Origin of the sequence: Clostridium beijerinckii (assembly GCF_018223745.1) — a bacterium.
Taxonomy (GTDB): Bacteria; Bacillota; Clostridia; order Clostridiales; family Clostridiaceae; genus Clostridium; species Clostridium beijerinckii.
This window is the reverse complement of sequence record NZ_CP073653.1, coordinates 944044-1059386: the sequence shown is the minus strand read 5'-3', so window position 1 is coordinate 1059386 and position 115343 is coordinate 944044. Positions and strand designations below refer to the sequence as shown.

105 protein-coding genes, 1 other RNA gene and 2 pseudogenes (1 of these 108 running past the window's edge) are annotated in these 115343 nt (G+C 28.9%); 15 read left to right on the top strand and 93 right to left on the bottom strand.

Features of this window, described 5'->3' with window-relative positions; translation table 11 throughout:
- Both KEC93_RS04965 and KEC93_RS04960 read right to left on the bottom strand, forming a co-directional pair.
- Positions 1-744 carry the 5' portion of an ABC transporter ATP-binding protein gene (locus KEC93_RS04965; RefSeq protein WP_011968204.1) on the bottom strand. The gene continues 366 nt to the left of window position 1, outside the view, so only the first 744 of its 1110 coding nucleotides appear in the window; the start codon lies at positions 742-744; the stop codon falls past the left edge of the window.
- 271 nt (positions 745-1015) lie between these two features.
- Entirely contained in the window at positions 1016-1783 is a 768-nt protein-coding gene (locus KEC93_RS04960) for a transglutaminase domain-containing protein (protein ID WP_039769723.1), read from the bottom strand.
- A 438-nt stretch (positions 1784-2221) separates the two neighbouring features.
- Between KEC93_RS04960 and KEC93_RS04955 the strand changes: the two genes are divergently transcribed.
- On the top strand, positions 2222-2974 hold the full coding sequence (locus KEC93_RS04955; RefSeq protein WP_023973994.1) for a gamma-glutamyl-gamma-aminobutyrate hydrolase family protein: 753 nt from the start codon (positions 2222-2224) through the stop codon (positions 2972-2974).
- Positions 2975-3115: 141 nt separating this feature from the next.
- Here the strand turns inward: KEC93_RS04955 and KEC93_RS04950 are convergent, their stop codons facing one another.
- The 3 genes from KEC93_RS04950 to KEC93_RS04940 all read right to left on the bottom strand — a co-directional run bounded on the left by KEC93_RS04950 (position 3116) and on the right by KEC93_RS04940 (position 11652).
- Positions 3116-4834, bottom strand: coding sequence for a S8 family peptidase (locus KEC93_RS04950; protein WP_077868380.1), 1719 nt, complete (start codon positions 4832-4834; stop codon positions 3116-3118).
- Complete coding sequence (locus KEC93_RS04945) at positions 4831-6681, bottom strand: S8 family peptidase (RefSeq protein WP_077868381.1); 1851 nt, start codon at positions 6679-6681, stop codon at positions 4831-4833. Before KEC93_RS04945 ends, KEC93_RS04950 begins: the two co-directional genes overlap by 4 nt.
- Positions 6682-7845: 1164 nt before the next feature.
- Positions 7846-11652 carry a YobI family P-loop NTPase gene (locus tag KEC93_RS04940; RefSeq protein WP_111944708.1) on the bottom strand — a complete coding sequence of 1269 codons (3807 nt, stop codon included), beginning with the start codon at positions 11650-11652 and terminating at the stop codon, positions 7846-7848.
- A 154-nt stretch (positions 11653-11806) separates the two neighbouring features.
- Between KEC93_RS04940 and KEC93_RS04935 the strand changes: the two genes are divergently transcribed.
- Entirely contained in the window at positions 11807-11947 is a 141-nt protein-coding gene (locus KEC93_RS04935) for a zinc ribbon-containing protein (protein WP_077856669.1), read from the top strand.
- 36 nt (positions 11948-11983) lie between these two features.
- On the opposite strand, the gene KEC93_RS04930 is transcribed toward KEC93_RS04935, so the two are convergent.
- From KEC93_RS04930 to KEC93_RS04905, 7 genes and pseudogenes are all read right to left on the bottom strand, one after another.
- Entirely contained in the window at positions 11984-12205 is a 222-nt protein-coding gene (locus KEC93_RS04930; RefSeq protein WP_077856670.1) for a YdbC family protein, read from the bottom strand.
- A 57-nt stretch (positions 12206-12262) separates the two neighbouring features.
- Positions 12263-15229 carry a type I restriction endonuclease subunit R gene (locus KEC93_RS04925; protein ID WP_207652965.1) on the bottom strand — a complete coding sequence of 989 codons (2967 nt, stop codon included), beginning with the start codon at positions 15227-15229 and terminating at the stop codon, positions 12263-12265.
- A 23-nt stretch (positions 15230-15252) separates the two neighbouring features.
- Complete coding sequence (locus KEC93_RS26440; RefSeq protein ID WP_238892894.1) at positions 15253-15774, bottom strand: PDDEXK nuclease domain-containing protein; 522 nt, start codon at positions 15772-15774, stop codon at positions 15253-15255.
- A gap of 129 nt (positions 15775-15903) precedes the next feature.
- Positions 15904-16194 (bottom strand): annotated as a pseudogene (locus KEC93_RS26435) (DUF1016 N-terminal domain-containing protein); the annotation flags it as partial.
- A 160-nt stretch (positions 16195-16354) separates the two neighbouring features.
- Positions 16355-17767, bottom strand: a complete 1413-nt coding sequence (locus KEC93_RS04915; protein ID WP_077856671.1) for a restriction endonuclease subunit S — start codon at positions 17765-17767, stop codon at positions 16355-16357.
- Between the two features lie 5 nt (positions 17768-17772).
- Positions 17773-19899: a type I restriction-modification system subunit M gene (locus KEC93_RS04910; RefSeq protein ID WP_077856672.1), complete on the bottom strand. Its 2127-nt coding sequence runs from the start codon at positions 19897-19899 to the stop codon at positions 17773-17775.
- A 312-nt stretch (positions 19900-20211) separates the two neighbouring features.
- Positions 20212-21108 (bottom strand): N-acetylmuramoyl-L-alanine amidase, encoded by an 897-nt coding sequence (locus KEC93_RS04905; protein WP_077869777.1) that lies wholly within the window; start codon positions 21106-21108, stop codon positions 20212-20214.
- Between the two features lie 194 nt (positions 21109-21302).
- Between KEC93_RS04905 and KEC93_RS04900 the strand changes: the two genes are divergently transcribed.
- Positions 21303-21890: a sigma-70 family RNA polymerase sigma factor gene (locus tag KEC93_RS04900; protein ID WP_077869778.1), complete on the top strand. Its 588-nt coding sequence runs from the start codon at positions 21303-21305 to the stop codon at positions 21888-21890.
- Positions 21891-21949: 59 nt separating this feature from the next.
- Here KEC93_RS04900 and KEC93_RS04895 read toward each other — a convergent pair whose 3' ends face one another.
- Positions 21950-22192: a hypothetical protein gene (locus KEC93_RS04895; RefSeq protein ID WP_012058516.1), complete on the bottom strand. Its 243-nt coding sequence runs from the start codon at positions 22190-22192 to the stop codon at positions 21950-21952.
- Between the two features lie 287 nt (positions 22193-22479).
- On the opposite strand from KEC93_RS04895, the gene KEC93_RS04890 reads away from it, so the two are divergent.
- Positions 22480-23007 carry a hypothetical protein gene (locus tag KEC93_RS04890; RefSeq protein ID WP_077869779.1) on the top strand — a complete coding sequence of 176 codons (528 nt, stop codon included), beginning with the start codon at positions 22480-22482 and terminating at the stop codon, positions 23005-23007.
- A 97-nt stretch (positions 23008-23104) separates the two neighbouring features.
- Entirely contained in the window at positions 23105-23305 is a 201-nt protein-coding gene (locus tag KEC93_RS04885) for a YvrJ family protein (protein WP_012058514.1), read from the top strand.
- Positions 23306-23529: 224 nt separating this feature from the next.
- Here the strand turns inward: KEC93_RS04885 and KEC93_RS04880 are convergent, their stop codons facing one another.
- From KEC93_RS04880 to KEC93_RS04850, 7 genes are all read right to left on the bottom strand, one after another.
- Entirely contained in the window at positions 23530-24048 is a 519-nt protein-coding gene (locus tag KEC93_RS04880; RefSeq protein ID WP_012058513.1) for an HTH domain-containing protein, read from the bottom strand.
- Between the two features lie 170 nt (positions 24049-24218).
- Entirely contained in the window at positions 24219-24503 is a 285-nt protein-coding gene (locus tag KEC93_RS04875) for a YjcN family protein (protein ID WP_077869780.1), read from the bottom strand.
- A 124-nt stretch (positions 24504-24627) separates the two neighbouring features.
- A complete protein-coding gene (locus KEC93_RS04870) occupies positions 24628-25263 on the bottom strand; it encodes a chloramphenicol acetyltransferase (RefSeq protein ID WP_077869781.1) in 636 nt (211 codons plus the stop codon).
- Positions 25264-25350: 87 nt separating this feature from the next.
- Entirely contained in the window at positions 25351-25527 is a 177-nt protein-coding gene (locus tag KEC93_RS04865; RefSeq protein ID WP_172462740.1) for a hypothetical protein, read from the bottom strand.
- A 538-nt stretch (positions 25528-26065) separates the two neighbouring features.
- Complete coding sequence (locus KEC93_RS04860; RefSeq protein WP_023976701.1) at positions 26066-26218, bottom strand: hypothetical protein; 153 nt, start codon at positions 26216-26218, stop codon at positions 26066-26068.
- 850 nt (positions 26219-27068) lie between these two features.
- Positions 27069-27455, bottom strand: coding sequence for a hypothetical protein (locus tag KEC93_RS04855; protein ID WP_038457525.1), 387 nt, complete (start codon positions 27453-27455; stop codon positions 27069-27071).
- A 125-nt stretch (positions 27456-27580) separates the two neighbouring features.
- Positions 27581-27745 (bottom strand): hypothetical protein, encoded by a 165-nt coding sequence (locus KEC93_RS04850; RefSeq protein WP_009168805.1) that lies wholly within the window; start codon positions 27743-27745, stop codon positions 27581-27583.
- A 162-nt stretch (positions 27746-27907) separates the two neighbouring features.
- On the opposite strand from KEC93_RS04850, the gene KEC93_RS04845 reads away from it, so the two are divergent.
- Positions 27908-28081 (top strand): hypothetical protein, encoded by a 174-nt coding sequence (locus tag KEC93_RS04845; protein WP_009168804.1) that lies wholly within the window; start codon positions 27908-27910, stop codon positions 28079-28081.
- A gap of 38 nt (positions 28082-28119) precedes the next feature.
- Positions 28120-28314 carry a hypothetical protein gene (locus KEC93_RS04840; protein WP_172462734.1) on the top strand — a complete coding sequence of 65 codons (195 nt, stop codon included), beginning with the start codon at positions 28120-28122 and terminating at the stop codon, positions 28312-28314.
- 492 nt (positions 28315-28806) lie between these two features.
- Here the strand turns inward: KEC93_RS04840 and KEC93_RS04835 are convergent, their stop codons facing one another.
- From KEC93_RS04835 to KEC93_RS26655, 4 genes are all read right to left on the bottom strand, one after another.
- Complete coding sequence (locus tag KEC93_RS04835; RefSeq protein ID WP_077869672.1) at positions 28807-29871, bottom strand: hypothetical protein; 1065 nt, start codon at positions 29869-29871, stop codon at positions 28807-28809.
- Between the two features lie 343 nt (positions 29872-30214).
- Positions 30215-31030, bottom strand: a complete 816-nt coding sequence (locus KEC93_RS04830; protein WP_009168801.1) for an MBL fold metallo-hydrolase — start codon at positions 31028-31030, stop codon at positions 30215-30217.
- A gap of 186 nt (positions 31031-31216) precedes the next feature.
- Positions 31217-31480: a hypothetical protein gene (locus KEC93_RS04825; RefSeq protein WP_009168800.1), complete on the bottom strand. Its 264-nt coding sequence runs from the start codon at positions 31478-31480 to the stop codon at positions 31217-31219.
- 97 nt (positions 31481-31577) lie between these two features.
- The gene (locus KEC93_RS26655) at positions 31578-31712 is read right to left on the bottom strand and encodes a hypothetical protein (RefSeq protein ID WP_009168799.1); all 135 of its coding nucleotides are present in this window, start codon (positions 31710-31712) and stop codon (positions 31578-31580) included.
- A gap of 1312 nt (positions 31713-33024) precedes the next feature.
- Between KEC93_RS26655 and KEC93_RS04820 the strand changes: the two genes are divergently transcribed.
- Positions 33025-33195, top strand: a complete 171-nt coding sequence (locus KEC93_RS04820; protein WP_172462741.1) for a hypothetical protein — start codon at positions 33025-33027, stop codon at positions 33193-33195.
- Positions 33196-33443: 248 nt separating this feature from the next.
- Here KEC93_RS04820 and KEC93_RS04815 read toward each other — a convergent pair whose 3' ends face one another.
- The 12 genes from KEC93_RS04815 to KEC93_RS26425 form a co-directional block, all read right to left on the bottom strand.
- A complete protein-coding gene (locus tag KEC93_RS04815; RefSeq protein ID WP_172462742.1) occupies positions 33444-33599 on the bottom strand; it encodes a hypothetical protein in 156 nt (51 codons plus the stop codon).
- A gap of 27 nt (positions 33600-33626) precedes the next feature.
- A complete protein-coding gene (locus KEC93_RS04810; RefSeq protein ID WP_077868292.1) occupies positions 33627-34346 on the bottom strand; it encodes a hypothetical protein in 720 nt (239 codons plus the stop codon).
- A gap of 169 nt (positions 34347-34515) precedes the next feature.
- The gene (locus tag KEC93_RS04805) at positions 34516-35157 is read right to left on the bottom strand and encodes a hypothetical protein (RefSeq protein WP_077868291.1); all 642 of its coding nucleotides are present in this window, start codon (positions 35155-35157) and stop codon (positions 34516-34518) included.
- 190 nt (positions 35158-35347) lie between these two features.
- Entirely contained in the window at positions 35348-35947 is a 600-nt protein-coding gene (locus tag KEC93_RS04800; protein ID WP_077868290.1) for a hypothetical protein, read from the bottom strand.
- Between the two features lie 373 nt (positions 35948-36320).
- Positions 36321-38381: a WG repeat-containing protein gene (locus KEC93_RS04795; protein WP_077868289.1), complete on the bottom strand. Its 2061-nt coding sequence runs from the start codon at positions 38379-38381 to the stop codon at positions 36321-36323.
- 80 nt (positions 38382-38461) lie between these two features.
- Positions 38462-39676: a zinc ribbon domain-containing protein gene (locus tag KEC93_RS04790; RefSeq protein ID WP_077868288.1), complete on the bottom strand. Its 1215-nt coding sequence runs from the start codon at positions 39674-39676 to the stop codon at positions 38462-38464.
- A 39-nt stretch (positions 39677-39715) separates the two neighbouring features.
- Complete coding sequence (locus KEC93_RS04785; protein ID WP_077868287.1) at positions 39716-42124, bottom strand: DUF262 domain-containing protein; 2409 nt, start codon at positions 42122-42124, stop codon at positions 39716-39718.
- A 99-nt stretch (positions 42125-42223) separates the two neighbouring features.
- Positions 42224-42844, bottom strand: a complete 621-nt coding sequence (locus tag KEC93_RS04780) for a metal-dependent hydrolase (protein WP_172462744.1) — start codon at positions 42842-42844, stop codon at positions 42224-42226.
- 182 nt (positions 42845-43026) lie between these two features.
- Complete coding sequence (locus tag KEC93_RS04775) at positions 43027-44172, bottom strand: helix-turn-helix transcriptional regulator (RefSeq protein ID WP_077868285.1); 1146 nt, start codon at positions 44170-44172, stop codon at positions 43027-43029.
- A 98-nt stretch (positions 44173-44270) separates the two neighbouring features.
- Positions 44271-45014 carry a Yip1 family protein gene (locus KEC93_RS04770; protein ID WP_139357393.1) on the bottom strand — a complete coding sequence of 248 codons (744 nt, stop codon included), beginning with the start codon at positions 45012-45014 and terminating at the stop codon, positions 44271-44273.
- Positions 45015-45377: 363 nt separating this feature from the next.
- Entirely contained in the window at positions 45378-45719 is a 342-nt protein-coding gene (locus KEC93_RS26430; protein ID WP_241394814.1) for a hypothetical protein, read from the bottom strand.
- Positions 45707-45940: a hypothetical protein gene (locus KEC93_RS26425; RefSeq protein ID WP_238892893.1), complete on the bottom strand. Its 234-nt coding sequence runs from the start codon at positions 45938-45940 to the stop codon at positions 45707-45709. Before KEC93_RS26425 ends, KEC93_RS26430 begins: the two co-directional genes overlap by 13 nt.
- Positions 45941-46075: 135 nt before the next feature.
- On the opposite strand from KEC93_RS26425, the gene KEC93_RS04760 reads away from it, so the two are divergent.
- Both KEC93_RS04760 and KEC93_RS04755 read left to right on the top strand, forming a co-directional pair.
- The gene (locus KEC93_RS04760; RefSeq protein ID WP_077868283.1) at positions 46076-46300 is read left to right on the top strand and encodes a DUF1659 domain-containing protein; all 225 of its coding nucleotides are present in this window, start codon (positions 46076-46078) and stop codon (positions 46298-46300) included.
- A gap of 43 nt (positions 46301-46343) precedes the next feature.
- Positions 46344-46562 carry a DUF2922 domain-containing protein gene (locus tag KEC93_RS04755; protein ID WP_077868282.1) on the top strand — a complete coding sequence of 73 codons (219 nt, stop codon included), beginning with the start codon at positions 46344-46346 and terminating at the stop codon, positions 46560-46562.
- 83 nt (positions 46563-46645) lie between these two features.
- Here the strand turns inward: KEC93_RS04755 and KEC93_RS04750 are convergent, their stop codons facing one another.
- The 7 genes from KEC93_RS04750 to KEC93_RS04725 all read right to left on the bottom strand — a co-directional run bounded on the left by KEC93_RS04750 (position 46646) and on the right by KEC93_RS04725 (position 50797).
- A complete protein-coding gene (locus KEC93_RS04750) occupies positions 46646-47398 on the bottom strand; it encodes a phage antirepressor KilAC domain-containing protein (RefSeq protein WP_172462745.1) in 753 nt (250 codons plus the stop codon).
- A 51-nt stretch (positions 47399-47449) separates the two neighbouring features.
- Positions 47450-47692 carry an AbrB/MazE/SpoVT family DNA-binding domain-containing protein gene (locus KEC93_RS04745; RefSeq protein WP_077868281.1) on the bottom strand — a complete coding sequence of 81 codons (243 nt, stop codon included), beginning with the start codon at positions 47690-47692 and terminating at the stop codon, positions 47450-47452.
- 74 nt (positions 47693-47766) lie between these two features.
- On the bottom strand, positions 47767-48408 hold the full coding sequence (locus tag KEC93_RS04740; protein ID WP_373866462.1) for an ATP-binding protein: 642 nt from the start codon (positions 48406-48408) through the stop codon (positions 47767-47769).
- 34 nt (positions 48409-48442) lie between these two features.
- On the bottom strand, positions 48443-49633 hold the full coding sequence (locus KEC93_RS26420) for a putative phage replisome organizer (protein ID WP_077868280.1): 1191 nt from the start codon (positions 49631-49633) through the stop codon (positions 48443-48445).
- 139 nt (positions 49634-49772) lie between these two features.
- Entirely contained in the window at positions 49773-49964 is a 192-nt protein-coding gene (locus tag KEC93_RS04735; protein WP_077868279.1) for a hypothetical protein, read from the bottom strand.
- Positions 49965-50046: 82 nt separating this feature from the next.
- Entirely contained in the window at positions 50047-50268 is a 222-nt protein-coding gene (locus KEC93_RS04730; RefSeq protein WP_077868278.1) for a helix-turn-helix domain-containing protein, read from the bottom strand.
- Between the two features lie 304 nt (positions 50269-50572).
- Positions 50573-50797 (bottom strand): helix-turn-helix transcriptional regulator, encoded by a 225-nt coding sequence (locus tag KEC93_RS04725; protein WP_077868276.1) that lies wholly within the window; start codon positions 50795-50797, stop codon positions 50573-50575.
- Positions 50798-51026: 229 nt separating this feature from the next.
- Here KEC93_RS04725 and KEC93_RS04720 point away from each other — a divergent pair, with 229 nt between their 5' ends.
- The 3 genes from KEC93_RS04720 (at position 51027) to KEC93_RS04710 (ending at position 52925) form a co-directional block, all read left to right on the top strand.
- A complete protein-coding gene (locus KEC93_RS04720) occupies positions 51027-51401 on the top strand; it encodes a helix-turn-helix domain-containing protein (protein WP_077868275.1) in 375 nt (124 codons plus the stop codon).
- Between the two features lie 194 nt (positions 51402-51595).
- The gene (locus KEC93_RS04715; protein ID WP_172462747.1) at positions 51596-51772 is read left to right on the top strand and encodes a hypothetical protein; all 177 of its coding nucleotides are present in this window, start codon (positions 51596-51598) and stop codon (positions 51770-51772) included.
- Positions 51756-52925 (top strand): tyrosine-type recombinase/integrase, encoded by a 1170-nt coding sequence (locus KEC93_RS04710; RefSeq protein WP_077868274.1) that lies wholly within the window; start codon positions 51756-51758, stop codon positions 52923-52925. The genes KEC93_RS04715 and KEC93_RS04710 overlap by 17 nt, the downstream gene beginning before the upstream one ends.
- A 58-nt stretch (positions 52926-52983) precedes the next feature.
- Here KEC93_RS04710 and rnpB read toward each other — a convergent pair.
- The 7 genes from rnpB to KEC93_RS04675 all read right to left on the bottom strand — a co-directional run bounded on the left by rnpB (position 52984) and on the right by KEC93_RS04675 (position 59890).
- An RNA gene (gene rnpB, locus KEC93_RS04705) (RNase P RNA component class A) lies at positions 52984-53331 on the bottom strand.
- Between the two features lie 70 nt (positions 53332-53401).
- Entirely contained in the window at positions 53402-53707 is a 306-nt protein-coding gene (locus tag KEC93_RS04700) for a hypothetical protein (RefSeq protein WP_023973997.1), read from the bottom strand.
- Positions 53708-53863: 156 nt separating this feature from the next.
- Positions 53864-54655 (bottom strand): Nif3-like dinuclear metal center hexameric protein, encoded by a 792-nt coding sequence (locus KEC93_RS04695; RefSeq protein ID WP_023973998.1) that lies wholly within the window; start codon positions 54653-54655, stop codon positions 53864-53866.
- A gap of 11 nt (positions 54656-54666) precedes the next feature.
- Positions 54667-55359 (bottom strand): tRNA (adenine(22)-N(1))-methyltransferase, encoded by a 693-nt coding sequence (locus tag KEC93_RS04690; protein WP_023973999.1) that lies wholly within the window; start codon positions 55357-55359, stop codon positions 54667-54669.
- Positions 55360-55663: 304 nt separating this feature from the next.
- The gene (gene rpoD / locus KEC93_RS04685; RefSeq protein WP_011968196.1) at positions 55664-56794 is read right to left on the bottom strand and encodes an RNA polymerase sigma factor RpoD; all 1131 of its coding nucleotides are present in this window, start codon (positions 56792-56794) and stop codon (positions 55664-55666) included.
- Between the two features lie 5 nt (positions 56795-56799).
- A complete protein-coding gene (dnaG, locus tag KEC93_RS04680; protein ID WP_077868273.1) occupies positions 56800-58590 on the bottom strand; it encodes a DNA primase in 1791 nt (596 codons plus the stop codon).
- A 274-nt stretch (positions 58591-58864) separates the two neighbouring features.
- Positions 58865-59890 (bottom strand): deoxyguanosinetriphosphate triphosphohydrolase, encoded by a 1026-nt coding sequence (locus tag KEC93_RS04675; RefSeq protein WP_017211787.1) that lies wholly within the window; start codon positions 59888-59890, stop codon positions 58865-58867.
- Positions 59891-60221: 331 nt separating this feature from the next.
- On the opposite strand from KEC93_RS04675, the gene KEC93_RS04670 reads away from it, so the two are divergent.
- The gene (locus tag KEC93_RS04670; RefSeq protein WP_011968193.1) at positions 60222-61289 is read left to right on the top strand and encodes a CotS family spore coat protein; all 1068 of its coding nucleotides are present in this window, start codon (positions 60222-60224) and stop codon (positions 61287-61289) included.
- A 278-nt stretch (positions 61290-61567) separates the two neighbouring features.
- On the opposite strand, the gene ppdK is transcribed toward KEC93_RS04670, so the two are convergent.
- The 28 genes from ppdK to gpr form a co-directional block, all read right to left on the bottom strand.
- Complete coding sequence (ppdK, locus tag KEC93_RS04665) at positions 61568-64195, bottom strand: pyruvate, phosphate dikinase (RefSeq protein WP_023974002.1); 2628 nt, start codon at positions 64193-64195, stop codon at positions 61568-61570.
- 242 nt (positions 64196-64437) lie between these two features.
- Entirely contained in the window at positions 64438-65076 is a 639-nt protein-coding gene (locus tag KEC93_RS04660; RefSeq protein ID WP_017211784.1) for a transcriptional regulator CcpN, read from the bottom strand.
- 199 nt (positions 65077-65275) lie between these two features.
- Positions 65276-65905 carry a DUF4342 domain-containing protein gene (locus tag KEC93_RS04655; protein ID WP_077868272.1) on the bottom strand — a complete coding sequence of 210 codons (630 nt, stop codon included), beginning with the start codon at positions 65903-65905 and terminating at the stop codon, positions 65276-65278.
- Between the two features lie 6 nt (positions 65906-65911).
- Positions 65912-66661 carry a DNA repair protein RecO gene (gene recO / locus KEC93_RS04650; RefSeq protein WP_017211782.1) on the bottom strand — a complete coding sequence of 250 codons (750 nt, stop codon included), beginning with the start codon at positions 66659-66661 and terminating at the stop codon, positions 65912-65914.
- Positions 66662-66724: 63 nt separating this feature from the next.
- Positions 66725-67621: a GTPase Era gene (gene era, locus KEC93_RS04645; protein ID WP_011968188.1), complete on the bottom strand. Its 897-nt coding sequence runs from the start codon at positions 67619-67621 to the stop codon at positions 66725-66727.
- A 255-nt stretch (positions 67622-67876) separates the two neighbouring features.
- Positions 67877-68578: a diacylglycerol kinase gene (locus tag KEC93_RS04640; RefSeq protein WP_011968187.1), complete on the bottom strand. Its 702-nt coding sequence runs from the start codon at positions 68576-68578 to the stop codon at positions 67877-67879.
- Positions 68579-68613: 35 nt separating this feature from the next.
- The gene (gene ybeY / locus KEC93_RS04635; protein ID WP_011968186.1) at positions 68614-69117 is read right to left on the bottom strand and encodes an rRNA maturation RNase YbeY; all 504 of its coding nucleotides are present in this window, start codon (positions 69115-69117) and stop codon (positions 68614-68616) included.
- Between the two features lie 8 nt (positions 69118-69125).
- A complete protein-coding gene (locus tag KEC93_RS04630) occupies positions 69126-71228 on the bottom strand; it encodes an HD family phosphohydrolase (protein WP_077868271.1) in 2103 nt (700 codons plus the stop codon).
- Between the two features lie 60 nt (positions 71229-71288).
- Complete coding sequence (yqfD, locus tag KEC93_RS04625) at positions 71289-72416, bottom strand: sporulation protein YqfD (protein WP_077868270.1); 1128 nt, start codon at positions 72414-72416, stop codon at positions 71289-71291.
- A gap of 6 nt (positions 72417-72422) precedes the next feature.
- Positions 72423-72701: a sporulation protein YqfC gene (gene yqfC, locus KEC93_RS04620; protein ID WP_011968183.1), complete on the bottom strand. Its 279-nt coding sequence runs from the start codon at positions 72699-72701 to the stop codon at positions 72423-72425.
- Between the two features lie 288 nt (positions 72702-72989).
- Positions 72990-73442 (bottom strand): GatB/YqeY domain-containing protein, encoded by a 453-nt coding sequence (locus tag KEC93_RS04615; RefSeq protein ID WP_011968182.1) that lies wholly within the window; start codon positions 73440-73442, stop codon positions 72990-72992.
- Between the two features lie 30 nt (positions 73443-73472).
- Positions 73473-73649, bottom strand: a complete 177-nt coding sequence (gene rpsU, locus KEC93_RS04610; protein ID WP_008429643.1) for a 30S ribosomal protein S21 — start codon at positions 73647-73649, stop codon at positions 73473-73475.
- A gap of 142 nt (positions 73650-73791) precedes the next feature.
- Positions 73792-74136 carry a histidine triad nucleotide-binding protein gene (locus KEC93_RS04605; RefSeq protein WP_011968181.1) on the bottom strand — a complete coding sequence of 115 codons (345 nt, stop codon included), beginning with the start codon at positions 74134-74136 and terminating at the stop codon, positions 73792-73794.
- A 149-nt stretch (positions 74137-74285) separates the two neighbouring features.
- Positions 74286-75689 carry a tRNA (N(6)-L-threonylcarbamoyladenosine(37)-C(2))-methylthiotransferase MtaB gene (mtaB, locus tag KEC93_RS04600; RefSeq protein ID WP_077868269.1) on the bottom strand — a complete coding sequence of 468 codons (1404 nt, stop codon included), beginning with the start codon at positions 75687-75689 and terminating at the stop codon, positions 74286-74288.
- On the bottom strand, positions 75689-76456 hold the full coding sequence (locus KEC93_RS04595) for a 16S rRNA (uracil(1498)-N(3))-methyltransferase (protein ID WP_077868268.1): 768 nt from the start codon (positions 76454-76456) through the stop codon (positions 75689-75691). The genes mtaB and KEC93_RS04595 overlap by 1 nt, the downstream gene beginning before the upstream one ends.
- Positions 76457-76662: 206 nt before the next feature.
- Positions 76663-77607 carry a 50S ribosomal protein L11 methyltransferase gene (gene prmA / locus KEC93_RS04590; protein ID WP_077868267.1) on the bottom strand — a complete coding sequence of 315 codons (945 nt, stop codon included), beginning with the start codon at positions 77605-77607 and terminating at the stop codon, positions 76663-76665.
- Positions 77608-78279: 672 nt separating this feature from the next.
- Entirely contained in the window at positions 78280-78939 is a 660-nt protein-coding gene (trmB, locus tag KEC93_RS04585; RefSeq protein ID WP_011968177.1) for a tRNA (guanosine(46)-N7)-methyltransferase TrmB, read from the bottom strand.
- Positions 78940-79359: 420 nt separating this feature from the next.
- Positions 79360-80898 (bottom strand): nitrite/sulfite reductase, encoded by a 1539-nt coding sequence (locus tag KEC93_RS04580; RefSeq protein ID WP_077868266.1) that lies wholly within the window; start codon positions 80896-80898, stop codon positions 79360-79362.
- Between the two features lie 160 nt (positions 80899-81058).
- Positions 81059-82192: a molecular chaperone DnaJ gene (gene dnaJ, locus KEC93_RS04575; RefSeq protein ID WP_011968175.1), complete on the bottom strand. Its 1134-nt coding sequence runs from the start codon at positions 82190-82192 to the stop codon at positions 81059-81061.
- Between the two features lie 110 nt (positions 82193-82302).
- Positions 82303-84147 carry a molecular chaperone DnaK gene (gene dnaK, locus KEC93_RS04570; protein ID WP_011968174.1) on the bottom strand — a complete coding sequence of 615 codons (1845 nt, stop codon included), beginning with the start codon at positions 84145-84147 and terminating at the stop codon, positions 82303-82305.
- A gap of 105 nt (positions 84148-84252) precedes the next feature.
- A complete protein-coding gene (grpE, locus tag KEC93_RS04565; RefSeq protein ID WP_011968173.1) occupies positions 84253-84876 on the bottom strand; it encodes a nucleotide exchange factor GrpE in 624 nt (207 codons plus the stop codon).
- Between the two features lie 37 nt (positions 84877-84913).
- Complete coding sequence (gene hrcA / locus KEC93_RS04560) at positions 84914-85942, bottom strand: heat-inducible transcriptional repressor HrcA (RefSeq protein ID WP_011968172.1); 1029 nt, start codon at positions 85940-85942, stop codon at positions 84914-84916.
- A gap of 238 nt (positions 85943-86180) precedes the next feature.
- On the bottom strand, positions 86181-87308 hold the full coding sequence (hemW, locus tag KEC93_RS04555; RefSeq protein ID WP_023974009.1) for a radical SAM family heme chaperone HemW: 1128 nt from the start codon (positions 87306-87308) through the stop codon (positions 86181-86183).
- A 216-nt stretch (positions 87309-87524) separates the two neighbouring features.
- Entirely contained in the window at positions 87525-87965 is a 441-nt protein-coding gene (locus KEC93_RS04550) for a hypothetical protein (RefSeq protein ID WP_023974010.1), read from the bottom strand.
- 182 nt (positions 87966-88147) lie between these two features.
- Positions 88148-89953, bottom strand: a complete 1806-nt coding sequence (lepA, locus tag KEC93_RS04545; RefSeq protein WP_023974011.1) for a translation elongation factor 4 — start codon at positions 89951-89953, stop codon at positions 88148-88150.
- A gap of 171 nt (positions 89954-90124) precedes the next feature.
- Entirely contained in the window at positions 90125-90454 is a 330-nt protein-coding gene (locus KEC93_RS04540; RefSeq protein ID WP_011968168.1) for a sporulation-related protein NgaS, read from the bottom strand.
- A gap of 338 nt (positions 90455-90792) precedes the next feature.
- Positions 90793-91866: a stage II sporulation protein P gene (locus tag KEC93_RS04535; protein ID WP_023974012.1), complete on the bottom strand. Its 1074-nt coding sequence runs from the start codon at positions 91864-91866 to the stop codon at positions 90793-90795.
- A gap of 206 nt (positions 91867-92072) precedes the next feature.
- Positions 92073-93056 (bottom strand): GPR endopeptidase, encoded by a 984-nt coding sequence (gpr, locus tag KEC93_RS04530; protein WP_023974013.1) that lies wholly within the window; start codon positions 93054-93056, stop codon positions 92073-92075.
- A gap of 172 nt (positions 93057-93228) precedes the next feature.
- Between gpr and rpsT the strand changes: the two genes are divergently transcribed.
- Positions 93229-93492 carry a 30S ribosomal protein S20 gene (gene rpsT, locus KEC93_RS04525; protein ID WP_011968165.1) on the top strand — a complete coding sequence of 88 codons (264 nt, stop codon included), beginning with the start codon at positions 93229-93231 and terminating at the stop codon, positions 93490-93492.
- Between the two features lie 52 nt (positions 93493-93544).
- Here the strand turns inward: rpsT and holA are convergent, their stop codons facing one another.
- The 15 genes and pseudogenes from holA to KEC93_RS04450 form a co-directional block, all read right to left on the bottom strand.
- Positions 93545-94579: a DNA polymerase III subunit delta gene (gene holA / locus KEC93_RS04520; RefSeq protein ID WP_011968164.1), complete on the bottom strand. Its 1035-nt coding sequence runs from the start codon at positions 94577-94579 to the stop codon at positions 93545-93547.
- A 60-nt stretch (positions 94580-94639) separates the two neighbouring features.
- Positions 94640-96331 carry a ComEC/Rec2 family competence protein gene (locus KEC93_RS04515; RefSeq protein WP_077868265.1) on the bottom strand — a complete coding sequence of 564 codons (1692 nt, stop codon included), beginning with the start codon at positions 96329-96331 and terminating at the stop codon, positions 94640-94642.
- Positions 96332-96335: 4 nt separating this feature from the next.
- A complete protein-coding gene (locus KEC93_RS04510) occupies positions 96336-98855 on the bottom strand; it encodes a P-type ATPase actuator domain-containing protein (RefSeq protein ID WP_039771875.1) in 2520 nt (839 codons plus the stop codon).
- Positions 98856-99089: 234 nt separating this feature from the next.
- Positions 99090-99446 (bottom strand): stage V sporulation protein AE, encoded by a 357-nt coding sequence (gene spoVAE / locus KEC93_RS04505; RefSeq protein ID WP_011968161.1) that lies wholly within the window; start codon positions 99444-99446, stop codon positions 99090-99092.
- Positions 99447-99518: 72 nt separating this feature from the next.
- Positions 99519-100544 (bottom strand): stage V sporulation protein AD, encoded by a 1026-nt coding sequence (spoVAD, locus tag KEC93_RS04500; protein ID WP_023974017.1) that lies wholly within the window; start codon positions 100542-100544, stop codon positions 99519-99521.
- 96 nt (positions 100545-100640) lie between these two features.
- Complete coding sequence (spoVAC, locus tag KEC93_RS04495) at positions 100641-101054, bottom strand: stage V sporulation protein AC (protein WP_406585040.1); 414 nt, start codon at positions 101052-101054, stop codon at positions 100641-100643.
- 256 nt (positions 101055-101310) lie between these two features.
- Positions 101311-102066, bottom strand: coding sequence for an RNA polymerase sporulation sigma factor SigF (gene sigF / locus KEC93_RS04490; RefSeq protein ID WP_011968158.1), 756 nt, complete (start codon positions 102064-102066; stop codon positions 101311-101313).
- Between the two features lie 10 nt (positions 102067-102076).
- Positions 102077-102508, bottom strand: a complete 432-nt coding sequence (gene spoIIAB / locus KEC93_RS04485) for an anti-sigma F factor (RefSeq protein ID WP_011968157.1) — start codon at positions 102506-102508, stop codon at positions 102077-102079.
- A 14-nt stretch (positions 102509-102522) separates the two neighbouring features.
- Complete coding sequence (gene spoIIAA / locus KEC93_RS04480; protein ID WP_011968156.1) at positions 102523-102858, bottom strand: anti-sigma F factor antagonist; 336 nt, start codon at positions 102856-102858, stop codon at positions 102523-102525.
- 407 nt (positions 102859-103265) lie between these two features.
- Positions 103266-105572: an AAA family ATPase gene (locus KEC93_RS04475; protein ID WP_077868264.1), complete on the bottom strand. Its 2307-nt coding sequence runs from the start codon at positions 105570-105572 to the stop codon at positions 103266-103268.
- A 311-nt stretch (positions 105573-105883) separates the two neighbouring features.
- On the bottom strand, positions 105884-106384 hold the full coding sequence (locus KEC93_RS04470) for a TspO/MBR family protein (RefSeq protein ID WP_023974020.1): 501 nt from the start codon (positions 106382-106384) through the stop codon (positions 105884-105886).
- 194 nt (positions 106385-106578) lie between these two features.
- Positions 106579-108594 carry a sensor histidine kinase gene (locus KEC93_RS04465; protein ID WP_077869420.1) on the bottom strand — a complete coding sequence of 672 codons (2016 nt, stop codon included), beginning with the start codon at positions 108592-108594 and terminating at the stop codon, positions 106579-106581.
- Positions 108595-108596: 2 nt separating this feature from the next.
- On the bottom strand, positions 108597-110507 hold the full coding sequence (locus KEC93_RS04460; protein ID WP_023974022.1) for a sensor histidine kinase: 1911 nt from the start codon (positions 110505-110507) through the stop codon (positions 108597-108599).
- A gap of 170 nt (positions 110508-110677) precedes the next feature.
- Positions 110678-112968: pseudogene (locus KEC93_RS04455) on the bottom strand (YhgE/Pip domain-containing protein).
- 34 nt (positions 112969-113002) lie between these two features.
- Positions 113003-115300, bottom strand: coding sequence for a YhgE/Pip domain-containing protein (locus KEC93_RS04450; RefSeq protein WP_077869418.1), 2298 nt, complete (start codon positions 115298-115300; stop codon positions 113003-113005).
- Positions 115301-115343: the final 43 nt, after the last annotated feature.

Genomic DNA, 115343 nt, shown 5'->3' with positions numbered 1-115343 from the left:
ACTTACAATACCATTTATTAAATTCATTTGAGGACTTCCTATAAAGCTTGCAACAAATAAATTATTTGGCGTATTGTATATGTTAAGAGGAGTATCAACTTGTTGTATTACACCGTCCTTCATTACAACAATTCTAGTTCCCATTGTCAAAGCTTCAACCTGATCATGAGTAACGTATATAAATGTTGTTCCTAAACTTTGATAAAGCTTTGATATTTCTGTTCTCATTTGAACTCTTAGTTTGGCATCAAGATTTGATAAAGGCTCATCCATTAAGAATACCTTTGGTTCTCTAACAATAGCACGTCCTAATGCAACTCTTTGTCTTTGACCTCCTGATAAAGCCTTTGGCTTTCTGTCTAGCAAATGTTCAATATCTAATCTCTTTGCTGCTTCTCTAACTTTCTTATCTATTTCATCTTTAGGTGCTTTTCTCAATTTCAAAGCAAATGCCATGTTATCATACACTGTCATATGTGGATATAATGCATAGTTTTGGAAAACCATTGCTATATCTCTTTCTTTTGGTTCTACATCATTAACTAATTTTCCACCTATATATAATTCACCTTTAGATATTTCTTCAAGTCCTGCAATCATTCTTAAAGTTGTAGATTTACCACAACCTGATGGCCCTACAAAAACTATAAATTCTTTATCTTCAATTTCTAGATTGAAATCTTTTACTGCAGTTACATCCCCTTCATAAATTTTATAAATATGTCTTAGTGACAAATCTGCCATATTTATTTCCTCCCTTTTCTGCTTTAATTATCTCAATTTATATTTTATTTAATGTTTTCTGTATATTCATTTTACTATATGTAATCCTTTATATTCTATATTGAGAATTTACAAAACTCTCTTGTCTTTTTTGTGAAATAATATAAAAGGATAATAAAAAAAGCATATACTAATCAAAACTAGATATATGCTTTGCTTATAATATTTTAATGTTTATATACAACACTTCGATTAAGCAGTAAGATTATGTTACAATCCCTTAAATAAAAGCTTATTTATAATATCCATTAAATGATTTAGGATATTTTTCTCTATCCCAAGTATAATTATTTTCAATTAAAGTACTATCTCCAACTAAAAAGTACTTATTCTTATCACTTGAATCATTGTTAGTAACATCTATATGATACCAATTACCTTGAATTTTTACAGCATTCCATGAATGAGAAACATCCTTAATTTTCCCGACTACAATTCTATTTTCTATTCCTGCATAGTTAAACATTCTATAAGCAGTCATTGCATACCCCTGGCATACAGCTAATGAGGTGGTCAATGCAGAATAAACACTTGTAGATTTTAGAGTATAATCATATTCGTATCTATTTATAATATACTCATTTATAGCCTGTACTTTTTCTAACTCTGACATATCCTTATTAATTAAAGAATTAGTAATTCTCTTTAATTCATTATCTACATAATTTTCCTGTTCCTTAGTTGTCAGATATTTTACATCTAAAGTTGTCTCGATACCATTTTCAGTCACCTTTGCTTTAGGCTTTATCTCTAGCCAAGATCTCTCTAAGTAATCATCTTTTGAATATGCATCCTTAATACAATTACTTATATTCTCTTCAAATTCCGACCTTGCCCCTGTATATAAAATAGTAAAATCAGTATCTCTATTTTCGAGATGATTATAAATATGATTTTCCATACTCTTCATATTATTAACTTTATCATACGCAAATGCAGTTACAGTTATAGCTTGTATAATAACAACTGCTATCATTATTGTTTTGAAAAACTTTTTCATAATTAATATGTTCCCCCATGTCATTTCAACACTTTCAATTTCATCATATGTAGACCAAACTCGCTTGCGACTCTGACTCTTGAGATTTTTTACTCAGCTGCCTTTTTTAAGCATATGTGAGAGAAATCTGCCAAGCGAATATATTTTCCTTTTGAACGTAAATTTTAAATCAATCTTTTTCATAATTTATACTCACAAAAGGCACAATATTAGCAGATTATCTAATACCATGACTTTCTAGAGAGTAACAAATAAGTTATCATTACTTCTATTGTACTTACTTTATTCATTTTGTAAATATAAATTAATACTTTATTTATATTTTGTTTATAAATTGTTGACTTTTCCCTATTTTCCTTTCATTTATGCACAATTGACAATCTTTATTTATACATATATATTATAAGTTATATATATGCTAAGGGAGGTATACAAATCATGAACAAACCAATTATAGGCATAAATTCAAACAGAGTTATTAAACATGAAACTCAATATTCGCACTCAGTTGTAGAATCACTTGGCAATGATTATGTTGAATCCGTAATTAAAGCAGGCGGTGTTCCAATTATACTTCCTATTCTTTCTGATGAAGAATCCATTAGAAGACAAGTCGAACTACTTGACGGCATCGTTCTTTCTGGTGGAATAGATATAAATCCTTTATTATATAATGAAGAACCATCGCCTAAATTAGGTTATATTTACCCTGATAAAGATGAGTTTGATCTGGCACTTGTAAAAATAGCTTATGAACTTAATAAACCTATTTTAGCAATTTGTAGAGGTCATCAAATTCTAAATGTAGCTTTTGGCGGCACATTATATCAAGATTTATCTGATATGAGTGGTTGTTATATAAAACATCATCAACAAACAAAAGATGGAGCGGCTAGCCATACTTTAGAAATTATTGAGGGCTCAATTTTATATGAGATCTTGGGAAATACTGCGCTAATTAATTCCTTTCATCATCAAGCAATTAAAGATTTAGCTCCCGGTTTTAAAGTTACGGCTTACTCTAAGGATAAAGTGATTGAGGCTATTGAGAGTTGTGAGAAAAATTTTGTTGTCGGTGTGCAATTTCATCCTGAAATTATGACTGCTTATAACGATAAAAATATGCTTAAACTTTTTGAAGCTTTTATAAATGCTTCATATAAAAATAATTCATTAGATCATAAAAAATAATTTAAAATCCCTAAATTCAAGTTGCGTTATGCAATTAAATCTTTGTATACTTGCCTTTCATAAGATTTACTTTAGGGATTCTAATTTATCTAAACTATAAAAGAATGTACCTATATTATACTATAAATATGGAGTTGCAATTTATCGCATATTTTGAAACATTTTCAGCACATTAAGTATTCCATACCCCCATACTGGATTTGGGTATAAATCTCCACTTCTTTGAACTGCACCTCTTTGAATATATGTTTTTATTGTTTGCGAATATATATTAGGGTCATTTCCTTCTACAATTCCCCATTGAAATAACATAGCGCAAGCCCCTGCTAATATAGCCGCTGATACACTTGTTCCATTAACGATAGCCGTTTGATTATTAGGTGCTACAGTTAATGCATTTATCCCACCTGCAGCCACATCAATTCTATTAATATAGTCTTCTAAAAATGCTATTCCAGAATAATCTAAGACATTATTATTTAGCTGATTGTACGCTGCTGCAGTAATCGTATATTCTGAACATGCTGAATTACTTATAGTCCCATAAGGATCCGAAGCAATAAACCTAGTTCCTCCGATACTAACACCTTCTTGTGGTATCCATGCATTAAATCTACCATTTAGAATTGACTGTCCTGTCAGGGTAAAACGCCAAATTCCTTCTGTTATATTTAATAACCTTACTCTCATTAACTGATCACCTGTGTATTCTTCTGGAACATAATAATTTACTACCATTGAAGTGGTTTCAAATACAAATGAATAAGTTTCTATAGCCGTTATTTCTGCATTTATAGTTCCAGTACTTTCTCCTGATGGTGATATTATATTTAGTGTCATTATATTAGGTGATTCAACCCAAATATCAACTATTATATTTTTTTGCTCTGGCGATATATATAGCTGTATTGTTCTCGATTCATTAACTTGAGATATTGTACCTGATGTATGAGTTCCACTTGCGCCTTGGTTTCCTGAACCATTTACTATTGCAATTCCACTACTTTGAGATATTAAATCCATATATTGCTCTAAAAAACCATTTCCTTTATGACTTCCTAGATTACTTTCTAATGGCATATATATAACCATAGGCTTGTTATTTTCTAGTGAATATCTATTTAAAAATTCTAGTGCTGAAAAAACGGATAACATGCTGTATATAGGTATTTGTATATTATACCGCCCTTTATAAGCAATATTTTCAAGAAGCTTTACCACAACAAAATCGCAATCTGGAACCATCCCCTTCAAATTAGGATTTTTTCCAACCGCTCCAATTATCCCTGCCATATTTGTTCCATGACCTATTTCGTCTTTAGTTGGAACTATATCATAAGGAGATTGTCCCGCCTTAAAAGCATCAATTGCTTGTTGTATTGTACTTCTATTGTAGACACTTCCAAACGGAACTCCATTCTCTCCTGTTTGCTGCCCTGAATTTATAGTTTGATCCCAAATATACTCTATTCTAGTCTGACCATTTTCTCTTATAAATTCATCATTTAAATAATCAATACCAGAATCCATAATCGCTACATTTACTCCTCTCCCCGTAAGTCTTAATGGCAATTCTAGTTGCAAAAAATTAGCTTGAGATGCTTCAATTGGCGAAACTTCTTCCAGCGTAAATATATCTGGAAAAGCCCTATATATTACAGTAGAAAAAACTGGAACCGCTGTACCTGTATCAAGCTCTACAGGTGTAGATAATATGGCATATTGATTATCAATTATAGTTGCATAGTACCCTGGCTGTTTTGAAACTTCCTCCTCAATGTTACCTTCGTATTGAACTATATAATGATAATAATTTACATCAGAAAAAATATTTATTGGAGCTCTAAAACCTTCCTTCATATAAATTTTCCATCTCCTGCCTTTGGAATTCTTATAAATAATTTATTTATATAATACTCATAAAACTCATAATCTTCATTTGTATATTTTTTATCAGTAATATTCATTCTAAATCTTTGGTTACTATTCCTATACAAACCACTAATTATATTGAAGACACCTAGTAAATCAAAATCACCATATCCTGTTTCTCTACTGGGATATCTGTTAGCTGAATTTCTGTTAGCACCATACATTATGTATGTTCTAATTTTTTTAGTATACATAGTCGGATCATTACGATCTACAATCCCCCATTGTAATAAAAGCGCACATGCTCCAACCACTACAGCTGTAGCCGCAGAACTACCTGAAAATGTTGTTACTCCTCCTCCAACTTTTGTTGTTAATATATTTACCCCTATAGTTGAAATATCTGGGTTAATCAAACCATTAGTATTAAATCCTTTACCAGAAGCTGCAATTAGTGCATTATTATTTCCATAATAAGATACTGTAATAACATTAACAGCTGTTGCCGGTATTGTTAGAGTAGTAAATGGATCCGATTCAAGAAATATTGTATTTTCTGGTAAAGTACTTTTGGGAGGCAACCATATGTCATACCTACCATTTGTTATATATTCGCCTATCAAATTGAAAGTCCATGTTCCTGGTTTTATATTACTAAACGTAAGACTTATTACTTGATGTCCTGTAAAATGTTCTGGTGAATAGAATCTTACTATCATATCTGTATTTAAAAAAACAAATCTGACTGGTTGAACTTTATTTATTTTCGATTGTATAACTGCTGAAGCTTCCCCTGTAGGAGAAATTACATTTATTGATGCAATATTCGGTCTTCGTACCCATATGTAAATCGGAAGGTATTTTATTTCTCTTGGGATTCTTAGTTCTATTACTTTTGTATCTCCTACATTCCTGATATACCCTGATACATGACCTTGAGAATCCCCCTCATTTCCCACTCCATTGACTACGCACAATCCTCTACTATTTCCAATAGATGTTATATATCTTGAAATTAAGTTGTTACCATCATGACTACCTTCTGTACTTCCAACACCTAAGTAGATAACCATTGGCTGCTTACGTTCTACTGCGACTCTTCTCAAGTATTCTACTCCTGCTACAATTTCAGATGCATTATATACTGGAGTATATGGAATTCCATTTCCTTGTAATTGCCTTTTGAAATTAGTGGATTCGAAAAGCTTAACAATAACAAAATCACTTGCATTTGCAATTCCTTGAAACTCAGTATTATATCCTCTTGCTCCTATAATCCCAGCAACTTTTGTTCCATGTCCAACTTCATCTCTGGAAGGAACTATTTGATATGGATCTCCATTACTTCTTTTAGCTGCAATAGCGCTATTAATTTGATCATTTGAATAAGTTTGTCCTATATATACAGCGTCACTAGTATTATTTTGAATGGATTGATCCCATATACTTATTATTCTTGATGTATCATCTTCTCTTATGAACTCATCATTTAAATAATCTATTCCTGTATCAACTATTCCTATTAGCACGCCCCTTCCATTCAAATCTAGAAATGGATTTATCTTTATATTGTTTATATTATCTACAGATGATGGTGAGATATCTTGTAATACATAAATTGTCCTAAAATCATAAAATACAATTGCTGGAACATCATTTAGGAGCCTATCAAGATCATTATTTCGTACAGATACTACTCCGATATTGCCTGTAATTATATCCCCACAAGCATAAGATAACTTATCTATTTGTTCTTTAAAATTCCCTCTATACTCAATCAAATAATTTGCCGAATCGGGATCATAATATAAATTACAGTCACGTAAATCAGACATATCTAACTCCTAATATTACTTGCATTAATACTATGTATATTTTTATATTGTTTATTTGATGATTGAAATTATTTGTTCACCTCTAAATTAATAACTGTAATATTCCTTAATATTTAAATTAAATTTTTCATCATTTTATAATTTCCAATGAAATAATCACAAAAAGCAATAAACATTTTATTCCAATGCTTATTGCTCAAAATACATCTAATCATCTATTATTTTAAAAGCTTAATCTAAACCTTTATATTCAAACCAATCAACATCATTAAATATTTTCATGGAAATTAATACAAAAAAATAGCCTTCGGAAGAATATTGGAAGAAATCATCATTCCATAATGCAGACAACATCAAATATCTATGCTCACGTGACAAAAGAAATGAATGCTGAAGCTACGGATGTTTTATCAAATGTTTTGTACGCAAAAAAAGCAAGGGAAAGTTAAGGGCAAATACCAATCCAGTATTCCTCAAATCCTTGCAATTACTTGTTGCGAGATAAGCCATAAGCCGAGTTCTGTATTCCAATTTATGTATATTTTTTCGTACTTTATCGTATCTTATTATACTCTCTAGCTATTGATATAACTAGCTTCTATGTGTATAGAATAATTTACCATATCAAATTCTATTTTATTATATTTTACTGATGGTAGGAAGAATGTCGGAAGTTTTTATTCTTCCGACCATTCTCTCAAATATATATTTAGATAAGATATTCACATTTTTGAACTATTCTAGTATTAAAATATGTTCTCCAATTCTTTACTTCTAAACGGTACTTTATATTACACTATCGTCTATAAGTAAAATATACCTTAAATTAAATAGTAGCTTCAACGTGAGGCGTGTGTTGAATAGCTTTACCAAATCATAATTTAAAGTATTTCATTATATCTATTTATCATTGAAAACAACTCAAACCTTAGATTAAAAATATCCTATCTTTACATATTGTATTTTAAAATAATATAGCATATCTTGTTGATGGTCGGAAGAATGGTGGAAGTTTTAATTCTTCCGACCACTTCTTTAGTTAAGTCGTATCAATACTTAGCAAAAGAATTATATTAAGAAATACAACTGTTGCTCTATATTTTATTCTTATTTATCTTTATTTTACCTCCAATACTCCCTTTTACTAAATTTAAATATAAAGCTTTATTTTTCTTTTTGGTACGTGTTTATCCTAATTCCAAATTTCTCTTCACTCCAAGAAGAAATATAGTTCTTATTTTTTAAATTTTTAGCTAAGACTTTATTCTCATGATTATTATTAAGTAATGGTTTTGATGAATAGTTAGTTATATCAGAATATTTACCACCAATTACATTTAATAATTTAAACGTGATATTTTTATCTAAACTATCTATATTCTTATTTAAGAGCATTACTTTTGTTTTCAAGTGTATATCACTTTTTATAATATTTTCTAGTATTACATCCTTCAATTTTATTTTATCAATTTCCATTATACATTCCATAATCATATCGACTAAATAATTATCAGATATAATTTCCACATCTTCAATATGCTCGATAATAAAAACTTTATAATTCATATAAATTTCTGATTTTAGTAGTTTCTTTATATCTTCTGCATCCAATTCATACTTTTCATATTTCTCAACATATTCATTAATGTTATTAACTAATAGCTTAATATGTTCATTCTTAAAGTTATTTTTTAACATTATATAATTTTCTGGAGATAATATGAGTATTCCTTGATTTATTAGTATATTAATTTTATCCTCTGATGAATCTTTTAATTCTTCAAATTCTGTGTACTTTTCTTTAATGCTTTTAATTAGCTCTTTAAACGCATCAATTGTTATCTCTTTACATAAAATAATTTTTTGTGAAATAGAATCTACTACACTGTTATCAAATTCGCTAATTTCACTTAATGATTGTTTTGATAAAATCAAATAATTATTTTCTTCATTAAGAAAATTAATAACTATTTCATCTATCTGTTTATTGAAATGTTCAAAATAGCTAATTATATTACTCCAACTAATCTTTATTTTACAATTTTCAATAAGTCTAGCCCACAATAAATGGATATTTACTTTATTAATATTATTAATTATAAATTTTGTTTCACTTATAATTTTATTTTTGTTTTCCACTTCAATATCTTCATTATTAAGTAATTCTATTATTATTTTCTCTGCCTCACTATCATTAGCATTTAATTTTAAGAACACTTTTTCAATATATTCGTTGATATTTTTATCAATATATTTTATTAGTTCCTCACATTTACTATTTTTAATTGCAGTATAATTTGCTCTTCGAACGTTATATATACTATCACTAGAATAATGGTTCATGATAACATAAATCATATCTTCATTAATTTCATACATATCATTTATATATATATGATTTAAAATTTCATTTTCATGATTCACCTTATCCATCTCGATAAAGACTACCTTTAACCTATCAAGAATCATAATTATCTTTTCATTATATTCTTCATCTGTTACTAACCTTAGAAAATATGGTAAACTTGAGATATATCTTGTTAATATTTGATTTACGTTCATATTTACTATGTCATCTATATCCGCATATTTAATTATATCCCTTAAAAACATGTCCATTTTTTCTGTAACTAAATTTGATTTTAGTTGTATATATGTCCACATATGTTGCCACTTCTTACATAAAGATTTTATAAATATCTCTTTTGTATTATGATTTATTTCATGACAATATATATAGCCATCTATAAAAGAAAAACTACTTTCACTTTCGTTAGCTAATTGATCTATTAACAAACCATAATAGATTTCATATTCATAATTATCTTCTATATTTTCTATAAGATAATCTACCAACTTATAATTTAAAATATATTTACGTGTAAATTGAAAATCTTCTATTTTATCTAACACAAATTGAGGCTTTTGTAGTTTATATTCAAAACTCATATCTTTTTCATACATTACGTTCATTAAGAAATTTTTATCTGCTCTAGTTAATGTACCTTCATAAAAATATGAAATATACTCATAATAATTTTCATCAATATAATTTCTTTTTATTAAGAATTTAAGTAAATTTTCCTTTTCAATATCATCAATTAAAATTTCATTATAATCACATTTTTCTAATAACTTACTTAATGGCAATGATTGTACAATTCTCTTTTCTTCATTTAAATTTTTTAATTCTCTTTTTAAATCTTCTATAATATTAACAGTTATATTTTTTTCTTTTAGCTTTATAACTTTTTCTCTTTCCAAATAAGTAAAACCATTGTTTTGACTGTGTATAATGTCTAGATTTATTTTTGTCCATATGCTTCCATTATAATATCGAGAATTATTCCTTGAATCTATCATATAGTGAAACGCATTTTCATCTTCAATAAGTCTATTAAAATCATATCTGCTATTATTAATATCAATTTGAGAAATACTCGATAATTTTACAATCTCTGATATATAGATGCTTCTTAATTCCCTTAAATTATTAGCACATTCATGCTCTGCAACTTTTATATCTTTCTCAATCTCAACAATTTCTTCATTTATTTTTTTCAATCTGTTTTTAACTAATTCATTTTTTTTATTATAGAAAATGTCATAAACCATACCCTCATCATTTTGTAGCTTAGCAAAATCTACAGGATAAACATTTTTATATACTATAATAGCTAATAATTTAACATAATCTAATTCAGATTTTTCATCTTGTGTATCATGTATTACTCCACTTATATCTTCATCATTTTTATCTTCTTTTAAATTTTCTTTATATATTACAAATTCATTATAGATATTATTTAATACTCTCATATCATTTATTAAAATTGTAATTTCGCTTATAAATTTTTCATTTAGCCCATCGAATTGATTAGCATTCTTAAATTTTCTAATCAACAAATCACATGCATTAGAGGAATTAGCCACTTGAACAACCGGAATAATAAAATCAAAAAATTTTGTTCTATTTTTGTAACTTATTTTATCATCTTTGTATATTATTTTATCTTCCTTCTCTTCCTCACTACAAAACATATCGTCTTTTAATGCATAAATAAAAACTACTCTTTTATTTACTTGTTTAGAATCATTAATTAATGAATTCAATTCCCTTAACTTTGAAAATATATCGATATTATTGAATCTATCTAAATCTTCAAATATAACAATATCATACTTAGTAGCTTCAAAATAATATAGTATCTCATCAATGTATTTATTAAATGCCGATTCGTCTTTTTCATCAATTTCCATTTCACCAGCATTAGTTTTTATTTTTTTGATTTTAATATGTTTTTTAACATATATTGTTATCTTGTTACTTATAAATAAAAATGCGCAACTGAAGGCTACCATAAGAATAGCAAGTATATAATTATTGATTTGAAGGTTACTTTTTAATAATTCCATTCTTTGTAATATTACTTTTAACAAATCTGGCTTGTAAAATAATCCTCCTAGCATAACTACAATCATTAGTGGAATCATATTTATAATTATCGAACTATAATTAACACTATTAATACGCTTAAATCTTGAATATGGAATCGTAGTATTCTTTTCTCTATAGAACATTTGCTTTAATATTGCTTTCTCAATATTTATGTTTTCATTTGAAAGTATGTTTTCATCTTTATCTTCTTTAAAATTGGCTAATGAAATATTTAAATATTTATATTCATTATGCTCTCTTTTATATGTATTTAATATAGTGCTTTTACCTGCACCGTATACCCCTGTTAATGCTATATTTCTTATTTTGTTATTTTGAACAGCCCAATCAATGCTTTCACAGTATTGCTTATTTTTTACTACATCGATTTTAGGCATTAAATCTTCAAATTCATATTTATTTTCTTTTTCAATGTCTTTTGTTAATGAAATATAAAGTTTATTCAAATGCTGTATAATTCTAATAATTGTTATATTTATCACATTTCTAATTCTAATTTTAACATCTTCCATATATCTGCCTAAATACTCTATAATTAACACCTCTTATCAATAAACAAATTATTTTTATTATCTTCTTCATTATTATCACATTTTTCTACATCATTGTAAATATAACCCTGTATAGTTATAATATAATTACAACTATTTATAAGGAAGTGATTTTATGTCATATTCAACTGGTGAAAAACCTGGCATAGGTACATATGTATGTACTAATTGTGGACAAACAGTGGTACTAAATGATAATACTGATACTCTACCACCATGCCCAAAGTGTGATAAAACATCATATACTAAAGCTTAATTTAAAATAGACTGAGCAATGCTCAGTCTATTTTATTTATATATCTAATATATTAAGAATCTCCTTGAGTTGCTTTAATTCATCAATACTTAAAGTAATCCCCTTCCCCATCTTCTCATGTTCAGGAGCCCAATCCCTTAAATCATATTTCGCTTCTTTTCCATTCCAACTTATTAAATTTAATTCTTTGGTCCATCCTTTTGATGACTCTGATATTTTTCCTAGTTCTTTTTCTATTTCAAATTTAATATCGGCCACTATTCCTTATCTCCTTTACATGCAAAATCGTATATTACAAATCTAATATAATTAACATTATATTCTAGGTTGCCCTGAATAAACATTTCCATTAGTATTGTAAGTAACATTAAACACCATATCTGATAACCACTTTTTAAATGAGTCATTATCATTAAACTGTTTAAATATTTCTATATTATCTGACATCAGATTTATTACGGCTTTATTTAATGCTTTTTGACTTTCAATTCTAGCATTTTGTTTATCCGAGTTTTTCATTGCATTTTGATATCCTTTATCTTTTGCTACAATTTCAGGTATACTTGCAATATGCTTTTTAACTTGATCTTCATCTTTCCAAGGAATGTTTCCAAATAAATCATGAAAATTAGATAGTATATTACTTAATAAATCAAGTTCAGGTTCACTTTTCCCACCAGCTATTGAAGTTGGTACTGGATCTATTTCATATTCTCCTTGATCTTCTAATATAATAGACATAGTTGCTTGAACTTCTGCTCTATAACTATCTAAATCTATCGATTCTAGTATTCCCTTGGATAAATCATCTTCCTTTGGAGATGGTAATTTAGGTATAAGCATATTTAAAAATATAGACAACTTTTCCCATTCCACATTTCCATAAGGCAGAATTGAAGCTAAAAATCCATAGGTTCTTACAAATGCTTTTGCCTTGCTTTTAAAGTCAACTTGTCCATCTTCATCTAACTCTTCTTTATAATTTTGAGCACATATATCAAGGATAGGATCAAGTTTATCTCTTTCTGCTCCGTTTAAATAAAGCTCTACTAATGTTTCTACATGATAATCAGTAAATATATGATGATTTTTAATATCACTTTCTAAATCATTAAGTTTATCTGGATCTGTTTCATCTGATAAAATTGTTGTTTCATAATACTTTGAAAAAGCTTCTTTAATTGTATCCACATCATTAGCAAAGTCTAAAATAAATGTATCATGTTTTTGTGGATGAGCTCTATTTAATCTTGATAAGGTTTGTACAGCTTTGATATCAGTTAATACTTTGTCTACATACATTGTGTGGAGAAGTGGTTCATCATAACCTGTTTGAAATTTATTAGCTACAACTAAAATTCTGTAAGGATCTTTTTTCAACTTCTTTTCAATCTCATTACTTGGAAATCCATTAATAGCACTTTCAGTTAACTTATCTCCTCCAAATTCATATTCCCCTGAGAAAGCAATAATTGCTTTATATGGACTTTTCCTTCTTTTTAGGTATTCTGTTATAGAATAATAATATTCAATAGCTCTTTCAATACTGCTTGTAACCACCATAGCACGAGCTTTTCCACCAATTTTTCCTTTTGCAATCACTTGTTCATGGAAATGATCTATCATAATTTCAGATTTTATCTCAATTGCTGTTTCATTTGACTCAACATACTTTCTTAACTTTTTTTGTGCTTTTTTCTTATCAAATAGAGGGTCATCCTCTACTATTTTTGCAATTTTATAATAACTATTTATTGGAGTATAACTTTTAAGTACATCTAGAATAAAGCCTTCCTGCATTGCCTGCTTCATGGTATACACATGAAATGGCCTATGTTTTATTTTACCTTCTGACGGATATGGAACTCCAAACATCTCTAAAGTTTTGTGTTTAGGAGTTGCTGTAAATGCAAAATAACTTGCATTAGTAAGCATTTTTCGTCCTTCCATTATTTTAAGAATTATATCTTCAGTACTTTCTTCTTCATCTTTATTATAATTTTCAGATAAAGCCATATTCATCTTAGCTGACATATCTCCACTTTGACTTGAATGTGCTTCATCAATTATAATTGCAAAATTGTTTTTTCTATGTTCATTTCCTATTTCATTAAATATATAGCCAAATTTATGCACAGTAGTAATAATTATTTTCTTCTCATGCTCCAAAAGTGTTTTTAAATCTCCAGATCTGTCAGCATGCCCTACAGTAGTTGCAACCTGCATAAAGCTCTTTATTGTATTTTTAATTTGCTTATCCAAATTTACTCTATCAGTTACAACAATTATAGAATCAAACATGCTCTTTCTATCTTTTTCGATAGCCACTAATTGATGTGCAAGCCAAGCTATAGAGTTTGATTTACCACTACCTGCGCTATGTTGAATTAAATATTTTTGTCCTACACCACTTTCTTTTACATGACTCAAAATTGATTTAACTGCAGCTAATTGATGAAACCTTGGAAATACCTGTTTTCTATTTTTCTTTTTAGTTTCTTCATCTACCTCAACAACTATTTGAGCATAGTTTTCTATAATATTTGATAATTCATTCTTCGTTAAAATCTGCTTCCATAAATAATCAGTTTTTATTCCATTAGGATTTGGAGGATTTCCAGCTCCATCATTATATCCCTTATTAAAAGGTAAAAACCAAGATTTCTTGCCATCTAACTTAGTGCACATTTTTATTTCGTCATCATCAACTGCAAAATGTACCATGCATCTGCCAAAGTTAAATAACAATTCTCTAGGATCACGATCTGTTTTATATTGATAAACAGCATCTTCAACATTTTGTTTTGTAAGTCTATTTTTAAGTTCACAAGTTATAATAGGTAATCCATTAATAAATATAGCAAAATCTAATGCAAGCCTAGTATTATCCTTTGAATACATAAGCTGCCTAGTTACACTAAAAATATTTCTATCATAAAGTTCTTTTGCCTTAGGATTTTGCTCAGATGGAATGCCATAGTATAAATCTAAAGTAACTGGATATACTTTTAGGCCATTTCTAAGCACATCAATAATTCCATTCTTTGTAATCTCACCCTGTAATCTATTCAAAAATTTCACTTTATTTATATCACTTTTAAATACACCTAATATCTCAAGCTTTTCTGGCTGTGTATCTTTTAAAAATCTAAATAGTCTAGTTTCATCAATAGCATACTCTTTGTTATAATCACTATTTTCACCTTGTTCATATCCATTATTATGAGCCATATAATCTACAATAAGACTTTCCAAACCTACTTCCTTAGTATTAGATACCACTTTTACCACCTCCCAATTTTTATTTATTCCAATTCTCTTGATTCCAAACTAGTTCTAGCTCTTTCTATTGCCTTATGTAGTTTTTCTTGGAATAATTCCTTAGGTGGCAACTGTGTTAAATATTGACCAACATGTATTCCACTCTTATCAACCTCAAGTAACTCTATTTCTTCGTCATTTTTACTTGCACATAATATTATAGCAATAGGCGGCTCTTCACCCTCATTCGTCTCATTCTTTTGAAGCCATCTTAGATACAATTCTACTTGACCTTTATGCTCTGGTAAAAATTCTCCTAATTTCAGCTCTATTAAAACAAGTCGTCTTAATTTTCTATGATAAAATAATAAATCAATATAATAATCCTTATTTCCAACAGTTATTCGCACCTGTCTACCAAGAAATGCAAAGTCTCTTCCCATCTCAAGAATGAATTTCTCTAAATGTGCTAATATTGCATTTTCAATATCCTTTTCTGAATAAGTATCCTGTAATTGTAAAAAATCTAATACATAAGGATCTCTAAAAAATAAATCTGTTGTCATTTTGTTTTTATCATTTAGCTGCTTTAAGTCATTCCTAATTGTTAATTCTGGTTTCTTAGATATAGCAGTTCTTTCATAAAGCATAGAATTTATTCTATCAGTTAGAGTTCTTACACTCCAATGCTCATTAATACACATAGTAGTGTAAAAGTCTCTTTTTAAGTCATCATCAATATAAAATAATTTTACAAAGTGAGACCAAGACAATTTTGCAGACAGTGTCTGCAAAATCTACTCATCATGAAAAGTTTCAAAAAACTTAACCATATTAAATAAATTTCTTTGACTATATCCTTTTCCATATTCCTTAGTTAAATCTTTACTTAAATCGCTAATAACTGATTTTCCATACTCAGCCTTTTCACTTTGCAGTATTTCCGTTTTAATAATTTTACCTATATTCCAATATAAAATTACCATTTCAGAATTTACTGCCGTAACTACATTCCTCTTACTATTATCAATTGCCTTAACTATTTCTTTATATAGAAAATTTATATTTTCATTATTTATAAGGTTACTCATTTAATTATCACTTCCTTTGCTATGCCATATTTTTTATCTAAATTGCTTGCTATAATTATTCCTCTTCGATATCTAAAGTTTCATCATTTTCTAATTCTTCATCATATTCTATTTCATAATCCTTGGTATCTTCGTCTATAGCTTCATCAATTTTAATATTGCGTACATCAACTTTTCCTGTTACAACATCTGAAATAAGAGATGTACGATATTCTGTAATAAGTTCAATTTCTTTTTGAGTTCTTGATATGGCTTCATCAATATTAATAATTGCAGATTTTATTATTTTTATTATCTCATGTTGCTCATTTATTGGTGGAACAAAAATAACAACATCTCTAATAGATTGATATGAAAGTCCATATCTAGTCACACCTTTTGCTTTAACTTTATATTGTACTGACACATACTGTGATAGAAATGCACTATAAAGAAATTCGCTAATAATATTATTAGATTTTTTCCTTATCAAGGCTAAGTGATACGCGCAAACAACATTTTCTAACTTGTTAGGTACATACGCTGGAACCGCTATATCATCCCAAGATTCTGAATCTTTTGTAATGATTATGTCCCCACTCCTTAATGATAAATTACGTATTTCATCCTCACTAGCGGTTGCTATCATAAAATCTATATTATTGGTTATATAGTCATTCTTATAAACATCAACATAATTGCAAAGAAAGACTTTTTTCTGATTATCATACGATTTTTTATCTAATCCACTTAGCGTAACTTTAGCAATCTGGGATAAATTAAGTATTTCCCAATGCTCAGGAATATCTCCTAACCACTCAACACCAGATGATTTCATTTTTACATTAGGATTAATTCCTTTAGTTACTGCTCCATTTATAATTGCCTGCTTTTGCTCCTTTAATGTAGCAATAAGTTTTTTCTTTGCTTTTATAAACTTATTTATCTTAGCTAGCTGAAAATCTAAATATTTTACTATTTGGTTTTGCTCCTCTATTGGTGGAACAATTGATGATATTCTTTTAAATCTATCAAAATACAATCTATTTCTTTCATACATAATTCCATATGAATTTTTATTAAATTCTGCTTTATATAAAGGAGTTCTGAATAAATAGTGATAATACCAAGAATTTATCTTTATTTTAGGTCTGCATACTGCATAAGCTGGACTAATTATCCCCTCATACTTAGATGCTCCAATTCCACCCATAAAAGCATTCATTAAATTATATCCAATATCTCCAACACAAATTTTCTTGTAAGCTTGATTCTCCTCAGACATTCTAACTTTTCTTCCAGTAGATCTTTGTCTCACAATTCCTTTATCACACATAATAGATAAAAGCTCTAATTTTGGATGATTTGTATCAACAATTTCTCTAAATAAAATAGAATTTCTCCTTACATGCCAATGAGAAGGTATCTTTCCAATCCATTCTACTTTGCTATCTTTATACTCATCATAAGGTTTAAGTCCATTATTCATTTCTCTTAACCTCCTATGATTTCATTCAGAAGTCCATCTGTTTCTGCTTCTAACGCTTTAATATCTGCTGTTATTTCTTCAAGTGTTCTTAGCTTAACTGGCTTATAAAAATATTTCGTAAAGCTAATTTCATATCCTATTTGTGTTTTACTTTCATCAATCCATGCATCAGGTGCAAAGGATAATACTTCATCTTTGAAGAATTGTTCTATACCTCCATCATGTAGTAATGGTATTTGTTCTGTATCTCTTAAATTAGCATCAGCCTCATACTCAACAATACATTCCTTTCCATCAACCACTGAGCTAAACAAACCATATAAAGGATTTGCTTCTGATTTTCCCTTTTTGTGAATTTTCTTTATTACTTTTTCTGCATTTTCATCAACTGTTGCAAGATTGTTTTTTATTAAATTCAATCTTTTAGTAGGAAGCTTTATGCTTAAATTATTTGCTACTGTAGTTAATTCTTTAACAAATAAATTATAATCATTTAGTTTATCAAAATTTAATTTTTCTGCTACGTCTAAAATAACACTCATAACCTCTGTATCTTTTTGTTCTGCACAAACCTTGGCAAAGATTTCAATATTTTCTCTTGATAAATCTACACTTAAACGTAATGGTCTTTCTACTGTTATCTTATAATATCCAAATTCTTTATTATCAAATATTTTTGATTGTTCATTTTCTTCAAATTTAAGAAGCATATCTGAAATTTCTTTTCTAATTTCAGGCGTTAATTCACAATTCTTATTTCCTAAATTCTTTCTAAGTGGACTTTTTAAAGCTGTTGCATCAATAAGTTGTACTTTTCCAATGCGGTTTTTAGCTTTTCTATTTGTAACAATCCAAATATAAGTTGCAATACCTGTGTTATAAAACATATTTTCAGGTAATGCAATAATAGCTTCAAGCCAATCATTTTCTATTATATATCTTCTTAAATTACTTTCCCCTTGACCTGCATCACCTGTAAATAATGATGATCCATTATGAACTTCAACAATACGGCTGCCAAGTTCTGTATTGTGTTTCATCTTACTTATTTTATTTGCTAAGAACAGCATTTGACCATCACTTGAACGAGGAAGTATTTTAAAGTCTGTTTCTCCATTATGTGATACTACAAAACGTGTATCGCATATATCTCCTTTACCACCTAATCTATCTAAATCTGTTTTCCAACTTTTCCCGTAAGGAGGATTTGAAAGCATAAAATCAAAATTCGTTGTAGGGAATCCATCATTCGAAAGAGTAGAGCCATAAGCTATATTTTCAGCTTGCAATCCATCACCTTTTAAAAGCATATCTGCTTTAGTTATTGCATAAGTTTCTGGATTTATCTCTTGACCATATAAATTTATAGATATTTCGTTATTATGATCTTTTGCAAGTTCTTGCAATCTTTCTTCTGCTATAGTAAGCATTCCACCAGTACCGCATGCACCATCATAAACTAAATAAGTTGTATCTGTAATTTTATCTGCAACTGGTAAAAATACAATATCAGCCATAAGTTCAACAACGTCACGCGGAGTAAAATGTTCTCCTGCCTCTTCATTGTTTTCTTCATTAAACTTACGAATTAATTCTTCAAAAATTGTACCCATTGTATGATTATCAAGTGCTGGAAGCTTTACTTCTCCTTTATCATCCAGTACCGGTTCAACACTTAAATTAATAGTTGGACTTACAAACTTCTCAATGACTGCGCCTAAGATATCTGCATCAATCATTGTATCTATTTGATTTCTAAACTTAAACTTTTCAAGTATTTCTTGAACATTAGGTGAAAATCCATCTAAATATGCAATAAAATCTATCTTTAACTGTTGCTTCTTAGCTCTTGATTTTAAATCCTTAAGTGTAAAGGCTGATGCATTGCAAAATGCCTGACCAGAAACATTACATAAAGCTGCAGTTTGATTTACAACTCCAGCAGCATCTAGATTCTTCTTCATTTCTAAAACATCTTCTTTGGTTGCTTCAAGGACAGCATCCAATCTTCTAATTACTGTCATTGGTAATATTACGTCTCTATATTTTCCCCTTACGTATACATCACGTAAGCAATCATCTGCAATTCCCCATATAAAATTAACTATTTGATTATAAATTTGGTTATCCATTTATGTTCCTCCAATATGTAAAATAACAATATGTTATTTAAAAATCACTTCATTAGTTAAATGTTTTATTTTAATTATACTATCTATCATTTTATTTTCCCATAAATTACATCAAAAGTCTCTCTAAAATGTATAAAATATGTACATTAATTAATTTACTGTATAAAGCATTTAATATTTTCCAAAAACAAAAGATAGTAAACATGAACTTACTCACATTTACTACCTTATTAATTTGCTTATATTGCATATCTTATACAGTTGTAATTTTATTCTTAATAATATTAGTATAATTATAAATCAAATATTCTTCTACTTAATCCATGCTCCACTCTCATCGACCTTAAAACCATCAGGCGTAACACAATCACAATACATCTTCCCATCTTCATCAAAAGCATAACACTTCCCATTAATCCACTTCCACAAAGGCTTATCCTTACTTCCTCTAACCATCATGCAATTTTCATCTAAATAATACCAGACATTATTGTTTTCATCATGATACCAAGAATTCTGCAACGCATATCCTCTACTATCAAAGATATACCACTCCCCCTCAATCTCCTTCCAACCATTATCTGAGGTATAGTAATATTTATTTATTGGATCAGGTGAATACCACCATCCAACATCATTCCTATTCCATCCAAGTTTCCATTCTCCATTGCTAGAACCATCATCTCCAACTAAGCCACTAACAATAGCTCTTGCAATTACTTCTGGATCATACACATTAGCATCATCACTATCAGCAAACAAACATTCAACTAAAATTGCAGGCATAATAGTTTCATTAAGAACAATTAAGTTTCTTGTTTTTACTCCCCTATTAGGTAAATTCAGAGCACTTGATAATTCATTGCATACTTTATCAGCATATTGATTTGCTACTTCTGATTTTCCAAATACTAATACTTCTGGACCAGTTCCTCCCCCTGCATTAATATGAATCTCAGCATACAACTCAACATTTGTTGTCTTAGCTATCTCATTAGCTTCACTTGCCCTTTCATAGCAATCCTGACAGCTATAGCTATTACTCTTATCTATTCTAAGCAAATTAACTCCATAACCTCTTTGCTGTAAATACTCTGCAACTAAAGCTCCAATCTGACGAGTGCACTTACTCTCATCAAGCCTATCAACAACTCCACATCCAACATTCCCACTAGCAGTATGACCCACTGCTATTATAAAATTACTCATTTTACATCTCTCCCTATAATTCTTAATTTTTTAATTACTCATATACGTTATATGGTTTTTAACCATATATACTATATGTAGAGGTAAATTTAATGACAAACACAATAAATTACATAAACCTCTTCGAGCAATCTTTTAAAGAAATCTTGTAAGAATTTTATCAAAAACTCTTAACTGAATTAAAGGAGGTTTACATGGATTTTAATTATATTGAATCTTTAGTTATCAAATGCAAGAATAACGATGAAACAGCAAAAGAAAAATTAGCTGCTGAATTTAAACCTTTAATTTATAACATTTCTAAAAGAACCTTTATTGATGGCTATAACATGTATGATATACAGCAAGAGTGCTTTGAATCACTTTTCAAGTCTGTTTCAATGTACAATATAAAAAAGCATAGATTCGTTGCTTATGCTACTAACTCCATTAAAAATAATATCAAAGATCTTATAAAGAGAATTAAATCTAGAAGCTCCACTGAAGGTAATGAAGCATTAAGCTTACATTATAATTTTGAAAATGATCTTCCTTCAGAAGAAATTTCCACTGAAGTATCATTATGCGAAATGTGTGATTATGAAGATTTAAGACTGGCTTTAGATGATTTAACCCGAGAGGAAAAAGAATTTATAGATTTTGTATTCTTTAAAAATTATACAGTTTTAGATTACTCTTATTTAAAGAATATATGCTATTCTACTGCTATCCTAAAAAAGAACACTATTCTAAAGAAAATACTAAATAATATGTCTCATTATTATAAAAGCATCAAAGCATAAAAACTCCAAGGCTCACTTGGAGTTTTTATTTTTATACAATTATATTAATCTATATCCACTTATTCAAAATTGAAATTATTCACAACCTCTGTAGTTTTCTCCACATAATTATCAACAACTTGATCTATTCCATCACAAATATATTTTAGAGAACATCCTTCACATTTATTAAGTATTCCTTCCGTAATTAAAGAACATTGAAGTTCATCATTAAAGGTAGAATTTCTAATTGCTAAAGCTATTTGCTTTTTATCAAAAACCTCTCCTTCTTCCGAATTAAGTTTAATTTCATCTCTAATCATTTTTAAAACACACTCCAATAATTTATTTACAGCTTTAAAATTTAGTAGCTGCTATTATTGATATATGTTTTATACTGTAACATAACATTAAAATCATGATTAAACTTGCATATCTAATCTCCTAACCGGCATTTTACAAGCAAATTCTAATATTCTTAAGTTCTTTTATTCTTAAATTCTAAAAAATATATATTCCTAAATTCTTTAGAATTTTAGAATTTCTAATAAATAACCATATATCTTTTATAAGGATACATAAAAATACTGCTAAGGAGGGTATATAATTTATGGCTAGAAGAAAAACATCAAAGGTTCCTAAAAATGATTTTGAATATGATGAAGGTGAAGTATATGGATTTACTAGCGAAACTCCTATAGCTGGTGACTGCATTTCTTCATTCTCTTTTGATGATGACTCTAATATTAATATTATTCAAAATAGCTCTGATAGTAAATCTAATAATACTGTTATTCAAGAAGATCCTAAAACCAATACTCAAGCTAATACTGCTTCTACTATTAACAGCAATTTTGAAAATAATATAACCAACTCCTTAGAAATAAAAAATACTTTAAGCTCTACTAAAGAACTGTTTGATAATAGAAGAACTCCACTACCTAATGGTGCCACTCCTGCCATTGATGGTGAGACTCCAAATATTAAAAGAAGCTACACTCTTAGAAGTTCTACCATAAGAAAAATAAATGAATTAAAGAGCATCCATCCAGATATCAATGTATGTGTCAGTACTATAGTTGATATTGCTATAAATTATTATCATAACCATATTGTAAATGAAGATGGCACTCAATAATTTAATTTATCTATTTTAATTTCACATAATTATTTATTTCCTAAATATGAACTAATATATTTTATTTCATATATCCATTATAGGAGGTGATAGATTTATGGAAGTAAATGAATTAATTAACCTTATTGTTAATAATGGTTTTCCAGTGGCAGTGTCTGCATATTTGCTAATACGCTTAGAGAAGCAAATTGTTAGCTTAGCAAGTTCAATTAATAAGTTAAATACCATAATATCAGCTAAACTTGGTGTTGCTATCGATACAGATAATTCTACTGATGATTCTCATAAAGTGGCATGAGTAAAAAGGCGATAAACATTGATTATTAGTGTTTATCGCCTTTAAATCTTGCTCATATTATGAGAGCAAAACGAAATAGTTCAATATGAATTTATATTATAAAAGCATACGCAAGTTAAGAATACTATGTAAAAAGTTAATTACTTTGATATAAACTCATCTTTGAAAATTTAATACTCTCTTTCACAATAATTTACTATTATATTTTATAAGAATGTAATGAATTAGTTTGATGGCTTTTTACATAAATAATGCAAAAATAGACTTGCTACTGCTAACTTATATTTTTTCTCGCAGGAAACAGAATTAGTATCATTCATAAAACTTTGCAAATCTCGTAGCTCAAGTCCTGAATATATAGCTAATGTTTCATAGCTAATTCCAAACTCAGCTATTAGCACATCTATTACCCCTTTAACTCGATCATCTTCATTTACCATCCCTATCCCTTCAGATAGCATGAAAATCATGTTGCATAAATGCGAAGGGTTCGGAATATTGGAATTTTTCAAACTCTCTTCATTATTCTCACCAGAATTTACGATATTGGTAAAAAAATCATATAATTTATTTTTTCCATCCATATAATCTTTCAACCAAACATAATCTACTCCTATCATCTTACTCAAAGATTTCAGTTCAATTTTATATTTTTCAAGCAAATTTTCTATATCTTTTCTTATAACATCTTCAGTTTGATTGAAGTTTGTAGAAACGATAGTCTTAATTGAATTAATTTCCATTATAGCCTCCTTTTATAATATTTATAGTTTATTCTTATTTTGCATTTTATTTGATTTGTGCACTAAAAAGTCGCAAATTCAATCATCTTGAATAATGCAATTTTACAATTTATTATTTGATTTTAATAATTTATGATTTAAGACAAAATATACATTTGCTCTTTATAACATTAGCTACCTCCACTATTTTTTAGGTCAACATACCATAATCCTAAATCACTTTTCTCTACAGCTATAAAATCAGGTCCAATTCCTGGATTTTCACAGTAATATTTACCTTTCCATGGTGTTTCATTACTCATATATATATCTGTTTTTAACGCCTTTACTAAATATCCGTTAAAAAACAAGTGTGTTCTTATTGAATTTTCAGGTGTTGAATGGCAAAATAAATAACTTCCTGCAAACGCCAACACTATTATTACAAATATAATATACTTCTTTAGTCCTTTCACTTGCTGCTCTCCCCTCCTTTGTCAAAATTCCCACTCTATTAATGAACAATAAATTTACTGTTATGACACAATTTAAGAATATTATTCTTCGACATAATATAAAAATTTCTATTAGAAGTAAATTTTACAGGTAATTCACAGGATTATCTAAAATTTCTTGAACGATATTAAAATATTGTCCAATATGTATTCCATCAACCAAGGCATGATGTACCTGTACAGAGATCGGCAACTTAATCCTACCATTCTCTTCAAAGTATTTACCCCATGATATTCTTGGTATGCTATCAACAGGATTCATCTGAATTGGGTGAGTTATATTAGTAAATGAAACCCATGGAATACTGGTAATGTATAATAGGTCATCACGCCTTGGTTCATCTTCTATAATAACGTTGTTTTTTACCTTCTCAATTTCCTTTAATGTATTATTTTTGAATTCCTTAAATCCCTCTATAAAATTAGATGTACAGAAACTAAATATTTCCCCTTCTGTCATCACAGTAAAAGAAGGGCTTACAGTTTTATGTTCAATCACCTTATCTTCTCTTATTCTAAATCTAAATTCTTTTATATTGTTTGCTGCTTTTGTGGAAACATATAACATTGATACAAAAAACGGAAAATCATTTTCTTTAATATAGCTATAAAACTTTGTAATATCAAGGTTTCCACAAATATTAAAATGCGGGTAATCAACTTTCTTAAAATAATTATAGTGGTCTTTTCTCTTCCAGTTTTCTATATCTATAAATTTCATTAGGATATCACTCTCCATTAAAATTTTATTATCTATATTGCACAATAATTTATTATCAAGAAATATTTTAAAAAAACCACATTAAATTCATTTCTTGTTTTCTTCAAGTGTATCTAAAATAATATCCAATTTTTCATTCATTTGTTTATTCCTTTTTATAAAACTTTTAAATGCTTTTACCCCTTTATATATTCCTATTATTATCAAAATTATTACCCCAAAATTGATCCAATTCATAATTAGAGTCATATAATTAATTTGCATAAGCTTTCTCCTAACCACATAAATTGTTTACTTTTAATATAATTTTTTATAAGCCTAGAGCTTTTAACTACTTAATATCGCTTTATATAATTATTATTATATTACAAATGCATTTATTTACAAGTTTTCATATTATTGTATCAATATTATTATGTAACAAATTAAAATAATATAAGGAGTTAAGATGGACAGAACAAAGCTATTACAGTTATTAAACAATTTTAAATTTAGCTATAGCTTCATTCAGTCCATCTTTTGTAATCCAATAACGTCGCTTCGCTCCTAAGGAAGAGAAGTTCAAGCTAGTTTATAGATTCTACTGTTTTTAGTACCTATATATTATGGGGGTATAGTCTAAACATTTATAATCTCTATATATTTTGAACTTCTCATTAATTGTTGTAGCCTGCGGCAGCAAGGAATAAATATATTGGAGCACTACGTTCTCCTTGTGGCTGCGCCACTCTATTAGTTTAGTTTTATTTCTACGTGCTTAATTTAAATTATCTTTATATACCACTAACTAGTTTCTAATTAATTATACTTTATCTATGGTCTTTATGTTATAGCTATTATTGGTATAGCTATATACGCATTTTCTAAAGGACAAGTTTATTTGCTTTAGAGTTCTTTGTGTGCCATATCCACCACCCAAAAATGGACAGGTCATATAGCTACAGGCTTCTAACATTGTAAAAGTCTCCTCATCACTCGGAACCTTTTACAAAGTAAGAATCTGTACGCATTAGACTAGTCCTTTATTTAGGTTCCCGGTGGGGCACTTCGGGATGAAGATTTTCATGAATAAATTATAATCATGTAAATATGCAGTTAAATTCCTTCTTCAAAATATGTATAAGAATACTTATCCATCCCTCTGACTGGAACTTTTGTTTATGTTTTTTTTTTAGGTTCATTATAATTTATTTTTTCTGGTATATGAAATGGTAAATATAATGTTTAGTTGGTCAGACAAGCTGACAATAATTTTTGGGGGCTTAGACATGCCATCACAATTATATAAGAAAGTATTAGTAATGTGACGGCATGCCTATCTTGTACGGGCTTAAGTTCATTACTATAATGTTTGATTATATGATTTTTCCGCTCTAAAAATCCAATCACTAAAAATAATAAATTGTATTACATGGAAATTATTTTTAATGATACGATTTTCAGATCTATTATCTACTTTCAATTACTCATAGGTACTAAAAAAGCCAGTCCAAGACCGCCCCCATTGAAAAACTCTAGACCATACCTTTTATATAGTTTTTTTCATATAACATGGTACATTTATTTAAAATGTAGCTCAAGACACGCTTCGCTTTTGGTCTTGACCTGCCTTTTAAATAAATAGGTAAAGTTAATATGAAAAATCTATGTGATATTATACCGCTTGATTGGACATGCTGTTTTTAATTTATCGGTTGAACCTTTAAGAATATAGCTTATATTATTTTCTTTAATCATAGGTTCCTAGTGCTAAGTGCTTGTCCTTATTATCTCTTTATATATAGGGGATTTCTCCCCTTATGTATTTAGTATGACAGCTCCTCGCATGATAAACTTTCTAATATATTTTCATGTTCTGCATTTACTTGTTTATAATATTCTTCCCTGGCTTTTTCTATATCTTCATTTCTTTCAGCTTCATAATCTACAAAACTGTTACCCTCAATTTTGCCTCTAAATGACTTCCAAAATTCATAATCATCACTTGTAACACTGAATATTCCTTTTCTTGCTATATTCTTGTTATAACTTAATTTCAATCCATAAAGACTTAATGGTGCGCCTTCATACTCAATAATTATTGATCCATTCTTTAGTCTATACGCTGTTTCAGAAAATCTGAATTCTTTATTTTCGCTTAAATATCTGTACTCTGCTATTAATGTTTTTGATTCATATTTTCTCTTTTCCACTTTTATGGCCACCTTTTCTTTTTAGTTCCTCTCCTACCATATTTTTATTATGCCCACTTACATAAATTTTAGACATTATTTATGTACAAAAAAGCACCTTTTCAGGTACTTTCATTATTTATAATTTATTCTCCAATACATAGTTTCATATACCCTCTTATCGCTTTACTAACATCTTTTCCATTCCTATGACAATACGCCTCAAAGTCTTCATATAACTTGATTTCACATTCCACATGAAGTTGCTTTGTTGGTGGTTTTTCTTTTTTTATTCTATTTCTATTTTCCATTATTATTCCACTCCTTATCTGTAAAATATTCTAGCCAACAATCAAATTTCTTATACTTAAATAGTTAAAAAATATATACAAATAAGTACAAACGCATACGAATATTTGTTCGCGTAATTGGCAATAATTATAATATAAGGTTAAGAGAGGATTTGAAAAAATATGAGAAACTTCACATTTACAAAATGGCTTACTACTAAAGAAGCTTTTAATTCCTACGGACACTATAAAGAATGGCTTTCTATTTTATCAAAAGAAGAATCTAAAAGAACTGATTTATATTATCACGAAAAATATCAATACTTTATAAATTACCTACAGACTGAATGGGATTAGAGAAATACGCATCTCTATCCCCTTCTAAAAGTTTCTATATGAAAGGATTAAATCTAATGACATTTGCAACATGGCTTATAAAAGAAAAAGGCTTTGTATCAAAAGCTCAATTTGATTCACTTGTAAATACACTACCATATGAGGGCAGAAGAAAGTTAATCATATACTATAAAATAGAATATGAACATTATCTTGATACAAGACCAATGCAGCTTGAAATTGAAATAAAATAATCCTGGAGAGGTCCTCTCCAGGATTATTTTATTTCTTTTAATATTCCACAAACTACAGAATTAACTGCTAAAATTATAGGACAAGCTTATGTTGTTTTTTTAGCAAATACTTAAGCTCCATAGAAAATAAATATTGTACAGGGGTGAGCGCAGCGAATTTCCCCTTTACAATATTTATTTTCTATTGGTATAATTGCTCTCCCAAAAAACATTATTTTAGATAAGTTCCATTACTATAATCTTAAAATCCAACTTTTCTTTATTCAACGCTATATCCATTTATTGAAATTATTTTTATTAATGGAGCTTGTTTAAAATTTCCTTTTTGGCACTTCCATATACCATAAATTATCTAGCTCTATAGAGAACAAAGTGGCTGCGCATGCTCATTCCTAATCATATTTTTATAAGCCAACAGCCTCTTAACTATTGATATAATTGGTTTTAAAGACACAAAATCCATAGATATTAAAAAAACACCCGAAGGTGCTCTTACTCATATATCTCAAAAATATTATCTACTAATTCTGTTCCTGTCCCTGTCAAATAAATAATCTCAATAATAACAAACACTAAATCTAAATAATTACCATCTGAATACCCTTCTTCGCAATGAGCAACTTTGTTCCGCATTTTCTCATAGTCATATAGCTTATTATACAAATAACCATATTTCTCAAAATCTACAACACATTCGTGTATTACATCTTTAAATTTCTCATCTATAATTCGCCTATTCATATTTTGATATCTTTCAATTTTATCATAGTATTTATCAAATACTTCAGCATTTCCTATTCTTGGCAGTAAGTTATAATACGCAGTTTCTAGATTTGCATATAGCATTTCTATATATTGGTCTAGTGCCGCAAAAGCAGAAAAAAAAGCCAATCTTTCATTTCCAATGTTGTACATAACATAACTTGTAAGCAAATATTCTACCCACATGGGATAATCATTGTCTATTGGTAATCCATATGCATTGCACTCTAATGTTCGTTCTGAAAACTCAATAATAGTCCAACCATCTATATTGGGTACATAATCAAAGTCACATTTAAAAAAGATTCCAGGTGCAAAATGATCTATTGTAATAATATCGCCTATCATATTACATTCTCTCGCAATATTTACAGGCTCATCAATAGAATCGGGTTGTATTACTATTTCAAAATCTTCAACTGAAGAAAGCAATTTCAAATTTTCAACTTCAAGATAATCACTAAAAGAAGCACTGTATGCTTCTTTAGGCAACTTTACTCCAGCAAATGAAATTTCAAGTTTTAACTTGGTTTGCTCTATTCCAAAGATTTTATACAAAAAGCAATGCTCTTCACAATCATAGATCTCTCTGATTAATGAAGATAAATTTTTTTTCCTCAAATTGTGATTCCATACATATTCTTTTACTTTTGAACCTCCTGACTTATTCTTTTCCATCCTCTTTCTTACCTTATAAACATTAGTCTTAAGAAATGGAACCTTATTTGCATTTCTGTATCCCAAATCCGCTCTAGCTTCATCTTGTAATTGTTCTAATGTACAAATACCTTTCAATCTAATCTTCCCCCAACTCTTCCAATAATAAAACATGCTATAACTGTACAATTACTCTAATTTTTTCTTCAATATTTATTTTTTTATTGTATAACTTAATATTTTCAATTGCAACTTTGTAGTTATCATATTGCTTTACTTACATATATAAAAATTATACATTGATTTAACTTTATTATAATAAAAAAAGAATGATCTATTATTGTGAATAGACCATTCTGAATACTGGTTAATATTTATTTAATAAGGGATAAATAATGTTTAACTACTTTGTGTTTATATATTGCAAGAGATTTGTGACAGCAATATGGCAAAATTGAACTTTCTTGACCTGGTGTTATACTTATAATCTTTCCAACAGATCATAACTCAATGTCCTAAACACCTGACAATATTTTTGAAATCCATCTTGTCCAATAATATAAATATTAGGCATATAATCCATTCTTACTTTTGAATACATAATACGCTCCAAACCATTATCTATAGCTGTATGATTACTTAAAGCCACATCTACTTTTTTACTAATTGCTTCACTAATAAAATAATCTAAGGACTTAAGATATTGTTGTACTTCATCTTTTGTCCATGGTGGAGTTGTAGCCCCCCATAATGCTGCCATGTGGATTTCACCATCATCTTTTACAGGGAATATATAGCTTAATCCTCCTGGAGTATGACCAGGAGTACCATAAACATATATTGTTTTATCACCCAATATTATGGTATCACCATCTTGAACATAAACATCAATTTTATAATCTTTCCACGTTTCTGGTCTATCAGGCTTAGTAGGATGTTCCTCCCAAAAAATATCATCTATTTTAGAAAGATATGTGTAAGCATGGTATTTCTCAACAAACCATTTTCCACAGCCTGTATGATCAACATGTCCATGAGTTAAAACCAGCTTTTTTATAGTATAAGGATTCCAACCTACATCTTTAATCGCAGCTACTATTGCATCAAAAGCTTCCTTTGCTGGCCAAATAGCATCTATTACTATTAGCCCATCACTTGTCTTTAATACAAAGCAATTTGTTTCTTTTTGTGCAACAATTAGTAAATCGTCAAAAATCATAGCATGGGTAAAAAATGACATGTCCTCCATTGCTTTGATTGTTTCTTTCGTAATAACTGGCTTATTTAATCTATTCATTTAATATACACTCCTCTGTACAAAATTAATTTTTTGGTTGTACAGAGGATAAACGATTCTTTGGGTGCATACGTAAAAATATTTTCATGATTCACCTTCCTTATAAATCAAAATTTATCTTTTTTAAATTATAACTATTATGTAAATATCAGACTTTCTTTAAGATAATGTACTATATTAAATATATTATTCATTATTGTTTTTATTAAACCAATAGTTTTTCATCTCTATTAGGAATTCTTTTGTTATTTGATATCCTGAACTTTCGCTAATTATAGAATCTGTACCACAATACGGACAAATACCTGTACCACCAATATCCTCAACCCAATCTACAATTTCTTTTGGACTAAAAATTTTTAAACAATAAAAGCAACCACATTTTTTATCTCTTAACAATTGATTTCTGTGATTAGATGAATATTTATGTGCTTTTATATACTCCATCATATTTCACCTCTTATTTTCACTACCAGCGACTTGAAAATTATAATATTATTACACTAGTTTCTAAAAGCTATTCCTTGAACACTTGCACGATCCTCAGTTAATAAATTTCTAATAATTCATTTTCAGTTACAAAGAAATTTAATTGTGAATAAATATTTGCATTATTGGCTGAAAATTCAAGTTCAATCATGGTTTCATCTGACCAAATTCGCTTAATATTAATACATCCCATTTAAAATACTCCCTTTATCTACTATAAACAAAAATCTGTCTTGTTTTATCAAAAACTACTATCAGAACATATTATAACACATTTTGTAAATAACACATTTTGTAAATAACATATTATTTAGTTTTCAAAGAACAATTTCTTATTTTAATTTACTCTGTCTAATCTACTCTACTCTCATTATAACTACTATTAAAAAAACTTTTATTCCACAGGGCGCCGTCAATGTGCTTGCTTTTCTGCCTGTCCTTATTAGTAATGAGTGTTATTGAAGCGCAAGAAATCGTATCACTAAAAATAATTTCTTCTTAAATATTTATTTCTATTATTTTTAGTGATTGGATTTCTTAAGCGGAAAGAACGCCTTTACTAAAAAGGACTAGCAGGTAAGCATGTACATTGTGGACCTGCCCTCACCCATCAAACCTTATCTCTATCTTGGTGAGGGCAAGTCCAAGGCGCCCTTTTCCCTATGCGTATGCATCACTTCTCCATAAATCATTTAATACACCAAACAGGTTCTCTCTATAATATTTATACTAATTCTCTATTTAGTAAACTTTCAATTGTTCATTGGATTTAAGGCGCAGCCTTTAATCCAATCACTACACTTAAAACATTCTCTTAAGAAAGTGTCAATGTAATAGCAAGGGGCAGAGCTCCGTGGCTATTACGTATTGACTCTTTCTGGAGTTGGAATTTAGAAATACATTTAAAGTATCCTCTTTGAAAATAAAAACATTAACTTTCTCTCCCCATTCTCACATTTCAACAAAAACTCTTATCTGGGCATGCAGCATTATCTCCAGTATTACAATACACCAAAAACTATAATAACACCTTCTCTATAATCTGCACCAGAAAAACCCATTACCACAAAGAAGGCATGTACATTTTGCTAAATAACGTTTCCCGAAGTGTCCCAGCTGAAATTAAGGAATAAACCTTCATTTCTCAAAATCTTTATAACCACAAAAAGACCATAAAAATTCATGGCCATAAATATTTTAGCTTGGACATTTACGGGACAACGACTTATCTTAGCGAAGTGTGCATGCCTTCTGTGGGCATTCTTGTACTGGTTTGTCGCCTGTCCTAATCGAAGATAGGATTAGCAGGCAAACCTGTACAAGATGGACCTGCAATCTTGATTGCAGGTCCAAGCCTACGCACGCCGTCCGCTGCAAGCCCAAACACAATATTAGGAGCCAACCACGCAATCCCGGCAGGGTTAATATTCACGAACTAGCTCTATACCTATGGAATTCACCATCTATGAATAACATCAATTTATGATTTCAAACAAGACTATTCTATGAAGAAAAAAGATAGAAAAACCTGTCCTATAAAAAATACAGATACTGTAGATACTACTATATCTCTAATATATAGTAATACAAATAAATTATTAATCTTAAAAAGCTATAAATCAGATCATAAACCAGCAATTATTATTGATAAAATGCATATACTTAGAATTAAATGAATTGGAGCCTTAGCTCCAACAAATGGATTTTCAATTGTTCAAGCCCTTTAGGGCTTGGATAATTTCCTTGCTGCCGCAGGCTACAACAATCAAAGAGAAGTGCAAGCTATATAGACTTTCTATATATTTAGTAAATACAATCTTAATGGGTCTTAACTAAAAAAATAGTATTTAATATAAAACAGCTTGTACTTCTCTTCATTTATTTTTTATTATATACACTATTATTTTGGAAGTTAATTCAAAACTTAGTATTGTATCCATTTGCCATCACTATCTACCTTGAACCCGTCTGGTGTTACAGTATTTTTTAGCTTCTTACCATCATCTCCAAAATAGTACCAATAACTTTTTTCTTTACCATATGCATAGCTTTTAAATTTAATCCATTTATTAGTTATCATTGCACCGTCTTCTCCACAGTAATGTTACTATTTCTTAATATATTCATGAACTCTTTTAGACATGTGATCTGCTCCTGTAACTCCACCATAATAATCAAATGAACCTATTTTACCTTCCTTTTTATATTCTAAATACTCTTCTAATGTTATTGTAACTTTTGTATTAGTTGAATTATTCCACTCATTATAATTTTGTGCCATAGTAATATCCTCTATTGTAGCCACTCCATTTTTAATCCAACATGTTGTATCATAATGTGCACTATCTTTTCTATCCTTAAGATATAAAAATGTTATTGACCCATACCAATAACTATTTGGCATTACCCATCCATCATCGAGCAACTTATCAACCACACTTTTTGTCGCACGTACATTTGCTGGATTTATTTTAGTATCGGTTGGTATATTATCTGTCCAAGCGCCATCACTTCCTAGATAGTATCCATCGATAAATTGATTTGTCACCATTTTACCACCACTTACAAAATACCAATTTGCTCCTGATTGAACCCATTTATATAAATTATGATGTCTACCATTTTCATAATAGTACCACCCCTTAGAACTATCAGTTGAATCATTGTATACCCATCCATTAAGTATATTACCACTAGTATCTGTAAACCAAATATCTAATCTATTGTCAGGGTTTCTATGGGATACTCTTTCAACTCCAAAGACTCCAACTGGTAATATTGTAACAATAAACATAGCAATAAGTGCCTTAGATATATTTTTTAACATATAATATTCCTCCTTTAATTACGTAAATCATTCCAAAAAACTTTTTTACTTTATACAGTTTTATGAATATATCTTAATTTCTTGATAATTTAAAAACACTATAACTTAGCTTTGTAATATATTATTAGTCCATAAATATAAACAAATATATTTTATCTAAATGATATATTTAGCGCCAATCATAACTACTACCTACGCCCATCCATTTAAAAGTCTTTTTAATTTTATTTCCCTCTATTTGATACGTATTACTATTTCCTTGGTTATATAAAGCATATACACATTTACTCTCTTTACCAACTAAATACCCTCCTAATCCATCATTTCCATTATCAAAAAAGAATTCGTACATTGGTTCTTTGGGAAAATTCCAAGTTCCAAAATAAAGATTATCTTCTTCGCTATATTCTCTGTAATTAGTCGATAATTGATAATTTGGGTTTGAAGCTATATAAGTACTATCAACATTTAATATTAACTTTCTTGCTTGATCTGCTGTTATTTCACCATTTGTCCAAGCTCCATCTGAATTTAAATAATAGCCATCAATAGTGGTATCATGGGCCATTTGACCGTGAGCATAACAAAAGTACCAATTTCCATTGTCATTTACCCAACCACTTCTTATTACACCATCGGAATTAAAATAATACCAATCGTTATCAATGTATTTCCATCCTGTAACATACGAATCCCCTTCTTTATATTTATATCTTGTGCCATACCTTTCCCATTCAGCTGAAGCTCCTTTAGGAATCACTGCCATTACAGTTATTGCGATTAACAAACTTGAAATTAACTTTTTTACCATTTTTACATTACCCCTCAATTCTTTTTTATAGTAACATTTTATGTAAACAAGTATATGACTTCTATATTCTTAAGCCATAACTATAAATTTGGTATAAATTTATTGCCATAAAAGTGTTATGTTGTCCTTAATGAATGCTCAAATTTCTCCTACTTATTAACATAATTATTATTGAACTTGCTAAAAACACTTATCCAATCCATGCTCCATTTGCGCCTAGTTTGTACCCATCTATAACTGTATTTGAGAGCATTTTCCCATACTTATCGAAATAATACCAATTTCCATCAATTAATTGCCATCCTTTTTGTTGTATTGCATTAGAATAATAATACCAACCCTCACCATTCCATTCATTATTCCATCCATTACATTCAATCCATGACTTTAATTCATCATGTATATACCAATGATGGATTATATTATTATTTTCAACGCAAGCAAAAGACTGTCTTTTAGCTCCACCCTCGCTAGCATATATTTTTCCCGAATTCACTCCAATATAGTAACTCATACCTTCATATTGAAAAATATATAAATTTTCACGATTATCTGTTAATTTATAAACATAACAACCATACTTATCTGTTTTTACTGAAATCTCGTTAATGAATTTTAGCTCATTTAAATCTACAACAAAATCAAAAACATCTCCTTGTGTAACAATTAATTTTTTAGCTTGGTCAATACTTATTCTGTTCTCTGCATTTGCTATAATTGGATTAGATGCTACTATACTCGAAGTAACAATTCCATATGCGATAACTGGTGTTAAACATTTTTTTACCATTTTGAATTACCCCTTTATTATTTAATCCTTATAAATATCTTCCCTTAATTTAATATCATTTTAATTGATATAGTTCGGCAATTTTGCCGCAAAATTAAAATTTTTCAATTTTTTATTCACAAAAGATTATTTATTCAATATTTTCTAATCTAAAATAAGAAAAACTCATCATACATAATCGAAGGTTACCTCCATTATGTATAATGAGTTTAATGTCTTATATTATTTATCTGCCAAATTTGGAATCTTTGCTTTATCCTTAATTAATATCACTGCTATATTTCTTTCCCATTTCACTAAGCCAAGCTTTAACTTTTTCTTCCATTTTCTTTTCATCTTCAGCATTAAATTTGTCATCATATTGTCCATAAATTTAATATAAAGATTCTTCCTTGCCTGTACTTCCATCATCATTTCTATTTACTACATAGATATAGTCTAAATAAGGATCTCTACTCTCTTTATGATATATAAATGGCATAATAATTTCTCCTTTTATATTCATATAACCTGCTTTGTCATTTTTTACTATCTTAAAGGCATAATAACGTTTCTCACCTATATCATCATATATATTTTCTAAAATATATTCTCCAAACATATCTACGATACCATACTTTCCATTATCTTTAACTACTAAACCAATTCTATCTTTTATAATCCCAAATTCTTTGATTGATTCATATTTTATCGGAATATAAACTCTATCATATTGATCTATTACACCTTTCTTGCCATTTAATGTAGCTTTAAATAAAACTATTGGATCAGAATTTTTGAAGCTATTTAAATAGTTATCCCAAATGTATCCACAGCTCCAAAGATCTAATTCTTCTAATTTATCATATTTTATAGGAATTGTAATATTACGCTTATTATCTATAACTCCTACTTTACTATCTATATTTACTATAAAATACTTATACCTTAAAGACTCTATTCCTTTTATTTCATCATAATCAAAAGGGATTATGATTTCATTATTATGATTAATAGCTCCATATTTTCCTTTTTGATCTTCTGCTATATAAAATTCTCCTCTTCTGAAGTATAAGTCATATTCGTAGAATTTACGAATATCTTCATCTATTTCAATCAAAGAATTATATATACATGGAATAGTTAACTTATCTTCTTTATAACTATAAAGTCCATATTTTTTATCATAACTTACAGTATAATACTTCTTATTAAACTCATCTCTTACCGCATAAGCATGTTCAGCACTAAAAAGTTTTCTTCCAGTACATAAATCATATACAATATCTCCATTTGAAGTTGTAAATGTACAATGTTGTTTATGGTTATAACCATATTCATTTGTTATTTCTGATTTAATAAATGGAACTATAATATCACCCTGGCGATTTACTATTGCATGTTCATTACATCTTTTACTTTTGACTACTATATAATTATAGCAACCATCTAAATTAGAATTTAGCCATCCATAATCTTTATAATAAATTTCGGTATTCTCTAACTTACTTATAGTTTCTCCATTTATATTAATAATTAAAATTTCATTATTAACTGTTGATACCATGGCTCTTCCATCTTTAAATTCACCAGCAAAAGTCCAAATCTTTTCATTATTAACTTTTGTTATAACTTCCCCTAACTTCTCATTTACATATACCCAATCCCCAGTATCATTAGCATCACAATCTTTAACTCTTGCTACTGCTAATCCATCATTGAATTTTCCTACATAGTCATATCGTTCATATTTTGAAACTTTCTCTCCTTTTCTATTTATATATATAGGATACTCATCATTATTTAAAATAGGTAGCAATCCTTCAGCTTTTTCAATAGCCCCCACTCTATCGCAACTAATTATTGCACCTTCATCTGTTAATACATAAAAATCATCGCATCTAGATAAGAATGCAAAACCATCTTTAAAATCTGTTGCTTTTGAAAACCATACTGTATAATTTTTATATTCACCAAATACATCATCGTTTGAAATAGGATTTGCTTTATTTGTATTAATGTCATAAACCAAATACGTAAACATATCATTTTTCTGTACTTTTACAAAATTCTTGTAAAAATCGAATACTTTATCATAGATACACTGAATAACTTCTTCATTTTTTTCATTAATATACCCCATTTTTCCAGTAGACTTTAAACTTACTTTTCTTAATCCAAATTCATTAAATACTTTTTTATTATTTTCGATTTTAGAATCCTTTTCTGCATTTCTTTCTAAAGCATTACTATTTATTGTTGTTTCACTTTTTTCTTCTGCACTATTATCTATACTATAGTCTACCTTAGTTCCACATTCATCACAAAATTTACTATTCGGAACTAATATATTTCCGCAATTCTTACACTTTAACTCTTTTATTACCTTTTCACCGCATTCAAAACAAAACTTAGCATTTTCTCTTAGTTCTGTTCCGCATTTTTTACATTGCATTTGTATCCTCTTCTCTCTTTAAATTGTGAATTAATTACTTAAATTTATATAATATTAAACTGCTTTTTAATGCAAAATATTTATTGCTGTAACTCACTATCTAAGCATCTTACTTGAGTTCCATCTATTTTAACCTGATAAATACTATCATAATCATTCCAATATGCATATTCACCTTCACATATTAATGTCTCAATTCCACTTCGTGAACCACAATTTAAATATTTATATCCATTGCCATTATATACTGCATAAAGATTATAGTAATGGTCTTCTCTATCTGAATAATCTTTTGTATGTCCATAATTGAATCCAACAGAATATTCATTATTAATAAAAGGAGCACCATAAAATCTATCTCCATGCTTTGTTACCATATTAGGATCCTGATTCCATATTACATCCTCAAATACCCCTTCTATAATATTATTCGTAATTTTACGCTTTACTATATAGTAACCTCTAATATCTTTCTCCTTTTCTGAGTAGAATGCACTGGTAAACATATAACCATTATCCACATCAAAATACAGAATATCTATATCGCTCTCATTATTGCTTTCTCCATTAATATATATTTTCTGTAAGCTTGAGCCATCTATATTCATAATGTTCCAACCGCTCAGACTTTCGCTTTTAAAAATAACATATTTTTTATTTGCTATGAAATATGATAAGCCATCATTAGATTCAAATGAGTTAATAAGCTTATAGTTAGATTTTCCAAATTCACTTATACATAGTTTTATAGATCCATTTAGATCATTAATAGAGAAAAATATTTGATTATCATACACATAAGTGCAATCTAATCTTCCATCTTCTATATTAATTTTATTAACTAGTTCTCCAGTGAAATTTAAAATCTCAATACAAGTCCCTCCAAACGCATTTACTACAATACCATTTTTATTTATATTAATATTATCTATGAAATTTTTTGATTCATAAAAAATTTTACCATTACTTCCACTCGTATCTATTTTATAAACACCTCTACCTTTGCATATATAGATATAATTCTCATGCTGTCTAACCCATCTAGACTGATTATGATTACATCTTCCTATGCTTTGACCTGCAAGATTAAAAAAATCAACACTTACTAATTTTTTTAATGTTTCGGTTGAAATATTAGCCTCTACCTTAGTTCCACATTGATCACAAAACTTACTATTATCTTTTAATTTATTTCCACACTGCTTGCATTTTAGCTCTCTTATTACTTTTTCACCACATTCAGAACAAAACTTAGCATTTTCGTTTAGTACTATGCCACATTTATTACACTGCATTCTTATATACCTCTTTTTCTTATATTTTTAAAGTTTATCTTAAAATTTCACCAAGTTTTCATCTATATCAAATTTCCTACAAAGCTTTTTAAGAAGTCTTCTCTTTTCATCTGTACTTGAATGAGTTGTAATATAAACATCTTGTCCATTTATATTACATTTTCTCAATGCTCTATATCCATGATCAGTTTTCCTTGTAAATAATTCTGGCATGCTATCTAGCTTATCAAAATTATCCTTAAGAATCATAGTTATAATTTGAGTAAAAGCATCGGCCCAATCTTTTGCTTCTATTTTTATTCCTTTATAAGATATTTCTAGTAACTCTTCTTTCTTTGCCCTTTTACTTGGTGCATTAACCGTAAGTTTTTCATTAGCATCTGTCATTAACCAAAATTTCTCACTCGGAATATCTAATAATTCAAGTGATTTTCCTATATCTCTTAACTTTTGATCTAAGGAAGATGACACCCCTACAAATATCTTTTTAGGATAATCTTTAATTATTATTTCTCTTCTAGATCTAAACTTACTTGTTTTAATTTCACCTAAATTAACTATATCTTGTTGTTTATCTAATAAAATTTGAATATAATTGGGGTTTATATTAAATAGATAATTATAAAATACTTCCATCATAGCTGAACCTTTAGTATCAGATAACTTGACTTTTTCATTATTTAATATGAAATATTCAATTTTTTTATCTGTTACACGATTTTGATTTGATTTCTGTAAATTTTCTTCTTTCACACCTTCAAAAGCATGCCATTGTTTAGCAAGTCTCAAAGATAAGTCTTCTCCTCTTACTATAATTTGTTCTTCTTTCCATTCATCTATATTTTTAAACCACTGGTTGAGAGAGAATTTACTTTTTCTCAAATTCACCTTTTTTACATTAAATAACTCATTAGAATTTTCAATGTTTTCTTTTTGTGCTAAATATGTTAAGTTACCTATTGTATTTAAATATTTATTATGGATAGCTTCCCACTCATTACCCATATAATTTTTCCAAGCTTCATTGAATGTTTGTGGCATAATATGCTCAATCTGTTGATAATCTGCTGATACTTTCTCACTATTCCCAAAATCATTTTCAAGTAAGTTTAATGCTAAACAACAAAATTTTGATGATGGTTTATAAAATTCAAAGTACTGAATCTTCTCAGCAAATTTTTCATCAGCTTCAATATAAACACTTTTTTCCTTAGTTACGTTTCCAACTAATATATTGGGAAGTTCTGTTAAGTAATCGCAATCTTTTGCGCTAAATAATTTAGGTCCTATTATAGGGAATAGCTTATCCAAAGATTTTTTAGCTGAACTATTTCCTATAATTGTTCTAACAATAAAAGTCTCTAGCTGTTTTAGAATTTGAATAAAAATAGAAAGTAGGTCATCAAATCCTCTTTGGTCAAATTGATCATAACAGTATAATACGAAAGGATAATAGGTTTCAGTCTCCAGCATTTCAAGTCTTTCAAACTGTTCTCTTAAACCTGATTGTTCTATTTTTGATGGGTTAATTATATTATCAAAAAATACTTTATAATCATTTAGGTTTTGTAAAAACTGATGAACTTTACTTTTATCTGAATTAAAATCAGTAAAATTATCATAGTTTTCTTTAAACTCAGAATAAATTTCTTTTTTAGAAATATATTTACCATCTAACATTAAATAACAACGTATAAATTCGTTCACATAACTTTCCTTAGAAATTTCTCTTCTTTCTTTACCATTAACTCTTTTTACTTTTGCAACATCTTTTGTCAGAGTCTCTAATGGTTTTATATAATCCTTATAAAAATTCTCTTCACCATCCTTAAACTGCATTACAAGAAAATTTCTAATTAAATCAAATGGTTCAAGAGCTTTTCCTTTAGAATTTAAGCTCTCAAATATTTCAAAGACATTCTCTCCATTTTCCACTAAAATATTTACTGCATATAACTGATTTAACACCGCATCAATCCATAAGCTAATATCTTGATCGTCTAAATATTTTTCAATAAAGAAATATTGCATTATTAGATTATTTTCTTTTCCTGTTAATTTATCCCTGTTTAAGCATTTTCTATAGCATCCACTATCTTCTTCTGAAAGTTCTAATTTATACCTATTCAATATTTGTTTTATATTTGTATTGTTTTCACTATCTAGCTTGCTTATTGCGAGCAAAATCAAAAATATTGTAGTAGTTCTTTGCTGACCATCAATTAAATAATTCTTATTATTTGCTGATGACTGTTCAATTACAAAGGAACCTATAAAATGTTGAATAGTTTCATCATTTAGTTTTTTCTTGTTAACAATATTTTGAATATCCTCTAGTAAGACTTCTACCTCACTGCTAGTCCAACAATATGGTCTTTGATATAGTGGAATAGAAATAGTTAAGTATTGCTCTAATATTTCCTTTATTGTTTGGCTTTGTGCCTTCATATTGAATAATCTCCCGTCTTTTTGTGTATTATATTTTGTAACTTAAACTATGATTAAATTATACTTATAACTACTCCGCAAAAATGCATCATATAATTTTTATCCTAAAAATCTAATTCCTATTTTTCCAGTAAAATATATTAAATTTACTATTGTTAAAAGGCTTGCTACTTTAAAAATCGTATTATTTACAAAGCCTTCTGCGTGACATAAATTAAGACCTACCCCTCCTGGCAATGGGTAAAAAATATGTACCTTCTTTTTATTAAAGGTATCTATTAAAATATGTGAAGACATTGAAATAATCATATATGGAACTGCATCAGGTAATATAGTATAAGTAGCTACACTAAGCAGTGCTACTGCTAAAGCTGAATGCATAAATGAACGATGTGGTTGATTTTTTCCAAAAATACAAATACCTAAAACTACTGCTATTCCTGCTACAAGCCTTATAATATTACTATTATTTTTAAATGATTCAATAATTCCTACATGCCACTTATATTCTGCAAATCCTAATGCAATTGCAGCTATTAAAATAATACCAAGTATTTTATCTATAGCTTCATGTGATTCTGATGTACTTACATCAATATCACTAATAACAGCTCCTACAGAAGTAACTCCCAAACACAATACTAATTCTTTTATCGATTGTGGTTGAGTAAGTAATAATGTAGATGCCATTGCTACAGATACATGCGTCTTTCCTGTCATTTTTTCTCCTCCTATAACTTCCAACATTCTACATATAACAAATTAATATTATATTTCATGTATATACTCCTTTTTACTTAATCACAATCAAATTATATATGTACAAACTATGCAAAAATTCATCATTATAGTTTTTTATTTATTTTTATGATTTCATATTCAATTATTTTTAGTTCCTATGCTCAATCAATATAATTTTCTAGTCCTTTTTTCAATCTCTCTTTAACCTTAGATACTAATATTGGTGGTTCAATAGCTCTACAATCAGTACAATATTGAGTAGCCCATAACACTACTCCATCTACTGAAGATTTAAAACTTACTCTTATCCATTCTCCATCAATTTCTTGAATTTTAATATCACCCCCAAAACTATCTATTAATGTATTAACCATATAGTTTTTACATTCTAAAATAATATGTTCTATTTTTCCCGAGTACATAACAGCGTGTTGTTCACGATATTTTGTTGAAGAAAAACTCCCATTTGTATTAGTAAACTTATGTTCATCATCCTTTAATAATTCTATTTTACTTCCTGGAATTTCTTTAACATCAATGAATCTATCAACTCTATAGTTGACTAATTCCTCGTGTTTACTACTCTTTGCAATTAAATAATAATATCCATTTGACCACATAAGATGATATGGTGAAATAACCTGAGGATATCCTTTTCTTTGAACTAATTCTTTCTTTTCATTATATGTTCCATATATAATCTCAGCTTTTTCCTTTTTTTCGATTATACTTCTAAATTTTGATATGGCTTCAAATATGTTTATAGCATTTTTAGCATTAAGACTCTCTCTTTTGACTGCTGTCCCTCTATAATCCAAATAATTTATACTATATTTTTTAGCTTGCAATTTGTTTAATTTATTTATAATCTTTTCGGTTTCCTTGACTGTAATATAGCTATATATTTCAATAGCATCAGCTAACATTTTTATTTCACTTGGATTTAAAATATTTTCAATATAATAATACTTATTTACGCCATTAGGAAAATCTTCATATGATAAAACTTCTTTATACCTTTCATACTTCTTATAGCACCTATGTACACTAAATCCTAAATACTTAGCAGCCCCATATCTTACCTCATTGCTTTCATCATCTATTAAACATTCTGCACAAACTTCGTCTAATATTCTATCCACTGATCCCCTATCAATTATTTTTTTGCAGTCATTATATATGTAATTAGCTATTTCTCCAGCAGAAATAGGTCGTTCACTAGTACTATGATCTTTTAAGGCAATCACTATCAAAAGTAGATTAAATCTGTTTCCTTTAAAATTTGAATCAATATTGTCTTTACTCATTATTTTCCCCCACACTAATAATTTCCCAGTCTCAAAAATTATATATTATGTTATTTTCTTTTATCATATACATATTTGAAAACACCAATTACTACTTGTTATTCAAAAATTGTTTTTCTAATTGCAAAATACGCAATCAACCCATATATAATCACTGTCCACTCAAAACTATGTAATGCTAAAAGTTCATAAATACCCGCAAATGAACATGCAGCGAAATATAATCCTATTACCATAATAATTCTTTTAAACACCCCCATTCCATGTGATTTCTTGTATATCCACATTACGATAGATGCTATTAAAAATGCAACAACTATTCCAATATATATCCCATCTGCTGAAGCTAGTCCAATTCCAAAAATCACATCACCAATCCATGAAATTACTTTATAAATTGCAAAAATTACCACAATAGCTATCACAGAACCAATAATGTACTTCTTAGAGTTATCTTGTATATTACCATTGAAATCAGTACTGAAATTTGATTCTAGATTATTACTCCCAGTTATGTTTCCCTTTCTCATACCACCATAGTTTTCTTCATACTTAGTTCTACTAACTCTATTTTTAAGAAAATCATCAAATGTCGGATACTCATCTTCAATCCCATCAGGGTATGCATATACAAAAGCTCTGATATCTTCTTCAGTTGCATCTTGTGAATATGTACCAGTATACCTTCCATAAAAATTATAACCATTCGCGATTCTTGAAAGTTTATACCCCATTCCTTCATGCATCTGTGCTCCTGATATTCCATCAATCAAAGATGCTTTTAATATTTGAACCCTTTCCTCCAACTCGTACTTTCCTAACTTCTCCAAATCCTTTGTCATTATATTACCTTCCTTATAAACAAACATATTTCTTCCTATTTTCTGTACAAACTAACTTTTTAAAAAATTGTGACAATAACTACCTTTAAATAATTGTCTACAATTATATTTTCATATCATAATCAAAGCTAAGTTCAAATAAAAAGCAGAAATTTTCAAGGATTATTTTGTAAATTTCTGTTTAAAATATTATACCTTTATTTATATATATTATCAATATTTTACCTTTCTTACATTCTTATAATAAAAAGCTGTTTATTTTCCATCCCATTTTACATTTAAAGTTTCTCCATTAATGCATATCCTAACCACTTTTCCTATTGCTTTCACACCCTGGTGTTTGATTTCCATTTAATAATTAACTTAAAAACCTACATCAATCATCTTAAGTGCTACTTCTCTTTTACTATCACCTATATCTCGGATTTCAGAATTAAATTCTGTATTAAAGATTTCGTTTGAATGATATCTTGGCTTTTGGTCATATTCCAATACCCATCCTTTAGGATTTATCATTATAATTTTTTCTCCTAGTATTATTAAATTAGCATCACCTTTTCTTTTGATATATTGCCTACGCTTAAGAGCTTCTAACTTTTGCTTTTGTATTTCATTCATTTCCTTATCAATATTCACAACAAGTATTTCTTCTTCAGGCATAATTCCAAAATCTTTAGGTAAATCAAACTCATTTATATGCCACATGCATTAAAATACATAGTTTTATCATCCAATCCAACTAGCAATGCTCCACTAAGAGTTTTTACTATTCTACTGCAGTTGCTTGAATATAATTTGATGATATTATCAAACTTACCTATTTCTTTATTTTCCGCTTTAATAATTATTTCCTTTGATTTTACAACCTCTATAGCAGGCAAATCAAATATGCTAATTTGTCCTTCAATAATACATTCATTTTTCATATTGAGCCTTTCAATACATTTAGTCTATTTCAGTTCTTTTGTTAATTATAGAAACAAATAATTTTCATCTATTTATGTAATAGCGAATATTTGTACATATATCCTTTATGAAAACAAATTAAAGGAGGGAAAAACATGGCTGTAACTAAAGTTATGAACTCAGCTACACTTAGCATTGAAGTTCAAAAAGGTACTGATAAAGCTGGAGACCCAATTTATTCCAAGAAATCTTTTTCAAATGTTAGGATCAACGCTGATGCTCAAAATGTTTATGAAGTTGCTGAAGCTATCAAGCTAGTTCTTGATGCTAGCACTAGAGATTCATTTATAACTGAATCTTCTAGCTTAATTAATGCTTAAGGTAGATTACTTAGGTAAATTTTAAAGATTGGAGGTAAATTAAATGGAATATACTTTATCAATGATTTTTTTAACTGATGCTGGTGAAAAAAGCACTTTAAGTGTTTCAGGCGTTAAAGCTGCTCTCACTAAAGCTGAAGTAAATACTCTTATGGATACAATTATCGCTAAGAATATTTTCATGACTAACTCTGGTGCTTTAGTTAAAAAATCTGGTGCTCAATTAACTCAAAGACAAGTTACTAAATATGAAGTAGCTTAGCTTTTAATTGAAAATGGAGGTTTGTCCGAGTAGGGACAAATCTCCATTTTTGTTTCTATATCTAATTAGAAATATTTAATTTATTATTCTCTAATCTTTCTCAATATAAAATCTATGCCTTTTTGAAATACCATTGTTTTTATATTGATTTTAGTTTGACCGTTAGATACTGTGTACTTTTGCTCTAGTACTCTAAAATACCCACTATCTACAAATTGCTGATAAGGTATATTGTTTTTATCTAATACTTTTTTATCTCTTAACAATGAAAATAGACTATTTCGTCCCATTCCTCTAATTCCAAGAACTTTTGCAACATGTCCCATTTCTATGCTATCCTTGGATCCTGCAACATCATCATAGAATTGTGCTTTTGGTTCTAGTGATTTTAATTTCTTTTCAGCTTCTATCCTAGCTTTTCTTTCTTCTTTTAATTTTGTGGCTGCTGCAATCAGTAAATCTGGATTATCCAATAATTCATCTGTAGCATACATTCCTGTTTTTCGTATACTTGGTAATACCTCATCAAAAATCCATGCTTCAAATTTCTCTGCACCTGGTAATTCAGATTTTGCAGCTAGGCGAAAAATATCACCTTCAGGAATGACATTCATTTCTACATTCTGGATAATATCTGTTCCATCTTTTCTCTTTCCAGTAACTACCCCTACTCCGTGTTTCACGGACCCCCTGCAATGTCTTGAAATTGCATCGTTAGGCTTCTTATATCCCAATGCTTTTGCTATATCAATTCCAACAGCATAATCTTTATTATTAATCTTCACCCATCTTATTTCCCCAAATCTTTCATCTTTGAAAATTCTCAAACCTCTCATTTTGCTAATCTCCTCTTAGATTTTATATACTTCTTGATAATGCATTCTCTTTTATTCTTGTCCCAAATCTTTTTTACATTTATTACAAACTACTACATCTCTAAATTCTAAGATATCATCACTACTTCCGCAAAAAATGCATCCTTTACTATATTTCCTAACAACTACATCATTATTAACCTTAATTATTTCCAAAGAATCTCCGTCATTAATTCCTAAAACCCTTCTTATTTCTTTTGGTATTACAATCCTTCCAAGTGGATCAACTTTTCTTACTATTCCTGATTCTTTCATTTAAAATTACTCCCTCTCATACTCTTATTTTTGATTTATTAAAATGCATAATTCCTTTACTTAAAAGCATTACCTTATTTAAGCCTGTAGTTATTCTTGACATCTTTCTCAATTTCTACGACATAATCTTTTGACATCTCATATATACGTGACCCTACCCCTTCATCAAAGGCAAGAAGTCTATCAATGGAAAATTCACTGCTCACTATGATAGGCAAAAAATTCAAATATCTATAGTTGATAATCTCAAAAATTATGTTAATATCACTGTCGTTAATTTTTCCTTTGAATAGGTCATCAATAAGCAATACCTCACATAATTGATACTTTGAAATAACTCTGCTATAGTATTCTTGATCAATCATATTTTGTTTTATCTTTGTGATTACATCACGATAAGGCATGTACACCACTTTAATTCTTTGCTTCAAGAAATTTAATGCAAGCGCAATACTGCAGTGGCTTTTACCGCTGCCAACTTGCCCACAAAATAAAATGCTATTCTTTCTACTATCTTTAATTTCATGGAATTCCTGATAATAAGCTATAGCAGTTTCCTTTGCTCTTTGTGAAGCCTTATTCCAAATTTCAAAATTAGTAAAAGTAAGTTTGCTTTGCTCAACATTAATTCCCGAATACTTCCATTCACTTTTAATCTTTTCTATTTTCCTACATTCACATGCTAAGGCTAATGGCTGCCTATTTTCTTGTGAAATAAGAATCCACCCCGTATCTAAGCATTTCTCGCAATTATATGAGGTTTGCTTCCGCTCTCTTTCTCTGCTCTTCTGTAAGTTTTCGAGGTTCCTTTGGCTTGAATCCTGCGAATTCATTTTTATCTGCTGAGTTATTCTTTCCAGTGCTTCTAACCCCATTTATCTTACCCTCCATATCATCTTTGGGATACCCGTCTCTTCTCCAATTTTTTAATATACCAATTGCATACTTTATTTCTGGGCAATTTTTTTCAAAACCTATATCCATTGCCATCTTAACCCGCTTATCTCCATGAATATTAATAGCTGATCTAAGTGAAACATAATCGCATCCACCAACTTTTCCTGTTATTTTTTCATGATATCTCATAAGCTCTAAAGCTTTAGTATTTATCTCCTCTTCTACTACTGTTTCAGTTTTAGTATTGTAATTCTCAAAAGGATTTGACTGACTTTCTTCTTCCTCACAAGTTGAGCTTTTATTATTTATTTCACAAATACTATTTTTTCTCTTAGTCTGTATCTCTCTCTTCTCTTTCTTATTCTTTTTCTTGTTCTCTATCTCTTTCTTATTCTGTTCCGTTACAGTAACGTTACTTTCATTTTGCATAACGTTACATGTATTTTTAGTAACCTCAAAATTGCTATCAGCTGTTTCTACAGTGTTATTACTGCCAGCATTATCAGTGAAATTATTAGTGTTATTATCACCAATAGAATTAGTAGACGCTTCTTCATTATTTTCTAATGCCTGATTTTCATTTAAATCTTTATCTTCTTCTGTGACTTCATTCTCATAAACTTCTTCATTATTGCTTTTAGTAGCTTTCTGTTCTAGTTTCTTTTTTTCTCTATGATTCTCAGCCCTTTTTCTATTTTGTTCACGAACTCTTTCCATTCCTTCAATGTTCTGATGCTTGTCCCAGTTTACAATTCTAATTATCTTATCAAGAGATATCTCTATCATCCCAAGACGAGATAATGTTTTCAGTGCAAGCTTTATAGATGCTAACGGTCTAGAAAATAATACAGACAGCATTTTATCAGTATATGGTATATCCTCTGATAAAAATATCTCACCATCAGAATTAGTCTTGGCAGCTTGTATAAGTAATCTTATCCATAAATAGTGAACCGTATCTCTCTCTGGCAATGCATCTATTAATCTCATTTTTTCATCATCCGGCATACCAGTAGCTAGTTTAATCCATTTAATATCTGCCATCATTTCCACACTCCCATAAATAAAATTTTCTAAACCTTTCAAGTCCATCCCAAGATGGACTTATTCCAATTGAATTACATACATAGATATAACATTTGAAGATTTTTAAATTCACTTTTCTCCCTGATTTAATGGTGTCTTATTTTACTAGAACTCCCGCATGTTCCTCTCCTCTTTTACCCTTTTCAAAGTCATAATAAATACACTCTTCAACTTGTTTAACCGGGAAATTCTCTCCAAGCATTTGAGTACATACTTTTGTATCCCTTGGATAATTCTTTAATATTTCTATTAAATCATTGGCTGTTAATCCTTCAAATTTTCTAATCAATCTAAATCCCTTCTTTCTAAAATTGTTAGTTATATGCACGGAAATGAATTCATTCTATTATCTTGGATAGATACTTAAATGACTATTCCTCCCTATCAAAAGTTAAATCTTTAATGTCTTCTAAGTTAGATAAATCCTTTCCATTGTTTTCTTCTAAAAACTTCATTAATTCAATCCTAGTTATTTTTAAACTTCCAAGCTTTAATCCTCTTATTACATTTTTCTTTAATAGATCATATACAGAATTCCTATTAACTTTTAATAATTCTGCAGCTTCAGATACAGTATATAAAACTGGCTCCATTCCCATCCCCCTATTCTCATTCCCATAACCAATCCTTTATAAAGTGAAACTTTTCATGTTGAATTTTGTCTCCATCTGAATTTATCTAAGCTTATCCTCACAATGGAGATAGTATACTCTCAAGGAGCATAATTTACCCTCAGGGGACATTATATCCAGAAGCGTGATTCCATCAGCTCCTACTTTAATAAGAGGCCGCATTATGGATGTCAGCCATCGGATTACTTCATTTGGCGCTGCCCATCGCGCTTCACTTGATTTATAAATCACACCTAAGCCTAAATTTTCACATTTTTCAGTTCTGTTAAGCATATCTACCAGATTTCATTTTTTTGACTTCATCAATAATAAATATTTCTTCTACTGTTTTTCCAAAGAAACTTGAAACCAATTTAGCCTCTTTTACACTAAAATCAGATCTACCATTTATTTTAAAATTTAGTGTGCTAACTGATATCTCTAATATTTTGGCTAATTCTTGCTGAGTAATATCTTTTTCTACCATAAGACCTTTTAATTTACTATACATTTTCACTTCTCCTTTTAAATTGCCTAAATGATAACAGGAAACCCTCTCCAATTATCATTATGCTAATTATATATTCCAAATTAACATATTGCTAATTTAATTTTATTATAAATTAACGTTATGATAATTTCAATATATTTATTGCAACTTTTATAAATTTTATTTTCATTTTGTTAATTAAGTGTTTATTAATTAGCAAATCGTTTATAATATATATGGTGGTGATATTATGAGTAAATTCCCTGATAGGCTAAAAGAGCTTCGTGAAGAAAAGGAATTATTAAGCAAAGACTTTGCTAAAATAATGAACGTTGAACCCGCAACAATAACTAATTGGGAAAAGGGAAATAGATTTCCCAAAGATGATGTCTTAATTAAAATTGCTGATTATTTTGATTGTAGTATAGATTATCTTTTAGGTAGGACTGATGATCGATGTGCAAAGATCTACTCTGGAAAGCTACATAATCAAACTATAGAAATAGAAATTGATAAAGGATATTCTCATGAGTTAACTGCTGAAGATGTTGAAAATATTATTAGACAATTAGATGCTGTAGGATTAGATGTAAAAAAATTAATTGAAAACTCTAAAAGTAAATAATGAATTGAAATAGACTATAGATTTTTATCTATAGTTTTTTGTTTGTGTTTTGTACTGTTTTTGACCTTAATTTGTTAAATAGTATAATTTTCTTTTGAATTTTAAAAAATTTGTTTAAAGATATTGAAATGAATTTTCATAGGTGCTATAATTTACCATGGAACATACGTTCGCCATTGAGAGGGGAAATTTTAATGCCATGGGAGTATATTTTAAAAATAAAACTTGATAATGATATTGTTTATAAAAGGGATATAGATGAAAAAGAAAATTTAATACAAGAAAAAGATGAAGAACTCTATAGTATAAATAATGCAAGTTTTGAAACAATAGCTAACGTGGAGGTGTTAAAACATGGAAGGAAGCGTTAGAAAGAAAGGTAGTAGATGGTACTATTCATTTGAATTACCTTCTATTGATGGGAAACGAAAAAGAATCGAACGATGTGGAGGTAAAACAAAAAAGGAAGCATTAGAGGCATTAAATGAAGCAATGTACAAATACGCCAATGGATTTGTAGAGCCAAAAAAACTTACATATGATGCTTATGTTACTGATTGGCTTGAAGACTACATTAAGGAAAATAGAAAAATTAATACTTATGAAAGATATAAATCTATTTATGAACATAAGATAAAACCTTATATTTGGCAATATCTTCTTAAAGATCTTAAACCTATACTAATAGAAAAGCTTTTAAGTGCTGAAAAAAAGAAAGGCTTAAGCAATACTACTTTAGAGGGAATTTATGGTGTAATAAATAATTCATTGAACAGAGCTGTAAGACTACAGATTATTAATGATAATATATGTAAATTTATTGAAAAACCTAAAAGAAATAAATTCATCTCAAATACTTTAAGCATTGATGAATTTAATTTGCTATTATCAAGCTTAGATCCAAATGAATATGCAGATTATGCTTTCAAGCTTTGCCTAATAGTAACTATGGAACTCGGGCTTAGGCGTGGTGAAGTAGCTGGGCTAGAATGGAGTAACATTGATTTTGCAAGCAATATTGTAAATATAACTAATAATCTTATATATACTAATACATCAGTTGAAATAGGAACCCCTAAAACCATTGAGAGTGAGCGAAGTATATCTATTTCAAATGAACTTCTAGACTTACTAAAATCTCATAAAAAAATTCAAAACCTCAACAAACTAGAGTACGGTGAAAATTATATAAAAAATAAATTTAATAATAGAGAGTATGATTTTATTTTTACTTGGAAATCTGGCCAATATATACATCCTAATTACTACACATTAAAATTTAGAAGACTAGTAGAAAAATCAGGACTTAATAAAAAAGTTCGTTTTCATGATTTGCGTCATTCAAATGCCACTTTACTTTTACAAGAAGGCATTGATTTTAAAATTATTCAAACCAGATTAGGACATTCAGATATTAGTACGACTTTAAATATATATTCTCATGTTACTAATGAAATGCAGAAATCAGCTACTGAAAAGCTCTCAAATTTACTATTTCCATCTAAAATAAACATAAAAAAATAGCCGTCGGAAGAATGTCGGAAGAAGTTATCCTTCCATTCTCTCAACTGCCTATTTTACTAATGCGAGATAAGCCATAAGCCGAGTTCTGTATTAAGCAATCATCTATCTAGGCCTACTGTTGCCAGTAAGCTCAAGCGACGCACCCAGAGGCGGGACGGGCAGCCCCTTTAATTGCCTCTCTATTCGGTCTTGCTCCAAGTGGGGTTTACATAGCCGTGAAGTCTCCATCACGCTGGTGAGCTCTTACCATCACCTTTCCACCCTTACCTAAGTAAACTTAGGCGGTATATCTCTGTTGCACTTTCCTTCAAGTCGCCTTGACTGGACGTTATCCAGCACCCTGCCCTATGGAGCTCGGACTTTCCTCTCCTAGATCAAGTCTAGCAGCGATTGCACGTCTCACTCGCAAAATCTATATTAACATATATCTTTTTAAGATGCAAATATATTTTTTACACAACATTTCTAAATTATAGTTATATTAAAAAAAATATTATTGTTAATAATAGTATTACTATTATTCCATATAAACTTACGCCACAGAATAGAAGCGTTAATAATATAAGTCCACCAACAATTAATTTAGGATAAAGTAAAAATAAAAGAGGATTCTTGCTAGGAAAAAATGGTGGAAATCTACCATTCCATCCACCATATTTACTTCTTCTGCTTCCTCCCCTAAAAAAATTTCGTACTGTTTTCTTACTATGTTTAAAGAAATTTTTCAAGTCATCTTTTAAATCTTCACTATTTTTATTATTAAAATCATGATCTTTCCCCATAATTCACCGCACAATTATTATTACACTATTAGTATATGCACCTATTCATTTTTTTAGTAAACTCTTTTTCAATTAATTATATGCATTAGAACTTAACATTTAAATAATTTAGTGCAGTTATAGCCTTAATATAAAGTTTTACTAAATATTAATTTATCAAACAAACTCATAAGGATCTTCACTTTTTTTTGAAGCGATGAACTCTACATCTTTAAATTTTCCCCTTAAAAAATCCAATGTTTTTAAGAACACAAGGTATTCTGTTGAGAAATGACCTGCATCTATTATGCTTATACCTAATTCTTTGAAATCCGATGCAAAATGATATGTTGTATCCCCTGTTATTATACAGTCTGCACCAAGATCTTTTGCTTTATAAAAGAAATCTTGCCCACTGCCATTAATTATAGCTATTGTCCTTGCTTTATTTTTTCCCCTAACAATCCTCATATTTTTTATATTTAAATTTTTTTTAATAATTTCTATAAGATCATTCAACATTATTTCTTCGTCTAATTTAACCAGTCTTCCAATTCCGCCATCTTTATAATTATTAGATTCATTAGGTTCAATAATTTCTTGTGACTCAAATCCTAGCATTCTAACTATAGTTTCGTTAATTCCACCTTTAGCACTATCTAAATTGGTATGGCAAGAGTATAATGCTATATCCTCTTTGATTAGATTTATCAACTTGTTCCCCAATAAATCTCCTTTAACTATACTCTTAGGTCTTTTGAATAGCAGTGGGTGATGAGTTATTATTAACTCACATCTTAAATCTACTGCCTCCTCAATTACTTCATTTGTGCAATCTAAAGATAATAAAACCTTGTTTATAGTCTTCTCTTCATCTCCAACCGTTAGACCAACATTATCATAAGACTCCATTAAAAACTTTGGCGCAACTCTTTCTATTTCTCTTCCTATATCTTTTACTTGGACCATAATCTCACCGCCTAAAAACTTTTTAGTAGTTTCTTTAACTTCTCATTTTTTTCTATTAACTCATTTCTTCTTGAAATTGCATGTTCAGTATTATCTTTAATAAAATCCATTACTTTTTCATTTTTTTCAATTTTGCTTTCTATATATGATTTAAATAATGGTAATTTTTTATTTAATATAAATGGACTTATTTCATAAAATATATTATCTAATTTTATATAATCACCCTTTTTATACTTAACTTTAAATATCTCATAATACTTGTCTTCATCCAAACAAATATCCTCTTCTAATATTTCATAATCGCTAGTATATAAATATTCTCTTAATACTTCTGGATTTTGTGCTGGTTGAAGCACTAAATATTCTAATTTTTTCACCTTATCCAAATCATTTTCTAATATATCTCTAATTAAATTACCACCCATTCCTGCAATTATTACAGATTGAGCTTCTTTATTTTTTAATACAGCTAAACCACTTCCTAATCTTAAATCTACCTTGTCTAACACTCCATCAAGTGCTGCATTAATTTTAGCTTTTTTCAGTGGATCCTTATTAATATCTGATGCAATAACTTTTTTAGCTATATCATGTTTAACTAAATATATTGGTATATATCCATGGTCTGTTCCAACATCCATTATTACTTCCACTTTATTAATTTTTTCTATAATCCATTTTAGTCTTTTACTTAATTCCATATTTACCTCTTTTTGTCTTACTTATAAATTTTAGATATCCAATTTAAGGATTCGACTTATTAGATGAATGTATTTACAAAGTTGCTAAAACCTTAAGTTCATATCTTCACTAGAAATCATAAATATATTTGTAACCTCAAGGGTCATAATATGAAGAAAATATTTGAAAATAAACTCTTAAAAGTTCTTAGCTTTTCTGAATCAAAATATTTATGATTTCGGTAAGTCACTACACAAATCTAGTTTTAAAGTTTGGTAATTCCTTATTTAAAAAGAAGCACCTAATTTTAGGTGCTTTTAGATACTAATCTAGATAATCTTTTAATTTCTTGCTTCTTGACGGATGTCTTAATTTTCTTAAAGCTTTTGCTTCAATTTGTCTAATTCTTTCTCTAGTAACATTGAACTCTTTTCCTACTTCTTCAAGTGTTCTGGCTCTTCCGTCATCAAGTCCAAATCTTAATCTTAATACTTTTTCTTCTCTAGGAGTTAATGTATCTAAGACATTGATTAATTGTTCCTTAAGCATTGTAAATGCTGCTGCTTCAGCTGGTGCTGGTGCTTCATCATCTGGAATAAAGTCTCCTAAATGAGAGTCTTCCTCTTCACCTATTGGAGTTTCTAACGAAACTGGTTCTTGTGCGATTTTTTGAATTTCGCGAACCTTATCCACTGGAAGTTCCATAACCTTCGAGATTTCTTCTGGGAATGGATCTCTACCTAATTCTTGGAGCAATTGTCTTTGTACTCTAATAAGCTTATTTATAGTTTCTACCATATGAACAGGTATTCTTATTGTTCTAGCTTGATCTGCAATTGCTCTTGTTATTGCTTGCCTAATCCACCATGTAGCATAAGTCGAAAATTTATATCCTTTTCTGTAATCAAATTTTTCAACAGCTTTAATAAGACCTAAATTTCCTTCTTGAATTAAATCCAAGAATAACATACCTCTTCCAACATATCTTTTAGCTATACTTACAACTAATCTTAAATTCGCTTCAGCTAATTTTTTCTTAGCCTTTTGGTTTCCTTCTTCAATTTCTTTCGCATAAGTTATTTCCTGTTCAGAAGACAATAAAGGCACTTTTCCAATTTCTTTCAAATACATTCGAACTGGATCATCTATAGCTATACCTTCTGGGACCGATAAATCAATTTCTTCTTCAGTTTCTGTATCCGCAATTTCACCTATTATTTCAACACCTGTCATTTCCAAAACTTCATATATTTTTTCTATTTGCTCTGGGCTCAAATCAATATGATCCATAGCTTCCATGATTTCTTTATATGTTAGTGAACCATTCTTTTTACCCTTGTCAATTAATTCCTTCACAGCCGCCATTTTAGCATTTTTATCTTTTTTATCGTCTTTTGGCTTTGTTACTTTTCCATTCGCTTTTTGTTCCATCTTATTATTGCCTCCTTCCGTCATAACCTTCAACCTCTCTCTCCCTTTTTAAGTGCTTCAGATAATTTAGTAAGCTCTATTGCAATCTTTATAGATTCTTCAATTTTCCCCTCTTTTTCGAATCTATTTTGCTTTTTCTTTAAATCCTCAATTTGCAGCTTAAGTTTAAAGCTTCTTACCTCTTTTAAATAATCTTTTATTAATCGCTCTCTATCAGTAAACTCTAAAATCTCATGTTCCCTTATTTTGGTCAACTCTTTAGAACTTTCTATATCGTCACATCTACTTTCTACATAGGATTCTATATTACCTATATCATTAGTATCCTCACTTTTGCCTTTTAATATTAATGAATAAATTTTATTATGTGATTCTATTACAAAATCTCCTGATTTTATGGAGCTTTTAATCTCATCATAAAATTCATCTTTGAACATCAATTTTAATAATGCTCTTTCAGCCTTTAAGTATGCGGGTTCTACATATAATTTTGTTCCAAAATATTCCTTTTTATTCACAAAATTGTCTTCTTTTTGTTTTTTTGTTATTACTTGTGAAAGTAAGTCATATAATGCCTGTTCTTTAATTGCTGTTTCTTCTGAAATTTTCCTTATATATACATCTTTTTCTATAGGATTTAGATCTGCTAGAATTTCTGCAAATTTTTCTCCATATTCTACTAGATCATTTCCACTATTTAGATTTATGCCTTCAGCTGCTTTCTTAATTCTATATTCAATTAAAGGAAGCGCTTCATTTGCCAACTTCAGAAATGACTCCTTTCCATGATTCCTCACAAACTCATCTGGATCTTTTCCATCTGGTACTATCAATACTTTTACATCAAATCCAGCACCTCTTAAAATTTCTAGACCTCTTAAGGTAGCAGTCTGTCCAGCCAAATCAGCATCATAAGAAATTATTACCTTATTAACATACCTTTTAAGAAGCCTTGCTTGGTTTACTGTAAGTGCAGTTCCAAGTGATGCTACAACATTTGTTATACCAGATTGGTGAAGTGATATTAAATCCATATATCCTTCAACTATAATGATGTAATCCTCTTTTAGCTTATTCTTAATTGCAAAATTTAATCCATAAAGATTTATCCCTTTTTGAAAAATCATGGTCTCTGGTGAATTTAAATATTTTGGTTTTGAATCATCTAAAACCCTACCTCCAAATCCAATAACTTTTCCTCTTACATCAAACACGGGAAACATTACTCTATTTCTAAATTTATCATAAACATTCCCTGATTTCTCACTTTTTGAAATCAATCCAGCTTCAAGTAATAGATTATCTTTATATCCTTTTGTTCTTAAGTAGTTTGTTAATCCATGCCAACTATCTTGAGAGTAGCCTAACCCAAATCTCTTTATGGTTTCTTCTTTTATCCCTCTCTTCAAAAAATACTCTTTTGCCATTTTAATTCTTTGTAAATTAGCAAAATAATATCTAGCTGTTTCAACATTTACTTTATATAAAACTTCTTTCTTTCTAGAAACTGCGCTATTTTCATTATCATTTATCTGTAGCGGAATATTAGCTTTATCTGCTAGATACTTTGCAGCTTCTACAAAAGTGAGTTTTTTATATTTCATAACAAACGTAAGCACATTTCCTGCTTCTCCACATGAAAAACATTTGTATATCTGTTTTTCACTTGAAACACTAAATGATGGAGATTTATCATTATGGAATGGACATAATCCCATAAAATTTCTACCTGATTTTTTTAGCCTTACATCCTCTGAAATAATATCAACAATGTCATTTTGTTCTTTTATCCTTTCAAGAACTTCTTCTGATATTTGCAAGGAGACATCTCCTTCCTCTGCTTTTTTTGGCAATTATATATTATTCGACATAATAACGAGTTTTCCTTCTAAAATAATTAGAAAACTATTAATTTTTTTTTAATTTAAAGTTTCACCAGTTATAAAATAATATTTATTGAATAATACTATATATTAAAGTAATTCTTTTTATTAATTTAAAATCCTCTTTTTTTATTGCAAATCTTTATTCATTGAGAATATTATTAAATTCATTATAGTTTTAAACTTTCTAAGACATGAATCTCATATATAATTAATCTATTACAAACTTAGGGATAAATATTTTATTAAATAGTGATAAGCAATAATCATCACTCATTCCCGCCACATAATCAGCAACTCCTCGTTTCAAGCCTTCGTTTTTAGCTATGCTCACATAAATATCTGGCATCTCATAAGGATTTTCCTCAAAATGTTTAATTAATTGATTTAAAACAAATTTCGCCTTATTTCTTTCAACCTTTAATGTATCCCCTAAATATATATTTTTAAACATAAATTGTCTAAGTTCAGTCATTGCTTCACTTATTTCTGGACTTAACCCAATTTCCTTTACCCCATTATTAAGATTATCATTTGATTTTTTTATAAAATCTTTAATTAAGACATTTAATCTTTCGTTTGAAGTATCTCCAAATACTTTAACAATTTCTCTTGGAATCTCTTCTTTGCTTAATAAACCTGCTCTTATAGAATCATCAATGTCATGATTCAAGTACGCCATTTTATCGCTAAATTTCACCACTATTCCTTCTAATGTAATTATATCTTTAACGCTTCCAAGCCCACTATGATTTAATATTCCATTAATTACTTCTTCCGTTAGATTAAGTCCCTGCCCGTTATTTTCAAGTTTAGTAACAACTCTAACGCTTTGTTCATTATGACGGAATCCATCTTCCAAGTACTCATTTAGCACTTCTTCTCCATTGTGTGCAAAAGCAACATGCCCAAGATCATGCCCTAACGCTATAGCTTCAATTAAATTTTCATTTAATCCGATTCCAGCTCCAATATTTCTTGCAACTTGAGATACCTCTAATGTATGAGTTAATCTAGTTCTATAATGATCTCCAAATGTTTTTATATATACTTGTGTTTTATGCTTGAGGCGCCTGAATGATTTGCTTTGAATAATTCTATCTCTATCAAGCATATAACAAGTTCTAATATCATCATCTTCTTCTCTAATTTTTCTGCCAATAGAATTTTTTGAAAAAGCAGCTTCTTTAATTAATGTCAAGCTTTCAAAATTTTGAATTTTTTCTCTTACATTCATATATTATCACCTCTTTTTATGTATTCTATCTATATCATTATATTCCTCTATTTATTAACTATATTTATTATTTGCAAATAACTAAAAAATAATATCTTTATATTCATTAATTTTTATTTTTTATTATTTTTAGTCTAATACTAAGATTAAATTAATATTATTTAATAATTAGGAATTTTTTTATATAGAAATCTTACCTATATATATATATTTCTATATCTTAATTAAAATTTAAAAACATGTTAATTTTACTTAAAGGTATAACTTTCAATCAAAGTTTACCTTGTATCATAAAAGTTCAATAAAAATCACCTTATAAAGGAGCGTATTTATGGGTACTGAAGTTTTATCTTTACAAGAATCTAATCTTTCCCCAGAAATTATAAAACAAAATGTTTTACCATACTATAATTTACAAAACTCTCAGATTTCAATAATTAAATTTAAAGATACTGATAAGCAAAGAGCAGTTTATAGGGTAAATTATAAAGATAAAAATTACTGTCTAAAAAAAGTTTATTATAATTTGAATGACTTGCTATATGTATATTCAGCTATTGAGTGGCTATATAGAAATAATATTAGGGTCTCAAAACTTTTACCTACAATTGATAATAATAGATTTGTATCTTATCGAGATATGCTTTTTATATTAACTCCTTGGATTGAGGGTGAGAAATGTAATTTCGATAATTTGGATCATGTTTTAATCTCTGTAAGAAAACTCTCTGAGATTCATTCAGTATCTCGTAAATTTAGACCTATTTTAGGAAGTTCAGCAAAAGAAGGATTTGAGGATTATTACATATCTACCTTAAAACATTTTGAAGATTTACTTAAAGCATCAAATGAATCGTTTAAATACAAAGATTCATTTTCAAGACAATTTATTTCAAGTTTTGATATAAATTTACGCCTTGCTAAACTCTCTCTAGACATATCAAATAAAATTGACAATAATGAATTAAGTAAATCTTTATGCCATGGTGACTATGTAAACAAAAACCTAATTTTTCCTCCTGATCTAGATCCTTGGGTGATAGATTTTGATAAGTGCAAAGTAGATTACAGTGCAAAAGATCTAGCATATTTTATGCGAAGATTACTTAAACGAGAAAACACAAAATGGAATGTTGAGTTAGCTCTCTCTATATTAGATGCCTATAATGAATTGTGTCCTTTAACACACTCAGATTTACGTTACTTAATTTCTTATATTTGCTTTCCGCAAAAATATTGGAGGATATCAAGAGACTACTATAGGAATATTCACAAGTGTAATAAATCTGCTTTCTTAACTTTAATAATAAACGCGACATCAAAAACAAATCTTCAATATGATTTTGCGCTAGATATAATAAATCAAGTACAAAAAAAATTCAATATGACTTTACTTTGAAATTGTTTCTGTAAAGCACCATCTTTTATTAGGTTGAGCCAATCTTCTCTTCATGATTTTATAAAAACTAACTGCATCAGGCTGTCTATATTGTAAAATATTAGGCAGCCTGCATTCTAAATAATTTCATAATAACAGCTTAAAAGTACGATAATAAAAGAGCATTGTAATTAAAATCACATGTGATTTCAAATTACAATGCTCTATATTTTTTCACTTTAAATCTTCTTTTACTAAGATTTATATGCTACTTTATCATAATCTTTAATTTTTTAAAGTTATCTTGGATTTTTTACTTGCGCTTGTGCTGCTGCAAGTCTTGCTAGTGGAACTCTAAATGGTGAACAAGATACATAGTTAAGTCCTATATTATGGCAGAATTCAATTGATGAAGGATCTCCACCATGCTCTCCACAGATTCCTAAATGGATATCTGAACGAGTAGATTTTCCTTTTTCTACTGCTATTTTAATTAGAGAACCAACTCCTGTTTGATCTAATTTACCAAATGGATCTTGTTCATAAATCTTCTTTTCATAATAAGCAGATAAGAACTTAGCTGCATCATCTCTTGAGAATCCAAATGTCATTTGAGTTAAGTCATTTGTACCAAATGAGAAGAATTCTGCTTCTTTTGCTATTTCATCAGCTGTTAATGCTGCTCTTGGAATTTCAATCATAGTTCCAACCTTATAATCTAAAGTTACTCCTTTTTCTTCCATAACAGCTTTAACTGTTGATACAATTACATCTTTAACATATTTTAATTCTTTAATTTCTCCAACTAATGGAATCATTATTTCAGGTACAATATCGTAGCCTTTAGTTGTTTTAACTTCTATTGCTGCCTCTATAATAGCTCTTGCTTGCATTTCAGCAATTTCAGGGTAAGAAACTGCAAGACGGCATCCTCTATGACCCATCATAGGATTAAACTCATGTAATTCTGAAACAGTAGATTTTAATTCCTCATAAGTTATTCCCATTTCTCTTGCTAATTCTTTTATATCTGAATCCACAGTTGGCAAGAATTCATGTAGCGGTGGATCTAATAATCTTATTGTAACTGCTTTTCCTTCTAATGCTTCATAAATTCCTATGAAATCTGATTTTTGCATTGGCAAAATCTTATCTAAAGCTACTTTTCTTTGTTCTAAATCTTTAGATGTAATCATTTGTCTTACAGCCATAATTCTATCTTCTGCAAAGAACATATGCTCTGTTCTGCAAAGACCTATGCCTTCTGCTCCAAACTCAACAGCTTGTTTTGCATCTCTTGGACTATCTGCATTAGCTCTAACTTTCAATTTTCTTATTTCATCAGCCCATCCCATGAATGTCGCAAAATGTCCTGAAATTTCTGGTGTAACTGTTTTTATTTTTTCTCCATATACATTTCCTGAAGTACCGTCAATTGAAATGTAGTCTTCAGATGTATAAACTTTTCCGTTAACTTCTACAGTTCTCTTTACTTCATCAACTTTTATAGTTCCACATCCAGCTACACAACAAGTTCCCATTCCTCTTGCAACAACCGCAGCATGAGAAGTCATTCCCCCTCTTACTGTAAGGATACCTTGTGCTGCTATCATTCCCTCTATATCTTCTGGTGAAGTTTCAAGTCTTACAAGTACAACATCTTCTCCAAGTGCTGCTCTATCTTTAGCTTCATCAGCAGTAAATGCTATCTTACCACATGCAGCTCCAGGAGATGCAGGTAATCCTTTTGCAATTGGTGTAGCTTTCTTTAAATCTTCAGTATAAAAAGCAGGGTGTAATAATGTATCTAATTGTTTTGGTTCAACTTTTAAAATTGCTTCTTCCTTGCTTAGCATTCCTTCTTCTACTAAATCAACAGCAATCTTTAAAGCAGCTTGAGCTGTTCTCTTACCATTTCTAGTTTGTAAGAAATATAATTTACCTTCTTCTATAGTAAACTCCATGTCTTGCATATCTTTATAGTGATCTTCTAGTGTGTTAACAATTCCTTCAAATTGTGCATATATTTCTGGATTTTGTTCTTTTAATTTTCCAATTTCAAGTGGAGTTCTAATACCAGCAACAACATCTTCACCTTGTGCATTCATTAGATATTCACCATATATAGCATTGTCACCATTTGCAGGGTTTCTTGAGAATGCAACTCCTGTTCCTGATGTTTCTCCCTTATTACCAAATACCATTTGTTGCACATTTACAGCTGTACCCCATTCACCTGGAATATCATTTAATCTTCTATATACTATAGCTCTTGGATTATCCCATGATCTAAATACGGCTGTAATTGCTTCTATTAATTGAGCTTTAGGATCACTTGGGAATTCCTCACCCTTTTCTTTTTTGTAGATTTCTTTGAATTCACTAACTAATTCTTTTAAATCATCTGCTGTTAAATCTGTATCAAATTCAACACCTTTCTTCTCCTTAAGTTCATCAATCTTATTTTCGAATAATCTCTTTTCTATTCCCATAACAACATCAGAGAACATTTGAATGAATCTTCTGTAAGAATCATATGCAAATCTTGGATTATTGGTCAATTCTGCCATTGCTTCTACAGCTATATCATTTAATCCTAAGTTTAAGATAGTATCCATCATACCCGGCATTGAAACTCTTGCACCAGATCTTACTGAAACTAGTAAAGGATTTGTATTATCTCCAAATTTCTTACCTGTAGATTCTTCAAGCTTTGATAAACTTTCATAGATTTGACCTATTATTTCATCAGAAATCTTTCTACCATCTTCATAATATTTATTACAAGATTCTGTTGTAACAATAAAACCATCTGGCACTGGAATTCCTAGACTAGTCATTTCTGCTAAGTTAGCGCCTTTTCCTCCAAGTAGATTTTTCATTGAAGCATTTCCTTCACTAAAAAGATATACATACTTATTTGACATCTCAATACTCCCTCTTTTCTTATTATTTCTCACTATATTTACTATCGATGCCTATCCTAAGCATATTCAACAAAAAATAAATCAGCATGCTAATCTATTTCTTGTTATACTTCGTCGTTCTGTTTACCTAATAGTCCACTATGAGATAAACAGACTTCCTTGTCTAACAAGAAATATATATCGCATCATAGACTTATTTTTTATTTCATATGCTTAAAGACTTCGTAGTTACCCTTAATTAATTAATCCTCATTTTCTCCAATTTTAACAAATAATTTTGTTATGTTAGTCTTAGAAACCTTTCCGATTATCTTCATCTGATCTTTTCCATCAGACTTTTCTATTATTTCAACAACCGGAATACTATCGATCTCATGTTCAATAATTTTCTTAGCCAAATCATATGCGTTGTCATTCTTATTCGCACAAATTATATTTGGCATTCTTGTCATAATTACTCCAACGGGAACTCTATGTATATCAGTCCCCCCTATTGAAATTTTGAGAAAGTCCTTTCTAGAGACTGCACCTGTAAGCACCCCATTATTTTCTATAAATAATGTCCCTACATCATTCAGAAATAGGTATACGATTGCATCATATACCATCGTATCTTCACTGACAGTCACAGGTTTTGACATTATTTCGGATACTTTAATTTTGTTAATGTTTGAATAAATCAATCCATTAGATGTTTTTCCTGTATATACATATCCTACCTTCGGTCTAGCATCCAAAGTTCCTATCATAGTCAGTACTGCCAAATCAGCCCTGAGCGCAGCTCTAGTAACTCCAATTTTTTCTGCAAGAGCTTCACTAGTTATAGGTGCATTTTCTTTTACTAAGCATACTATTTCTTCTTGCCTAGGTGATAATTTCAATCTTATCCCTCTTTCTGTAAATACAAGAAATATTTAGTTCAAATTCATTAATTTTTACTACTCTCTAATTATATCATGTAATTATTGTTTGACTAGACTTAATTTTCAGAAAAATCAAATAAATTCGCTAAATATTTCTTGTATATTAATTTTATATCACTGATATATCTATTTTTCTTTATATTACTCTCAATATCACTTAATTTTCTGAATTTTCTTTATCTTCATCAAAATTAACTGTATAGGTATATACAGTATCTGAACCAGTATATACTTTTTGTTTTGAATCATCACTATGTTTACCTATGTCATTCTTCATTTCATTAACCTTAGTCTTAATTTTATCAGCAAAATCAGTAGCTTTATTTTTAACATTGCTTGCCATTTCTGAAACATACGTGTTTACAACTTCCACAGATCCATCTTCCATAGTTATCTCTATTGTAATTTGAGTCGCTATTGCCGCAATAACTCCTGCTGCAAGTATTGGTGGAACTATAATAGCTACAACTCCTGCTGCAATTCCTGCATTAACTGGAATATCTACAAGTTCCTTATCATCTTTCTTAACCTTTATCCTAGTAACATTTCCCTTTTCTATTATTTGTTTAATCAAAACCCTTAGTTCCTCTATAGATATAGGAGCCCTATTTACTTCCTCATCAACAAATTCATCATTAATATCTGATAACTTTTGAGACTTTTCAATGTATATTAAAGCCTCTAATACGTCTCCTTCGCATACTTCTAAAGCTTCCTTTGCCTTTTCATAGCTTACTCCTGTTCTCTCACGTATCATATCAACTTTTTCTAATGTTATATTTTCCATAAATCATCACTCCTTAATAAATTTTAACATCTCCAAACTTTTAGGCTTTTTAGCATAGCTATTCGATACTAAAAAAGTAATTACTTTTTCAATCTCACTTTTTATTTCATGATTTAAATTTAGTCTATATAATTTATCTATATCCATATTCATCAAAAACCTCAAGGCATTATATGCACCTTTTGAAATAAATACTCCATGTTCTTTGGGACATTCATCACATATACCTCCATAGTGGGATAAACTTATATAATTAGATGAAGATATCTTTTTTCTACATACGCTACAATTATTCAATGTTAGATTATATCCAGTTGTTTTTAATAATCTTAATTCAAATGCTCTTATTAGTAGTTCGTAATCTAGGGCATCTGTATTCAGTAGGTATAATGTTGTAATCAATGTCTTAAAAAGTTCCATATTAATTTCATTATCAGTACAAGCAATATCTATTAATTCGCATAAGTATGAGGAATATGTAAGCTTATGTAAATCATTTAAAAGACCTTGAAAAGATTGAATTATTTTTCCTTCTTGAAGAGTGTACAAGCTCTTACCTTTATATACCATATATTCTCCATAACATAATGGCAATGTCAATGCTAAGAACTTACTTTTACTTTTTTTAGCGCCTCTAACTATAGCTGTAATTTTACCTAACTTCTCAGTATAAAACCAAACTAGTTTGTCATTCTCTTTAAAATCTTGCGTTTTTATAATTACAGCTTTTGTTTCAACTATTGACAGGTCAACCATCTCCCACTTGGAATATATAAAAAAATAATATGTTAGGCTAATTATCTATTTCTAATTGATACTCTATTTCTTTGAATTCGCTTTATATCCTAATTCTTTTAATAAAAGCTGATTATCTCTCCATTCTTTTCTAACTTTCACCCATATTTTTAGATTAACCTTGGATCTTAAAAATCTTTCTAATTCATATCTTGAATTTTCGCCTATTCTTTTAAGTGTTTGACCATTCTTTCCAATTATTATTCCTTTATGGGAATCTTTTTCACAGATTAAATCTACTTCTATATGATATGTACCTATTTCATTTTGTTTCATTTGAATTATATCTACTGCTATACCATGAGGCACTTCATCTCTCAAGGTTCTTAAAGCTTTTTCTCTAATTATTTCTGATACTACAAACTTTTCTTGAACATCTGTTATCATGTCATCTGGATAATATTTAGGTCCTTCTGGCATTGCTTTCTTCATAAGTTCTACTAATACATCAACGTTTTTCCCTTTTATTGCAGAAATAGGTACTATCTCTGCAAATTTAAATTCTTTTGAATACATTTCTAAACTTTTTGCCACTCTATCTTGTGTACTTTCATCAACCTTATTTAAAACTAAAAATACAGGACACTTTTTATCCCTTAAGGTTTCTAATATAAATTTATCGCCCTTTCCAATCTCCTCATCTGGATTTGTTAAGAATAATACTAAATCAACATCTTTAGTAGATTCTTTTGCCGAATTTACCATGTATTCTCCTAACTTATGTTTAGGTTTATGTATACCTGGTGTATCAACAAATATCATTTGATAATCATCACCTGTCAATATTGTTTGTATGTTATTTCTTGTTGTCTGAGGTTTATTAGAAACTATTGATAACTTTTCCCCCATTATATAATTTAATAAAGTCGATTTTCCTACATTAGGTCTTCCAACTATTGTAACAAATCCTGATTTAAACATTTTTTCCTCCTCAAAATAAGCTTAAAAAAGCTTAACTAACGTTATCCTATTTTACAAATAGTATACTCTATTTATAAGTAAATTGACAATCTACTATTCTTAATTTGATCATATAATAATTTAATAATCACTTCCAATTGTTTCCTTATGAATTAAATCATTAATTCTTATAATTTAAGAAATAGGAGACAATATAAGTTTTATTTCATCTTATATCTTCTCCTATAAATATTATTTTTATTATTCTATATTTAATTAAAGCCTAAATAATGTAAAAATAAACAAAGTTAATAATATACCAAATATAGCTCCAACTATTACCTCTAAAATACTATGAACTTCTGAATCCACTCTACTTTGTGCAGTTATAAACGCCAATAAAAAACTCAATAGAATGCAAATTGGTTCCTCCGTTATTAATGATATTGCAGTTGCTATTGAAAATCCCAAAGCACTGTGGCCACTGGGCATTCCCCCTTTTAACGGAGTTCCTTCTCCAAATATTGCTTTCGCTATTATAGTTACTATACATACTATTACTAGAACAATCAATATCGTATATGGCTCTGAATTCTTTACTTTATTAATTAAAGAAAATGAAAATCTACTGAGCCTATCCCAAAATATAATATAACCAACTAATAATGCATTTATGGCTGTTATTAATACCGCACCTGCCGCCGCATTCTTAGCGATTTTAGCCAAAGGGTGGTAATAATTAGTTGTCATATCTATAGTCGCCTCTATGGCTGTATTTATAAGTTCAGCAGCTATTACCATAGTTATTGTAACAGCTAATATCAGAAACTCATATTTTGTTATGTCAAAGAAAAAGCTTGCAATTAGTACTACTAACGCCACTATTAAATGGATTTTCATATTTCGTTCAGTTCTTACAGTATCGATAATCCCAGTTATGGCATTATTGAAGCTTTCCAGTGTTTTTTTCATTTTCATTATTTACCCCTACTTCTATTACATAATAAAAAATATTACCCTCTGATTATGTTAAGTTTATTTAAAATATCTTCTTCTCTACTTCTCATAATTATTTTATCATCATCCTCCATATGATCGTATCCCAATAGATGCAATACTGAATGTACAACTAAGTATGAGGCTTCCCTTTCATATGAATGATTAAATTCTTTACTCTGTTCTAATGCTTTTTCTAATGAAAGAACTATATCCCCAAGTACAAGTTCGTCACCATCAAAATCAGATTGAGAAAACTTATAATCTTTATACATATCCTTAAATACTTTCTTATCTTCGTATTCTAACATAGGAAAAGATAATACATCTGTTTCTCTATTTATTCCTCTTGTTTCATTATTAATTTCCTTTATTTCATTATTATCAACGAACAATAATGAAATTTCACATTTCATATTTACTTCCTCTTCTTTTAATGCAAATTCTATTACTTCTGTTAATCTTTCTATTAATTTTTCACTTGCTTCCACTTTATTTTGTCTATTATCTACATAAATCATTATTTAAATTACTCCTTAGTTTTAAATTCACCTTTATTGCTTTCACCATTGAAATCCTTCATTTTTTCTTTAGGGTATTCTATTCTTTGATGGTATATGCTATTTAACGAAGTCAAAAAACATACTCTTATTTTTTCTATATCTTTTAATGTTAAATCACAATCATTTAATTGTCCTGATGATAATTTATCATCTATAATGCAATTAACCATTTGGTTAATTGCATCCTTAGTAGGTTTCTTAATTGATCTTACAGCCGCTTCAACACTATCAGATAGCATTACTATCCCAGCTTCTTTTGAGCTTGGTATTGGGCCTTCATATCTATAATCTTCTTCTTTTATTTCCTCTGGATTTTCAGCACTATTTTTCATAGTATAGTAAAAATACTTTACTAATGTTTTACCATGATGCTCTAATATAATATCTTGGATAACCTTAGGAAGCTTATATTTTTTAGCTAACTCCAGACCATCTTTAACATGAGATTTTATTATCATAGCACTTAAATTTGGAGGTATATTCTCATGTGGATTATCTATCCCCATTTGATTCTCTCCAAAGAAATATGGCCTCTCTGTTTTTCCAATATCATGATAATATGATCCTATCCTTGTAATTACCGAATTAGCACCAACTTCTTCTGCTGCCATTTCTGAGAGATTTGCAACAAGCATACTATGATGATATGTTCCTGGAGCTTCCATTAATAATTTTTTTAACAGTGGTGTATTAGGATTTGATAATTCTAGCAGCTTTAATGTAGTAACCTCATTAAATGTACCTTCTAAAAACGGTAATATTCCTAATGCAAATATACCTGATAAAAGGCCTCCAATGAATGTGATTCCACCTTTTACTAACACATCTCCGAAATTGCTCGATATTAATATTCCCGTAGACAATGTAAGTATTACGGTAACAACAGCAGTATACAATGTTGAATATAGCAATTCATTTCTTTGTTGCATCTTTTTCAAAAATGCCGCTCCTAATACCGAACTTACTATTCCTAGAATAATAATCTGAACATCAAAACCATTTAATGCTCCTATAACTATTGCATTTAAAGCGCTAAGTACAAATGATATCTTATAATTTAGTAATAGCGTAAGCATCATAGGCGCGCACGCAAATGGAATTAGAAAAGGCGATATAACCCCTACAGTTCTAGCTAACACAAGTGAAATCAAATTAATTGTACTTATAAGAATAAGCTTTTTATTGTTCTTATATATTTCACCATAATTTATTCTCACATATCCATATTGAAGAAACAATATTATCATCCAAAATATTGCAAGCGCTAAATAAATATATATATAAGCTGTTACATTTTCATCGTTAAGCATTCCAAGATCTGATAGAATATCAATTTGATCTTGTGTTACAGGCTCTCCTTCTTTAACTATAATCTGATTTTGTTTTATTATTACTTTAGATACATTCTTCTTGACTTCCTGTATCTTTTCTTGTGTTTTTTCTTCATCAAAAAAAACATTAGGGTTTATTTGTGTTTGAGCTATTTGCTTTAAAGCACTTGATACATCTTTATCTAAGTTTAAATTATCTATTTGAGTTGAAACAGCTCCTTTTGCTTCTTTTAAGGCACCTTCATCTTTTTCCTGTATATTTTTTTCATATGCACTGTCAATTATATTTACTATTTTGTCTTCTATGCCCGGCAAAGTATCTTTTGATATTCCTATCAACGCCTTACATTGTTCATCTGTTAATTGAAATATAGTTAATTTCTTAAGCTCAGTTTGCTTATCAGCTACGGTAGAGCTCGCCATATTGCTTAATGATACAAGTTTATCGAACAATGCCCTTACATTATCCTCAGCTTCTTTCTTAACTTCTGGCTTTGATGTATACTGTTTCCCTACCTTTTCGGCCGCTTGATCTTCTTTTTCCTTTGTAGCTTTTTCATCCACTATATCTCTTGGAGCTTTTATATCTACTCTTGGTATATCTCCTTCTTTTAAGCTATATTGCTTAGGAGTTATTGCGGTAACAAGCAATAAATAGCCTATACTAAATACAAGTATAAATAATAAAATTCTTTGAATTCTATTATTTTTCCATTTATTATTTTGTTTTATATCCATGTAATTCACCTTTTCATCTTAATAATAAGTAATAGGCATAAAAACAACTTTGAATACCCCTTATGATACGTTTTTAGCAATATCCTGTTCTACAGTAAATTTAACATTAATTAATATCTTTCCGCCTTCAATATCTTCTACTGCAGTTTTCTTATCTATTATCTTTGCATCGTTGCTAAGTGTTTTTCTCAATGACCCCTCTAACTTTTCTGTAGCTTCTTTAACTGTACTTTCTTTATCTAAGTTTACATTTATACCTTTTTTTTCGAAATATGTTATCTTATTAAAGAAACCATCCTTCTCTTCTATTTTATCATAATATTCAAATTGATTTATAGCTTTTTTCAAGTAAACTTTTTTTCCAAAAAAATTTAAGTATATATCACTATTTTTGTTACCAGTTCTCTCAAGCTTTTCTCCACTTACTTGAATCTCCATAAATTTATCATAAAAAGTATTTGCTATAACTGTTCCGCTAGGTTTTACTTCCATCTGAAAGCCTTCCCTTCCTTGTATAGGCAATATTAGATCGTCACCTTTCTTTACTATATCTCCTGGCACAACTGCTGGATTCCCTGAATTTGTATATACTCTCTTTACTTCTCCATCCATTTTAGCAATAACTTGATTATATAATGTTTTTTCTGTAGACGGAGGATTTACTTTTTCCTTTATAACCAATTTTAATGTAGACCCCTCTATCCTAACCCTAATCCACATTATCTGGCTATTTAAATCTTCCATCTTTTTTTCTATTTGATATACATTAACTTGTGATTTGCTAAGCCCTGGTTTGATTCCAATTGATGAGAGCTGTTGTCTAACTTCAAATGGACTTAAATTCCTCTGTGTCTCTATATCTATAGCCCATATATAATTTGATAATATATATATCACAGCAAAAAATAATCCCATTCCTATAACTAGAGAAATCTTTCTTCTCATTTTCATAAGTAAAACTATTATTCCACTAGTTCTTACTATCTTAACTTTTCCTTTATATTTTTTTATTAATATTTCTGCATCTTTATAATCTCTGTAATATATAGTTACTCTTACCGTTGTCAAGCTTACTTTCACTATATTACAGGTATAGATTTGGCTATTCCAAAAGGCATTTAATATTTTTTCTGGCACTAAAGCATTAATTTCTATGGTTACTTGTCCCGATTTCAAGCTGCTAAACATAATATTCTACCTCTCATATGAAATACCTTTAAAGATTCCGCTTATTGTTATACTCGTTTCTGCAATAAAAAGTATTTCGAACTCTTTCCCCTCAATTATGATTGCACCTATTCTGGAATTTATTTTAACCATATTAGTTTCGAAAAATATAATGCCCTTATGATTTTCAATAGTTATTTCTCTGTTTCCCACGACTATTATCTTTGGTAGATCTAATGAAATGTCACTTGGAAAATCTAACTTGCTAAGTATCTTTTCTTTACCTCTTTGAAATTTTTCTTCCATGCTTTCCTCCCACATAAACTTTCTCATTGTAATTTATGATAGGATTTGCGAATTAATTCTATAATTTAATAATAATGATAATTTCCTGCAAAAAAATAAAGCCAATCATTACTATTATGGCTTTATCTAATTCATTTACGATAATGTATTCTAGTTATATGAACCAAATATTATCCTTTCATTGCTAGTCCAATTTTAGATAACAATGAAACAGGACATAGGATACTCTTTATAATCCTATGTCCTGTTATATTAGTATAAAACTCAAAACAATCTTGAATTTTATTCTTATTTATTATTTAAATATTCCTTAACAAGCTGACTTACAAGTTTACCATCAGCTTTTCCTACTACTTTAGGTTTAACAGCTGACATAACTTTTCCCATATCTTTAATGCTATTTGCACCCACTTCTTCAGCTGATTCTTTTACTAATTGTTTTATCTCTTCTTCACTTAACTGCTGAGGAAGGTATTTCAACAAAATTTCAATCTCAGCCTTAGACTGATCTATTAAATCTTGCCTATTCCCCTTTTCAAATTCAAGCATAGCTTCTCTTCTTTGCTTGATTTCTTTAGCTAATATTGTAATAACTTCATCATCTTCAAGCTTTCTATTATCAGTTTTTTCAACCAATAATACTGCAGCTTTAGCTGTACTAATTACACTAGATGTGAACTTATCTTTTGCTTTTAAAGCAATTTTCCAATCATCTTGCAATCTATCTTTAATTGATGACATTTTTGTACCTTCTTTCAAAAGAAAATATCATTATTTGAACTTTCTCTTTCTAGCAGCTTCTGATTTCTTCTTTTTCTTAACGCTTGGCTTTTCATAATGTTCTCTCTTCCTAACTTCAGAAAGAACCCCAGCTCTAGCACATTTTCTCTTAAATCTTCTTAACGCACTTTCAAGTGTTTCGTTTTCTCCAACTTTAATTTCTGACATTTACTATCCCTCCCTCCGCTAGCTTAAATTAACTCAGCTATGGGCTTAATAACACATGCTATATTATACAATATTTAAATTAATAATGTCAAGAAATTAAGAAAAAATCTCCAGTTACTATTGATCAAATAACAACTCAAATTTAGCCTGGTGGCCACTGTAAACTTCGCCCTCCAAGTACATGGAAATGAATATGTTTTACTGTCTGTCCTGCATCCTCACCACAATTATTTACAACCCTATATCCTTTATCTGATATTCCAAGATCTACTACTAATTTACCAATAACTTTAAATATATGTGATACAATATCAATATTGCTGTCATCTAAAGTATTAGCACTTTCGATATGTTCTTTTGGAATAACTAAGAAATGAGTTGGAGCTTCAGGATTTATGTCATAAAAAGCATAAACTTTATCATCTTCATATATTTTTTTACTAGGGATATCCCCACTTATAATTTTGCAAAATATACAACCTTCCATAAATTCACCTCCTTCTAAGTAACAATCTCAATTCACAAACGTAAGAATCGAGATTTTATAATTCATATTTAGAAATTCTCTTTGAATTATATATCTTATTCCAAAAATGATCCTTAATCAATCTTATCTTGATTTATATTATACCAAAACTATATAATTTTTCCAACAACATATTCCGCATCTGAGGCCATTATTTTACATAAAATTATTTTTCCTATCATGTCTCTGCTTCCATTTGGAATTTCAACTTTTACATAATTTCTTGTATACCCCTCAAATACCCCAGGCTTATTAGATACTTCTTGCTCAACTAATACATCTAGTTCTCTTCCAACTAAAGATTTACTAAAGTCGCCTTCATTCTTTGCATTTAGTTCAATTAAAGCCTTACTTCTCTTGTCCTTTACATTTCCATCTATTTGATTAGGCATATCTGAAGCCTTCGTACCTTTTCTTGGGCTGAATTTGAATATATGTGTTTTAGTTAATTTAATTCTCTTTAAGTATTCATAAGTTTCGTTAAATTCCTTATCAGTTTCACCTGGGAAACCTACGATTACATCAGTAGTTATTGAGGCATCTTTAAGGTTTTCTCTTATTCTATTAACTGCATCTTCGTATTCTTTAGCAGTATATCTTCTATTCATTCTTTTTAAAGTTGCATCACAGCCGCTTTGAAGTGATAAATGAAATTGTGGACATAGTTTTTTCATTTTTTTCATTTTCTCGATAACTTCATCTGTAAAGAAACTAGGCTCTATAGAACCTATCCTAACTCTTTCAATTCCATCCAGTTTCTCTATTTCTTCTAATAAAGTTATTAAAGTTACATTTCCATCTAAATCAACACCATAAGATGCTGTATGTATTCCTGATAATATTATTTCTTTAAATCCATGTTCACTTAAATTCTTTATTTCATCCAATACTTTTTGAGGGTCTTTTGAGCAAGTTGTTCCTCTGGTATAAGGTATGAGACAATATGCACAAAATCTATTACAACCATCTTGTATCTTTAAAAATGCTCTTGTTTTATCTTGATACTCTTCTATATTTAATTCTTCAAACTGTTTATTCTTTAGAACTTCTCCAACCATTAACTGAGGTTTTTGCTCATCCTTAGCCTTATTCACATAATAAACAATATCGCCTTTATTTCTAGTCCCAAGTACAACATCTACCCCTTGTATTTTAGAAACTTCTTCTGGCGCAACTTGCGAATAGCATCCAACAGCTGCAATTATTGCATTTTCATTTCTTCTTCTAGCTCTGCTAATTATTTGCCTTGATTTTTTATCACTCATATTAGTTACAGAACAAGTATTTATAACATAAACATCAGCAAAACCTTCAAAGTCAGTTACTTCATAACCTTCTCTTATGAACTTTTCCGCCATAGCCTCTGTTTCATAATGATTTACCCTGCATCCAAGAGTTGCAAAAGCCACAAGACTCTTCCCCTCTGTATTTTTTATTGGTTCTTTGTTAGATAACTTCTTAAGCTTAGTCTTGTCACTACCTGCTCTGACTAATTTCATTTGGTTCTCTCCCATTATGATAGCTTTCCTCCTAAATCTCCTAATTCATATTGAATTAATGCCGTAGCTGTAAATCCAGCCGTCTCTGTACGTAATATTCTATTTCCAAGAGTCACTATATAAGCACCCTGTTCTTTTAAATCATCAATTTCAGATTCCTCAAATCCGCCCTCAGGCCCTATCAATATTCCAACATTATTTATAGTATCTAAATCCACATTATCTCTTTCTAATTTTCTCACAAGAGTTTTAATTCCAAAATCTTCGGCATTTTCATAAGGTACAATAATCAAATCCATCTTTTTTAATTCATTTATTGCCTCATTGAAATCTATAACTTCTTTAACTTGAGGAATTACACTTCTTTTTGATTGTTTGCATGCCTCAAGAGCAATTCTATTTAGTCTATCAAGCTTTTTAAATTCGCCTTTAAGTTTTACATCTACTCTTGCAGTTGTTACAGGAATAAACTCAGATACTCCAAGTTCTGTTCCCTTTTGTACTATCAGGTCCATTTTCTGACCTTTTGGTAGTCCCTGAAACAGATGTACTTTAACTTTACTTTCATTATTTATATCTAATCTTTTAATAATTTTAACTATAACTTCACTTTTAGTTATAGTTTCTATCTCACCTAGATACTCAATTCCTTCGCAATTGTTTAATACTACTTCTTCACCTTCAGATAATCTTAAAACCTTATAAATATGTTTTACATCATCTCCAAGTATTCTACCTTCAGTTTCACTAATATTATGAGGTTCTGTAAAAAACTTATGCATACGACTCCTCTCTAATTCACAGTTCACAATACTCAATGCACAATTAAATAATAATTGATTACGGTATATCAACTATAGATTTTCAAAAAAATCTCTTAGAAATTTCTCCTAAACTGCGCATTGTGAATTGTACATTGTGCATTATTTTCATAATTACATTTTCAAACCGTTAACCAAAATTTGCATTACAAATATCTATATTTATACTAATTAATTGCTTTAGCAACTATACAGTTCCATTCTCCATCTTTATTGATTTCAATAACTTCAAAACCACATTCAGCAAACTTTTCTGTAACCATATCTACCCTATCATGAATTATACCTGAAGTTATAAATAATCCACCTTCATTTAGAGCCTTTTTAACATCCTCAGTTAGTACACAAATGATTTCTGCTATTATATTTGCAACTACTATGTCGGCTTTTCCATCAACTACATCTAAAAGATTTCCTTCTAATACTTCAATGTTATCTAAATTATTAAAACCAATATTCTCTTTTGATGAATCAACAGCAACAGGATCTAGGTCAACACCAACAACATGTTTAGCTCCAAGCTTTGCAGCAGCAATGGCAAGTATTCCTGATCCACATCCTACGTCAAATACTGTTGTATCAGGCTTTACATATTTATCTAAAGCTTGAATACACATTCTTGTAGTTTCATGAGTTCCAGTTCCAAATGCCATTCCTGGATCCAACTCTATAATTAGTTCTTCATCATTTTTTTCATATTCTTCCCAAATTGGTTTAACAACAATCTTATCTGTTATTTTAACTGGTTTATAATATTGCTTCCAATTATTAGCCCAGTCCTCTTCGTGCATCTTCTTAGCTTCTACTGTACCTTCACCAATATCTATTCCAAATTCTTTAATTTCAGAAAGTTTTTCCTTAACATATTCAACAATCTCTTCAACCTTATCATCTTGAGAAAAATAAGCTTTAACTACAGCTGCATTTCCTTTATGTTCTAAGATATTTATATCTGCAAAATCCCAAGTTAATGGTCCTTGATCTCTTGAAAGTAAATCCTCCGGATCTTCTATTGCAACATTAGGGCAATTTAATCCATAAAATATTCCTGATATAGGCTCTAACGCCTCGCTCTTTGTTATTACACTAACTTCAATCCATATTCCATCCATGTTTATCAACCTTTCTAATTCAGTTTCAGTAACAGTTTGCAATTTAGGAATACATTTTTTTCAAAATTTATTAAAAATATTTTTAAATTCCATAGAATTTTTTCCTACAATTGCTCTTTGCTAACTATATAATTTTATTTTTTTAAAGTCATTGTAACCCTTACAATAACTATAAATATTTACATATTTATCTTTATTTATATTTAACATTGATATATATTTACATAGTTAACTATTTATATAGATTTCTATTTAACTACTTACATATATATCTAGTTAAATTTATATATTTAAAAATATTTTTATTGATATCTAGTTTAATATTTAAATTTTAAAATATTAAACTTCTTAATTGTGCTTCGCACTTTTTTTATAGGTGAACTGATCTTAATTGTGCTTCGCACTTTTTTTATAGGTGCGTATCTTTTCATATGTTTAAATTCTTAAGTGAGAGTCCAAAAGTGATGCTTCAAATCTTGTATTTGGTTCCTCGAACTTACTCATCAAACACATGTGAATCGGGTAAATTCTTAAATTCTTAAATTCTTAAATTCTTAAATTCTTAAATTCTTAAATTCTTAAATTCTTAAATTCTTAAATTCTTAAATTCTTAAATTCTTAAATTCTTAAATTCTTAAATTCTTAAATTCTTAAATTCTGGTCATTATAAATCTAATTGTCTTTCATGGCAATCAAAAATTTTATTTTTATTCCTTGTTCACTAAACATTTTTTCATGCTCAGTCTGAACATTTCCTTCAACATCACTATTGTGAAGATCATATGTTATATATTTAATTCTAAACCCTGCTTCATTAAAATATTCAAGCGATTCCTCAAATAATTCATCATCGTCAGTTTTAAAATAAATTTCACCTTCACTCTTTAAAAATGTTTTATACTGTTCAAGCTGCCTCATATGTGTTAATCTTCTCTTTTTATGCTTTTCCTTTGGCCACGGATTGCAAAAATTTATGTATATTCTACTTACAACATCTTCTTCACTTAAGATTTCACTGATAAGCCCTATCTCTTGAGCCATTAATTTTACATTATCAGTCTTCCTATTTTTTTCTTCATAAGCCTTTTCAATATTTCTTTTTGCTAATCCTAATACCTCATCCTTTATGTCAATTGCAATATAATTTATATCTGGATTCTCGGAGGCATGAACTGCCATAAAAGTTCCCTTCCCACATCCAAGTTCTAGATATATTGGTTTATCATTACCGAAAAATTCTTTCCACTTACCTTTATATTCTTTCGGATTTATAACAAAAAAATCGCAACCTTCAAGCTCAGGTCTTGCCCACGGTTTTTTTCTCATTCTCATGTTAGTTCACTCCATCTTTTATAAGCTTTTAAAAAATAGCATTTCACTGCAATTAAGTTTTTTAGATCATTAAATTGAACTTATCGACACAATACCATATAAACAAGACGCTCATACCGTCTTATTGTTCTATTAATCGGCCGTATCCTTCATAATAATTATACCTATAAAAATTTATATTGCAATTTTTATCTCAAAAATATACAGGTATTGCAAATAACTCAAATATCTGTACTGAATCTTTTATCTCAAAGTATTTTTATACTTTCTTAATACTAATTAAGAATTCTCCCCCCCTCAAGTTGTTTATCTAAAAAATCATCCAATTTAATACTTAACACCCTATCATTATTAAATATAAAAAAATAGCACACCTCATACTTAAGAGAATGTACTATTTTAACTACTTTATCTTATGACTTATTTTTTATATTTCTCTATTATTTTTAATAGTTCTTCCTCGTTATTTTCTACAAACTCATAAAAATTCATATTTTTATTCTCTATATATAATGATAATTCATATAAAAACTCTGGTATTTCACTGGCAAGTAAATCACCATAAACTTTTCCGAGCCTTGCACTTCCTGTTTCAAATGATCCGTTAATATGTAATTCAAATACATCTTCAACTTTTTTACGTTTTCCTGTAAGCCCGATACCAACGACTTCATGAACTGCACATGAATTTCCACATCCTGATATATGAACTCTTGGAAGTATATCTTTATTATAACCCTTTTCTGCAAAGTAATTAATTATATTGTTAAGCATTTTTTGACTCTCTAAAATTCCAACTTGACATATTGGCACTCCAATACATGATACACTTTGCTGAAGAGCTGTTTCTCCTCCAATATTTTGTGTTAAATCTAAAATTTCTTTAGCTTCATCACCATTTAAGTTTCTAAAATATAAACCTTCTGTCATAGTAAGTCTTATTTCTAAGTCTTTTACTACTTTTAATTTATCTAAAATTTCTCTTAATGTCTTAACAGAAATTTGTCCGCCAATTGGATGGAAATATACGCTGTATAATCCTTTTTGCTTTTGTGAATATAATCTTGAATGTTTTAATTCAATTTCTTTACCTTCTTTAGTAATTTCCTTAGATTCTACAAATAAATCTAACGCATTATTATCTAACACATATTTTAAATGTTCTTTATATGTTTCTATGAATTTCTCTTTGCCCATTCTCTCTAATATATATCTTATACGAGCTTTATTTCTATCTTCATAGTTACCTTCTTTTATAAATAAACTAGTCATGGCTTCTACGTGGTATAATACATCACTTGGTTTTATAAGCTCATCATATTCGACTGCAACTTGAGGATTTCTTCCAATTCCGCCTCCCATAAAAACTCTAAAATACTTTTCATTATCTTTAATTGTTGCTAAGAACCCTAAATCAGCTACATTACAATGCCCCTGATCTGAGTCGCTGCTTGAAAAAGATACTTTAAACTTTCTTGGAAATTTATATGATGTTATTTTGCTTAAAAAATGTTTATTTACAGTTAATGCATATGGTGTCACATCAAACGCTTCATCTTTATCTACACCTGATAGTGGAGACATAGCTACATTTCTTGGAAAGTTTCCGCCGCCTCCTCTAGAATATATATCATTATCTATACCATCCTTCATTATTCCACAAACTTGATCTATCGTTAAATTATGATACTGCACTGCTTCTCTTGTAGTTAAATGAAATTTATCTAAATTATATTTATCAGCTATATCACATAACCAATTCATGTTCTCAAAGCTACTAATTCCTGAAGGAATTCTTAGTCTTATCATGAATTCTTTTTTATTACGTTCTGAGTATACCCCCATTCCCCCAGAAACTTTTTTAAAATCCATAATAGATACTTCACCAGATAAAAATTTATTTCCTAATTCTCTAAACTCTTCTATTTCAATTAATAATTTTTCCTTCAATTCCTTCACTTTTTCTCCTCCTAAATATAATTATTTTAATATATTATAACCTATAATTTAAAATATGACTATAACTATAGGTTTTGTCGGGGAATTTTTATTTAAAAAAGAAACTATTGAAATAATGCTAATTGATAGACATTATTCAAATAGTTTCTCAGATATAATTCTATTTATTTTTTCCAAATAATTTTTTCTTAGGAACATTAGCTTCATCAAACTCTTCACCAGATGCTCTCATAAAATCATATAAAGCTTCCTTTTGTTCCTTATTTAAGGTTTTAGGAATATCAACAATAACTTTTACGTATTGATCTCCTTTTCCGTTTGAGTTAACTCTTTGTATTCCTTTGCCTTTTAATCTAAACATAGTTCCTGATTGTGTACCTGGTGGAACAGTATATTTAACATTTCCATCAACTGTAGCTACAGTTATTTCTGTACCTAATGCTGCTTTAGGCATAGAAATATGAGCATCTATATAAACATCGTTTCCTTTTCTTGTAAACACCTTTGATGGAGTAACATTAATTCTTACATACAAATCTCCAGGACTTCCACCTCTTAACCCATGTTCTCCTTGTCCTCTTAAAGGCATTACATTTCCTGTATCTACACCTGCTGGTATGTTAACTTTTATCTTTCTTGTTTTTCTAACACTGCCTTTTCCTCTACACTCTGAACATGGCTTTTCAATAATTTTACCAGTACCTCTACAAGTATCACATGTAGAAGTTGATACAAAACTTCCAAGAGGAGTTTGTCTTTGAACTCTTACTTGACCTGATCCACTACAAGTTGGGCAAGTCTTAGCATTAGTTCCAGGTTCGGCTCCACTTCCATGACAATGTTCACAGTTTTCATTTCTAGTAACAGAAATTTCTTTCTCTACTCCAAAAACAGCTTCTTCGAAAGTTAATGTTATTGTATACTCAATATCATTTCCTCTTACTGGACCATTTCTTCTTCTAGAATTTGATCCTCCGCCTCCAAAGAATGATTCAAAAATATCTCCAAATCCGCCCATATCAAATCCGTCAAAGCCACCAAAGCCTCCTCCTCCGAATCCGCCACTACCATCAAAAGCAGCTGATCCGAACTGATCATATTTAGCTTTCTTTTCTGGATCCGAAAGTACTTGATAAGCTTCATTTATTTCTTTAAACTTTTCTTCTGCCTCAGCATTTCCTTGATTTCTATCCGGATGATATTTTACAGCTAATTTTCTAAAGGCTCTTTTTATTTCATCATCACTTGCACCCTTTTGAAGACCAAGCAATTCATAATAGTCTTTATTTGCCATTCGTTTAAATTCACCACCTAGTTTTATTTACTGTAGAAAAGGGAAGACGAGCTTGCCTTCCCTATCCTATTATATTAGATAACTGTAGTTTAGTACACCTAATTTATATCTTATTTATCTTCATCTACTTTGAAATCAGCATCTACTACATTATCATCATGTGGTGCACTTTGAGCTCCTCCAGCTGCTGCATTTGGATCAGCTGCTCCTTCTGCTCCACCAGCTTGTTGATACATCTTTGTAGCTATTGGATAGAATGATTGATTTACTGCTTCGATTGCAGCTTTAGTAGCTTCTACATCATCTCCATCTTTAACTTTCTTAAGATCTTCAATTTTAGCTCTTACTGCTGCCTTTTCATCCTCAGTAGCTTTATCTCCAACTTCATTTAAAGTCTTTTCTATTTGATATATAGTTTGGTCTGCGTTATTTACAGCTTCAACTTTTTCTTTTCTCTTCTTATCTTCTTCAGCAAATTTTTCTGCTTCTTTTACAGCTTTATCTACTTCATCATCACTTAAGTTAGTTGAAGCAGTAATTGTGATATTTGCTTCTTTACCAGTTCCTTTATCTAATGCAGATACTTTAACAATACCGTTAGCATCTATATCAAATGTAACTTCGATTTGAGGAATTCCTCTTGGTGCTGGAGCTATACCTGATAATGTGAATTGTCCAAGTGACTTGTTATCCATAGCCATTTGTCTTTCACCTTGAACTACATTAATTTCAACTGATGTTTGGTTATCTGCAGCAGTTGAGAATACTTGACTCTTCTTTGTTGGAATAGTTGTATTTCTTTCGATTAATGGAGTAGCTATACCACCTGCTGTTTCAATTCCAAGTGTTAATGGAGTAACATCAAGTAATACCACGTCTTTAACTTCACCAGTTAATACACCTGCTTGAATAGCTGCACCAACTGCAACACATTCATCTGGGTTAACTCCCTTAGATGGTTCTTTTCCTGTAAAGTTCTTAACAGCTTCTACTACTGCTGGAATTCTTGTTGATCCACCAACTAAGATTATTTTATCTATATCATTTAATGAAAGTTTAGCATCAGCTAATGCCTTTCTCATAGGTTCAATACTTCTTTCAACTAGGTCATGAGTAATTTCATTAAACTTAGCTCTGCTTAATGTTAAATCTATATGCTTTGGACCTGTTGCATCAGCAGTGATAAATGGTAAATTTATATTTGTTTGTTGAGATGCTGATAATTCAATTTTAGCTTTTTCAGAAGCTTCTTTTAATCTTTGAACTGCCATTTTATCTTGCATTAAGTCAATTCCATTTGAAGCTTTAAACTCATCTGCAATATATTTCATTATCTTCTCATCAAAATCGTCTCCACCAAGCTTTGTATCACCGTTAGTTGATAATACTTCAAACACTCCATCTCCAAGATCTAGAATAGATACATCGAAAGTACCACCACCTAAGTCATAAACTAGGATTTTGTGAGCTGAATCTGTTTTATCTAAACCATAAGCTAATGATGCTGCTGTTGGTTCGTTGATTATTCTTAATACTTCAAGGCCTGCAATCTTACCTGCATCCTTAGTTGCTTGTCTTTGGCTATCATTAAAGTAAGCTGGTACAGTAATAACTGCTTGAGTTACTGTTTCACCTAAATAGCTTTCCGCATCTGCTTTTATTTTTTGTAAAACCATAGCAGAAATTTCTTGTGGTGAATATTGTTTTCCATCTATATCAACTTTATATCCAGTTCCCATATGTCTCTTTATTGAAATAACTGTTTTATCTGGATTAGTAATCGCTTGTCTTTTAGCTACTTGACCAACTAATCTTTCTCCATTTGCTTGGAATGATACTACTGAAGGAGTAGTTCTAGCACCTTCTGAGTTTGCTATAACTGTTGGTTCTCCACCTTCCATAACTGCTACACATGAATTTGTAGTTCCTAAATCAATTCCTATAATCTTTCCCATGATATTTTCCTCCTAAAACTTTATTAGTTTATTTAAACTTGAATTTTTCAGTTTATTATTTTTGAATTCTATTTATATATCTTAATAAGAAACTTGTTCCTATTTCTAATTAGCAACTTTAACCATAGTATGTCTTATTATCTTATCATCTTTCTTATATCCCTTTTGGAAAACTTCTGCTACTACATTTTTACCTAATTCTTCATCTTCTATATGCATTACTGCATTATGAAGATTAGGATCAAATTCTCCAGTAGCATCTATTTCTTCAACACCAAGTTTTGCAAATGAATCTTTGCATCCCTTTATTGTCATTTCAATTCCTTTTTTCAAGTCTTCAATACTACCATCAGCTGCAACAGCTCTTTCTAAATTGTCAAGAATAGGAACAATCTCTTTTAATACATCTACATATGCATCGCTATATATTCCTTCTTTTTCTTTAGCTGTTCTTTTTCTATAGTTATCATATTCAGCTGTTAATCTTAAAAGTCTATCTTTTGTCGCATCTAATTCTTCTCTCAATTTCTTATTTTCCTCTTCTTGATTTTTTACTAAATCTTCTTGATCTTCCTCAGCAGCTTCTATATTTTCTGAAGCCTCTTTGCTAGCTTCATTTGTTTCTGCTGCATCATTACTTTCTTGGGTCTCATTATCCTTTTCTGCTACTTCATCTGCAATTTCTTCTTTCTCTAGTTCTTCATTTTTAACATCTCTATTTTCTTCCATGTATCTAACACACACCTCTTCTCTTTAAATCTAACATCTATTTTGGATTGCTCAATATATTATTAAGCTCTTTTATAACTTCTGACATAATCATTATTACCTTTGAGTAATTAATCCTTCTAGGTCCAATTAATCCAATTTTCCCAATAGGCCTATCCTTAAAGGAATATTCAGCAGATATTATACTACAATCTCTAGCTTGTGGCTTGTAGTTTTCATCCCCTATACTGACTGTTATATTGTCTTGAGGATTAAACAGCTCCATCAAAGCTTCTTTATCATTCAAAAGCGATAGCATTTCTTTAGCTTTATCAATATCGTTATATTCAGGATAATTAAATATGTTGGTAGTTCCCTCCATGAATACTTCTGTAGAATCCGCCGAGTTTAGAGTCTCATATAAAATAGGCAATAAAGCATTGAATATTTCTTCATAGGCTCCTAGATCCTTTTTTAAGTTATTAATTACTTCTAAATTAATTTCTTGTATAGAAAGATTCACCAATCTATTATTTATAACTTCATTTATTCGTGTTAAAGTTTCAACTTCAGGAACCCTATTATTTAGCTTCATTATATGATTCTTTATGACACCAGTATCTGTTAAAAAAACTGATACTAAATTATGATCATCAACTTTAATCAGCTGAATTGACTTTATAAAGCTCCTTTTTACTGATGGTGTCTCAATTACACAAGTTAATTTAGTAAGTTCTGACAATAAGGCGCTAGTTTGCTTAACTATTTTATCTACTTCAAGCATTGCCGAATCGATTATATATTGTTTTATCCTTAGATCTTCTTCAACTGTTAGCATCTGATTATCCATAAGCTGATCAACATATAATCTATATCCCTTACTAGAAGGAATTCTTCCTGCAGAAGCATGAGGTTGTTCTAAGTATCCCATATCTTCAAGGTCAGCCATCTCATTCCTTATTGTTGCGGACCCAATACCTAAGTTATAGTTTTTAGCAATAGTTCTTGATCCTACAGGATCTCCTGTTCGAATATAGTCATTGATAATAGCTTGAAGTATTCTTATTTTTCTGTCATCAATACTCATAACCTCACCTCTTTTTGTTAGCACTCATTAACCTCGAGTGCTAATGACTATGTTTTTAATATATTATTTATGATGTTTTTTGTCAATTCTATTTATATTTATTATAGCTACCTAACGTTAATAATAAAGCAATTTTGTTAACTTAGCTCTTTATATCTCCTATTTTCTCCATTTTTATATGTAATATATTTTTATAATTGCGCTTAATCTTTCTTTAAACTTTTCATAAGAGAATCCATTAAGATAAAATGAAATCACTCATTACATAGTTTGATATTTCTATGCCATGCGAAGTTAGATATAGATTTCCCGAATTATTAATTAATAATCCTTTTTTAATATTTTTTTCAATGATTTCTCCATACACTTCATATATATCTTTATTAAATCGCTCTTTAAATTTCTCTACTTTTATCCCTTCAATCATCCTAAGCCCCATAAATAAAAATTCTTCCATATCATCTTTAATATCATTTACGTGAATTTCTTCAATTACACTTTCTTTATTATTTATTCTTTTAATATATTCCTTAATATTGTCCATATTTTTACTTCTTTTTTTATCTATAAATGAACTAGCAGACACCCCCATCCCTAAGTATTCATCACATTTCCAATAAACTTTATTATGAAAGCACTCTTTGCCTTTCTTTGAATAATTAGATATTTCATATTGATGATATCCATACCCGTTCAATATGTCTTTAGTTGTCAAATACATAATTCGTTCTTTATCCTCTTCAGGTAAATTCAACTTATCTTCTTCATATAATTTATAAAACCGAGTTCCTTCTTCTATAATCAAGCTATATGCAGATATGTGATCTAGTTCAAGTTCTGCTACTTTTCGCAAAGAACATTCCCAATCTTCAATAGTTTGATTAGGCAATCCAAACATCAAGTCTGCATTTATATTATTAAATCCTAGCTTTCTAGCAAGAAAATAATTTTCTTCAAATTCTTCATAGCTATGTATTCTTCCAATATCTTTTAATAAAGAGTTTTTTGTTGATTGTAATCCCATGCTAATCCTATTAACATTGTGTTCCTTCATAATATTTAGATTTTTTTCATTTAATGTACCTGGATTACACTCCACTGTAAACTCAAAATCATCCTTCAAATTCAATTTATTTAAAGTACGTAGTAGTTTTTCTAGACTTAAGTCATTCAAGTAGGATGGCGTTCCTCCTCCAATAAATATGCTACTTATTCTGTATTCTTTTCCTTTTTGTAATATTTCATTACTTAACGCTTCTATATATTCGTTCATTAATCCTTCTTTTCCTGAATAAGATGGAAAATCACAATAAAAACATTTCTGTTTACAAAAAGGAATATGTATATATAAAGATATATCCCTCATTAATTTTTCCTCCAATACATTATTAAATATTTTACTTGATAAAATAAAGCAAAAATAAAGAATGAATAACTAGAGGAGCATTTACCCTTCATTTAAACCTATAAGGTGTGTACACCTTTAATTTAAATTTCAATAGATATTCTCGCTTTTATCATTCATTCTTTATTATTTATTTTTAGATAATATACATCATACTTTTTTCATATCAAAAACTATCTATACTAATAATTTTTCTGCCTGTTCTTTTAATAAGGCAATTTTACTTTCTGCATCTACAACAGAGAAACCATACACATCAACAAAATTGTAAAAATAATTAGCAAATGCTATTCTCTTACTACGTGTTATACCCAACGCTTCACCTAGCTTTTCTAAAAGTTCAACTTCTTCTTCATTATATTCTCCATCAATAAGAGCAAGGCCTATTAATTCAAAATAAATAATATTTTTGCATCTATTAGACGAACCTTTTAGAGTTTCACATACAGAATTTAGATCTGATTCTGATATTTCACTTTCATTTATATTTAGCTCTTCTAGATAGTCATTGTAAAGATTTTTTTCTTCTTTCGCAAAAACATTGTCTGAATTTGCAAGGATTTTAACCAATTGCATAAATGCAATTCCTTCATTTTTCTTTAACTCATTTAAAAACATTCAAACCCCTCCCAAACCGGCATTAAAATAATTATTTGTATAATACTAATTAATATTATACAAATAATTCCTCAAAAATAATATATTTTTATTTTATACATTCGCTAGTTTTTTAGAATTACTCTTTAAATAAATATAATTTACATGTATAAAGTATTCTATATTTATATTACTTATACTAACTAATCTACCTTTAATACCGCCATGAATGCTTCTTGTGGAACTTCAACAGAACCAACCTGTCTCATTCTCTTCTTTCCTTCTTTTTGCTTTTCAAGTAGTTTCTTCTTTCTTGAGATATCTCCACCATAACATTTAGCTAATACATCTTTTCTCATAGCTTTTACGGTTTCCCTTGCTATAATTTTAGATCCTACTGCTGCTTGAATTGGAATTTCAAATAATTGTCTTGGGATAATTTCTTTTAGCTTTTCAGCTATTCCTCTTCCTTTATGGTAAGCTCTCTCCTCTGGAACTATCATTGATAATGCATCAACTACATCCCCATTTAATAATATATCTAACTTAACTAATTTAGTTCTAATATATCCTTTAAATTCATAGTCTAAAGATGCATATCCTCTAGTTCTAGATTTTAATGTATCAAAGAAATCATATATAATTTCGTTCAATGGTATATCATAATTTACAACAGCTCTGGTTTCTTCTATATATTGCATATCTATGTATATACCTCTTCTATCTTGACACAGCTCCATAACTGCTCCAACATAGTCTTTTGGGGTTATTATAGATGCCTTAACTACTGGTTCCTCCATATAATCCACTTCTGTCAAAGGTGGTAGGTTAGTTGGATTTGTTATTTCTAATGTTTCTCCATCAGTTTTGATTACTTTATATATAACAGATGGTGCAGTAGTAATTATATCTAAATTAAATTCTCTTTCAACTCTTTCTTGAATTATTTCCATATGTAATAATCCTAAGAATCCACATCTAAATCCAAAACCTAAAGCAATAGATGTTTCTGGCTCAAAGCTTAATGCCGCATCATTTATTTGTAGCTTTTCAAGAGCTTCTCGTAATTCATCATACTTTGCTCCGTCAACTGGGTATATTCCTGAATAAACCATTGGTATAGCAGGTTTATAACCTGGAAGTGCTGTTTCGGTTGGCCTATTAGCTTCAGTTATAGTATCCCCAACTCTTGCGTCTCTAACATTCTTTATGGATGCTGTTACATATCCAACATCACCAGCACTTAACTCACTGATTGGAAGCACTCCTGGAGTAAACACTCCGACTTCAGTAACGTCATAAACTTTATTAGTAGCCATCAATTTAATTTTAGTTCCAATCTTTACTCTTCCGTCCATCACTCTAACTATACATACAACACCTTTATAACTATCGTAGTAAGAATCAAAAATTAATGCTTTTAAAGGAGCTTCTTCATCGCCATCAGGTGAAGGTATAGTTTTAACAACACACTCTAATACATCACCTATATTAAGCCCTGTTTTAGCAGATATAGTAGGAGCTTCTTCTGCTGGAATTCCTATTACATCTTCAATTTCTTTCTTAACTTCATCGGGTCTTGCAGAAGGCAGATCAACTTTATTTATTACTGGTGCAATTTCCAAATCATTATCTAATGCTAAATAGCAATTAGCTAAAGTTTGGGCTTGAATACCTTGTGTTGCATCAACAACTAATATCGCTCCTTCGCAAGCTGCTAAACTTCTTGAAACTTCATAATTAAAATCTACATGTCCTGGAGTGTCAATTAAATTAAGAATGTATTCTTCACCATCGTCTCTTCTATATACAAGCCTCGCTGCTTGAGACTTTATTGTAATTCCTCTTTCTTTTTCTATCTCCATATTATCTAGAACTTGCTCTTCCATTTCCCTTTTAGTTAAGGTTCCTGTAGTTTCAAGTAATCTATCCGCAAGGGTTGATTTACCATGATCAATATGTGCTACAATTGAAAAATTTCTGATATGTTTTTGTCTTTCACTTTTCATACGCATAACTGTTATCCTTAACGAAAAACAGTCCTTTCACCCCCGTTATAATTAAATCAGCTAAATTATAACATATATCCATAAAGAAAGGCTATCAAAACTTTCCCTCAATGCTCTATGTCTAATATGCCCTATATATATTTTAAAATCAACTAAATAATTTAACTAATATTATGGTTTTATTCTTTCAATTATATCCTCTATTTTTTTAATAAAAGAAGATTGATTATTTATCCTAAAATCATTACTTCCTATCTTAACTAAAACATCTTTTTCAGATTCTTTATAAATTTTAAGAAATGAATTATCCTTGATAAAATTCGAGAAATCTTCTCCAAATTCATTGCTTACAAGTTTATAATTTTCATTAGTATTCCCAAGAGGAGATAATGCCTTAGTATTAATCATATCTATTTTAATTATTCCAATAAAAATAATAAATAATATAAAAATCATTGGTGATATTCTTCTTAAAATGTTACTTTTAATAATTTTCTTCAATGTCGAAACACCCTTTTTAATTTATTTTTTGATTTTTATTTAGATTCTTTCCATATAGTCAAACTATTATTCACCCTCAACTTTCTCAGTCAAACAATCTACTCACCAATTATCTCAATATTATGTATTAATAAATTAAAATAAAGAAAAGACTAGAGATCTAAATTCTAGCTTTAGATTCCTAATCTTTTCTTTAATTTTCACCATCAAGATTATATTTAAATCTCAACTTGAAATATCTATTTAAATACTTAGTGCTAAAAATCAAACTTGCATGTTATCTAATTTTTCATATGCACTCAATATAACTTCCAAACCTTTTCCATTTAACTTTATACTTATTTCTTATTCAAAACTTCCGCAATTACTCTAGCCATACATTCTGCCGTAACTTTTGACTCATCTGGTGTATTAGTATGAGATCCTATTTCAAAAAGTAAACATCCGTCACTTTTACTTTGATTAAATGCATTTTTCCCTCTATGATATGTTAATATTTTTATAGGTAATCCTGGGAATAATTCAGATGTTTTATTAAATACTTTCTCTGTAAGCTCTTTATTTTTAGGATATCTCGTACTATTTTCAGCATTTACAAACATTATTTTAGATGCGCTCATTCCATCAACTTCTGTTGTTGTCGCAGCTTTATCTTCTACGGAATCTCTATGCAGATCTATAACCATTTTAAAATCTCCATATTGTTTTAAATATTTATCAACCACTTCTCCAGATCTTGTATAACTATCATTATAAGAAATACAATTATTGGTTTTATCATGTATGACTGAAATCCCATAATTCTCTTCTAATTCATTAGCAAGAACATCGCCTACTCCCACTACATTGGTATCTTCATTTAAACTATCTGGTTCTGATGCATTATAATTTTCTGTAGTATGACTATGATATATTAATACTTCTGGCTTAGATTTATCCAATGTCTTCTTTAAGCTAGGATCATATATTGGGGTATTCTTACTATCAGTGTTTACTTGTACTTTTGATATACTGTCTTCGCTTATTTGAAACGGATTAAAACTAAAATTAGTTTCAGTATTGCTAGAACTTTCTCCATCACCAAAGAAACTAAGTTCATTTTGAATTATTCCTTTATAGCTAAGATTATTTAATCCTAATACTTGAAAACAAACATTCTTTAATGAAAGTTTATTTTCAGCATAGGTTCCTTCATCATAAACTTGGGATTCTATTATCGGCATTCCTAGATTTAACAATTGAACATAGGCAAATGCTCCTCTTTCCTTGCTATTTTTTAAAACATTACCTAATCTTATGAAAAATACACCTATAATTAAAATGAGGATTATTAAGCCTATATTAATGTTAGGTTTTGCTTTTATCCTTTTATTAATTTCACCTTTTTTTCCTCTTCTGCTCATATATATCACGGTAATCCCCCCCTTGCCCTTTTTTATATTTATATTAACGGATTTACATAATTATTCTAATAAATATCATTCTATCTATTTAAAAATTAGAATAGATTAAAATATACATTGATAATCAATCTAAAATAAAAAGATCCCAAAATAATTCAAATTACTTTGAGATCTTTTCTTCTCATTCTAAATTTCAAGAAATAAATTATTAATAATCAACCCATAAACTTATTAATCTCATCCATATCCATATTAGGTTGGACTGCCATGTTTATCCCATTGGCTATTATTCTTGATAAAGAATTAACCATTAAATCAATGTCCTTAGGTGTAACTATCATATCCATACTTGCTTTTGATGACATCACTTCCTTAATGAGTCTTTCCTTCTCATTTTTATCAAGAGATTTTAACATTTTATAAAATTCATTTCCACTTGATGAATTATTTATTAATGAATCTATTACAGAGTCTATAGTATCATTAGCAATTGTTGTTGCATCTACAACTGTTGGAATACCTACTGCAATAACCTTAACTCCTAAATTTTCTTCATTTATTTGTTTTCTATTATTGCCTACTCCTGCACCCGGCGATATTCCAGTATCTCCAATTTGAATTGTTGTGTTGACTCTTTCAACTCTTCTTGCAGCTAGAGCATCTATACATATCACTAGGTCTGGTTTAATTTTTTCTACAACGCCTTTAATTATTTCCACAGTTTCGATTCCTGTAACTCCAAGCACTCCAGGCGCTATAGAGCAAACAGGTCTTACAGACTCATCAATTGCTTCTGGCATAACTGTTTGTAAATGCCTAGTTACCATAATCTTTTCTGTCACTTTAGGACCTAAAGCATCTGGTGTCACTTGCCAATTTCCAAGTCCTACAACTAATACTGTTTTCTCTGTATCAATCTTAATTAATCTTTGCAGAATCTCTGATACTACTTGTGAAACTCTATCCATAGTTTCACCATCATATGCTGTAAAGTCTGGCATTCCTATAGTTATATAATTTCCCTTTGGCTTTCCAATTTTTTTAGCACCTTCATCATTTTTTACCTTTACTGTAGTTACCTTAATATCATCATCACTTTCTTCTATAACTTCTATTCCATCTATATCTACTTCATCCTTGTGACTTTCTTTATAAATTTCTCTCGCTTCAAGTACTAAATCTGTTCTTACATTTATCATACCAACACCTCTTTATAAATTTACTCAGTCTTATTTTTCCTTTTTCTTTGAATTTAATACTTGAATTACATAACTTCTGATGCTATAATAAGGTTTGTTGAATATGAACTCGTACGCAGATTTCCCCAAAAACTGCAGAGACCCTATAAAAATTTAAGGGGGTGAATTAAGAATGGCAAATATAAAATCAGCAAAAAAGAGAATTAAAGTTACTGAAACTAAGACTTTAAAGAACAGAATGATTAAGTCTGCTTTAAAGACTACTATAAAGAAATTTGAAGCTGCTATAGAAGCTAAGAATAATGAAGAAGCTAAAGCTTTATTTACATCAGTTGTTAAGTCATTAGATATGGCTGCTACTAAGGGAGTTGTTCATAAAAATATGGCTGCTAGAAAGAAATCAAGATTAGCTGCTAAGTTAAACTCTATGGCATAATCTTAAAACCCATCTAAGTAGATGGGTTATTTTTTTATATTCTTAATAAATATTATTTTTTAACTGTAAGTGTATTTATTAAAAGGAATTCCATTTCCATATTCTTATCTATTCCAGTTGATTTTAACTTTGTTTCTGTATTAACGCAAAGCTTAATTAACTCTGATAACTGCTTTTCTGTGAATTTATTTGTCTGCATTATTAATTTTTCACAAACAAACTGCGGCAACCTATAGTCTGACATAAAATCATCTACTTTTTTTCCATTGCTAAGTTTTATCTTTATCTCATATAATCTCAAGAAATGCTTTTGAATAGCACTTATTATCAGCATATGCTGGTCTGATTTATATAAAATTTCCTTCATAGTATCTATAGCTTTATCAATTTTTTTGGTAGCTATTAATTCAACTAAATCAAAAGTATCATCCTCACTTGATTTTGAAATAAGTATATCAATATCCTCTTTTTTTATCTCTCTTTCACCACAATACGATATAAGCTTGTCAGCTTCTCTTTTTATAATGTCAAAATTATTATAGACTTTCTCACAGAAATAAGATAACTCAGTTCTTCCAATTTGTTTTCCCTTCTCTTTAAATACTTCCGATACTTTCTTTAAATATTTGTCCCTTTTTAATTTATCACAATATACTATTGTTAATGATTTACCAATAGTAGCTAATTTCTTATTTTTATTTGGTCTATCTCTCTTATCATTCAATAAATAATACATTATTAATACTGTATATGGAGGTAAATTTGATATATAGCTCTTAATATCATTGTATATTTTAGTTCCTGACGAATCAGTTTTGTCCTGTAAAAAATTAGACCTATAAACAACCACAACTTTTTTTTCTCCCATGAATGGCATTGTTTCACACGCATTCATGATAGCATCAAAACTTGTATTCATTCCATCTATCCTTATTAAATTAAGATCCATAAATTCTTCAGCTATATTCTTTTTTATAATCAGACTTATTCCATCTTTAATAAATTCTTCATCTAACCCACAAAATATATATCCATTTTTTATATTTCCTTTTTCAATCTCTTGCTCATAAACTTCGTAATTAATCACTTTAATTTTCCTTTCGTATAAAATGTGCTTCTAATTTAATTCTAATATAAATCTATAAACCTATACTAATATTCCGTCTATTATAAATATGTTATTAGTGATCCTATCATTAAAATTTATTATATCATACTCTTCATGTTGAGTTTTATCACTTGTAACTTTTAATAGATATTTTTTAGTACCAGTATCTAGAACGTAATCTTTTCCTTTGAAACTTATTTTATAAATTCCATTCATAATAATCATACTTCTCTGTCTAAAATATTTTGTTGCAAGTGCTGATTTAGAAAGTCTATTTAAATCAATTTGATTTTTATTGGACATTAGTATTCTATCACCTTTATAAGAAAATAAAATAGCACCTTCTTTATAATACCTTATACTTGGAATTGGACTATATATCTGAATTGTAATTATAAAAATAGCTATAAGAGGAAGATAAACAAACTTTTTATATCCTTTATTCACAAAGTAAGCACTAAACATTAAAAATAGATAGAAGAAAACTACATTTTCATTTCCATAAAACATTGGCAATGAAAAGTTCTCCATATAATTTAGAATACAATCAAACATATTTATTATTTTCAAGTTTATATAACTGCAAAAATCAAATAATTGAGTATAAGTATATGTCAATACCAATGCATTTCCTGTAATAACCATAAGATCTACAAATGGAGCCAAAATTAAGTTTCCAATAATAAAATTTGCTGAAAAATCCCTAAAAATTAAAATTAGATATGGTAACGTAAATATCTGAGCGCTTAATGTTAAACTTAATGCTTCTCTTAATTTAATGTTCAATTTATATAATGTATTGTTAAACTTCTTATTAAACATTGCTATTCCCAAAGTAGCTAAATAAGATAAGTGAAAAGATATATTAAAAATACTATAAGGTTCATAAAGAACCAAAAATGTTGCAGAGAAACACAGAGCAGAAATTGAATTATTATTTCTTTTTAAAATACGTCCACCTTCTACACATGCAAGCATAAAAAAAGACCTTATACTAGAATAATTGAGTCCTGTAAATACAACATATATCATAATTACCAAAATTCCTAAATTTCTCCCAACAAAAATTCTTATAAAACCATATACTATAGCTACATGTAACCCTGAAACGCTTATGCTATGTATGATTCCAAAGTTTTTCATGTCATCTTTGTCTTCAAAATCTAAATAATCGCAATAACCAAAAGCAATTGATGATATTAGCCCTGCCTTTCTTGTTCCTAAATTTTCTTCTAACCGCAAATATATATTTCTTTTAATCTCATAAAGCTTTGTTATCAAGTCTCCATTAATCTTATACAATACTTTAGGCTCTACTTCCCCAACTATCCCATTATATCTATCTTGTATGCCATCAACTTTTCCTATAATTTTATATTTTTCACCTACGCTTAAATTCTTATCATTAGTTCTTATCGTAATACTCTTACCTTCATAGCTTCCTATAACACCATAATTGCTTATTTTTATTATCCTTACTTCGCCGTCTATTTTGCTTGGAATTTTATAATAGGAACAATTAATTAAAATTCCAACAACAAAAAAGATAATCATAATAACAAAGAAACTGAAACCACAATAATAAAATATGCATATGAAAAAGAAGGCTACAATGAATATTGTAAGCCCCCTAAATTCCTTATTCATTCCATAGAAAATACAACTAATTGCAAGCGTCAAAAATATGTATATTAGTGGATTTCCTACATCTCCTATTTTTTTAGAAAACATCAACTCACCTCATTAATGAGTTTTGCCACTTTCTAGCTAAAATTTCAAAGATTAATAAAAATATTATCGATGCAGCTATTTCTATTCCTATTATATCTCTAATTAATATTCCATTAATTAGAATCATACTAATTACGGCAATAATAATTACTAACAATGATATAACAGGCATAATCAATTCGTTAGAAAATTTTCTTACAGAAATATTGCTATTAAACAATGTAAATAATAAAATTCCAATTGATAATATAGTTAATGTCACTATCGCTGCTTCCTTATCACCAAGTTTGTAAATTGAAACCATTGTAATTATGCTTAGAACAAATGATCTAACTATCATTTCATTTCTAGTAATATCTCGCCCTTTTTTAAGTAATATTATTAATGATAATGGAATGAATAAAACTCCATTTATCGTTACCACATTTCCAAATTCTAAACTTCCAGTTTGTCCCATTATAATACTTCCTACTAAAGTTAGAAGTTCTGAGAATAGAGCAATGAAATATACTTTGAATCCTCTATCTATATTGCCATCAAATACTCTGGAAAAATCTCTTATTTTAAAGAACCCATCTAGGTAATTTTCTTTAATATATACATCTGATACCTTTTTTACAATTGTAGATGCTTTTCCCTTACCTATTCCTACGTTTGATAAGTTGAGTGCTGGAAGATCGCCTAACGTTTCACCAGTAGTTGCAACTTTATGGCCATCTTTTATAAATAATGAAACAATCTTTGATTTAATTTCTGGATTTACTCTGCAAAAAACCCTTACCCTACAAAGCAAATCCTTTAATTCTTGATGATTTAAAGAATCCAGTTCTATTCCTGCTACTACCTGATTATTATTCTTTATTATATTAGCCATTTTTGCATTTGTTATAGCACTTAATTTACTTTCTTCTGTAAATAATATTGGTACTATTGCTTTATCCTTAATTCGATTTATTGTATTTTCGAGATTCTCTTCAAGTGGATTTTCCAATCCAATTATTCCAACAAAGACCATGTTGCTTTCTATATTTTCAGATTTAGATGGTTCATAAGTAAAGTTTCTATACGCAAAACCTTCTGTTATTAACCCTTCTATAGATAAATTCATATCAACTTCCTTTATTTTTGCTTTGTATTCATCCGTAATCTCTTTCTCGATACCTTCTATCATGACATGTGTACATTGTTCTAAAACATCATCTACGTTTCCTCTAGTATTAGCTCTATATCTGTTATTAAATTTACTTACAACTGTAGAGAATCTTTTATCAGAATCCATAGGTATATCTAAAATTTTAGAATTCCTACTATCTATAGCAGCTTTGTAGATTTTTTTTCTAGCAGCATAACTTAGAAAAGCAAGCTCATCTAACTCTCCTTTTCCACTATCATCACTTGGATTATAAATAGCGTTATTACATACTAATGATATTTCAACTATCCTATCAAAGGTTGTCTCTTTTACATACGGATCTTCAGTCGATATCAAATTATCGTTAATAAATAGTTTTTTGACTATCATTTCTTTTTTGCTTATTGCACCAACTTTATCTAAAAATAAAATATTAACATCTTTAATTAAATTAAATACTGAAAAATTTATTATTTCTATATTTTCATTCCTAAAGCTTTTAATTATATTTTTAAAAACTAATTTCGCGATTATAGTAACTGGAAAACAACCAAGGGCAAATAAAGCTGTGCATATGTAATTTTTGTTTGCATCTTGTCCTGTATATACAAAATATGATCCTATAATTATAATTCCTAGGAAATAAATTAATAAATATCTTTCTAAAATTTTAGATATCATTGTCCCAAAATTATGTTTTCTATTACTTGCATACGTAAGCATGGTAAGCATTCTACCTAACTGAGTAGAATTACCAGTGGATATTACTATACCTAGTCCGCTACCTGATTTTATTATAGACCCTTTAAACAATATATTTTTCATATCTGTTAAAGAAAATATATTTCCTACTATCTTACTTTCAAATTTCTCCTTATAAAATGCTTCTCCTGTTATACTCTTTTCGTCAACTTTAATTTCATTAGCACTTATTATTCTTATATCTGATGGAATAACAGAGTCTTTATTAATTTTTACTATATCGCCCATTACTAATTCTTCAGATTTTATAATTTTCTGGGCTCCATCTCTAATAACTACTGTATCTGCAGAATTCAGCCTTTCTAAAGCTCCAATTTCTTTATCTCTTTTTATAGTATGCATTACTATTAAAATTAAATTTAATAATAATATCAAGGCTGTTATTATACCAAATAAATAATGTTCAAATACGAATAAAATTATTGTAATTATCAAATTTATAATTATAGATTTTTGCTTTAAAGCATTTAGTATATGTTTATAAATTTTATTTCCACTTGGTAAATCAATCTTATTGGTCCCATATTTTAATCTTAATGCTTCACAATCATTTTCACTAAGTCCACTTTGAACATTACTATTTAGTAATTCAACTATTTGAGCCCAAGAGTTATTGCAGTATTTTTCCAAAAAAACCCCACCATTCTAATTACTTCATTAATAACTTCTTTATTATACTATATTTTTCATTTTTATATATATACATTCATTTATAGTATAATTATACGTTTAAAGACATTAAAAGGCAAAACTTTAATATCTTATATATATTTTCGATACATATTTATAAAAGTTAATTTTATTTAAGCATTTCTACTATAATAATCTTCATTGGGCTCAATTATTTTTCCATATTAAATTTATTTATTTTTTGGTTTTTGGATTAAAGATTAGTGCCATAAGATATCCAAAGAATATTGATGCTGTAATCCCTGCTGCAGCTCCTTTAATTCCACCTGTAAAAGCTCCTAATAATCCTATTTCATCTACCTCTTTTATTGCAGCTTTAGCTAATGCATTTCCAAAGCTCGGTAACGGAACTGTAGCTCCCGCTCCGCCAATAGAAACTAATTTATCATACCATCCAAAAGCACCTACTATAGCTCCAAGCACAACAAACACTACTAAGATTCTTCCTGGAGTTAATTTTGTGACGTCTATTAATATTTGACCTATAACGCAAATAATGCCCCCAACTATGAATGCACTTATATAATTCATTCACTTTTCATTCCTTTCAAACAAAAGATTTTTATAATCTAACATCTCGTTTATTTATAAGTTTCCTCTTACTTAATTTGAATTCATTTCAATAGCGACTGCATGTGCTATTCCTGGAATTGTCTCACCTTGAAGAGAAGACGTAGTGCTCATAAGTGCACCTGTAGAAACTAATAATACTCTTTTAATTTCCTTTTTCATAAGTCTTTTATATAAATAACCTGTAAAAACAACTGCTGAACATCCACAACCACTTCCACCTGACAATGTATTCTGCTTTTCATTATCAAATATAATTTCGCCGCAATCTATATGTTGATTTCTAATATTATATCCAAAGTCTTCAATTAATTTATCAGCAAGTTCTCTTCCTATTACGCCTAAATCTCCTGTAGCTATAATATCATAATCTTCCGGTTTTCTTCCTGTATCCTTAAAATGATTTACAATTGTATCTGCCGCTGCTGGCGCCATAGCTGCTCCCATATTATTAGCATCTTTTTGCCCATAATCTTTAACTTTTCCTGTTGTCACATATGTTATTTCCGGATAATTCCCCTCATGTCCTAAAACTAATGCTCCTGATCCAGTCACTGTCCACTGAGCTGTGGCTGGTCTCTGAGATCCATATTCAAGCGGAAATCTGAACTGCCTTTCGGCTGAACTAAAATGTGAAGATGTAGCTGCAACCACGTATTTAGCAAATCCTCCGTCCATAATTATTGACGCTAAACTCAAAGATTCTGACATAGTGGAACAAGCACCGTATAATCCAAAGAATGGAATACTGAATTCTCTAGCTGCAAAGCTTGATGAAATAATTTGGTTTAATAGGTCTCCTGAAAATAAATAATCTATATCTGTTTCTTTAAGGTTCCCTTTTTTTAAAGCTTGCGATATAGCTGTAAACATCATCTCGCTTTCGGCTTTTTCAAAACTTTCCTTTCCTAACATGTCATCGTTTAATATATCATCAAAATATTCACTTAGCGGTCCTTCCCCTTCTTTAGGGCCTACTATAGAATGCGTCGATATTATTTTGGGTGGATTATCTAATTTTACAGTTTGATTTCCTATCTTTTTATTCTTCATTTGCAAATTAATCACTCCTCTACATTTTTGAATTAAAAGCAACTCGATTATTTATCAAAAAAATACATATCCCCATCTTAAAATTCCAATTCCTTTTTTGATCTAAATTATTGCAATTATATAATAAATTATTCCTATTATTACTGATGTACCAATACCATATACCAATACTGGTCCCGCAATTGTAAACATTTTGGCTGCGACTCCAAATATAAATCCTTCTTTTTTAAACTCTATTGCTGGAGAAACTACAGCATTAGAAAACCCAGTTATCGGAACAACAGTACCAGCTCCACCAAAATTAGCTAATTTAGCATATACTCCAGTACCTGTTAACAAAGCCCCTAAAAATACCATTATAATAGGAACCATATTCATTATTTGTTCTTCTGCAATTCCAAATCCTGCTGCAATATTGTAAATCAATTGACCTACATCGCATATTAATCCTCCAACTAAAAACGCTTTTAAGCAATCTTTAAGTATCTTTGATTTTGGAATGGCTTCATTGGCCATATCATTATATTTTTGCTTTATGCTTTCTTCACTTACTTCTTTATTATTAGTCAAGATGATCACTCTCCTTTTTTACCTGTATATCTATCATTTGCAAAATTATTAAGATTAATCGTGTTATTTTTTGGCATATATTTTATAAAAAAAATAGAATATATATTTGATCTAATTTAATAAAAAATTATACAAATACATATTCTATAATAACTCTTTTTTATATTTATCATTTTTCTTACCAATGTGTAATTAGCAAATTTTATTCTTCTAATTTTTTCCGCATTTCAGCTAAAACCTTCTTTTCAATTCTCGATACCTGCACTTGGCTTATACCTAACATTTTAGCTACTTGAACTTGTGTTTTATCTTTAAAATAACGTAACATTATAATCTGCTTAGCTTTATTATCTAAACTATTTAATGCTTCTTTAAGAGCTATCTTTTCAATAAGATTTTCATCATCTGCACTTTTCTCACTTAGTTTATCTATTAAAAGAACTGGAGCTCCATCATCCTGATGTATTGTATCATATAAATATTGTAAGCTATTAGAAGATTCAATTGCAAATAAAATCTCCTCCTTATCAACATTTGCATAATCTGCAAGCTCTTCTATAGTAGGTGATCTCTTGAGCTTTTTTGTTAAAATCTCTTTCTGAAAATGTATCTTTCTAGCAAGGCTTTTAACATTACGACTTACCTTTATCATCCCATCATCTCTTAAAAATCTCTTTATTTCTCCTATAATCATAGGAACTGCATAAGTAGAGAACTTAACATTATAATTTAAGTCGAAATTATTAATAGCTTTAACTAACCCAATAGATCCTATTTGAAATATATCTTCATAATCATATCCCCTATTTAGAAATTTCTTACTTATAGATGACACCAATGGCAAATTCATTTCTATTAATGTATTCATAGCATCAGTATCGCCACTTCTTGCTAGAGCTAACAGCTTGGGATTCTTATCATAATTATAATCCTCTCGTTTTAAATCCTCTTTTTCCATCTTATTTCACCTAACTTACCACGTTAAATTTCTTCTTAATTACCACCTTTGTACCATTACCTTTTTCACTGTCAACCTCTAACGCATCCATAAATGTCTCCATTACAGTGAATCCCATACCAGATCTTTCCAAATCAGGTCTTGATGTATATAATGGCTCCATAGCTTGCTCTATGTTATCAATTCCAATTCCTTTATCAATAATCGCTATAGTTACTTGATCTTCATTAATTTCTGCTTCAATTCTAACTAATCCATCTTCTCTATTTTCATATCCATGTATTATAGAATTAGTAACTGCCTCAGACACTGCTGTTTTTACATCATTTATTTCATCAATTGTTGGATCTAATTGAGCAACAAAAGCTGCAACTGCAACTCTTGCAAAAGCTTCATTTTCAGATTTGCTTACAAATTCTATGCTCATTTTATTGTCAGACATGATAACCCCTCCATCTAAATGCACCTTACTGCTTCATCTACAGTATTATAATTTTTAATTAACTTGTACAATCCGGCCAGTTCAAAAATTCTATTAACATTCTTATTAGGTTCTGCAATACAAAGCATCCCCCCTTTGTTCGATAGTTTTTTATATCTACCCAAGACAGCTCCAATTCCTGAACTATCCATAAAAGTAACTCCTGAAAAATTTAAAATAACTTTTTCTATATTATCTCTATCTATCCTATCATCAATTTTTACTCTAACTTCCTCTGCACTATTATGATCTAGTTCACCACTAAGAGTAGTTATTAGAATATTTTTTTGTTTCTCAAATTTTAAATACATATTAATTAAGAATATCTCACAATGTAGTTTTAAACTTATATATTTAAGTTTTAAGATATTCTACGTTCACCTCCTCTTTTCCCTCATTTCATCTTTTACCATATTTTAACATACTATTTTATTCAACGTCAAACTATTTATTACATTTTTTTCTATTTATTATAACTCATTATCTTAATTATCCGCCTATATCACATATATTAAGGATATATAAAATAAAGATACCGATAATTACCTAAACTACATAATTATCAAATATTAAATGAATCTCTTGCTTTTATTTAATGCATAAAAAATAGAAGATAATCTCGATATACTCATATAAATATATATCATAAGATCATCCTCTATTTTATTTTCTTATAGATATCTAACTTAAAGATTTGACTTATTAGATAAGCCAATAATTACTTTTTCTTTTTTCCACCCTTATATTTTAAAATTTCATTTTCTATTTCCTTAAAGAAACTTTTTACTGATTCTCCTTCATCAAGTATTAATACTTCAATAGCATCCTCTAAAGTTTCCATGGTATATATATGAAATTTTCCATTTCTAACATCATCTTCAACTTCATATCTTAATATTAATTCATCGGCATTTGTACTTGGAATTAAGACACCCTTTCCATCTGTTTTATCAATAATGCTGCAAACTCTATGGAATCCTTCAATTTTTTCATTGGCCCCACCAATTGCCTGAATTTCTCCAAACTGATTTATAGATCCAGTGACAGCAATATTTTGTCTTATTGGCCTCTTACTTAAAGCTGATAGAATACATATTATCTCTGCCACAGAAGCACTATCTCCCTCAAGCATTCCATAAGTCTGTTCAAAACTTAATTGAAAATCTACTGGCAATTTTTCATAAGGACTTATTAAATTACTTAATAGTCCTCGCAATATTCCAATCGACTTTTCATGGATATTTCCACTCATTTTGCATTCTTTATGAACATCTATTATCCTTCCATCTCCTATATTTGATAAGCATGTTATCCTCATAGGCTTACCAAAACTATAGGATCCATTTCCAACTACAGAAAGCCCATTGATTATTCCTGTTTTTCTTCCGTTTACTGTTATCAATATTTTTTTACTTTTATAATTATCCATTATATCTTCCAAAATCTTTTCATCTTCATATGCTACATCAATTATATCTTGCTTTTCTATATTTTTTCTTTTATCTTCTTTTGCATTATTATTGGATAGATGCAGTAATTTATTTATATAATAATCATCTATAGATATTTTATTTCTTTGACCTGCGACCCTAGCAAGGAATTTAATCATTTCCTTAAGAGCATCATCTGTTATATTCAATAAGTTATCTTTTTTTATCTTTTCTTTTATTAATCCTTCAATAGAATTTTTAGTAATATCATTATATTTTAATTCGGTATCCGCTTCTATCCTAATTGGGAATATTTGTTTAAAATCTTCATCATTATCATATAATATCTGAAAACTCTCATAGTCTCCTATTAAAATAACCTTCAAATTAATAGGAATTGACTCTGGCTTTAATCCTGCGAGAGATATCATTTCTAAATAGCTCTTCGTATAATTATAGTTTATTTTGCCATGAATTAATGATTTCTTTAGATAGTAGTAGCTTACACCACTACTTATTAACGAACTTAATCTTAATATAAGACATCCTTCATTAGCCTTTAACAAACTACCAGCAGAAATCAAAGATATATCTGTACTATATCCCCCGTTATTGTTTCTATATTCAATGGTACCAATTAAGTTTCCAATAGTAGGATCTTCATCATAGATAACTCTCGGATGATCTATGGTCGAATTATCAACAATTACATTTACATTATAATTAGAGAATATATCTTTTAGACAATCTTCATCATCTTCCAAATTAATAGTATAACACTCAACTACTCTTTCTTCTATATCATCATACATTTGAAGAAGATATTTATAAACATCATCCTGGGAAATAAATTGTAATAATAAATCATCCTTATGACTCTGCATATTCTTTTTTATAAAATCTTTGTATATACTTTTAAGTTTCTTAATCGATTTTATTTCAATATCTTTTAATGTCTCTAGAATTTCTTCTGCTTCTTTTTTTAATTTTGATGCTTGTTTTTCGATACTTTCTTGAGTGTTACTTTCGAGACTGTCATATTCATTTTGAGTCATCTCATTGCCTTCATCTTTCAAAGGAATAAACACAAATCCTCCGCTAGTTGCTTTAACATCAAAATTCTTATTTTTTGCTGAATCCATAAGTTTTGTTATATAATTATTCCTTTTTTCACTTATTTCTTCAATAATATCTTCCTTTTCCTCATCTGAAGAACTACTATAAAACTCTACTATGCATTCAAAGTATTTCTCTTTTATATCATCAATCATTTCTTTTAATATATTTCCTTTACCATTTGGTAAAAACAATGCAGTAGGATTTAGTTGTTCTTGTGATGTTACATAGCAAATGTCTTTTGGTGCAGGAAGTTTTTCATATATATTTTCAACACACTCTATTAAATTCTCTAGTTTCTCTTTTGAAAATGAATCTACGTAATATATATTGTATCCTTCTTTTTCAACACTCAAGCTCTTTTTAATTCTATTTAAAGTAGATGTAAATTCGGGTACTCTATTAATATTACTTTTTTTAATGTTATCTGTACACGAAGTACAAAAAATAATTTCATTTGGAGTTAATTCTTTCTTCATATCTTATCCCACTTTGAATCTATTATATACTTAATTAAAATATTTCAAAGCAGACCCCTCCCTAAATTGATAGTATATAATATTAATATTCTTTAAATGGCAAAATAGATATATTTTTTTATAAACTAAAACATAAATAATATTAAAAGTCAGAATAAAATCACAGGCAACCATGAAATTCTAAGTTTTTTTATATCTCTGTCTTTTCCAACTCATATGAGAAAAATATAGCATTAAATAAAAAAATGATTACCTAGATATTAATCTTAGCAACCATCTTAAAAATATTAATTACATAGAATATCAACAATTTACATTTCATTTAACATCCAAATAAAAAAATTCAATACTCCTGCATACACTAACCAAGCCAAATAAGGAATTAATAAAAATGCCTTATTTCCAATCTTTTCATAAAACCTCTTTATAGTTAAAATTACAAAGATAATCAAAATAATAAGTTCTAAAAATGCTAACGCATAAAGCTTAAACCCAAAGAAAATTATAGTCCATAAAAAATTTAATAATAGTTGTATGGCGTAAACAAATAATGCAGAGCTTACATCTATATTCTCATATTTTAAAATATATACTTTATATGAGCATATTCCCATAATTATATAAAGTATGGTCCACACAATCGGAAAAACCATTGCAGGCGGTGAAAAAGGTGGCTTAATTAAGCTTTCATATATTGATCTCATATTAGGAACTAATAATGTTGAAAGCCACCCTATTAAAAGTGGAATAATTATTGATACAAACAATGGAATAATTCTTATCCTTTTTTTATTCCCTGACTTTTCTGACATAAATTATACACCTCAAATTTAAGTAATTAGTTTAACATAACTAATTTAATATATGTTTATTTATGTAAAACTATGATTAATTAATAAAACTATTTATCACAAGTTTATTTATATCAAATTGTAATTATTTTTAGTACCTATAAATTTATTAAATTCATATCCACTTACTTTTTTCATTTCCTATTAAGTTAATTCTACTCAATATATATATCCGAAAACTCTATATCTATCTTTTCTTCTAATAAATTTGTTTCCCAATCTTCATTGTTGAATTTATCTTCATGTAATTGCTGAGCCATAGGCATAATTATTGTGAATTCATTTCCTCTATTATTTGATGTGAGCCGTATATTTCCTTCTTGAAGTTCAACTAAGGCTTTAGTTAGAAATAACCCTAAGCCGCTTCCTTCTTTTAGTCTATTAAAAGTTTTATTCAGTTTAGTGAATTTATCAAAAATATATGGAATGGTTTCTTTATCAATTTTCAAGCCATCATTTTTAACTTTTATAGCAACTTTGTTATCCATATAAAGCTCTACACTCACATTTATTTTTCCACCTTGCTTTCCATATTTAACAGAATTGGAAAGAATATTTAACATAATTCTTGTTACCATTTCCTTATCACACTTAACATAGATTTCCTCTTCCTGTGCATCAAATGTCAGAGTATTATTTATTAATTTTATGTACTTATTAGACGCCATCGAAACCTCTTCTACAATGTTAACTATATTATGTATTTTTAGATTCGGAATTAGATACCCCTCTGAAATTTTATTAGCATCTATAAAATTATTAATAGTCCTTATAAGCCTTAAACAATTTTGCTTTATAATCTTTCTATTCTTATTTACTCCATCTAGATTATTTTCATTAAAATAAATTTGATTAACCTGCAATGCAGAAAATATAAGATTTATAGGCGTTTTTAGTTCATGAGAAATATTAGAGAAAAATTCTTTTTTTATTTCATCCTCTTGCAAGTATTCTTCAAGAATTTCTCTCATCTTTTTATTTTCTTTAATTTCACTTATATCATGTATGTAAAGAATCTTGCTTATTTCATCTATGGAAGCCAAAAATATTTCAACTTCGAAATCAGTATGTTTCATTTTTATGCATGGAATATAATTGCCTGCTCTCTTAATATCTTCAAGCGTTATATCAAAATACATTTTTATAAAATCATTTATTTCTATTCCTAAGATCTCATCATTAGTTATGTTTAAAGTTTTTAATGTCCTCTTATTTATGTGTCGAAGCCTATCTAAGTAAAATAGAAATACACCACCATAAATAGAATCAATTAGTTCATTATTCCTATCTCCACTCTTTTTGATCATTACACTTATTTCATTTAATATAGAATTCCTTTTCCTTAATATAGAGTTAAGTTCTTTCTTTGTTTTAGTTGCATTTTCGATATTATTATTAAGTTCTTTTAATGAACCATCCACTACTTTACTTATTATGTAATCATAAAATTTATATAAAGTAATACATTTAACAATTAATATAAATTCAGAAACTTTCACATAGCTCATATAAAGGCATATAAATCCCAAATAATTAAATAATATAGAAAAAATATAAAATATTATTTGTCTAAATTCAGCAATGGTAAATTGTTTTCTTTTAGATAGCATATCTTGTGCTGTAGATATGCACAAACCTATGCTTAACAAAACACTTATGGTAATGCTCCATATAAAAAATGATAGTTCATAAGGATTATGTATTCCATTTCCTCCATTAAAGCCAATACCAAGCATTATGATAATTACTATTTCCGATATACATATTACAAGACTCTTTCTATTATTATTTTTAACCAGGAGTCCTATTTTTATTATGCAATATTCTAAAGTAGCGTGCATGCTATAAAAAAGTATGAAGTAACTTTTAGGAATATCCTTAAATAACATTATTATCTCAGTAACATTTATAGCTAGTATCATAATAAGTATTAAATATATCACTTTGAATCTTGCTACAAAACCTTTACCGACAAACTTCCCCCTTATTATATACACATAAATAAACGCCAAAATCATAGATATTGCAATTATATTATTCAATAGCAAATAAAAATTAACATTATCAGTAAGAATAGAGCATAAAATTATTAGTACCGTTAAAAATGCATACTTCTGAACGTTTCTAATTTTTATCTTTATTTTGTCCAATGCTAAGAAACCATTATACATCTCTATATCCCTTTCATAAATTCAATACTTACAGTTGTCCCTAAATTATTATTTCTTTTTATTTCGATTTTTCCGCCTTGTAGTTCAATTAATTGTTTTACTACAAAAAGCCCTATGCCTGTCCCACTTTTTCTGTCAGGATTACAATTTCCTCCAATTGAATATCTATTAAATGCTTCGTATATAAATTCCTCATCTATTCCAATTCCATTATCTTTTACAGATATATTGACCTTATCATCAAATTCGTTTACCACCACGCATATTTGTCCACCATCTTTAGTAAATTTCACAGCATTAGAAACTAAATTTAGAATTATTCTATACATAAATTCACGATCAATATCCAAGTAACACTCTTCAGTATTAGTATCAAAAATTAAATCTATATTATTTAACTTCACATATTCTACTAATGACATTACATTGTCCTCTATGACCTCAACTATGTTCATATTCTCTAATCTTGGCGTTAAATAATGGGAATTTATCTTTGAATTATCTATTAAATTGTTGGTTAATTTAATTAAAGAGATACAGTTTTGCTTAGATATATCATTATATTTCTTTAATATATCAAAGTCTTCTTTTTCAACATATATTTTTTCTACCTGCATTGCCGAATATATTACATTTATCGGCGTTTTCAAATCATGACTTATATTTGAAAGAAATTCTCTCCTAATACTTTCTTCAATTTGTTTATTCTCAACTTCTTTCCTTATTTCATCCACAAGAACTTTAGAAGTTCTATCTTTAATCAATAGCAATTTCCATGATACATTTTCATAATAAGGCAAAAATTCTGCCTTTATAAATTTTTTTTGATTTCCTATATAGAGAATTGCATCATAATCTTTATTTTCTGCATTATTATTTACAAAATCAATATAATTGCTTATTTTTTTATTTATTATTTCTCTTTTTTTTGAGATTCCCGAAATCTTTAAAAATTGTTTATTCACAAATAATATTCTATCATTATCTGCATTCAGAATTATAATTGGATGGGGCATAAACCTAAATAATGTTGAATATAAATACTCTTTACTTCTTAATAAATTTATTGAACTCTCTAACTTAGCATTTCCTAATTCTATTTCATGATTTAGTTCATCTAGTTCCCCATTTTTATCATTCAACGAACGTGATAAGGCCTTATATGGATCTTTAACCAACCTAGATATAATAAAATTCCAAAGCATTGTAAAGTTTGCAAAATGTATGACTTCAATTAATGCATCTTTTATATATTGGCTATTGTTAAATGCATATATATTAATTAAAAATATCAGAACCGTTGAGGATATGTAAACTTTTATGATGCTCCATCCATGTTCCCTTAAGTAGTTTGATTTTTTTAAATTCATAACTATTTTTATAAATGCTGGTATCTCAATAACCGTATATATAATTTTCACAAAGAGTATAGTCAAATTAGAAAAATAACTCAGTAACGTACATGTAATAATTAAAATTAATATTCCGTAACTTTCTATCTTTAATTTTCTTCTTTCCAAATAATATTCAGTTAATACATAACTAGCAAAAGTTTCTATTAGTAATATGCTCTCTCTGCTTAAATTTATATAACTTTTAATTTCTATTAAGCTATTTGCATCATAAATTTTCATTATAAATCCAAACGATGATATAAATATCATTAATGAGAAAAATATTATTATTATCTTCGAAACATATCTTTTGTAAAATCTTCTCACTTGCTTTAATAATACAAATAAAATTATACTTAGGGTTATGTAATAAATTCTAAAAATTAAAGGTATATGTGCACTAGCATCATTAACAATAAATTTTAATATAAAATATAAAAATATACTTATCATATAAATATATATGATTATAGATTTACTCATAACAAAATCATTTGATAGTCTTTTATACTTTTCCATTTTTCCCCCTATTTTATGAAACTATAACCTTATTATATCATTTTCTTCTATTATGCCACCTTACTTTTATAAATAAATGTATACAATTAATTTTTTGCAGAAAAAAATAGCCAGCAATCAGTTGTGTTGACTATTTATTCCAATTAATAATAATTTTATTTTAACAACTATTAATGTCTCAATATTCCACTCTTTTTTAATTTCTCCATAAAATTATTTGTAATACTGTTCATAAATCCTTTTAATAATATTCCAGCAATTAATGAAACAAACATGTATATAGACAAAACTGCTATGTCTTTAATCAATATTGAATACACTATTCCCGCCATAATCTGTCTCATACCACTAATTGCATATGTAAAAGGCAAAAAAGGAAACAATTTTTGAAAAATACTGGTGCAACTTCAATCGGAAAGTTACCACTTGCTCCTGCCATCTGAAGTACTAATATTATAACAATTGCGGCTTTCCCTACATCATCTAGTATACTTGCTGCAGTATATATAACAATTACAAATATAATACTTATAAATATACTATAAAAAATATACATTATAGGATGAACTGCATAAACCTTTAGCATAATTAAGCTACCTATACTTGCAACTAATGCTTGGCATACTCCAACTGTCAAAAATAATAATAGTTTTCCTAAATACATTTCATATGGTTTAATCCTTGTTCCATCATCAAATTTAGGTGCTTCAAGCGATAATAAAGCCGATGCCAACAATCCCCCAACCCATAAGCAAAGTACGGTATAAAATGGAGTCGTAGCTGTGCCGTAATTAGGCCATGGAAATAATCTATTATCTTCTATTTCAACTGGACTAGCTACAAAATCACTTTGATTTTCCCAATTGCTTGTCATCATGTCTAATAATTCATCAATTTTATCTTCTTCATCCATGTCCTTGATTTTATCTGACAATTCATGAATCTTATTTTTAGCGTCTGGTAACTTGCTTTTCAAACTAGTTAATTCATCGTTAGTTAAGTTGGTTGCATCCTGTGAAACACTTAGCATTTTTTCTACTTCTGGTAATGTATTTCTCCCTTCATCAATAATAGATAAGCTATCATCTAAAACCTTTCTAGTTGAATTAATGCTCTTTTCTACTCCTGGTACAATTTCTGAATCATAGTTGTCTGTAATATCTGCCACCAAACTATGTACTTCATCTACAACTTTTATAATATCCTTAAGTGTTTGCACATTTAATCCATCATTATCTATTTTCTTAATTTCTTCATCCGATTTATCAGCTACTATTTGTAATTTATCTTCAATCGTATCTAGCTTATCAATATTATCTGAAATCACTTTACTTATATCTTTCAAATCATCTTGCATATTTTTTACTGAATTTAATTGTTTATCTAGTTTGTCTGTAATTAATTTTATCGAATCTATATTCGGAACATTATCACCAAATGAAGGTATTTTGATTTCTATATCACTTAATTTATCAATGAGTTTCTTTATATTTCTAAGTTTATATTTAACATTATTAATCGTCTCTTCTGTTGCAATAGCAGAATCCCTTACATTTAATAACACCTTTTTAGATACTTCTGGTAATACATTCTCATCTAGATTTTTAAGTTCTACACTTGAATTATCGAGTACATTTTCTGATTTTATTAAGTCCTGCTTTACTGTTGGAGAAATATCTGATAGTTTTCCCTGAGTATCATCTAAAACCGATTTACTATTATTTAAAAAATCACTTGATGAATCAATAGCATTAGATATTGTTGGAAGCATATCATTAGTTTTAGTTAACACATTTTTCAAATTAACTGTTCCGTTGCTTGCATCATCTAAAAGTGTTTCGATTTCTGACACATTATCATCTAACTCATATATGTTATCAACTATTTTTCTAAGCTTAGGTCTGTTGTCTTGTATATCAACTCCTCTTTCGTTACATATCCTAAACAATATTCCTGAGACTGTCTTAATTACATTTTCATCTAACTCATTTTTTACTGTTTTTACACCTGAATCTGTCATCTTGGGAGCAATCGCATTTTTCTTTTCATTTACCGTGTATATTAACTTTGGTTTATTAATATTTTTTTCTAACAATGTTGTAATGTCTTCAGAAAAATTTTCTGGAATTTCAATTGTTGCATAATACTTTTCTAGTAGCAAACCTTGCTCCCCATTTTCCTTATCTGTAAAAACCCATCCTAATTTATCATTTTCCTTAAGTTTATCAACTAAATCTTCTCCTAAATTTATATTCTTGTCCTTAAATACAGTACCTTTATCCTCATTAATAATAGCAATCTTAATTCCAGCTGTATTGGAATAAGGGTCCCATGAAGCTTTTATATTTATCAATGAGTACATAGATGGAATAATTATCATTACCATAATCATAAGTCTTGCTACCCAGTTAGTACGTATTTTATTAATATCTCTTTTATATATTCTAAATATATTCTTCATAATTGATTCCCCTAGTATTGCAATATAGATTATTTTAACTACTCATTATTGAACTTTCTCTTAATTTTTCAACAATATTTATTCTTTTTGCATTTATCGGTTCTTTAGCCAAAACTCCAATAATAATTGACCCTATCATAAACATAAATAATATAATGCTATCTTTAAATAATATTGAATATATTACTCCTGCCATAATTTGTCTAACTCCACTTATTGCATAGGTAAATGGAAGAAATGGAAATAGCTTTTGATATCCTGCCGGATTAACTTCTATTGGAAAATTGCCACTGGTTCCAGCAACTTGTATAACAAGCAATACCACACCTATAACTATTCCTCCATACCCAAAAAGACTAACAGCTGTATAAATTATGCAATTAAATACAACACTTATAAATATACAATAGAAGACAAACATTACTGGATGAACTGAATAAGAATGCAAAATAAATAATGCTCCTAAGCTAGCTACTAAAGCTTGGCCTATTCCTATGAATAAAAATAACGATAGCCTTCCAAAATATTTCTCGTACTTATTTAATTCTTTATCATTTTCTATAGAATGTGACTCTGTTCCAATTAGGACTGATAATACATATCCACCAATCCATAAGCAAAGAACTGTATAAAATGGCGTTACTGTAGATCCATAATTAGGCCATGGGAATAATCTATTATCCTGAATTTCTACAGGACTAGATAAAAAATCACTTTGAGCATTCCAATCATTTGTTATCATATCTAATAATTCATCAATATCTTTCTTGTTATCTATTTTTTTTAATCTCTGCGCAAGCTCATGTACATTGTCTTTTATATCTGGAAACTTTTCTTTTAATTTTTTTAATTCATCATTAGATAAATCTTCTGCATTCTTGAAAGTATTCAACATCTCTTGAACATCTGGCAAAGTTTTTTTTCCTTGAGCCGATAAGTTTAACCCAGTATCAATTATCTCGCTCATTGAGTCAAACCCCTTATTAATTGTTGGTACAATTTCTGAATCATAATTATCTGTTATATCAGAAACTAAATTATGCAAATCATCTAATACCTTTCTAGTATCTGTAAGATCCTGCATGTCCAATATTTTATCTCCATTATTTAATTTATCAATATCTTTATTAGTTCTATCAATTAGTTTATCAAGATTATTATCTATATTATCTAATCTATCTATGATTTTAGAAATGGTCCTACTTTCTTGCTTTAATAAATCTCTTTGATTTTCAATTACATCTGCTTGTTTATCAAAAATTTGCTGAAGCTTTTTTATTTCATCATAACTTTGTAGTGATTTGTCAATTGAAGGTTTAGGGATTTCTATTTCACTAATCTTATCAATAGCTCTTTTTATATTCTTCAATCTAGACTTAGCATCGCTAGAACTAGTTCTAATTGCTTTAGAAGTGTCTAATATCTGTAACAATGCTTTCTTTTCTACTTCCGGTGATATATTTTCATCAATATTTTTAAGCTCTGTTCCTATAATATCCAGCGTATTTTCACATTCAACAAGATCTTCTTTAATTTTTGGAGATTCATTCTGCAAATCTCCTTGTGTTTCATTTAGAAAACTTTGTGTATTATTTAAAAATTCAGCAGTTTCATCAACAGTGTCTGCTGCAGTTGGTATAAGCTCATTTGTTTTTATCATTAACTCAGAAGCACTTATTGTTCCATTAATTGCTTCATCTAGCATTTTTTCAATTTCTGGCATATTATCATCTAATTTATATACTGAATCTATTATATTTCTAAGCTCAGATCTGTTATTTTGTATATCTATACCAACCTCATCACATAATCTGAACATTATTCCCGATATACTCTTTGCTATATTCTCATCTAATTGAGTTTTGACACTTTTTACACCTGCATCAGTTATTTTAGATGCAATAACATTTTTCTTCTCATTTACAGTATATATTAACTTAGGTTTTGTAACGTCTTTCTTAACTACAGTCGTAACATCCTCTGAAAAATCTTGTGGTATTTCAATCATTGCATAATACTTTTCATTTGTTAAACCATTTCTGGCAGTTTCTTTGTCTACAAATACCCATCCTAATTGATCATTTTCCTTGAGCTTATCAACTAATTCATTGCCTAAATTTATACTATGTTCTTTGTATACCGTTCCCTTATCTTCATTAACAATTGCAACTTCTATTCCCTTCGTATTAGAATATGGATCCCAGGATGCCTCAATATTTATTAATGAATATAAAGATGGTATTATCATTAAAACTACTACAACAAGCGCTGCCACCCAATTAGTAAATATATTCTTCATATCCCGTTTAAAAATATTTATTATATTCTTCATATTCAATGCTCCTGTCAGAAAATATTTCTTTGTATAGATTATA

What these genes read in the sequence shown, in the direction of transcription:
- KEC93_RS04960 (WP_039769723.1), bottom strand. Translation starts at nt 1,783, where the DNA reads ATGAAAAAGTTTTTCAAAACAATAATGATAGCAGTTGTTATTATACAA.
- KEC93_RS04955 (WP_023973994.1), top strand. Translation starts at nt 2,222, where the DNA reads ATGAACAAACCAATTATAGGCATAAATTCAAACAGAGTTATTAAACAT.
- KEC93_RS04950 (WP_077868380.1), bottom strand. Translation starts at nt 4,834, where the DNA reads ATGAAGGAAGGTTTTAGAGCTCCAATAAATATTTTTTCTGATGTAAAT.
- KEC93_RS04945 (WP_077868381.1), bottom strand. Translation starts at nt 6,681, where the DNA reads ATGTCTGATTTACGTGACTGTAATTTATATTATGATCCCGATTCGGCA.
- KEC93_RS04940 (WP_111944708.1), bottom strand. Translation starts at nt 11,652, where the DNA reads ATGGAAGATGTTAAAATTAGAATTAGAAATGTGATAAATATAACAATT.
- KEC93_RS04935 (WP_077856669.1), top strand. Translation starts at nt 11,807, where the DNA reads ATGTCATATTCAACTGGTGAAAAACCTGGCATAGGTACATATGTATGT.
- KEC93_RS26440 (WP_238892894.1), bottom strand. Translation starts at nt 15,774, where the DNA reads ATGACAACAGATTTATTTTTTAGAGATCCTTATGTATTAGATTTTTTA.
- KEC93_RS04915 (WP_077856671.1), bottom strand. Translation starts at nt 17,767, where the DNA reads ATGAATAATGGACTTAAACCTTATGATGAGTATAAAGATAGCAAAGTA.
- KEC93_RS04910 (WP_077856672.1), bottom strand. Translation starts at nt 19,899, where the DNA reads ATGGATAACCAAATTTATAATCAAATAGTTAATTTTATATGGGGAATT.
- KEC93_RS04905 (WP_077869777.1), bottom strand. Translation starts at nt 21,108, where the DNA reads ATGAGTAATTTTATAATAGCAGTGGGTCATACTGCTAGTGGGAATGTT.
- KEC93_RS04900 (WP_077869778.1), top strand. Translation starts at nt 21,303, where the DNA reads ATGGATTTTAATTATATTGAATCTTTAGTTATCAAATGCAAGAATAAC.
- KEC93_RS04895 (WP_012058516.1), bottom strand. Translation starts at nt 22,192, where the DNA reads ATGATTAGAGATGAAATTAAACTTAATTCGGAAGAAGGAGAGGTTTTT.
- KEC93_RS04890 (WP_077869779.1), top strand. Translation starts at nt 22,480, where the DNA reads ATGGCTAGAAGAAAAACATCAAAGGTTCCTAAAAATGATTTTGAATAT.
- KEC93_RS04885 (WP_012058514.1), top strand. Translation starts at nt 23,105, where the DNA reads ATGGAAGTAAATGAATTAATTAACCTTATTGTTAATAATGGTTTTCCA.
- KEC93_RS04880 (WP_012058513.1), bottom strand. Translation starts at nt 24,048, where the DNA reads ATGGAAATTAATTCAATTAAGACTATCGTTTCTACAAACTTCAATCAA.
- KEC93_RS04870 (WP_077869781.1), bottom strand. Translation starts at nt 25,263, where the DNA reads ATGAAATTTATAGATATAGAAAACTGGAAGAGAAAAGACCACTATAAT.
- KEC93_RS04865 (WP_172462740.1), bottom strand. Translation starts at nt 25,527, where the DNA reads ATGCAAATTAATTATATGACTCTAATTATGAATTGGATCAATTTTGGG.
- KEC93_RS04860 (WP_023976701.1), bottom strand. Translation starts at nt 26,218, where the DNA reads ATGTTAGAAGCCTGTAGCTATATGACCTGTCCATTTTTGGGTGGTGGA.
- KEC93_RS04850 (WP_009168805.1), bottom strand. Translation starts at nt 27,745, where the DNA reads ATGGAAAATAGAAATAGAATAAAAAAAGAAAAACCACCAACAAAGCAA.
- KEC93_RS04845 (WP_009168804.1), top strand. Translation starts at nt 27,908, where the DNA reads ATGAGAAACTTCACATTTACAAAATGGCTTACTACTAAAGAAGCTTTT.
- KEC93_RS04840 (WP_172462734.1), top strand. Translation starts at nt 28,120, where the DNA reads ATGAAAGGATTAAATCTAATGACATTTGCAACATGGCTTATAAAAGAA.
- KEC93_RS04830 (WP_009168801.1), bottom strand. Translation starts at nt 31,030, where the DNA reads ATGAATAGATTAAATAAGCCAGTTATTACGAAAGAAACAATCAAAGCA.
- KEC93_RS04825 (WP_009168800.1), bottom strand. Translation starts at nt 31,480, where the DNA reads ATGATGGAGTATATAAAAGCACATAAATATTCATCTAATCACAGAAAT.
- KEC93_RS26655 (WP_009168799.1), bottom strand. Translation starts at nt 31,712, where the DNA reads ATGGGATGTATTAATATTAAGCGAATTTGGTCAGATGAAACCATGATT.
- KEC93_RS04820 (WP_172462741.1), top strand. Translation starts at nt 33,025, where the DNA reads ATGAAGAAAAAAGATAGAAAAACCTGTCCTATAAAAAATACAGATACT.
- KEC93_RS04815 (WP_172462742.1), bottom strand. Translation starts at nt 33,599, where the DNA reads ATGATAACTAATAAATGGATTAAATTTAAAAGCTATGCATATGGTAAA.
- KEC93_RS04810 (WP_077868292.1), bottom strand. Translation starts at nt 34,346, where the DNA reads ATGTTAAAAAATATATCTAAGGCACTTATTGCTATGTTTATTGTTACA.
- KEC93_RS04805 (WP_077868291.1), bottom strand. Translation starts at nt 35,157, where the DNA reads ATGGTAAAAAAGTTAATTTCAAGTTTGTTAATCGCAATAACTGTAATG.
- KEC93_RS04800 (WP_077868290.1), bottom strand. Translation starts at nt 35,947, where the DNA reads ATGGTAAAAAAATGTTTAACACCAGTTATCGCATATGGAATTGTTACT.
- KEC93_RS04795 (WP_077868289.1), bottom strand. Translation starts at nt 38,381, where the DNA reads ATGCAATGTAAAAAATGCGGAACAGAACTAAGAGAAAATGCTAAGTTT.
- KEC93_RS04790 (WP_077868288.1), bottom strand. Translation starts at nt 39,676, where the DNA reads ATGCAGTGTAATAAATGTGGCATAGTACTAAACGAAAATGCTAAGTTT.
- KEC93_RS04785 (WP_077868287.1), bottom strand. Translation starts at nt 42,124, where the DNA reads ATGAAGGCACAAAGCCAAACAATAAAGGAAATATTAGAGCAATACTTA.
- KEC93_RS04780 (WP_172462744.1), bottom strand. Translation starts at nt 42,844, where the DNA reads ATGACAGGAAAGACGCATGTATCTGTAGCAATGGCATCTACATTATTA.
- KEC93_RS04775 (WP_077868285.1), bottom strand. Translation starts at nt 44,172, where the DNA reads ATGAGTAAAGACAATATTGATTCAAATTTTAAAGGAAACAGATTTAAT.
- KEC93_RS04770 (WP_139357393.1), bottom strand. Translation starts at nt 45,014, where the DNA reads ATGACAAAGGATTTGGAGAAGTTAGGAAAGTACGAGTTGGAGGAAAGG.
- KEC93_RS26430 (WP_241394814.1), bottom strand. Translation starts at nt 45,719, where the DNA reads ATGTGGCATATAAATGAGTTTGATTTACCTAAAGATTTTGGAATTATG.
- KEC93_RS26425 (WP_238892893.1), bottom strand. Translation starts at nt 45,940, where the DNA reads ATGAAAAATGAATGTATTATTGAAGGACAAATTAGCATATTTGATTTG.
- KEC93_RS04760 (WP_077868283.1), top strand. Translation starts at nt 46,076, where the DNA reads ATGGCTGTAACTAAAGTTATGAACTCAGCTACACTTAGCATTGAAGTT.
- KEC93_RS04755 (WP_077868282.1), top strand. Translation starts at nt 46,344, where the DNA reads ATGGAATATACTTTATCAATGATTTTTTTAACTGATGCTGGTGAAAAA.
- KEC93_RS04750 (WP_172462745.1), bottom strand. Translation starts at nt 47,398, where the DNA reads ATGAGAGGTTTGAGAATTTTCAAAGATGAAAGATTTGGGGAAATAAGA.
- KEC93_RS04745 (WP_077868281.1), bottom strand. Translation starts at nt 47,692, where the DNA reads ATGAAAGAATCAGGAATAGTAAGAAAAGTTGATCCACTTGGAAGGATT.
- KEC93_RS26420 (WP_077868280.1), bottom strand. Translation starts at nt 49,633, where the DNA reads ATGGCAGATATTAAATGGATTAAACTAGCTACTGGTATGCCGGATGAT.
- KEC93_RS04730 (WP_077868278.1), bottom strand. Translation starts at nt 50,268, where the DNA reads ATGGAGCCAGTTTTATATACTGTATCTGAAGCTGCAGAATTATTAAAA.
- KEC93_RS04725 (WP_077868276.1), bottom strand. Translation starts at nt 50,797, where the DNA reads ATGTATAGTAAATTAAAAGGTCTTATGGTAGAAAAAGATATTACTCAG.
- KEC93_RS04720 (WP_077868275.1), top strand. Translation starts at nt 51,027, where the DNA reads ATGAGTAAATTCCCTGATAGGCTAAAAGAGCTTCGTGAAGAAAAGGAA.
- KEC93_RS04715 (WP_172462747.1), top strand. Translation starts at nt 51,596, where the DNA reads ATGCCATGGGAGTATATTTTAAAAATAAAACTTGATAATGATATTGTT.
- KEC93_RS04710 (WP_077868274.1), top strand. Translation starts at nt 51,756, where the DNA reads ATGGAAGGAAGCGTTAGAAAGAAAGGTAGTAGATGGTACTATTCATTT.
- KEC93_RS04700 (WP_023973997.1), bottom strand. Translation starts at nt 53,707, where the DNA reads ATGGGGAAAGATCATGATTTTAATAATAAAAATAGTGAAGATTTAAAA.
- KEC93_RS04695 (WP_023973998.1), bottom strand. Translation starts at nt 54,655, where the DNA reads ATGGTCCAAGTAAAAGATATAGGAAGAGAAATAGAAAGAGTTGCGCCA.
- KEC93_RS04690 (WP_023973999.1), bottom strand. Translation starts at nt 55,359, where the DNA reads ATGGAATTAAGTAAAAGACTAAAATGGATTATAGAAAAAATTAATAAA.
- rpoD (WP_011968196.1), bottom strand. Translation starts at nt 56,794, where the DNA reads ATGACGGAAGGAGGCAATAATAAGATGGAACAAAAAGCGAATGGAAAA.
- KEC93_RS04675 (WP_017211787.1), bottom strand. Translation starts at nt 59,890, where the DNA reads ATGAATGTAAGAGAAAAAATTCAAAATTTTGAAAGCTTGACATTAATT.
- KEC93_RS04670 (WP_011968193.1), top strand. Translation starts at nt 60,222, where the DNA reads ATGGGTACTGAAGTTTTATCTTTACAAGAATCTAATCTTTCCCCAGAA.
- ppdK (WP_023974002.1), bottom strand. Translation starts at nt 64,195, where the DNA reads ATGTCAAATAAGTATGTATATCTTTTTAGTGAAGGAAATGCTTCAATG.
- KEC93_RS04655 (WP_077868272.1), bottom strand. Translation starts at nt 65,905, where the DNA reads ATGGAAAATATAACATTAGAAAAAGTTGATATGATACGTGAGAGAACA.
- recO (WP_017211782.1), bottom strand. Translation starts at nt 66,661, where the DNA reads ATGGTTGACCTGTCAATAGTTGAAACAAAAGCTGTAATTATAAAAACG.
- era (WP_011968188.1), bottom strand. Translation starts at nt 67,621, where the DNA reads ATGTTTAAATCAGGATTTGTTACAATAGTTGGAAGACCTAATGTAGGA.
- KEC93_RS04640 (WP_011968187.1), bottom strand. Translation starts at nt 68,578, where the DNA reads ATGAAAATGAAAAAAACACTGGAAAGCTTCAATAATGCCATAACTGGG.
- ybeY (WP_011968186.1), bottom strand. Translation starts at nt 69,117, where the DNA reads ATGATTTATGTAGATAATAGACAAAATAAAGTGGAAGCAAGTGAAAAA.
- KEC93_RS04630 (WP_077868271.1), bottom strand. Translation starts at nt 71,228, where the DNA reads ATGGATATAAAACAAAATAATAAATGGAAAAATAATAGAATTCAAAGA.
- yqfD (WP_077868270.1), bottom strand. Translation starts at nt 72,416, where the DNA reads ATGTTTAGCAGCTTGAAATCGGGACAAGTAACCATAGAAATTAATGCT.
- yqfC (WP_011968183.1), bottom strand. Translation starts at nt 72,701, where the DNA reads ATGGAAGAAAAATTTCAAAGAGGTAAAGAAAAGATACTTAGCAAGTTA.
- KEC93_RS04615 (WP_011968182.1), bottom strand. Translation starts at nt 73,442, where the DNA reads ATGTCATCAATTAAAGATAGATTGCAAGATGATTGGAAAATTGCTTTA.
- rpsU (WP_008429643.1), bottom strand. Translation starts at nt 73,649, where the DNA reads ATGTCAGAAATTAAAGTTGGAGAAAACGAAACACTTGAAAGTGCGTTA.
- KEC93_RS04605 (WP_011968181.1), bottom strand. Translation starts at nt 74,136, where the DNA reads ATGGAAGGTTGTATATTTTGCAAAATTATAAGTGGGGATATCCCTAGT.
- mtaB (WP_077868269.1), bottom strand. Translation starts at nt 75,689, where the DNA reads ATGGGAGAGAACCAAATGAAATTAGTCAGAGCAGGTAGTGACAAGACT.
- KEC93_RS04595 (WP_077868268.1), bottom strand. Translation starts at nt 76,456, where the DNA reads ATGCATAAGTTTTTTACAGAACCTCATAATATTAGTGAAACTGAAGGT.
- prmA (WP_077868267.1), bottom strand. Translation starts at nt 77,607, where the DNA reads ATGGATGGAATATGGATTGAAGTTAGTGTAATAACAAAGAGCGAGGCG.
- trmB (WP_011968177.1), bottom strand. Translation starts at nt 78,939, where the DNA reads ATGAGAATGAGAAAAAAACCGTGGGCAAGACCTGAGCTTGAAGGTTGC.
- dnaJ (WP_011968175.1), bottom strand. Translation starts at nt 82,192, where the DNA reads ATGGCAAATAAAGACTATTATGAATTGCTTGGTCTTCAAAAGGGTGCA.
- dnaK (WP_011968174.1), bottom strand. Translation starts at nt 84,147, where the DNA reads ATGGGAAAGATTATAGGAATTGATTTAGGAACTACAAATTCATGTGTA.
- grpE (WP_011968173.1), bottom strand. Translation starts at nt 84,876, where the DNA reads ATGGAAGAAAATAGAGATGTTAAAAATGAAGAACTAGAGAAAGAAGAA.
- hrcA (WP_011968172.1), bottom strand. Translation starts at nt 85,942, where the DNA reads ATGAGTATTGATGACAGAAAAATAAGAATACTTCAAGCTATTATCAAT.
- hemW (WP_023974009.1), bottom strand. Translation starts at nt 87,308, where the DNA reads ATGAGGGATATATCTTTATATATACATATTCCTTTTTGTAAACAGAAA.
- KEC93_RS04550 (WP_023974010.1), bottom strand. Translation starts at nt 87,965, where the DNA reads ATGTTTTTAAATGAGTTAAAGAAAAATGAAGGAATTGCATTTATGCAA.
- lepA (WP_023974011.1), bottom strand. Translation starts at nt 89,953, where the DNA reads ATGAAAAGTGAAAGACAAAAACATATCAGAAATTTTTCAATTGTAGCA.
- gpr (WP_023974013.1), bottom strand. Translation starts at nt 93,056, where the DNA reads ATGATAAATGTAAGAACAGATTTAGTACTTGAAGCGAGAGAAATTTAT.
- rpsT (WP_011968165.1), top strand. Translation starts at nt 93,229, where the DNA reads ATGGCAAATATAAAATCAGCAAAAAAGAGAATTAAAGTTACTGAAACT.
- KEC93_RS04515 (WP_077868265.1), bottom strand. Translation starts at nt 96,331, where the DNA reads ATGTTTTCTAAAAAAATAGGAGATGTAGGAAATCCACTAATATACATA.
- spoVAE (WP_011968161.1), bottom strand. Translation starts at nt 99,446, where the DNA reads ATGAATTATATAAGTGCATTCATAGTTGGGGGCATTATTTGCGTTATA.
- spoVAC (WP_406585040.1), bottom strand. Translation starts at nt 101,054, where the DNA reads ATGGCCAATGAAGCCATTCCAAAATCAAAGATACTTAAAGATTGCTTA.
- sigF (WP_011968158.1), bottom strand. Translation starts at nt 102,066, where the DNA reads ATGGAAAAAGAGGATTTAAAACGAGAGGATTATAATTATGATAAGAAT.
- spoIIAB (WP_011968157.1), bottom strand. Translation starts at nt 102,508, where the DNA reads ATGTCTGACAATAAAATGAGCATAGAATTTGTAAGCAAATCTGAAAAT.
- spoIIAA (WP_011968156.1), bottom strand. Translation starts at nt 102,858, where the DNA reads ATGTATTTAAAATTTGAGAAACAAAAAAATATTCTAATAACTACTCTT.
- KEC93_RS04475 (WP_077868264.1), bottom strand. Translation starts at nt 105,572, where the DNA reads ATGAAGAAAGAATTAACTCCAAATGAAATTATTTTTTGTACTTCGTGT.
- KEC93_RS04470 (WP_023974020.1), bottom strand. Translation starts at nt 106,384, where the DNA reads ATGTCAGAAAAGTCAGGGAATAAAAAAAGGATAAGAATTATTCCATTG.
- KEC93_RS04465 (WP_077869420.1), bottom strand. Translation starts at nt 108,594, where the DNA reads ATGTATAATGGTTTCTTAGCATTGGACAAAATAAAGATAAAAATTAGA.
- KEC93_RS04460 (WP_023974022.1), bottom strand. Translation starts at nt 110,507, where the DNA reads ATGGAAAAGTATAAAAGACTATCAAATGATTTTGTTATGAGTAAATCT.
- KEC93_RS04450 (WP_077869418.1), bottom strand. Translation starts at nt 115,300, where the DNA reads ATGAAGAATATAATAAATATTTTTAAACGGGATATGAAGAATATATTT.